98 protein-coding genes and 1 other RNA gene (1 of these 99 cut by a window edge) are annotated in these 114,313 nt (G+C 67.7%); 43 read left to right on the top strand and 56 right to left on the bottom strand.

What is annotated here, in order from left to right:
• The 10 genes from A9976_RS06990 to A9976_RS06945 form a co-directional block, all read left to right on the top strand.
• A protein-coding gene (locus A9976_RS06990; protein ID WP_183018403.1) for a response regulator crosses the window boundary here: on the top strand, nt 1–3,032 show its 3' portion. It extends 940 nt beyond the left edge of the window; the window shows 3,032 of its 3,972 coding nt (coding positions 941–3,972); its start codon lies off the left edge, out of view; the stop codon is at nt 3,030–3,032.
• Nucleotides 3,025–3,951 carry a diguanylate cyclase domain-containing protein gene (locus tag A9976_RS06985; RefSeq protein ID WP_183018402.1) on the top strand — a complete coding sequence of 309 codons (927 nt, stop codon included), beginning with the start codon at nt 3,025–3,027 and terminating at the stop codon, nt 3,949–3,951. Before A9976_RS06990 ends, A9976_RS06985 begins: the two co-directional genes overlap by 8 nt.
• 83 nt (nt 3,952–4,034) lie before the next feature.
• Nucleotides 4,035–4,850, top strand: coding sequence for an inner membrane protein YpjD (locus A9976_RS06980; RefSeq protein ID WP_183018401.1), 816 nt, complete (start codon nt 4,035–4,037; stop codon nt 4,848–4,850).
• Nucleotides 4,847–5,107, top strand: coding sequence for a PP0621 family protein (locus A9976_RS06975; protein WP_183018400.1), 261 nt, complete (start codon nt 4,847–4,849; stop codon nt 5,105–5,107). Before A9976_RS06980 ends, A9976_RS06975 begins: the two co-directional genes overlap by 4 nt.
• A 2-nt stretch (nt 5,108–5,109) precedes the next feature.
• Nucleotides 5,110–6,873 carry a PAS domain-containing sensor histidine kinase gene (locus A9976_RS06970; RefSeq protein WP_183018399.1) on the top strand — a complete coding sequence of 588 codons (1,764 nt, stop codon included), beginning with the start codon at nt 5,110–5,112 and terminating at the stop codon, nt 6,871–6,873.
• Nucleotides 6,873–8,405: a sigma-54 dependent transcriptional regulator gene (locus A9976_RS06965; protein ID WP_183018398.1), complete on the top strand. Its 1,533-nt coding sequence runs from the start codon at nt 6,873–6,875 to the stop codon at nt 8,403–8,405. The genes A9976_RS06970 and A9976_RS06965 overlap by 1 nt, the downstream gene beginning before the upstream one ends.
• Nucleotides 8,392–9,027 (top strand): 1,6-anhydro-N-acetylmuramyl-L-alanine amidase AmpD, encoded by a 636-nt coding sequence (gene ampD / locus A9976_RS06960; RefSeq protein WP_183018397.1) that lies wholly within the window; start codon nt 8,392–8,394, stop codon nt 9,025–9,027. Before A9976_RS06965 ends, ampD begins: the two co-directional genes overlap by 14 nt.
• Before the next feature lie 529 nt (nt 9,028–9,556).
• Complete coding sequence (locus tag A9976_RS06955) at nt 9,557–12,478, top strand: ribonucleoside-diphosphate reductase subunit alpha (RefSeq protein WP_183018396.1); 2,922 nt, start codon at nt 9,557–9,559, stop codon at nt 12,476–12,478.
• Between the two features lie 206 nt (nt 12,479–12,684).
• Nucleotides 12,685–13,776, top strand: a complete 1,092-nt coding sequence (locus tag A9976_RS06950) for a ribonucleotide-diphosphate reductase subunit beta (RefSeq protein ID WP_012203430.1) — start codon at nt 12,685–12,687, stop codon at nt 13,774–13,776.
• A gap of 177 nt (nt 13,777–13,953) precedes the next feature.
• Entirely contained in the window at nt 13,954–15,168 is a 1,215-nt protein-coding gene (locus A9976_RS06945) for a hypothetical protein (protein WP_183018395.1), read from the top strand.
• Between the two features lie 97 nt (nt 15,169–15,265).
• Here A9976_RS06945 and A9976_RS06940 read toward each other — a convergent pair whose 3' ends face one another.
• The 7 genes from A9976_RS06940 to A9976_RS06910 all read right to left on the bottom strand — a co-directional run bounded on the left by A9976_RS06940 (nt 15,266) and on the right by A9976_RS06910 (nt 21,905).
• Nucleotides 15,266–16,168: a carbohydrate kinase family protein gene (locus tag A9976_RS06940; RefSeq protein WP_012203428.1), complete on the bottom strand. Its 903-nt coding sequence runs from the start codon at nt 16,166–16,168 to the stop codon at nt 15,266–15,268.
• Between the two features lie 35 nt (nt 16,169–16,203).
• Entirely contained in the window at nt 16,204–17,592 is a 1,389-nt protein-coding gene (locus A9976_RS06935; RefSeq protein WP_183018394.1) for a zinc-ribbon and DUF3426 domain-containing protein, read from the bottom strand.
• 75 nt (nt 17,593–17,667) lie between these two features.
• Nucleotides 17,668–18,558: a 50S ribosomal protein L11 methyltransferase gene (gene prmA, locus A9976_RS06930; protein WP_183018393.1), complete on the bottom strand. Its 891-nt coding sequence runs from the start codon at nt 18,556–18,558 to the stop codon at nt 17,668–17,670.
• Between the two features lie 84 nt (nt 18,559–18,642).
• Nucleotides 18,643–20,007 (bottom strand): acetyl-CoA carboxylase biotin carboxylase subunit, encoded by a 1,365-nt coding sequence (gene accC, locus A9976_RS06925; protein ID WP_012203425.1) that lies wholly within the window; start codon nt 20,005–20,007, stop codon nt 18,643–18,645.
• 132 nt (nt 20,008–20,139) lie between these two features.
• Nucleotides 20,140–20,604: an acetyl-CoA carboxylase biotin carboxyl carrier protein gene (accB, locus tag A9976_RS06920; RefSeq protein WP_183018392.1), complete on the bottom strand. Its 465-nt coding sequence runs from the start codon at nt 20,602–20,604 to the stop codon at nt 20,140–20,142.
• Between the two features lie 145 nt (nt 20,605–20,749).
• Entirely contained in the window at nt 20,750–21,250 is a 501-nt protein-coding gene (locus A9976_RS06915; protein WP_183018433.1) for a TlpA disulfide reductase family protein, read from the bottom strand.
• 46 nt (nt 21,251–21,296) lie between these two features.
• Nucleotides 21,297–21,905, bottom strand: coding sequence for a hypothetical protein (locus A9976_RS06910; protein ID WP_183018391.1), 609 nt, complete (start codon nt 21,903–21,905; stop codon nt 21,297–21,299).
• Nucleotides 21,906–22,148: 243 nt separating this feature from the next.
• Between A9976_RS06910 and mpl the strand changes: the two genes are divergently transcribed.
• Nucleotides 22,149–23,588 (top strand): UDP-N-acetylmuramate:L-alanyl-gamma-D-glutamyl-meso-diaminopimelate ligase, encoded by a 1,440-nt coding sequence (mpl, locus tag A9976_RS06905; RefSeq protein ID WP_183018390.1) that lies wholly within the window; start codon nt 22,149–22,151, stop codon nt 23,586–23,588.
• A 74-nt stretch (nt 23,589–23,662) separates the two neighbouring features.
• On the opposite strand, the gene A9976_RS06900 is transcribed toward mpl, so the two are convergent.
• A complete protein-coding gene (locus A9976_RS06900; RefSeq protein ID WP_012203420.1) occupies nt 23,663–23,980 on the bottom strand; it encodes a hypothetical protein in 318 nt (105 codons plus the stop codon).
• Nucleotides 23,981–24,239: 259 nt separating this feature from the next.
• Between A9976_RS06900 and A9976_RS06895 the strand changes: the two genes are divergently transcribed.
• Nucleotides 24,240–24,608: a YqcC family protein gene (locus A9976_RS06895; RefSeq protein WP_034390510.1), complete on the top strand. Its 369-nt coding sequence runs from the start codon at nt 24,240–24,242 to the stop codon at nt 24,606–24,608.
• A 58-nt stretch (nt 24,609–24,666) separates the two neighbouring features.
• Here A9976_RS06895 and A9976_RS06890 read toward each other — a convergent pair whose 3' ends face one another.
• From A9976_RS06890 to rodA, 4 genes are all read right to left on the bottom strand, one after another.
• The gene (locus A9976_RS06890; protein ID WP_012203418.1) at nt 24,667–25,824 is read right to left on the bottom strand and encodes a 3-deoxy-7-phosphoheptulonate synthase; all 1,158 of its coding nucleotides are present in this window, start codon (nt 25,822–25,824) and stop codon (nt 24,667–24,669) included.
• Between the two features lie 440 nt (nt 25,825–26,264).
• Complete coding sequence (locus tag A9976_RS06885; RefSeq protein WP_183018389.1) at nt 26,265–26,885, bottom strand: hypothetical protein; 621 nt, start codon at nt 26,883–26,885, stop codon at nt 26,265–26,267.
• A gap of 92 nt (nt 26,886–26,977) precedes the next feature.
• On the bottom strand, nt 26,978–28,438 hold the full coding sequence (tldD, locus tag A9976_RS06880) for a metalloprotease TldD (RefSeq protein WP_183018388.1): 1,461 nt from the start codon (nt 28,436–28,438) through the stop codon (nt 26,978–26,980).
• Between the two features lie 353 nt (nt 28,439–28,791).
• Nucleotides 28,792–29,961 (bottom strand): rod shape-determining protein RodA, encoded by a 1,170-nt coding sequence (gene rodA, locus A9976_RS06875; RefSeq protein ID WP_013804102.1) that lies wholly within the window; start codon nt 29,959–29,961, stop codon nt 28,792–28,794.
• Between the two features lie 212 nt (nt 29,962–30,173).
• On the opposite strand from rodA, the gene A9976_RS06870 reads away from it, so the two are divergent.
• The 6 genes from A9976_RS06870 to ruvC are packed head-to-tail and all read left to right on the top strand — an operon-like array spanning nt 30,174 to nt 35,984.
• Entirely contained in the window at nt 30,174–30,758 is a 585-nt protein-coding gene (locus A9976_RS06870) for a YqiA/YcfP family alpha/beta fold hydrolase (RefSeq protein ID WP_183018387.1), read from the top strand.
• A gap of 55 nt (nt 30,759–30,813) precedes the next feature.
• A complete protein-coding gene (locus tag A9976_RS06865) occupies nt 30,814–32,892 on the top strand; it encodes a ribonuclease catalytic domain-containing protein (RefSeq protein WP_183018386.1) in 2,079 nt (692 codons plus the stop codon).
• Between the two features lie 36 nt (nt 32,893–32,928).
• Complete coding sequence (locus A9976_RS06860) at nt 32,929–33,792, top strand: energy transducer TonB (RefSeq protein ID WP_012203413.1); 864 nt, start codon at nt 32,929–32,931, stop codon at nt 33,790–33,792.
• A 38-nt stretch (nt 33,793–33,830) separates the two neighbouring features.
• Nucleotides 33,831–34,694 (top strand): shikimate dehydrogenase, encoded by an 864-nt coding sequence (aroE, locus tag A9976_RS06855; RefSeq protein WP_183018385.1) that lies wholly within the window; start codon nt 33,831–33,833, stop codon nt 34,692–34,694.
• Between the two features lie 7 nt (nt 34,695–34,701).
• Entirely contained in the window at nt 34,702–35,418 is a 717-nt protein-coding gene (gene mtgA, locus A9976_RS06850) for a monofunctional biosynthetic peptidoglycan transglycosylase (RefSeq protein ID WP_183018384.1), read from the top strand.
• Between the two features lie 17 nt (nt 35,419–35,435).
• Nucleotides 35,436–35,984, top strand: coding sequence for a crossover junction endodeoxyribonuclease RuvC (gene ruvC, locus A9976_RS06845; protein ID WP_012203410.1), 549 nt, complete (start codon nt 35,436–35,438; stop codon nt 35,982–35,984).
• Between the two features lie 170 nt (nt 35,985–36,154).
• Here ruvC and A9976_RS06840 read toward each other — a convergent pair whose 3' ends face one another.
• The 25 genes from A9976_RS06840 to dapF all read right to left on the bottom strand — a co-directional run bounded on the left by A9976_RS06840 (nt 36,155) and on the right by dapF (nt 64,355).
• Complete coding sequence (locus tag A9976_RS06840; RefSeq protein WP_012203407.1) at nt 36,155–36,331, bottom strand: hypothetical protein; 177 nt, start codon at nt 36,329–36,331, stop codon at nt 36,155–36,157.
• A gap of 13 nt (nt 36,332–36,344) precedes the next feature.
• Complete coding sequence (gene lpxC / locus A9976_RS06835) at nt 36,345–37,268, bottom strand: UDP-3-O-acyl-N-acetylglucosamine deacetylase (RefSeq protein ID WP_012203406.1); 924 nt, start codon at nt 37,266–37,268, stop codon at nt 36,345–36,347.
• 93 nt (nt 37,269–37,361) lie between these two features.
• On the bottom strand, nt 37,362–38,600 hold the full coding sequence (gene ftsZ / locus A9976_RS06830) for a cell division protein FtsZ (RefSeq protein ID WP_183018383.1): 1,239 nt from the start codon (nt 38,598–38,600) through the stop codon (nt 37,362–37,364).
• A gap of 119 nt (nt 38,601–38,719) precedes the next feature.
• On the bottom strand, nt 38,720–39,949 hold the full coding sequence (ftsA, locus tag A9976_RS06825) for a cell division protein FtsA (protein ID WP_012203404.1): 1,230 nt from the start codon (nt 39,947–39,949) through the stop codon (nt 38,720–38,722).
• 84 nt (nt 39,950–40,033) lie between these two features.
• The gene (locus A9976_RS06820; protein WP_012203403.1) at nt 40,034–40,834 is read right to left on the bottom strand and encodes a cell division protein FtsQ/DivIB; all 801 of its coding nucleotides are present in this window, start codon (nt 40,832–40,834) and stop codon (nt 40,034–40,036) included.
• Nucleotides 40,831–41,811 (bottom strand): D-alanine--D-alanine ligase, encoded by a 981-nt coding sequence (locus A9976_RS06815; protein WP_183018382.1) that lies wholly within the window; start codon nt 41,809–41,811, stop codon nt 40,831–40,833. Before A9976_RS06815 ends, A9976_RS06820 begins: the two co-directional genes overlap by 4 nt.
• Nucleotides 41,808–43,241, bottom strand: a complete 1,434-nt coding sequence (gene murC / locus A9976_RS06810; RefSeq protein WP_183018381.1) for a UDP-N-acetylmuramate--L-alanine ligase — start codon at nt 43,239–43,241, stop codon at nt 41,808–41,810. Before murC ends, A9976_RS06815 begins: the two co-directional genes overlap by 4 nt.
• Nucleotides 43,238–44,332 (bottom strand): undecaprenyldiphospho-muramoylpentapeptide beta-N-acetylglucosaminyltransferase, encoded by a 1,095-nt coding sequence (gene murG / locus A9976_RS06805; protein ID WP_183018380.1) that lies wholly within the window; start codon nt 44,330–44,332, stop codon nt 43,238–43,240. The genes murC and murG overlap by 4 nt, the downstream gene beginning before the upstream one ends.
• Nucleotides 44,329–45,594 (bottom strand): putative lipid II flippase FtsW, encoded by a 1,266-nt coding sequence (gene ftsW / locus A9976_RS06800; RefSeq protein ID WP_012203399.1) that lies wholly within the window; start codon nt 45,592–45,594, stop codon nt 44,329–44,331. Before ftsW ends, murG begins: the two co-directional genes overlap by 4 nt.
• On the bottom strand, nt 45,591–47,552 hold the full coding sequence (gene murD / locus A9976_RS06795) for a UDP-N-acetylmuramoyl-L-alanine--D-glutamate ligase (RefSeq protein ID WP_183018379.1): 1,962 nt from the start codon (nt 47,550–47,552) through the stop codon (nt 45,591–45,593). The genes ftsW and murD overlap by 4 nt, the downstream gene beginning before the upstream one ends.
• A 4-nt stretch (nt 47,553–47,556) precedes the next feature.
• Nucleotides 47,557–48,735 carry a phospho-N-acetylmuramoyl-pentapeptide-transferase gene (gene mraY, locus A9976_RS06790; RefSeq protein WP_012203397.1) on the bottom strand — a complete coding sequence of 393 codons (1,179 nt, stop codon included), beginning with the start codon at nt 48,733–48,735 and terminating at the stop codon, nt 47,557–47,559.
• On the bottom strand, nt 48,726–50,141 hold the full coding sequence (murF, locus tag A9976_RS06785) for a UDP-N-acetylmuramoyl-tripeptide--D-alanyl-D-alanine ligase (protein ID WP_183018378.1): 1,416 nt from the start codon (nt 50,139–50,141) through the stop codon (nt 48,726–48,728). The genes mraY and murF overlap by 10 nt, the downstream gene beginning before the upstream one ends.
• On the bottom strand, nt 50,138–51,667 hold the full coding sequence (locus A9976_RS06780; RefSeq protein ID WP_183018377.1) for a UDP-N-acetylmuramoyl-L-alanyl-D-glutamate--2,6-diaminopimelate ligase: 1,530 nt from the start codon (nt 51,665–51,667) through the stop codon (nt 50,138–50,140). Before A9976_RS06780 ends, murF begins: the two co-directional genes overlap by 4 nt.
• Complete coding sequence (locus A9976_RS06775) at nt 51,664–53,412, bottom strand: penicillin-binding protein 2 (RefSeq protein ID WP_183018376.1); 1,749 nt, start codon at nt 53,410–53,412, stop codon at nt 51,664–51,666. The genes A9976_RS06780 and A9976_RS06775 overlap by 4 nt, the downstream gene beginning before the upstream one ends.
• The gene (gene ftsL / locus A9976_RS06770; RefSeq protein WP_012203393.1) at nt 53,409–53,693 is read right to left on the bottom strand and encodes a cell division protein FtsL; all 285 of its coding nucleotides are present in this window, start codon (nt 53,691–53,693) and stop codon (nt 53,409–53,411) included. The genes A9976_RS06775 and ftsL overlap by 4 nt, the downstream gene beginning before the upstream one ends.
• Before the next feature lie 37 nt (nt 53,694–53,730).
• A complete protein-coding gene (rsmH, locus tag A9976_RS06765) occupies nt 53,731–54,660 on the bottom strand; it encodes a 16S rRNA (cytosine(1402)-N(4))-methyltransferase RsmH (RefSeq protein ID WP_183018375.1) in 930 nt (309 codons plus the stop codon).
• A gap of 15 nt (nt 54,661–54,675) precedes the next feature.
• The gene (mraZ, locus tag A9976_RS06760; protein ID WP_183018374.1) at nt 54,676–55,104 is read right to left on the bottom strand and encodes a division/cell wall cluster transcriptional repressor MraZ; all 429 of its coding nucleotides are present in this window, start codon (nt 55,102–55,104) and stop codon (nt 54,676–54,678) included.
• A 370-nt stretch (nt 55,105–55,474) separates the two neighbouring features.
• Nucleotides 55,475–56,794: an ATP-dependent protease ATPase subunit HslU gene (gene hslU, locus A9976_RS06755; protein ID WP_183018373.1), complete on the bottom strand. Its 1,320-nt coding sequence runs from the start codon at nt 56,792–56,794 to the stop codon at nt 55,475–55,477.
• Between the two features lie 111 nt (nt 56,795–56,905).
• Entirely contained in the window at nt 56,906–57,451 is a 546-nt protein-coding gene (gene hslV / locus A9976_RS06750) for an ATP-dependent protease subunit HslV (protein ID WP_012203389.1), read from the bottom strand.
• A gap of 124 nt (nt 57,452–57,575) precedes the next feature.
• Nucleotides 57,576–59,357, bottom strand: coding sequence for an STAS domain-containing protein (locus tag A9976_RS06745; protein WP_183018372.1), 1,782 nt, complete (start codon nt 59,355–59,357; stop codon nt 57,576–57,578).
• Between the two features lie 45 nt (nt 59,358–59,402).
• Nucleotides 59,403–59,897 carry an RNA polymerase-binding protein DksA gene (gene dksA, locus A9976_RS31860; protein WP_183018371.1) on the bottom strand — a complete coding sequence of 165 codons (495 nt, stop codon included), beginning with the start codon at nt 59,895–59,897 and terminating at the stop codon, nt 59,403–59,405.
• A gap of 531 nt (nt 59,898–60,428) precedes the next feature.
• Entirely contained in the window at nt 60,429–61,544 is a 1,116-nt protein-coding gene (locus A9976_RS06735; protein ID WP_183018370.1) for a GTP-binding protein, read from the bottom strand.
• A gap of 134 nt (nt 61,545–61,678) precedes the next feature.
• Nucleotides 61,679–62,770 carry a tyrosine recombinase XerC gene (locus A9976_RS06730; protein WP_183018369.1) on the bottom strand — a complete coding sequence of 364 codons (1,092 nt, stop codon included), beginning with the start codon at nt 62,768–62,770 and terminating at the stop codon, nt 61,679–61,681.
• 14 nt (nt 62,771–62,784) lie between these two features.
• Nucleotides 62,785–63,498 carry a DUF484 family protein gene (locus A9976_RS06725; RefSeq protein ID WP_183018368.1) on the bottom strand — a complete coding sequence of 238 codons (714 nt, stop codon included), beginning with the start codon at nt 63,496–63,498 and terminating at the stop codon, nt 62,785–62,787.
• Nucleotides 63,495–64,355 (bottom strand): diaminopimelate epimerase, encoded by an 861-nt coding sequence (gene dapF / locus A9976_RS06720; RefSeq protein ID WP_183018367.1) that lies wholly within the window; start codon nt 64,353–64,355, stop codon nt 63,495–63,497. The genes A9976_RS06725 and dapF overlap by 4 nt, the downstream gene beginning before the upstream one ends.
• 126 nt (nt 64,356–64,481) lie before the next feature.
• Here dapF and A9976_RS06715 point away from each other — a divergent pair, with 126 nt between their 5' ends.
• From A9976_RS06715 to A9976_RS06700, 4 genes are all read left to right on the top strand, one after another.
• Nucleotides 64,482–66,152, top strand: a complete 1,671-nt coding sequence (locus A9976_RS06715; RefSeq protein ID WP_183018366.1) for an MBL fold metallo-hydrolase — start codon at nt 64,482–64,484, stop codon at nt 66,150–66,152.
• Nucleotides 66,153–66,205: 53 nt separating this feature from the next.
• Nucleotides 66,206–66,949: a pseudouridine synthase gene (locus tag A9976_RS06710; RefSeq protein WP_183018365.1), complete on the top strand. Its 744-nt coding sequence runs from the start codon at nt 66,206–66,208 to the stop codon at nt 66,947–66,949.
• 95 nt (nt 66,950–67,044) lie between these two features.
• Entirely contained in the window at nt 67,045–68,367 is a 1,323-nt protein-coding gene (locus tag A9976_RS06705; protein ID WP_183018364.1) for a sigma-70 family RNA polymerase sigma factor, read from the top strand.
• Between the two features lie 154 nt (nt 68,368–68,521).
• Complete coding sequence (locus A9976_RS06700) at nt 68,522–70,996, top strand: TonB-dependent siderophore receptor (protein WP_183018363.1); 2,475 nt, start codon at nt 68,522–68,524, stop codon at nt 70,994–70,996.
• Nucleotides 70,997–71,040: 44 nt separating this feature from the next.
• On the opposite strand, the gene rnpB is transcribed toward A9976_RS06700, so the two are convergent.
• Nucleotides 71,041–71,473: RNase P RNA component class A (gene rnpB, locus A9976_RS06695), an RNA gene on the bottom strand.
• Nucleotides 71,474–71,529: 56 nt separating this feature from the next.
• On the bottom strand, nt 71,530–72,324 hold the full coding sequence (locus A9976_RS06690) for a helix-turn-helix domain-containing protein (protein ID WP_183018362.1): 795 nt from the start codon (nt 72,322–72,324) through the stop codon (nt 71,530–71,532).
• Between the two features lie 96 nt (nt 72,325–72,420).
• On the opposite strand from A9976_RS06690, the gene A9976_RS06685 reads away from it, so the two are divergent.
• From A9976_RS06685 to A9976_RS06670, 4 genes are all read left to right on the top strand, one after another.
• Nucleotides 72,421–73,320: a DMT family transporter gene (locus A9976_RS06685; protein WP_183018361.1), complete on the top strand. Its 900-nt coding sequence runs from the start codon at nt 72,421–72,423 to the stop codon at nt 73,318–73,320.
• Between the two features lie 274 nt (nt 73,321–73,594).
• A complete protein-coding gene (locus A9976_RS06680) occupies nt 73,595–74,914 on the top strand; it encodes an MFS transporter (protein WP_097203606.1) in 1,320 nt (439 codons plus the stop codon).
• 87 nt (nt 74,915–75,001) lie between these two features.
• Nucleotides 75,002–75,679, top strand: a complete 678-nt coding sequence (locus tag A9976_RS06675) for a DUF2848 domain-containing protein (RefSeq protein ID WP_061288110.1) — start codon at nt 75,002–75,004, stop codon at nt 75,677–75,679.
• A gap of 50 nt (nt 75,680–75,729) precedes the next feature.
• Nucleotides 75,730–77,100, top strand: coding sequence for an amidase (locus tag A9976_RS06670; protein ID WP_183018360.1), 1,371 nt, complete (start codon nt 75,730–75,732; stop codon nt 77,098–77,100).
• 20 nt (nt 77,101–77,120) lie between these two features.
• Here the strand turns inward: A9976_RS06670 and A9976_RS06665 are convergent, their stop codons facing one another.
• On the bottom strand, nt 77,121–78,056 hold the full coding sequence (locus tag A9976_RS06665) for a LysR family transcriptional regulator (protein WP_183018359.1): 936 nt from the start codon (nt 78,054–78,056) through the stop codon (nt 77,121–77,123).
• A 140-nt stretch (nt 78,057–78,196) separates the two neighbouring features.
• Here A9976_RS06665 and cysK point away from each other — a divergent pair, with 140 nt between their 5' ends.
• The gene (cysK, locus tag A9976_RS06660) at nt 78,197–79,114 is read left to right on the top strand and encodes a cysteine synthase A (RefSeq protein WP_043822008.1); all 918 of its coding nucleotides are present in this window, start codon (nt 78,197–78,199) and stop codon (nt 79,112–79,114) included.
• Nucleotides 79,115–79,185: 71 nt separating this feature from the next.
• Here cysK and A9976_RS06655 read toward each other — a convergent pair whose 3' ends face one another.
• The 6 genes from A9976_RS06655 to pxpB form a co-directional block, all read right to left on the bottom strand.
• Nucleotides 79,186–80,406, bottom strand: a complete 1,221-nt coding sequence (locus A9976_RS06655; protein ID WP_183018358.1) for a 2Fe-2S iron-sulfur cluster-binding protein — start codon at nt 80,404–80,406, stop codon at nt 79,186–79,188.
• Nucleotides 80,403–81,233, bottom strand: a complete 831-nt coding sequence (locus A9976_RS06650; RefSeq protein ID WP_183018357.1) for a xanthine dehydrogenase family protein subunit M — start codon at nt 81,231–81,233, stop codon at nt 80,403–80,405. The genes A9976_RS06655 and A9976_RS06650 overlap by 4 nt, the downstream gene beginning before the upstream one ends.
• Nucleotides 81,230–83,617 (bottom strand): xanthine dehydrogenase family protein molybdopterin-binding subunit, encoded by a 2,388-nt coding sequence (locus A9976_RS06645; RefSeq protein WP_183018356.1) that lies wholly within the window; start codon nt 83,615–83,617, stop codon nt 81,230–81,232. Before A9976_RS06645 ends, A9976_RS06650 begins: the two co-directional genes overlap by 4 nt.
• A gap of 112 nt (nt 83,618–83,729) precedes the next feature.
• Complete coding sequence (locus tag A9976_RS06640; RefSeq protein ID WP_183018355.1) at nt 83,730–84,503, bottom strand: GntR family transcriptional regulator; 774 nt, start codon at nt 84,501–84,503, stop codon at nt 83,730–83,732.
• A gap of 91 nt (nt 84,504–84,594) precedes the next feature.
• Nucleotides 84,595–85,638: a biotin-dependent carboxyltransferase family protein gene (locus A9976_RS06635; protein WP_183018354.1), complete on the bottom strand. Its 1,044-nt coding sequence runs from the start codon at nt 85,636–85,638 to the stop codon at nt 84,595–84,597.
• Entirely contained in the window at nt 85,635–86,360 is a 726-nt protein-coding gene (gene pxpB / locus A9976_RS06630; protein ID WP_183018353.1) for a 5-oxoprolinase subunit PxpB, read from the bottom strand. Before pxpB ends, A9976_RS06635 begins: the two co-directional genes overlap by 4 nt.
• Nucleotides 86,361–86,527: 167 nt before the next feature.
• Between pxpB and A9976_RS06625 the strand changes: the two genes are divergently transcribed.
• The 8 genes from A9976_RS06625 to A9976_RS06590 are packed head-to-tail and all read left to right on the top strand — an operon-like array spanning nt 86,528 to nt 94,886.
• Entirely contained in the window at nt 86,528–87,304 is a 777-nt protein-coding gene (locus tag A9976_RS06625; RefSeq protein WP_183018352.1) for a LamB/YcsF family protein, read from the top strand.
• A 26-nt stretch (nt 87,305–87,330) separates the two neighbouring features.
• Complete coding sequence (gene npdG, locus A9976_RS06620; RefSeq protein WP_183018351.1) at nt 87,331–87,996, top strand: NADPH-dependent F420 reductase; 666 nt, start codon at nt 87,331–87,333, stop codon at nt 87,994–87,996.
• Nucleotides 87,993–88,805, top strand: coding sequence for a coenzyme F420-0:L-glutamate ligase (gene cofE, locus A9976_RS06615; RefSeq protein ID WP_183018350.1), 813 nt, complete (start codon nt 87,993–87,995; stop codon nt 88,803–88,805). Before npdG ends, cofE begins: the two co-directional genes overlap by 4 nt.
• Nucleotides 88,806–88,819: 14 nt before the next feature.
• Nucleotides 88,820–89,824 (top strand): 2-phospho-L-lactate transferase, encoded by a 1,005-nt coding sequence (gene cofD, locus A9976_RS06610; RefSeq protein WP_183018349.1) that lies wholly within the window; start codon nt 88,820–88,822, stop codon nt 89,822–89,824.
• Nucleotides 89,817–90,539 (top strand): 2-phospho-L-lactate guanylyltransferase, encoded by a 723-nt coding sequence (gene cofC / locus A9976_RS06605; protein WP_183018348.1) that lies wholly within the window; start codon nt 89,817–89,819, stop codon nt 90,537–90,539. Before cofD ends, cofC begins: the two co-directional genes overlap by 8 nt.
• Entirely contained in the window at nt 90,536–92,998 is a 2,463-nt protein-coding gene (cofH, locus tag A9976_RS06600; protein ID WP_259649129.1) for a 5-amino-6-(D-ribitylamino)uracil--L-tyrosine 4-hydroxyphenyl transferase CofH, read from the top strand. Before cofC ends, cofH begins: the two co-directional genes overlap by 4 nt.
• Complete coding sequence (locus A9976_RS06595) at nt 92,995–93,654, top strand: nitroreductase family protein (RefSeq protein ID WP_183018347.1); 660 nt, start codon at nt 92,995–92,997, stop codon at nt 93,652–93,654. The genes cofH and A9976_RS06595 overlap by 4 nt, the downstream gene beginning before the upstream one ends.
• On the top strand, nt 93,648–94,886 hold the full coding sequence (locus A9976_RS06590; RefSeq protein WP_183018346.1) for a diaminopropionate ammonia-lyase: 1,239 nt from the start codon (nt 93,648–93,650) through the stop codon (nt 94,884–94,886). The genes A9976_RS06595 and A9976_RS06590 overlap by 7 nt, the downstream gene beginning before the upstream one ends.
• A 314-nt stretch (nt 94,887–95,200) precedes the next feature.
• Here A9976_RS06590 and A9976_RS06585 read toward each other — a convergent pair whose 3' ends face one another.
• The 10 genes from A9976_RS06585 to A9976_RS06540 form a co-directional block, all read right to left on the bottom strand.
• Nucleotides 95,201–95,905, bottom strand: coding sequence for an ABC transporter ATP-binding protein (locus A9976_RS06585; protein ID WP_183018345.1), 705 nt, complete (start codon nt 95,903–95,905; stop codon nt 95,201–95,203).
• Nucleotides 95,898–96,698 (bottom strand): ABC transporter ATP-binding protein, encoded by an 801-nt coding sequence (locus tag A9976_RS06580; protein ID WP_232245921.1) that lies wholly within the window; start codon nt 96,696–96,698, stop codon nt 95,898–95,900. The genes A9976_RS06585 and A9976_RS06580 overlap by 8 nt, the downstream gene beginning before the upstream one ends.
• Nucleotides 96,695–97,777, bottom strand: coding sequence for a branched-chain amino acid ABC transporter permease (locus tag A9976_RS06575; RefSeq protein WP_183018344.1), 1,083 nt, complete (start codon nt 97,775–97,777; stop codon nt 96,695–96,697). The genes A9976_RS06580 and A9976_RS06575 overlap by 4 nt, the downstream gene beginning before the upstream one ends.
• A complete protein-coding gene (locus tag A9976_RS06570) occupies nt 97,774–98,649 on the bottom strand; it encodes a branched-chain amino acid ABC transporter permease (protein ID WP_183018343.1) in 876 nt (291 codons plus the stop codon). The genes A9976_RS06575 and A9976_RS06570 overlap by 4 nt, the downstream gene beginning before the upstream one ends.
• 125 nt (nt 98,650–98,774) lie before the next feature.
• Nucleotides 98,775–99,929 (bottom strand): ABC transporter substrate-binding protein, encoded by a 1,155-nt coding sequence (locus A9976_RS06565; protein ID WP_183018342.1) that lies wholly within the window; start codon nt 99,927–99,929, stop codon nt 98,775–98,777.
• Between the two features lie 268 nt (nt 99,930–100,197).
• Nucleotides 100,198–101,451, bottom strand: a complete 1,254-nt coding sequence (locus A9976_RS06560; protein WP_183018341.1) for an NAD(P)/FAD-dependent oxidoreductase — start codon at nt 101,449–101,451, stop codon at nt 100,198–100,200.
• A 2-nt stretch (nt 101,452–101,453) separates the two neighbouring features.
• Nucleotides 101,454–101,777: a 2Fe-2S iron-sulfur cluster-binding protein gene (locus tag A9976_RS06555; RefSeq protein ID WP_183018340.1), complete on the bottom strand. Its 324-nt coding sequence runs from the start codon at nt 101,775–101,777 to the stop codon at nt 101,454–101,456.
• Between the two features lie 95 nt (nt 101,778–101,872).
• Nucleotides 101,873–102,955, bottom strand: a complete 1,083-nt coding sequence (locus tag A9976_RS06550) for an aromatic ring-hydroxylating dioxygenase subunit alpha (protein WP_183018339.1) — start codon at nt 102,953–102,955, stop codon at nt 101,873–101,875.
• 45 nt (nt 102,956–103,000) lie between these two features.
• On the bottom strand, nt 103,001–103,756 hold the full coding sequence (locus A9976_RS06545) for an SDR family NAD(P)-dependent oxidoreductase (RefSeq protein WP_183018338.1): 756 nt from the start codon (nt 103,754–103,756) through the stop codon (nt 103,001–103,003).
• Nucleotides 103,753–104,826 (bottom strand): DUF1116 domain-containing protein, encoded by a 1,074-nt coding sequence (locus A9976_RS06540; protein ID WP_183018337.1) that lies wholly within the window; start codon nt 104,824–104,826, stop codon nt 103,753–103,755. The genes A9976_RS06545 and A9976_RS06540 overlap by 4 nt, the downstream gene beginning before the upstream one ends.
• Before the next feature lie 346 nt (nt 104,827–105,172).
• Here A9976_RS06540 and A9976_RS06535 point away from each other — a divergent pair, with 346 nt between their 5' ends.
• The 8 genes from A9976_RS06535 to A9976_RS06500 all read left to right on the top strand — a co-directional run.
• Nucleotides 105,173–106,129 (top strand): CoA transferase subunit A, encoded by a 957-nt coding sequence (locus A9976_RS06535; RefSeq protein ID WP_183018336.1) that lies wholly within the window; start codon nt 105,173–105,175, stop codon nt 106,127–106,129.
• Complete coding sequence (locus A9976_RS06530; RefSeq protein WP_183018335.1) at nt 106,122–106,916, top strand: CoA-transferase subunit beta; 795 nt, start codon at nt 106,122–106,124, stop codon at nt 106,914–106,916. Before A9976_RS06535 ends, A9976_RS06530 begins: the two co-directional genes overlap by 8 nt.
• Nucleotides 106,917–106,962: 46 nt before the next feature.
• Nucleotides 106,963–107,931: an LLM class flavin-dependent oxidoreductase gene (locus A9976_RS06525; protein ID WP_183018334.1), complete on the top strand. Its 969-nt coding sequence runs from the start codon at nt 106,963–106,965 to the stop codon at nt 107,929–107,931.
• A gap of 106 nt (nt 107,932–108,037) precedes the next feature.
• Complete coding sequence (locus A9976_RS06520) at nt 108,038–109,477, top strand: acyl-CoA carboxylase subunit beta (RefSeq protein WP_183018333.1); 1,440 nt, start codon at nt 108,038–108,040, stop codon at nt 109,475–109,477.
• Nucleotides 109,459–111,450, top strand: a complete 1,992-nt coding sequence (locus tag A9976_RS06515) for an acetyl/propionyl/methylcrotonyl-CoA carboxylase subunit alpha (RefSeq protein ID WP_183018332.1) — start codon at nt 109,459–109,461, stop codon at nt 111,448–111,450. The genes A9976_RS06520 and A9976_RS06515 overlap by 19 nt, the downstream gene beginning before the upstream one ends.
• A 26-nt stretch (nt 111,451–111,476) precedes the next feature.
• Nucleotides 111,477–112,592: a Re/Si-specific NAD(P)(+) transhydrogenase subunit alpha gene (locus A9976_RS06510; protein ID WP_183018331.1), complete on the top strand. Its 1,116-nt coding sequence runs from the start codon at nt 111,477–111,479 to the stop codon at nt 112,590–112,592.
• A 1-nt stretch (nt 112,593) separates the two neighbouring features.
• Nucleotides 112,594–112,938 carry an NAD(P) transhydrogenase subunit alpha gene (locus A9976_RS06505; protein ID WP_183018330.1) on the top strand — a complete coding sequence of 115 codons (345 nt, stop codon included), beginning with the start codon at nt 112,594–112,596 and terminating at the stop codon, nt 112,936–112,938.
• On the top strand, nt 112,935–114,313 hold a 1,379-nt coding region (locus tag A9976_RS06500; protein ID WP_183018329.1), incomplete at its 3' end, for an NAD(P)(+) transhydrogenase (Re/Si-specific) subunit beta. The genes A9976_RS06505 and A9976_RS06500, both read left to right, overlap by 4 nt.

Here is a 114,313-nt window from a genome sequence, read left to right as displayed (position 1 = left end):
CCATGCGCGACATGCTCAGCCCCCAGGACCTGGCCCGGCTCACCGCTGCCGTGCATCTGTGTGCAGCGACCGGCCAGTCCTACAGCATCGATGTGGTCCATCGGTGTCCCGACGGCCGGCGGTTCTCTGCCCGCATCCTGGGCCGTGCCCACCGGGACGAACAGGGGCGCATCGTCGCCCTGAGCGGCACGCTGCAGGACCTTTCCGAGCACGAGGATGCCCGCGCCCGGCTGGAAGCCCTGGCCGACAACCTGCCCAGCGGCGCCATCTACCGCCTCGAAGGCGGCCTGGACCACCTGCGGCTCAGCTATATCAGTGCCGGCATCGAGAACCTGATCGGCGTGCCGGCCCGCGCCATCATGGCCGACCGCCAGGTCTACCTGAATGCCATCCACCCCGCGGACCTGCCGCTCTACCAGCAGATGATGCAAAACTCGGTCGATACGCTGAGCGTGTTCGACTGCCGCTTCCGCGTGCTCAGGCCCGAGGGAGAAATCCGCTGGCTGCGCTGCCGCTCGGCGCCCCGGCGCTGCAACGAGGGCATGGTCTGGGACGGCATCATGCTGGACATCACCCGCGAGCGCGAAGCCGAGCAGGCGCTGCGGCAGGCCAAGGAAGCCGCCGAAGCGGCCGAACGCGCCAAGTCCGACTTTCTGGCCACCATGAGCCACGAGATCCGCACGCCCATGAACACCGTCATCGGCATGACGCGTCTGGTGCAGCAGACGGCGCTGACCTCGCGCCAGCGCGGCTATCTGGAGAAGGTGGAGCGCGCGGCCAACGCGCTGCTGGCCGTGATCAACGACATCCTCGACTTCTCCAAGATAGAGGCCGGCATGCTGGTGCTGGAGGAGGTGGACTTCGCACTGGACGACGTGCTGGAGACCGTCTCGGCCGCCACCGCGTTGCGCGCCGAGGAAAAGGGGCTGGAGGTGGTCTACGCGCTGGACCCGGGCCTGCCGCCGCGCCTGCGCGGCGACCCGCTGCGCCTGGGCCAGGTGTTGACCAACCTGGTCGGCAACGCCATCAAGTTCACCGAGCATGGCGAGGTGGTGGTTTCCATCCACCTGTCGCCGTCGCCCGTGGATGCCGAGATCGGTGCCGAGATCGGTGCCGAGATCGGTGCCGAGACCGATGTCGATGCACTGCACGCGCGCAGCCACCTGTGCGTGAGCGTGCGCGACACCGGCATCGGCCTGGATGCCTCGCGGGCCGAGCGACTGTTCCAGCCCTTCACCCAGGCCGACACCCAGACCACGCGACGCCACGGCGGCACGGGACTGGGGCTGGCCATCTGCCACAGGCTGGTGCAGCTCATGGGCGGCAAGATCGGCGTCTCCAGCCAGCCCGGCCAGGGCAGCCGCTTTCACTTCACAGCCAGGGTCGCTCCAGCCATGGATATGCCGCACGACGGGCACTGCACCCTGGACAGCCGCGGCGTTCTCATCGTCGATGACAACGCCAGCGCGCGCGAAGCCCTGGCTGCCATGGTACGCAAACTGGGCATGCGCTGCGACACGGCCGAGGATGGCGCGCAGGCGCTGCACATGCTGGAAGAGGCCTTGCGCCACAAATCGCCCTATGGCCTGGCTCTGCTGGACTGGCACATGCCCGGCATGGACGGACTGGAGCTGGCACGCCGCATGCGCAAGCAACAGCACCTGGCCGCGACCCCGGCGGCGCTCATGGTCACGGCCTTCGGGCGCGACGAAGTGCAGCGCGATGCCGCACAGCTGGGCCTGCGGGGGCTGCTGATCAAGCCATTGACCGCATCGGCGCTGCTGGCATCGATCCGAGAGACGCTGCAGGACCCCGAATCGCCCCAGCCCGCGGACCCGGCTGCCGGTCTGTCGCCACAGCAGCGCTACCCGGGCCTGCCAGGGCGCAGGGTGCTGGTAGTGGACGACAACGCCCTCAACCGCGAGGTGGCCACCGAGCTGCTGGAGCAGGCCGGCATGTCGGTACAAACGGCGGCGGACGGCCTGCAGGCGCTGCAGCGGCTGGACAGCCAGCCCTTCGACGCCGTGCTCATGGACCTGCATATGCCCGGCATGGACGGGCTCAGCGCCACGCGCGCCATCCGCTCGCGCAGCGCGCTGCGGCATCTTCCGGTGATTGCGCTGACGGCCCTGGCCTATGCCGAGGACAGCGCCCAGATCGCGGCTGCAGGCGTGAATGCCCATCTGACCAAACCCGTTGACGATGTGCTGCTCTACGACACACTGCAGCGCTGCCTGTCCGCGCAGCACCCCCGTTCAACCGTGCCTGCGCCGACCCCGGCCCCCAGGCCCACTGCGCCCACTGCGCCAACTCCGGCCCCAGCCTGGGACCCGGCGCGCTTGCGGCAATGCCTTGCCGGCCACTCGCCGCGCATGCTGCAGGTGATCGAAGGCTTTGCCCACGACTTTGCCGAAGCGCCGCAGAAGCTGCGCGAGGCCGTACGCCACCGGGACTGGGAGGCCGTGGCGTCGCTGGCGCATACCTTCAAGGGCAGCCTGGGCTATCTGGGCGCGGACCTGCTGGTCCAATGGTCGACCATGGCCGAGACCGGCGCACACGCCGCCCGGACAGGCGACGGCGACGGCGATGGCGACGGCACAAACGCCCGGCCAAGCACCCACATGGAATCTCTGGTCCAGGCACTGGCCGATGGATTGCAGGGCCTGCTGGCGGAAATTGCCGTGCTGTCCGGGCAGGGAGAGCTGCCCGTCCTTGCAACCGTCCCCATCGCGCCGGCCACCCCGCAGCGGCACCCGGTGAACGTTGACGAAGTAGCGTCCACGCTGGCACGGCTGCGGCTGCAGATCGCCGACAGCGACTACGCCGCCCTGGCCGAACTCGATCGGCTGCGCCCCCTGGTGGGCGAGCGCCATGGGCCCATGCTGCAGCGCATACAGCGCTGCACCGAATACCTGGAGACCGAGGCCGCACTGCAGGAACTGGACCAGTTGGCGCACAGCCTGGGCCAGCCGACGACGGCGGTCCTGGCCAGCAGCGCACAGGGGAGCGCGCAGGGAGCTGCAGATGCTTGACGCCCTGACAGGGCCGGAGCAGCCCACGGTCCTCATCGTCGACGACGAGCGGCTGAACCGCGGCATGCTGGCCGAGCTGCTGAGCCCCGACTACCGCGTGCTGCTGGCAAAGGATGGCCCCGGTGCCCTGGCGATCGCCCACCGCGAAGCCCACCGCCTGCAACTGGTCCTGCTGGACGTGGGCATGCCCGGCATGAATGGCTACGAGGTGCTGGGCGCCCTGCGCGCCCAGGAGCGCACGGCCCATATCGCCGTCGTCTTCATCACCGGCCAGAGCAATGCCGAGGCCGAGGAATACGGCCTGCGCCTGGGCGCGGCCGACTATGTCTCCAAGCCCATACGCCCCGCCGTGGTCGAGGTGCGCGTGCGCAACCAGATACGGCTGGCCCTGCAGCGCCAGGCCCTGGAGCGCCTGGCCATGGTGGACGGGCTGACCGGCCTGGCCAACCGGCGCCACTTCGACGACATGCTGGAGCGCTCCCACCGGCGGAGCCTGCGCACTGGGGAATCCGTGGGCCTGGCGCTCATTGATATAGATCACTTCAAGCAATACAACGACTGCTACGGCCATGTCCAGGGGGACGAGGCGCTCAAGGCCGTGGCCGCCACGCTGCAGCGCCATGCGCGCCGGCCCTACGATCTGGCCGCGCGCTTCGGCGGCGAGGAATTCGCGCTCATCCTGCCCGGCGAAAGCGATGCCCCGGCCATGGCCGAGCATTTCCGCCAGGAAGTGCTGCGCCTGTCCATCGCACACTCGGCCTCTCCCACGGCGCCGCAGCTCACTGTCAGCTGCGGCGTGCTCACCGTGCGGCAGCCGTCGACCGCTCCGCTGCAAGCCTGGCTGCAGAAGGTGGACGGCCTGCTCTACCAGGCCAAGTCCCAGGGGCGCAACCGCATCGCAGCAGCCATGGAGCCCTGAAAATGCGGGCCGAACCACCGCATGACACCCGGATTCTGAGCCTGCACAAGCGGCGCCGGGAAAGCCACAGCTATCATTGAACGATGCTCTCCGTCCCCCTGATTTCCGCCAACGCATCGCCCCTGGGCTGGATGCTGGCGCTTGCCGCAGCCGTGGCCTATGCCGTGCCAGCCGCCGGCGCCCGACGCATCAGCCAGGCCGGCGCCCGCGTTGCCTTGCGCCTGGCCTGGGTGCTCCACGCCCTGGCCCTGGCCTGGAGCCTGCTCGGGGAGCAGCCTCACTTCGGCTTTGCACCGGCCCTGTCCATGACGGCCTGGCTGGTGCTCACCGTCTATGGCGTCGAGCAGCAGCTGTTCCCCAAGATGCGCGCGCAGCTGGCGCTGTCCGCGCTGGGCACGGCCGCCGTGCTCATGGCCGCGCTGTTTCCGGGAACGCCCCTGCACGTCAACGCCTCGCCCTGGCTGCCGCTGCACCTGGCACTGGGCATTGCCTCCTACGGACTGTTCGCGGCCGCCGTGGTCCACGCCTCGCTGATGACACGCGCCGAGCAGCACATGCGGCTGGGCGGCGGTGGCCATGACAGCGGCCTGCCGCTTCTCACGCTGGAGCGCCTGACCTTCCGCTTCGTATCCGCAGGCTTTGTGCTGCTCACGGCCACGCTGGCCGCAGGCTGGCTGTTCGGCGAACAGCTCTATGGCAAGGCCTGGGTCTGGAACCACAAGTCCGTGTTCTCGCTGCTGTCCTGGCTGACCTTCGCCGTGCTGCTGATCGGCCGTGCGCGCTTTGGCTGGCGTGGCCGCAGCGCCGTGCGCATGCTCTATGCAGGCGCCCTGCTGCTGCTGCTGGCCTATGCGGGATCGCGCTTCGTCATGGAAGTGCTTCTGGAGCGCACCACATGAAGTACCTGCTGGTCCTGATCGTCATCGTCGTGGCTGTCGGCATCTGGCGCAGCCAGCGCCGTGCCGAGGCGCGCGAGCGGCGCCAGGCCGCTGCGCCGCGCAACCCGGCCAACCCGGCCAATGCGCCGCTGGCGGCTCCACAGGACATGGTCGAATGCGCGCACTGCGGCCTGCACCTGCCGCGCAGCGAAGCCATCGAGGCGGCAGGCCGCAGCTACTGCAGCGCCGAGCACCGGGCCCTGGCGCAACGGCGCTGAGCATGCAGGCCGCGGCCCCCCCCCAGCCCCCCACCATCGACGAGGCTGCGGCGCAGTCGCCGCACGACGCCAACGCCCCCTTTGTCCGGCTATGGCAGGGCTTCCTGACCGGCCGCGTGCTCATCGCCACTGCGCTTTTGCTGCTGCAACTGGCGCTGCTCAGCGTGCAGCCCGTTGGCAATTCCCTGGTCTGGCTGGTCTGCCTGGGTTACCTGGGGCTGACGCTGCTGCTGCGGCTGACGGCACGCGCCCAGCCGCCCTCGCCCCGCGCCGGCGTGCACTGGCTGCCCGTGATCGGCGTGGACATTGCAGCCATCTGCCTGCTGCAGATGCTGCAGACCGGGCCGCTGAACTATTCGGCCCTGCTGGCCATTCCCATCCTGATCTCGGCCGTGCTGGGCAATCTGACGCTGGCCCTGGCCACCACGGCCAGCGTGACGCTGCTGACCCTGGGCTGGGTGGCATGGCAGGACGTGGCAGGCCGCATAGAAAGCACCCAGGCCTACTACCAGGCCAGCTTTGCCTGCGCGGGCTATTTCGCCGTGGCCTATCTGACGCACGAACTGGCGCGCCGCGTGCGGCGCGAGCGCCACCTGGCCCAGCACAGCAGCCGCAAGGCCCAGACCCAGGAACAGGTCAATGCCCTGGTGATCCGCCACCTGGGCGAAGGCGTGCTGGTGGTCGATCCCCAGTTCCGCGTGCAGCAGGCCAACCCGGCCGCGCTGCACCTGCTGGGGCTGGCCGACGCGCATGCCCTGCCCTTCGCCCTCAAGGAGCATTCCGGCTGGCAGCGACTGCAGGACGCCGTGGCCCAGAGCTTTGCCCAGAACCTGCCCATCTCGGCCGCCATCCATCTGCAGTCCATCGGCCAGGAAGGCATGACGGGCCTGCACCTGCGCACCTGGCTGACCGAGGTCGCCACCCAGTCCGAGGCCGCCCACGCGGCCGAGCCCGCGCTGCTGCAGCAGCTGTGCGTGGTCTTTCTGCATGATCTGCGCGAGATGGAGGCGCGGCTGCGCACGGAAAAACTGGCCTCCATGGGTCGCATGTCGGCCGCCGTGGCGCACGAAATCCGCAATCCGCTGGCCGCCATCACCCAGGCCAATGCCCTGCTGGCCGAGGATCTGGCGCAGGACCCGGCCCAGCAGCAGCTGTGCCGCATCGTGGGCCAGAATGCCGAGCGCCTGGCACGCATCGTCGAGGACGTGCTCAACATCGCCCGGGCCCAGCAGCACATTGGCGAGGCGCATGCCGGTCTGCTGGCCCTGGACCAGCATGTGGCCCAGGTTTGCCAGGAATGGCAGGCCCAGGGTCAGCCCGTGCGCAGCATCCAGCTCCTGCTGGACGCCAGGGAGAAGACCGTGGTGTTCGATGGCGAGCATCTGCGCCGCATCCTGGTGAACCTGCTGGACAACGCCCGGCGCTACCGCAGCAACGCCCACGAACCACACACGCTGCAAGTGCTGACCGGCGCGCCGGCAGGCGGCCAGATCTGGCTACAGGTCTGGAGCGACGGCGCCGCGCTGGAGCCCACGGTGCAACGCCATCTGTTCGAGCCCTTCTTCTCTTCGGAAAGCCGCTCCAGCGGCCTGGGCCTGTATATCTGCCGCGAGCTGTGCCAGCGCTACGATGCCAGCATCAGCTACCAGCGGCTGTCGCGGCCCACGCCGCACGGCCCTGTCGAGGGCAATGCCTTCAGCATCGTGTTCCGTGCCGGCCCGGCCTCGGCCCTGCCGGCCTCCCTGTTTGACCAGATTGTGGTGTGATGCCTTTGAACTCCCTGCCCGCTGCCGCATCGATCCTTGTCGTGGACGACGAGCCGGATCTGCGCACCCTCTATGAACTGACCCTTCTGCGCGAAGGCTACCGCGTGGAAACCGCCGCCAGCGTGGGCGAGGCGCGTGAGCAATTGCAGACCCAGCGCTTCGACGTGGTCATCACCGACATGCGCCTGCCCGACGGCATGGGCATGGAGTTGCTGCAGGACCTGCGCAGCCAGCAGCGGCGCGAGCGCTGCGTGGTCATGACGGCCTACGGCTCCGCCGAGAATGCCGTCGAGGCCCTGCGCTCAGGCGCCTTCGATTACCTGACCAAGCCCGTGGACCTCAAGCAATTCCGTCTGGTCGTGGCCTCGGCCGCCCAGGGCGTGGGCGGTGTGCCGGCACCGGGCGTGATGCCGGCGCGCAGCCCCTCGGCGACGCCGGCTGCAGGCCCCGTGCTCAGCGGCGGCGGGGCGCTGGATGCCATGGTTGGAGAGTCGCCCGCCATGCAGGCCGTCAAGCAGCGCATTGCCAAGGTGGCGCGCGGCATGGCACCGGTGCTGGTGCATGGCGAGTCGGGCACGGGCAAGGAACTGGTGGCCCGCGCCCTGCACGCCTGCAGCCAGCGCGCCCACGGCCCCATGGTGGCCGTGAACTGCGGCGCCATACCCGAAAACCTGCTGGAGGCCGAATTCTTCGGCGCGCGCAAGGGCTCCTATACAGGAGCCACCCAGGACCGCGACGGCTACTTCCAGGCTGCGCGCGGCGGCACCTTGTTTCTGGACGAGATCGGCGACCTGCCCCTGGCCATGCAGGCCAAGCTGCTGCGCGCCATACAGGAGCGACGCGTGCGCCCACTGGGCTGCGCACAGGAGGAAGCGGCCGACGTGCGCATCGTCAGCGCCACCCACCGCGACCTGGCCGCCGATGTCCAGCAGGGGCGCTTCCGCCAGGACCTGTACTACCGCCTCAATGTCATCGAGGTGCTGCTGCCCCCGCTGCGCGAGCGGCGCGAAGACCTGCCCGCCCTGTGCCGCGCCCTGCTGGCACGGCTGTCGCAGGAATCCGGCCTGCCCATGCCCGAGATCGACGAGCGCTCAGTGGAGCAGATCGCCCGCCTGCCCCTGCCCGGCAATGTGCGTGAACTGGAGAACCTGCTGCACCGCGCCATCACGCTGGGCGAGGACGGACCGCTGCGCATAGATCCCGAGATGCAGCTGCCCTGCGGCACGCCGCCAGCCCCGCCTGCATCCGCCTCGCCCTCTCCCTCACCCTCGCGCCCCCTGCCGCAAGGCAGCCCGCCATCGCCAGAGCCATCCGATGCCGACCTGCCCCGCGACCTGCAGGCCTGGCTGGACGAGCGCGAGCGCGGCATCCTGGTGCAGGCGCTGCAGGAAAACGGCTTCAACCGCACGGCCACGGCCGCGCGGCTGGGCCTGAGCCTGCGCCAGATCCGTTACCGCATCGACCGGCTGAACATCGCCCTGCCCGGCGATGCCAGCGCCGAGGCGGACGGAGGCAGCCATGGAGAGTCCTGATCCGCAGGCACAAGCCACCCAGGCCCCGGCCTGGACCTGGCAAGGCGGCTGGCTGCAGCAGGCCCGCCACCTGCCCTCGCCCAACTTTGGCGAGCGCCCGGCCCAGGCGCTGGTCGATCTGGTCGTCGTGCACTCCATCAGCCTGCCACCCGGCGAGTACGGCACGGGCGCGGTCCAGCAACTGTTCACCAACCAGCTCGACTGGGACGCCCATCCTTATTACCAGGGCATACGCGGCCTGGAGGTGTCGGCGCATTTCTTCATCACGCGCCAGGGCGAGGTCTGGCAGTTTGTGGACTGCGATGCGCGCGCCTGGCATGCCGGCGCTTCCCGCTGGCGGGGCCGCGACCGCTGCAACGACGACTCCATCGGCATAGAACTGGAAGGCCTGGAGGGCCTGCGGTTCGAGGCGGCCCAGTACGCGGCGCTCGATGCCCTGTGCAACGCCATCGCGGCGCGCTACCCCGTGGCCCATCTCGCAGGCCATGAGCACATCGCGCCGGGCCGCAAATGCGATCCGGGCCCCGGCTTCGACTGGCAGCGGTTGCGCAGGCTGCTGGCCCATCACCATGCCACGGCGAACTGGCAACTGCCGCCAGGCGCGGGCCAGCCCGACACGTAAGCACACACCCTCATCGCAGGCACCGCCAGGTCTTGCAGCCAATGCCGCTTGTCCACAGGCAGAGGACAAACGGTCTGTCAATCCAGAAAGCAACCGATGTGGCGCGCCAGGCGCACGCAGCGGGTGGCTGATCATTTTTTACAAATTCACGCATGTGGCGCAGCCCCACTGTCCATGGGGCTTTCAGCGGTCCGACCGGCGCCGGGTCAAGGCTGCTGCGGCTCGCGACGGGCCATCGCCCGCAAGCCACCGCGCAGCGGGCATCTGCTGCTATTGGCTTGTATGTCGCGCACCCGTTTGGCGCAGCGCAAACAGCGGTTTTCCGGCTGTAAGTACCCCGTGTACATGAGACGGCGATACACTACAGGTAGTGCTCCAAAGCACGCTGGACACCATATCTAGTGTTCACAAGCTGTGAACACCCTGTGAAAACGGTGTGCACATCCGACCCCGATTCCATCTCCCAGCAAGCCTGCCCCAAGTGCAGGCCCGCGTCTGTTCTATCCACAAACACCCGTTGAGGAAACTCATGCAAGAAGCACTGAATTCTTTGGCTCCCGCTGCGCACGGTGATGCTGCCAATCCTTCCTCCGCCCATCACCTGTCCGTGCAGGACGGCTACCAGATCATCCGCCGCAGCGGCGATGTGGTGCCCTTCACGCCACAAAAGATCGCCGTCGCGCTGACCAAGGCCTTCCTGGCCGTGCGCGGCGCCCAGGGTGCGGCCTCCGCCAGCGTGCGCGAGACCGTGGACGAGCTGACCCAGGCCGTGGTTCGCGCACTGCTGCGCTCGCGTCCGGGCGGCGGCACCTTCCATATTGAAGACGTGCAGGACCAGGTCGAGCTGGGCCTGATGCGCGGCGGCCATCACGACGTGGCGCGCGCCTACGTGCTGTACCGCGACCGCCGCAACCAGGAACGTGCCGAGCAAAAGAAGGCCGCCGAGGCCGCAGCGGCTGCCGCCGCCGCACCGGCGCCCGTGCTGCATGTGACCGACAACGGCCAGCGCGTGCCGCTGGACCAGGCCCGCCTGCTGGCGCTGATCGAGGCGTCCTGCCGCAACCTCAACGCCGATATCCAGGCCGCCCCCATCGTCGCCGAGACGCTGCGCAACCTGTACGACGGCGTGCCGATCGAAGAAGTCTTCAAGGCCTCCATCCTGGCCGCTCGCACGCTGATCGAGAAGGACCCCGACTACACCTACGTCACCGCCCGCCTGCTGCTGCACACGATCGTGCGCGAGGTCATGGGCCGTGACGTGCAGCCGGCCGATATCCAGGCCGCCTACGCCGAGTATTTCCCCGGCTTCATCCAGAAGGGCGTGGACAACGAGCTGCTCAACCCCGAGCTGCTGAACTACGACCTGCCCCGCCTGGCTGCCGCCATCAAGGCCGAGCGCGACGAGCAGTTCGACTACCTGGGCCTGCAGACCCTGTACGACCGCTACTTCCTGCACGTGCGCAAGACGCGCATCGAGCTGCCCCAGTCCTTCTTCATGCGCGTGGCCATGGGCCTGGCGCTGCAGGAAGAGGACCGCAACGCGCGCGCCATCGAGTTCTACGAGCTGCTGTCGTCCTTCGACTTCATGAGCAGCACGCCCACGCTGTTCAACAGCGGCACGCTGCGCTCGCAGCTGTCTTCCTGCTACCTGACCACGGTGCCCGACGATCTGGACGGCATCTACGAGTCCATCAAGGAAAACGCCCTGCTGTCCAAGTTCGCCGGCGGCCTGGGCAACGACTGGACGCGCGTGCGCGCCCTGGGTTCGCGCATCAAGGGCACGAACGGCGAGTCGCAGGGCGTGGTGCCCTTCCTCAAGGTGGTCAACGACACGGCCGTGGCCGTGAACCAGGGCGGCAAGCGCAAGGGCGCCGTCTGCACCTACCTGGAGACCTGGCACCTGGACATCGAGGAATTCCTCGAACTGCGCAAGAACACCGGCGACGACCGCCGCCGCACGCACGACATGAACACGGCGAACTGGATTCCCGACCTGTTCATGAAGCGCGTCATGGAAAAGGGCCACTGGACCCTGTTCTCGCCCTCCGATGTCGGCGACCTGCACGACCTCTTCGGCGCCGCCTTCGAGCACGCCTACAAGGCCTACGAAACCAAGGCCGACAACGGCGAACTCAAGCTGTTCAAGCGCATCCCGGCCATGGACCTGTGGCGCAAGATGCTGTCCATGCTGTTCGAGACCGGCCACCCCTGGGTCACCTTCAAGGACCCCTGCAACGTGCGCTCGCCCCAGCAGCACGCCGGCGTGGTGCACTCGTCCAACCTGTGCACCGAGATCACGCTGAACACCAGCGACACCGAGACTGCCGTCTGCAACCTGGGCTCGGTCAACCTGGCGCGCCACATCGTCGATGGCGCCATCGACCACGGCAAGCTGCGCAAGACCATCACCACGGCCATGCGCATGCTGGACAACGTGATCGACATCAACTACTACGCCGTGCAGAAGGCCAAGGACTCCAACCTGCGCCACCGCCCCGTGGGCCTGGGCCTGATGGGCTTCCAGGATGCACTCTATGAAATGCGCATCGCCTACGCCAGCGACGCGGCCGTGGAGTTCGCCGACCAGTCGATGGAAGCCATCTGCTACTACGCCTACTGGGCCTCCACCGAGCTGGCCAAGGAACGCGGCCAGTACTCCAGCTACAAGGGCTCGCTGTGGGACCAGGGCATCCTGCCGCTGGACACGCTGAACCTGCTGGAGAAGGCACGCGGCGGCTATGTGGAAGTGGACCGCTCCTCGCGCCTGGACTGGGATGCGCTGCGCGCCAAGATCGGCCAGCACGGCATGCGCAACTCCAACTGCGTGGCCATCGCGCCCACGGCCACCATCTCCAACATTGTCGGCGTCGATGCCTCCATCGAGCCCTCGTTCGGCAACCTGTCGGTCAAGTCCAACCTGTCCGGCGAGTTCACCGTCATCAACCAGTACCTGGTGCGTGACCTGAAGCGCCTGGGCCTGTGGGACGACGTGATGGTCATGGACCTCAAGCACTTCGACGGCTCGCTGCGCCCCATCGACCGCGTGCCCCAGGACGTCAAGAGCCTGTACGCCACCGCCTTCGAGGTCGAGCCCACCTGGCTGGTCGAGGCCGCCGCGCGCCGCCAGAAGTGGATCGACCAGGCCCAGAGCCTGAACATCTACATGGCCGGTGCATCGGGCAAGAAGCTGGACGACACCTACAAGCTGGCCTGGCTGCGCGGTCTGAAGACCACCTACTACCTGCGCACCACCAGCGCCACCAACATCGAGAAGTCCACGGTGCAAAGCCGCGTGCTCAACGCCGTGCCCTCGGCCGCCGCCGCACAGCCTGCCGCCGTGAACACCTCCAGCGCCCTGGAAGCCGCGGCAGCCGCCGCACGCGCCCAGGCACCGGCGACGGACATCAAGTTCTGCGCCATCGACGATCCCGGCTGCGAAGCCTGCCAGTAAGCCGCGCAGCGCGGGGCCTCGCCACGGCGCAGGCCCCGCGCCCTGCCCGCCAGCCAGCGCCATGCGCAGGATCTTCGCCATGGACCTTGGGCCTGCTCAACACGCCAGGCCACCCATGGTCCTACATTGACCGGAGCAGAAAGAGAGGACTCTTTCGCACCGAATGAACTGAACATATGCCCCAGGGCATGCCGGAGAAAATTGCAATGCTGACCTTTGACGACGACGCCACCCTCTCGAACACGCCCAGCGGCGCGGAGGCTGCGCCCAGCACCACACACAAGCGCGTGAATGCCGCCGACAAGCGCATCATCAACGCCAAGACCGACGTCAATCAGCTGGTGCCGTTCAAGTACAAGTGGGCCTGGGAAAAGTACCTAGCCACCTGCGCCAACCACTGGATGCCGCAGGAAGTGAACATGAACCGCGACATCGCCCTGTGGAAGGACCCCAACGGCCTGACCGAGGACGAGCGCCGCATCATCAAGCGCAACCTGGGCTTCTTCGTGACGGCCGATTCGCTGGCCGCCAACAACATCGTGCTGGGCACCTACCGCCACATCACGGCGCCCGAATGCCGCCAGTTCCTGCTGCGCCAGGCCTTCGAGGAAGCCATCCACACCCACGCCTACCAGTACATCGTGGAGTCGCTGGGCCTGGATGAGGGCGAGATCTTCAACGCCTATCTCGAAGTCCCCTCCATCCGCGACAAGGACGAATTCCTGATCCCCTTCATCGAAGCGATCATGGATCCCGCCTTCAAGACCGGCACCTTCGAGACCGACCAGACCCTGCTCAAGTCGCTGATCGTTTTCGCCTGCCTGATGGAGGGCCTGTTCTTCTACGTGGGCTTCACGCAGATCCTTGCGCTGGGTCGCCAAAACAAGATGACCGGCGCCGCCGAGCAGTACCAGTACATCCTGCGCGACGAGTCCATGCACTGCAACTTCGGCATCGACCTGATCAACCAGCTCAAGCTCGAAAATCCACAGCTGTGGACACCCGAATTCAAGGAAGAAATCACGGCGCTTTTCGTCAAGGCCGTCGAGCTGGAATACCGCTACGCAGAGGACACCATGCCGCGCGGCGTGCTCGGAATGAACGCATCGATGTTCAAGGGCTACCTGCGCTACATCGCCAACCGCCGCGCCACGCAGATCGGCCTTGAGGCCCTGTTCCCCAACGAGGAAAACCCGTTCCCCTGGATGAGCGAGATGATCGATTTGAAGAAGGAACGTAACTTCTTTGAGACACGCGTCATCGAGTATCAAACCGGAGGCGCACTTTCCTGGGATTAATCGCTTCTCTGCAGGCACAATGCGAACCATGACGCGCTTCACGCTTTTGCAATACCGATGGTGTTGCGGCGTGGGGCGTCTCCGTGTTCATTGCGATGCGTCACTCCACATCGCTTTGGATCGCTTCGGAGCCCCGTACCCCGAAGTGTTTTGTGCAAATCAACGAAGGAGAAGATGATGGCAACTGCGAAGAAGACGGCCTCCACCAAGGCCCCCACCGACAAGAAAACCACTGCCAAAAAGGCGGCTGCTCCCAAGGCTGAAACCGTGAAGAAAACCACGGCCACTGCCAAGGCAGCACCCGTCAAGAAGGCTGCTGCACCTGCTGTGAAGAAGGCTGCAGCTCCTGCTGCCAAGAAGGCCGCTGCACCTGCTGCAAAGAAGGCTGCCGCTCCTGCCAAGAAGGCTGCTGCTCCTGCTGCGAAGAAGGCTGCTGCTCCCGCCAAGAAGGCTGCTGCTCCTGCTGCAAAGAAGGCTGCCGCTCCTGCCAAGAAGGCTGCTGCTCCTGCTGCGAAGAAGGCTGCCGCTCCCGCCAAGAAGGCTGCTGCTCCTGCTGCGAAGAAGGCTGCCGCTCCCGCCAAGAAGGCTGCTGCTCCTGCTGCAAAGAAGGCCGCTGCTCCCGCCAAGAAGGCTGCTGCTCCTGCTGCAAAGAAGGCTGCCGCTCCTGCCAAGAAGGCTGCTGCTCCTGCTGCAAAGAAGGCCGCTGCTCCCGCCAAGAAGGCTGCTGCTCCTGCTGCAAAGAAGGCTGCCGCTCCTGCCAAGAAGGCTGCTGCTCCTGCCGCAAAGAAGGCCGCTGCTCCCGCCAAGAAGGCTGCTGCTCCTGCTGCCAAGAAGGCTGCCGCTCCCGCCAAGAAGGCTGCTGCTCCTGCTGCAAAGAAGGCTGCCGCTCCTGCCAAGAAGGCTGCTGCACCTGCCGCAAAGAAGGCCGCTGCTCCTGCCAAGAAGGCTGCTGCTCCTGCTGCCAAGAAGGCTGCCGCTCCCGCCAAGAAGGCTGCTGCTCCTGCCGCGAAGAAGGCCGCTGCTCCCGCCAAGAAGGCTGCTGCTCCTGCTGCCAAGAAGGCCGCCGCTCCTGCTGCCACAAAGGCTGCTGCACCTGCTGCACCTGCCGCGAAGAAGGCCGCTGCTCCCGCCAAGAAGGCTGCCGCTCCTGCTGCTGCCAAGAAGCCCGCTGCAGCTGCCAAGCCTGCCGCAGCGCCCGCCAAGGCCGCAGCAGCTCCTGCCGCTCCCGCCAAGAAGGCTGCAGCCCCGAAGAAGGCCGCTGCCCCCAAGAAGGCCGCAGCAGCTCCCGCCGCTGCCGCGCCTGCAGCTCCCGCTGCCGCACCCGCGCCCATCGCGCAAACCCGCCTGGCTCCCCAAGCCGCATGGCCCTTCCCCACAGGCAACAAGCCCTGAGACTTTTCCGGTCTCAAAGCAAAAAGCCCGGCTCTTTGGAGTCGGGCTTTTTTCATTGTGAAGACGGCGGCTGCGCCGCCGCCTGGCGATCCCGGCTTCAGGGCTGGGCGAAGTCCAGCACGTAGTTCTGCGGGCCACGGCTGGCAATCTTGAGCGCGCCCAGGCGGTTGCCCAGTTCGGCGCAACGCACCAGGTCCCAGCCACGCTCCAGGCCGAACAGCATGGCGCCACGCCATGCGTCGCCACATCCCGTGGGATCGACCACGGCGGCGGGCTGCACCGGCGCCACCAGGGTCTTGGCGCCTTGCACCCAGACCTCGCAGCCCTCTGCCCCCAGCGTCACCACCAGGCCTTGCACCTGTCCGGAAATCTGCTCCAGGCTCCAGCCCGTGCGCTCGCTGAGCATGCGGGCCTCGTAGTCGTTCACGGCCACCCAGTCAGCCTGCTCGATGAAGCTGCGCAGCTCCTGTCCATCGAACATGGGCAGGCCCTGGCCTGGATCGAACACAAAGGGAATGCCGGCCGCCTTGAACTGCTGGGCATGCTCGAGCATGGCCTGGCGGCCATCGGGTGCAATGATGCCCACGCGCACCTGCTCCTTGAGCTCTGGCGTGATGCGGTTGCCGTGGGCCTGCATCATGGCGCCCGGGTGGAAGGCCGTGATCTGGTTGTTGTCACGGTCCGTCATGATCATGCACTGGGCCGTGTGCGTGTCCTGCAGCTGGCCGATGTGCGCGGTCTGCACGCCCAGTTCGTCGAGGCGCTGCACATAGTCGGCGCCGTCGCTGCCCACCATGGCCATGGGCCAGGCATCGCCGCCCAGCAAGCGCAGGGCGTAGGCGATGTTGCCCGCGCAGCCGCCGAAATCGCGGCGCAGCGTGGGCACCAGGAAGGACACATTGAGGATGTGCAACTGGTCAGGCAGGATCTGGTCTGCAAACCTTCCCTCGAAGGTCATGATGTTGTCGAACGCAAGCGATCCGCAGATGAGAGCGGCCATGGTGTGTCTCGGCTTTCTTGAAAAGTCAGGGGGATTCAGGGATAAAAAACCAGGGCGCGATAGCCGGCCACGGCCGCCTCCAGGCCTTGCACTTCGACCGGGGCCGTCACGCTCCACTCGCCACGGCCCTCGATCTGCGCGGGCGCGCCGAACTGGTCAAGCCGGATCACGCGCCGCAGCAGCAGCTTGTCCTGGGCATCGGTGAGCGTGAGTTCGACAGCGGGCATGGCCACGGGGAAGTCGGAACGGTTCTCCAGGCTCAGGCTCCACTGGTACTGGCCGCTGCGCGGCAGCTGCCGAAAGCCCGAACTGCCGATCACCACATCGCCGATCTGGCGGCGCGGCTGCAGCTCGCAGCCCGCCATGGCGCACAGGGCCTGCAGCGTGGGCGCCAGCGAAGGATGCTGCACGGCCAGCGCATCACGCTGGCCCCACATCACCTGGCCTGCCAATGCGCCCGCGCCCAGCAGGCTGCCCAGCACCAGGGCCACGCGCACGGCAGGCCGGCGCCAGAAGGCCTTGCGGCGCGCCTGGCGCACAAAGCCGGGCTCGGCCTCGGGCAGCGCGGCCGCAGCCTCACCGCTGCCCTCGCCATCGCTGTCGGGCCAGCGGGAGAACTCCGGCGAAGGCACGGAGGCCTGCGCCTGCGACTCCGATTCCGATTCCCGCAGCAGGCCGGTCGGCACGGACGGCGCAGGCGCATCGGACGACTTGTCGGATGGCTTATCAGATGGCTTATGGGGCCGTGTGAACGGCGCGCCTTCCTCATCCTTTGCCGGTGCGGGCACAGGAGCCGCAGTGCCAGGCTCGGGTCCGAGCAGGCCGTCAACGGCCTGCTCGGCCTGGGCGGCGGGCGGGGACTTCGGCGCTGCCCGGGACGCAGCCAGGATCTCGTCCACCAGCGACGCTCCAGGCAGCGCGCTGCCCGACTCTTCGGCGGCGCTGGCGGAGGGGTCCTTCGCGGTCACAGGGGACGGAGGCGGAGCCTCAGGAGCCGGCACCTCGGCCGGCGGCATGGACGGCGAAGGCTCGGCCCTGGCAGCCGCAGCCGTCGTTGCGGTGGATACCGCAGGTGCCGCAGGTGCGGCAGGTACAGAGGGCGCAACAGGTGCAGCAGTACCCGATGCAACCCGCCCCGGCAATCCGCTCGGCGCCGTCGGCAGCCACATGGATTCCCTGAATTCGCGGATGTCATCGTCCTCGAATTCGGCCGGGTTGTGCGATGCCCCGCCGGCCACCGGAGTGCCGGCCACCGAGGTGCCGGCCGCGTTCACGGGTGCCGTGGGCAGGGGCTGCAGGTCCTCGGAGGCATCGAACACTTCATGGCAGACGCCGCAGCGCACCCACCCCTGCGAAATTCGCAGCTGGTCGGCCACCACTTTGAAGCGGGTTCCACAGGCAGGACAGCGGGTGACTTGGCTCATCAGCGATCGATTGTAGGCAGCTGCTCGCGGCCCGCGCCACGAAGGCGGCGGCCGCGCGGGGACTAGGGCCGGAAATCAGGCCGCGCGGCGCGCGGTCATCAGGATCCAGCCATCTTCGCTGTCGGCCACTTCCAGCGCCAGGTACGGCGCATAGGCCTCCTTGAGTTCGTCGGCCTGGCGCTCCAGGATACCGGCCAGCACCAGGCTTCCACCCGCTGCCACGCGGCCGCACAGCAGCGGCGCCAGCACCTTCAGCGGCGTGGCCAGGATGTTGGCCAGCACGGTGCGGTATTCGCCGTTGCCGGCATCGGGCAGGCCCGCCTTCAGTTGCACGGCGTTGGCATCGGCGTTGTAGCGCGTGGACTCCACGGCCGCCGGGTCGATGTCCACCGCGTCGATGTCGGTGGCACCGAACTTGGCAGCGCCAATGGCCAGGATGCCCGAGCCGCAGCCGTAGTCCAGCGTGCGGCCAAGACTGCCTTGCGGCTGGCGGGCGATCCAGCGCAGGCACATGCGCGTGGTCGGGTGCGTGCCCGTGCCAAAGGCCAGGCCCGGGTCCAGGCGGATGCTCACGCGCGCCTCGGGCGGCAGCTCGTGCCAGGTGGGAACAATCCAGAATTCGGGCGTGATGTCCACCGGGGCGAACTGCGACTGCGTCAGGCGCACCCAGTCCTGCTCCGGCACCTGCTTGACGGCGATGATGCTGCAGCCCTCGAAGAAGTCCTGGGGCAGCAGCAGATCACGCGCCTCTTCGGCCGCTTGCTGCGAGGGGAACAGCGCCACCAGGCGGCTGCGCTGCCAGCCGTCCTTGGGCGGCGGCATGCCGGGCTCGCCGAACAGGGCTTGCTCGGCCTCCGTCTGCGCGTCGGCATCCTCCACCGATACGCTCAGGGCGTCCAGCGCATCCAGCGCATCGCTGATGGTCTCAACCCGGTCTTCCGGGCACAGCAGGCTCAACTCGAACATGGGCCCATCCTTTTCTATGCAATAAATGAAAATGCTGGCCGCCGTCGCCGGGGGCCAGCATGCAGGGTCAATCGGGCGACCTGCTCAACGCTTGTTGGCGTTGCGGTGCGCCAGCCACTCTTCCAGGTAATGGATGTTGGTGCCGCCTTCCATGAACTTGGCGTCCACCATCAGATCCTGATGCAGCGGGATATTGGTCTTGATGCCTTCGACCACGGTCTCCAGCAGCGCCGTGCGCATGCGCGCCAGCGCCTGCTCGCGCGTGTCGCCGTGGACGATGATCTTGCCGATCATGGAGTCGTAGTTCGGCGGCACGAAGTAGTTGTTGTAGACGTGCGAGTCCACGCGCACGCCGGGGCCACCGGGGGCATGCCACATGGTGATGCGGCCCGGCGACGGCATGAAGTTGTAGGGATCCTCGGCATTCACGCGGCACTCGATCGCATGGCCCTTGAGCTGGGCATTGATCTGGCGCTGGGTGAAGGGCAGCTTCTCGCCTGCGGCCACCATGATCTGGGTGCGCACGATGTCCACGCCCGTGATCAGTTCGGTCACCGGATGCTCCACCTGCACGCGGGTGTTCATCTCGATGAAGTAGAACTCGCCGTTTTCAAAGAGGAACTCGAAGGTGCCGGCGCCACGGTAGCCCAGCTTCTTGCAGGCAGCGGCGCAGCGCTCGCCGATCTTCTCGACCAGACGGCGCGGAATGCCAGGAGCCGGTGCTTCCTCGATGACCTTCTGGTGGCGGCGCTGCATGGAGCAGTCGCGCTCGCCCAGGTAGACCGCGTTGCGGTGGTTGTCGGCCAGGATCTGGATTTCCACATGGCGCGGGTTCTGCAGGAACTTTTCCATGTAGACGGCAGGATTGCCGAAGGCCGCACCGGCCTCGGCCTTGGTCATCTGCACGGCATTGATCAGCGCCGCCTCGGTATGCACCACGCGCATGCCACGGCCACCGCCGCCGCCTGCGGCCTTGATGATCACCGGATAGCCCACGGCCTTGGCGATGCGGCGGATCTGCACGGGATCGTCAGGCAGCTCGCCATCCGAGCCGGGCACGCAGGGCACGCCCGCCTTGATCATGGCCTGCTTGGCCGAGACCTTGTCACCCATGGTTCGGATGTTCTCGGGCGTAGGGCCGATGAAGGTGAAGCCGCTCTTTTCCACGCGCTCGGCAAAGTCGGCGTTCTCGCTGAGAAAGCCGTAGCCGGGGTGGATGGCCTCGGCATCGGTCACCTCGGCGGCCGAGATGATGGCCGGCATGTTGAGGTAGCTCAGCGGCGAAGGCGCGGGGCCGATGCACACGGCCTCGTCGGCCAGCTTGACGTACTTTGCGTCACGGTCGGCCTCGGAATACACCATCACCGCCTTGATGCCCAGTTCACGGCAGGCGCGCTGGATGCGCAGGGCAATCTCGCCCCGGTTGGCAACCAAAATTTTCTTAAACATGAAGGTCCTCGCGACTTGGTGCCTGCGCCGGTACGCAGGCCGAAGCCGTCAGTTGAGCCAATTGCTCTGTCGCGCCGCAGCATGCGTTCGCGCCAGGGCGTCGTGCCGCTTGCGGCATCGCTCGCCTGCAGGTTACTCGATCACGAACAGGGGCTGGCCGTACTCTACCGCCTGGCCGTTTTCGCCCAGGATGCGCGTGATGGTGCCGCTCTTGTCGGCTTCGATCTCGTTGAGAATCTTCATCGCCTCGATGATGCAGATGGTCTCGCCTTCCTTGACCTGGTTGCCCACTTCCACGAAGGGCTTGCCGCCAGGGCTGGAGGCGCGGTAGAAGGTGCCGACCATGGGCGACTTCACCACGTGGCCGGAGACGGCTGCCTCGGCAGGTGCCGCCACGGGCGCTGCGGCGGCAGCGGCGACCGGTGCCGCCATCGGTGCGGCCATGGGAGCCTGCATGGGCGCTGCCACATAGTGCTGCACCACGGCGCCTTCGCTCTTGACGATCCGGACCTTGCCCTCTGCTTCGGTGATCTCCAGTTCCGACACGTTCGATTCGGACACCAGATCAATGAGGGTCTTGAGTTTTCGCAAATCCATGGGAGCTCCAGCGGCTAACAACTAAATAGGGCGCGAATTTACTCCAATTTCGCCCTTCTGCGTGCTTTGAGGCATATTTTTCATCAACGTCGCCATGGAATTCAGGGCATTTCCTGAGCTTTCACAGCTTCGACGATGCGAAAAATCAGCCTTTTGCGCTCCAGGAAGCCAGATCTTCGATAGTAAGCTCACCTATTTTACGTTGCTGCACCATGCCATCTTCGCCGAGCAGCACGGTGAAGGGCAGTCCGCCCTGCAGATTGCCCAGCGAGCGGGTCAGGCCCAGACCGCCTTCCACCGCCAGCGCCACAGGGAAACGCAGGGGTGTGCGACCCAGGAAGCGCTGCACGGCCTCCGGCTTGTCCACGGCCAGACCAATGACCTGAATACCATGCTGGTCTTGGCGCGCCGAGAAGGCATCGAGCATGGGCAGCTCGCGCACGCAGGGCGGGCACCAGGTGGCCCAGAAATTGACCAGCACCAGCTTGCCGCGCCAGCGCGACAGAGTCATGGCCGAGCCATCGGGCGTGATGAAGCGCTGTTGCCACAGCTGCTCTTCGGCACTGGCATCCATGGCGTGCGGCTGAAAACGCCACCATGCAAAACCTGCCCCACCCAGGCCCGCAGCGGCGGCAACGCCGCCCATCAGCCAACGGCGGCGGGAAGATGTGTTTTGCCCTGCATCCACTGAATCAGCCACGGTCGGCCTCCTCTTCATCCTGATCCAACAGCCTGCGCAGCGCGTCGGCGCTGCCGCGCGGGCTGCGCCCCTGGCCGTCGGGCTTGAGTGCGCCACGCAGATCATCATGGTCATACACCAGCAGATGCACGCCCACGGACTCGTTCAAAGGGCGGCAGAAGGCGTGGATGCTCAAGGCCTCCACGGCCTGCCCCGTAAAGCCGGTGACGGTGCTGGGCTCGTACTCCACATGCTGGTTGATCAGCGCGATCTCGGCCGACTTGGGGTCGTCGCAGAACAGCTGCAGGTAAATATCGGACAGGCGGGTGGCCGTGCCGCGCCAGACCGCGCCGGCCAGATGGGGCCGGAACTCGGCCAGGCGGTCCATCCATTGCAGGGCCAGTTCACGCAGGGCCTGCAGTTCCTGGGGCTGGGTGTCGGCGCAGAACAGGGCAATGTATTCGCGCACGGCCTCTTCCACCAGGTCGTTGCCCGGCAGCGCGGTGCGCGCGGGCAGCCCCAGCTGGCGAAGTGCGCGGTGCTTGGCAGTCCCCCATTCCAGCCCTTCCTCGACCACGAGGCGGGCCGCGGTCTGGGCAATTTCGGCAGTGGCTTGGTCCATGGCTTTCCGATCCGCTGTATCCCTACATATATATAAGAGCCCATCCCACGGGATGGGCCGGGCCATTGTGACCCAAGCCGCCGCGCCGTCCACCCCGGACGGGCTTTGCGCATGCCCGCCGCCGCTTGCCGCCGGCGATTTGGCAACCTTGTGTTTCCAGCCTCCCTTGCCTGCTGGGCCGCAAGCTCCTGTTTTTGCAGTGCAGCCGTCCCGGGCATGGCCGCAACCGTAGAATGCCCGGCCATGCACATACATATTCTGGGCATCTGCGGCACCTTCATGGGCGGACTGGCCGCACTGGCGCGCGAGGCAGGGCACCGCGTCACAGGCTGCGACGCTGGTGTCTATCCGCCGATGAGCGACCAGTTGCGGGCGCTGGACATCGAACTGATCGAGGGCTACGGCGCCGACCAGATGGCCCTGCAACCCGACATGTATGTCGTGGGCAACGTGGTCAGCCGCGCGCGGCTGCCCGACGGCAGTCCCAAGTTCCCGCTGATGGAGGCGATTCTTGAAAGCGGCGCTCCCTACACCAGCGGTCCGCAATGGCTTTGCGAACAGGTACTGCACCATCCGTCCTGCCCGCGCCATGTGCTGGCCGTGGCCGGCACGCACGGAAAGACGACCACGACGTCGATGCTGGCCTGGATTCTCGAATGCGCAGGCCTGGCTCCGGGCTTCCTGGTCGGCGGCGTGCCGCTGGACTTCGGCGTTTCGGCCCGGCTGGGCGCGCCCAGCCGACCGACGCCAGGCCAGGGGCCGGCCGGCGCGGAGCCCGTCTTCGTCATCGAGGCCGATGAATACGACACGGCCTTTTTCGACAAGCGCAGCAAGTTCGTGCACTACCGCCCGCGCACTGCCGTGCTCAACAATCTGGAGTTCGACCACGCCGACATCTTCGAGGACCTCGGCGCCATCGAACGCCAGTTCCACCATCTCGTGCGCACCGTTCCCGCCTCCGGGCGGCTGGTGGTCAACGGCATAGAGGAGAGCATCACCCGCGTGCTGCACCAGGGCTGCTGGAGCGAGGTCTCCAGCTTCGGTGCGGTGGTCAGCGATTTCAGTGCCCAGGGCGATCCCGGCGCCTTCGACGTGCTGCACCGCGGCCACAAGGTCGCTCGCCTGGAATGGGCACTGACCGGAGAGCACAACCAGCTCAATGCGCTGGCCGCCATTGCAGCGGCCGAGCATGTGGGCGTGACGCCGGCCCAGGCCTGCGAAGCGATGGCGCGCTTTCAGAACGTCAAGCGCCGCATGGAACTGCGCGGCATGGCGGGCGGCGTGTCCGTCTACGACGACTTCGCCCACCACCCCACGGCCATCCGCACCACGCTGGACGGCCTGCGCCGCAAGCTCGGCAGCCAGGCACGCATCCTGGCCGTATTCGAGCCGCGCAGCAACACCATGAAGCTGGGCACCATGAAGTCGCAACTGCCCTGGGCCCTGGAAAGCGCCGATCTGGTGTTCTGCCACACGGCCGGCCTGGACTGGGATGCTGCCGAGGCGCTGCGCCCCCTGGGCGTGGGAGCCGGTCACAAGGCACAGGTGGCGGCAGACATCGATGCGCTGATCGGGCAGATCCGCGCAGCCGTCCGCCCCGGTGACCACGTGGTGTGCATGAGCAATGGCGGCTTCGGCGGCATCCACCCCAAGCTGCTGGCGGCGCTGCAAGCCGCAGGCTGAACCGGGCACAGTCCCCAATGAAGGAAGCCCGGGTCATGCCCGGGCTTCCTTGCTGTGTCGATGCCTGTCGGTCGTCAGTAGCTGATGGACATGGCCGGCACATCCACGCGGATCAAGGGCTTGGACAGCACGGCCTGGGCGGCCACGGCATAGCTGTTGCGCCATTGCTCGTCGTCGAACAGCCCGGAGCGCGAACGCGCCGCGCGCGCCACCACCACCAGCTTGTCGGCCAGCAGCACCTTGCCGCTGGCGCGCAGGGGTTCGCAGTCCATGGAGATGAACTGCTGGTCCAGCCAGTGCCGTCCTTCATCGGAACTCATGGGGGTGAGCCCGCTGGTGTCCGTGCGGTACTCTTGCCCTGCATCCAACACCACAATCACTTCGCTGCGCATGGAACTCCTCTCTTCATTACGGGATAAGGCCCTGTGCCTGCGCATGCAGACAGGGCTGTCACTCATGCCCTGAGCTTAACCGCAAGCGCCTTTTCCACACCCCGGGCAAGCTGACATGCCTCAAGTGCCAGAGACTGGCACAGGCGCTGGAGTCGGCACTGCCGCCAGCAGGTGTTTCAAGGCCTGCCAGCGCCTGCCCAAAGGTGCAAACGTACAATGGCCGACAGATTTGGCCCCGTTTTTTCATGGACCTCACCGCATGACAACCGACACCACGCACCAGAAACTGCTCGACCAGTTGCAGCAACTCGAAGACGAGTTGCGCAGCCAGAGCCTCTGGTCGGCCGTGGCGCCCAGCCCTGAGGCCATGGCATCGACCATGCCGTTCATGTACGACACGCTCAAGCTGCAGGAATGGCTGCAGTGGGTTTTCCTGCCCCGGCTGCGTGCCGTGGTCGATGCCCGCGGCCAGCTGCCCTGCCAAAGCCACGTGCATCCGCTGGCCGAGCATGAATGGAGCCAGCCCGTGGCATTCGACAAGCGCCAGTTGCTGGTCCTGCTGCTGGGCATAGACGACACGCTGAACCAGGGCGGACTGACCCCGCCGGACGCCACGCCGCCACACTGAGCAAGAAAACCGGGACATGGAAAAAACGGGGCATGCATGCCCCGTTTTCTTTTCCGGCTCAGGCGGCAACCAGGGCCGCAGCCGGCTCGGGATGCTTGACGCGGCGCTGCTGCACGGCGTCGGACAGCTCGGCCAGCGTTGCCAGGGAATCATCCCAGCCCAGGCAGGCATCGGTGATGCTCTGGCCATAGGTCAGCGCAGCCACCTCATCCTTGCCGGGCGTGAACTTCTGGGCACCACCCACGAGATGGCCCTCGATCATCACGCCGAAGACGCTGCGCGAGCCGCCGCTGATCTGTCCGGCGATGTCGCGTGCCACATCCTTTTGGCGCTCATGCTGCTTGGAGCTGTTGGCGTGGCTGCAGTCCACCATCAGCGTGGGAGGCAGGCCGGCCTTTTCCAGATCCTCGCAGGCAGCGGCCACGTTGGCCGCATCGTAGTTGGGGGTCTTGCCGCCGCGCAGGATGACGTGGCAATCCTGGTTGCCCGCCGTGTTCACGATGGCAACCTGGCCATTCTTGTGCACGGACAGGAAGTGGTGGCCGCGGCTGGCCGACTGGATGGCATCGGTGGCGATGCGGATGTTGCCGTCCGTGCCGTTCTTGAAGCCGATGGGCGCCGAGATGCCCGAGGCCAGTTCACGGTGGACCTGGCTTTCCGTGGTGCGCGCACCGATGGCGCCCCAGCTGATCAGATCGGCGATGTACTGGGGCGAGATCACGTCCAGGAACTCGCTGGCGGCCGGCACGCCCAGGCGGTTGATGTCGATCAGCAGTTGCCGCGCAATGCGCAGGCCTTCGTCGATGCGGTAGCTCTGGTCCAGGTAGGGATCGTTGATCAAACCCTTCCAGCCCACGGTGGTGCGCGGCTTTTCGAAGTACACGCGCATCACGATCTCCAGCGTGTCCTTGTACTGCTCGCGTATGGGCGCCAGGCGGCGCGCGTACTCGATGGCGGCCGCCGGATCGTGGATGGAGCAGGGGCCGACGATGACCAGCAGGCGGTCATCCTCACCAGCCATGATGTTGTGGATGGTGCGGCGGGTGTCGCCGATCAGGGTTTCGACGGCCGTACCGCGGATGGGGAAGAAGCGAATGAGGTGCTCGGGAGGGGGCAACACGGTGATGTCCTTGATACGTGCGTCGTCGGTTTGGCCAGTCTTTTGGGAACCGCCGCGATACCAGGAATCGGCGAGGGAAGCTTGATGAGCAGTCATTGCTTGCTTTCGTGAGGAAAGATGGATCGTGGAAAACGGAGCGAAGAATCGGGAGGGAAAAACAAAAAACCGCCGGGCTCTGCAGCTTCGGCGGTTTTGAGGGAGGTTTGTTCGGGTGCGCGCGCTTACCTCTCTTCCGCCGGGGAGGAGAACCAAAAGTAAAAGTAGAAGGAGGTACGGGCTTGCATGGGGATCGAATGTAGCACAGTCATTTTTCGCAGTGCAACATGGACTTGAAGGCGGGGAAGGTGCCCTTCACCGTGCCACAGAGGGAAAGCGCAAAATCATTGACGCAATAAAACTGCTTTTTTATAAGTTTTTTGCAAAAATTCTCCAATCGAATGAAGAAATATACGATGCAATGCAGTTTTATTGCCATCGACCATGCAAACGTGCAAACCCCGGGAAATGATGCGTTTGCGCGTCACGCAAGGGCGCGATCAACGTCGAAGCAATGCGTCACGCAGCCTGCGCAGGGCCCGGCGCACGGCGCTCCAGGGTTGCCATCGGCGCGCCTTGTAACCAGACAGGATGGCGCTCACATCGGCTTCGCCGGCCACGGCAGCGGATTCGGCAAACATGTCCGTCAGCAGGCATGCATCGCCCAGCAGACGCCAGCCCAGGCGCTCGCAGCGGCGGAAATGCTCGGGCTCCTGGGCATCGCCCACCAGCACGGACTGCTGCCAGGCGTGGACGGCCTCCCTGAAGCCTTTGAGCAGGCGCTGGTAGGCAGGAAATTCGTAGAGGGCATGCCAGCCCGTGGCCAGCGTGGTGAGAAAGTGCTGGTGGTCCAGCACCGCCAGGTCAAGCTGCTGTATGGCGTCTTCGACCGCGGGGCGTGCGCTGCCCGCATAGCGCACGCGCACGGACTCGTCCAGCGCGACGGCCAGCAAGGCCAGTTGCTGGTGCATGGGCTGCAGGTCGCCCACGATCAGCTCATGCTGCCAGAAGCGGCTCAGCCGCGACTCGCCGGCCCAGGCACGCCATTGCTTCGGCAGGCTGCGCAGGGGTTGGACGGAGGTCTGCGGGCCTGGCCGGGAGGGAAAGGAAAGCTGGGTCATGGAATCGGCGCCGGACGTGCCCACGGAACGCGGCGGGCCGCCTCAGGCAGGACAGGGCCCGGCCTGCCGTGCAGGGCGCGGGCATGGGACCGTCAGGCCGTGCCGCCCACCGTCAGGCCGTCGATGCGCAGCGTGGGCTGGCCCACGCCCACAGGCACGCTCTGGCCTTCCTTGCCGCAGGTGCCCACGCCGCTGTCCAGGCGCATGTCGTTGCCGATCATGGTGATGTGCTTGAGCGATTCCGGGCCGCTGCCCACGATGGTCGCGCCCTTGACGGGGTACTGGATCTTGCCGTTCTCGACCCAATAGGCCTCGCTGGCGGAGAACACGAACTTGCCGCTGGTGATATCGACCTGGCCGCCGCCGAAGTTGGTGGCGTACAGGCCCTTCTTGATCGAGGCCACGATTTCCTGCGGCTCCCGGTCGCCACCGAGCATGTAGGTGTTGGTCATGCGCGGCATGGGGATGTGAGCGTAGCTTTCGCGGCGGCCGTTGCCGGTGGGCTTGACACCCATCAGGCGGGCATTCATCGCGTCCTGGATGTAGCCCTTGAGGATGCCGTCCTCGATCAGCACATTGCTCTGGCTGGTGCAGCCTTCGTCATCGACGTTGAGCGAGCCGCGGCGATCGGCCAGCGTGCCGTCATCGAGCACGGTGACGCCCTTGGCAGCCACGCGCTGGCCGATGCGGCCGCTGAAGGCGCTGGCGCCCTTGCGGTTGAAGTCGCCTTCCAGGCCGTGGCCCACGGCTTCGTGCAGCAGCACGCCGGGCCAGCCCGGGCCAAGCACCACGGTCATCTCGCCAGCCGGCGCGGGACGGGATTCCAGGTTGGTCAGGGCTGCGCTCACGGCCTCGTCCACGTACTGGGTGATCTGCTCGTCGCTGAAATAGGCCAGGCCGAAACGGCCACCGCCGCCGGCCGAACCCACCTCGCGCCGGCCCTTTTGCTCGGCGATCACGGTAACCGACAGGCGCACCAGCGGCCGCACATCGGCCGCCAGCGTGCCATCGGCTCGGGCCACCAGCACCACGTCGTACTCGCTGGCCAGGCCGGCCATGACCTGGACCACGCGCGGGTCCTTGGCGCGGGCCAGTTTCTCGACCTTGCCCAGCAGCTCGACCTTGGCCGTGCTGTCCAGCGTGGCGATGGGGTCCAGACCGGGATACAGCGAGCGGCTTTGCGCAATCTTGGAAGCATTGGCGCGCACGCGCTTGCTCTGGGCCGCACCCGAGATGGAGCGCACGGTGCGCGCGGCATCCAGCAGCGAGGCTTCGGAAATATCGTCGGAATAGGCAAATGCCGTCTTCTCGCCACTGACCGCACGCACGCCCACGCCCTGGTCGATGCTGAAGCTGCCGGTCTTGACGATGCCCTCTTCCAGGCTCCAGCCTTCGGCGCGGGTGTACTGGAAGTAGAGGTCGGCATCGTCGACCTGGTGGCTGCGGATCTCGGCCAGTGCGCGCGCGAGATGGGTTTCATCGAGCCCGAAGGGCTCAAGCAGCAACTGGCGCGCTGTGGCCAGGCGTTCAATGGTGGGTTCGCGGGAGATCATTCACGCATTGTAGAGAGCCGGCCATGCCCTCGCCGTGCAACGGCTGCGGCCAGCGGCTTGCCGACCCATAAAAAAAGAACGGAATGCCGCTCCACCAGGCTGAGCGGCATTCCGTAGGCATGCATCCGCATGGATGGCGAACATGCTGGCCCATGTCCACACCTGCTTTGTAGCCTGCCCTGGCAGCGGTGGCAAGTGAGCAGACTCCCGCAGAAACTATCAAAACAGGAGCACCAAGTGCTTTGGGGATCTCAGTTCTCAAGCCAAATCGCAGGAAGGAATGCGACGCCCGATACCGCAGGCATCCAGACTCTTTGACATTTGCGGGCGCCTTTGGCACCCCAAAGTGCGATTCAGAGCGGCCCGCCGCCCTCGCCCGGCAGCTGCCGCTGCGAGCGCGCCACCGACATCAGCACGCCCAGCGCCAGCCCCAGCGTGACCATGGCCGTGCCGCCATAGCTGATGAAGGGCAGCGGCACGCCGACCACGGGCAGGATGCCGCTGACCATGCCCATGTTCACGAAGGCATAGGTGAAGAAGATCATGGCCACGGCCGCCGCCATGAGCCGCGCGAACAGCGAGTTGGCCTGGATGGCGATGGCCAGCCCGCGCCAGACCAGCAGCAGGAAGGAGACGATGATGAACAGGTTGCCGACCAGGCCGAACTCCTCGGAATAGGCCGCGAAGATGAAGTCGGTCGTGCGTTCGGGGATGAACTCCAGGTGGGTCTGGGTGCCCGCCATGAAGCCCTTGCCCCAGACGCCGCCCGAACCGATGGCGATCATCCCCTGGATGATGTGGAATCCCTTGCCCAGCGGATCGCGCGTGGGGTCCAGCAGGGTACAGACACGGGTTTGCTGGTATTCATGCAGCACGGGCCAGCGCACGCCGTCGGCGCATAGCTGGGGCTCGTACAGCACGATAAGCGTGATGCCGATGGCGCCGGCCAGCACGGGCGGCACGATGAGTTTCCAGGGCAGGCCCGCGAAAAAGATCACGGACAGGCCTGCGGCCATCACCAGCAGCGAGGTGCCCAGGTCGGGCTGCTTCATGATCAGCCCCACGGGCACCAGGAGCAGGACCATCGCAATCACGAAGTCCGTGCCGCGCAGCTGGCCCTCGCGGCGTTGGAACCACCAGGCCAGCATCAGCGGCGTGGCGATCTTCAGCAGTTCGCTGGGCTGGATCACCACACCCACGTTGACCCAGCGCTGCGCCCCCTTCTTGGTGATGCCGAACAGCGCCACCGCCACCAGCAATGCCACGCCCAGCATGTACAGCGGCACGGCCACCTTCATGAGCTGCTGCGGGGGAATCTGGGCCACGACAAAGAGGATGGCCGCCGCGATCAGCATGTTGCGCCCATGGTCGGTGAAGCGCGTGCCGTGGTCGAAGCCCGACGAGTACATGGCGATCAGCCCCGCCGACGCCAGCATGCCCACGAACAGCAGCAACCAGAAGTCAAAGCCCCGCAGCAGCGGGGCAACACGTTGCCAGAGGGAGGGCTTGTCGAATTCGGTCACGGGGATGGTCGGTCGCGGGCACGGGCCGCCATTATCCCGTGGCGCATGCGGCCCAGCCCGGCGCAGGGTTGCCCACGGAGGCGGTTGTCATCCAGCTGTCGGCCCGGGCCTTCCCTGCTGGGCGCCGCCTGCCGCAGCGGCCACAATGGGCCATGAGCCGTCCGGGCCGCATCCCGCGCCCGGCCCCAGCAACGCAAAGGAGAGCGCCCGCCATGACCACCACCCATTTGCTGTACCTGCACGGCTTTCGCTCCTCTCCCCAATCCACCAAGGCCCGGCGCCTGGCCGAGCATGTGGCCACGCGCCATCCCCATGTGCGCTGGTGGAGCCCGCAACTGCCCCCTTCCCCGCGCGAAGCGGCTGCCCTGATTGCCGATGGCATCGGCAGCTGGCCGCGCGAGACCATGGCCGTGATCGGATCCTCGCTGGGCGGCTACTACGCCAGCTGGGTGGCCCAGCTGGCGCGCTGCCGCAGCGTGATGATCAACCCGGCCGTCAACCCGGCGCGCGATCTTGAAAAGTACATCGGCGAGCAGACTTCCTGGCACAACCCGGAGGAGCGTTTCTTCTTCCGCCGCGAATACATCGAGGAGCTGCGCGCGCTGGACACGCGCCATATGACACCGGCCGCCCCCGAAATGCTGCTGGCGGCCGAGGGCGACGAGGTGCTGGACTGGCGCGAGATGAGCGCACGCTATCCGCATGCGCTGCAGATCATCCAGGAGGGCGGCGATCACGCGCTGAGCAGCTTCGAGGAGTACCTGCCCCAGCTGGACGAGTTCCTGAATCTGGCCTGATGCCGCGCAAGACTGCGCGGCAGCTGCCAGCCGCAGCATGGGAGAATGTCGGGCTATGCACGCATTGTTTGAAGAATCCGGCAAGTTCCTGGCCGGCCGCATCCTCTCCGAAGCCGACACCTCCGCCCAGGTGGAGCTGGACTCGGGCAAACGGGTCAAGGTCAAGTCGGCCAACATCCTGCTCAAGTTCGACAAGCCGGCGCCTGCCGAACTGATCGCCCAGGCCCAGTCGCAGGCCGCCCAGATCGATCTGGACCTGGCCTGGGAATTCGCCCCCGAGGAGGAATTCGGCTTCGCCGACCTTGCACGCGACTATTTCTCGGACAAGGCCACGCTGGCCGAGCAGGCCGGCGCGCTGTTCCGCCTGTACGACGCCCCGCACTACTTCCGCCGCTCCGGCAAGGGCCGCTTCAAGAAGGCACCGGCCGAGATCCTGCAGCAGGCGCTGGCCGGCATAGAGAAGAAAAAGCAGATCCAGGCCCAGATCACGGCCTGGGCCGAGCAGCTGGGCGCCGGCGAATGCCCCGGCCCCATCCGCGAGCAGCTCTACAAGATCCTGTTCCGCCCCGACAAGAACGCCGCCGAATACAAGGCCGTGGTCGAGGCCAGCCGCGCCACGCGACTGGCACCGCTGGACCTGCTGCACAGGGCCGGCGCCATTGAATCGGCCTACGAGTTCCACTGGAAGCGCTTCCTGTTCGACCACTTCCCCAAGGGCACGCAGTTCCCGGCCCTGCAGGCACCCCAGCCACCGGCCGACCTGCCGCTGGCCGAGGTCCAGGCGTTTTCCATCGATGACTCGGCCACCACCGAAATCGACGATGCGCTGTCGGTGCGCGGCCTGGGCACGGGCACGGTCACCGTGGGTATCCACATTGCCGCGCCCGGACTGGCCATCGTGCCGGGCACGCCGCTGGACCAGCTCGGCCGCTCGCGCCTGTCCACCGTCTACATGCCCGGCTACAAGATCACCATGCTGCCCGACGAGGTGGTGCAGATCTACACGCTGGACGAAGGCCGCGCCAACCCCGCCGTGTCGCTGTACGTCACGGTGGACGAGGCCACGCTGGAGACCACGGCCAGCGAGACGCGCCTGGAGCGCGTGCCCGTGCAGGTCAACTTCCGCCATGACAAGCTGGACCACATCGTCACCGAGCAGTGGCTGGCCGACCCCTCCTTCGAGGTCGAGGGCACGCCCGAAGTGCTGCAAGGCAAGCGCGCCGAACTGACGTTCCTGCAGCGCTGGGCCAAGCACCTGAAGGCCGGGCGCGAACTGGTGCGCGGCAAGCCCGAGAACTTCAACCGTCCCGACTACAACTTCCGCCTGGTGGGCAACGACAGCGCGGAGCCCCGCGGCAACGAGCAGGTGGAGATCAGCGTGCGCAAGCGCGGCGCGCCGCTGGACCTGATCGTGGCCGAGGCCGCCATCGTGGCCAACAGCACCTGGGGCGGCTGGATGGCCGAGCTCGGCGTGCCCGGCATCTACCGCAGCCAGGCCAGCCTGGCGCCCGGCATCAAGGTGCGCATGTCCACCAAGGCGCAGCCCCATGCAGGCATCGGCGTCAAGAGCTATGCCTGGGCCACCTCGCCGCTGCGCCGCTACGTGGACCTGGTCAACCAGTGGCAGATCATTGCCTGCGCGCGCCACGGCAAGACCGCCGCCCTGGCCGCGCCGTTCAAGCCCAAGGATGCCGAGCTGTTCGGCATCATCAGCAGCTTCGATGGCGCCTACAGCGCCTACAACGGCTACCAGGCCGGCATGGAGCGGTTCTGGACGCTCAAGTACCTGCAGCAGCACGCCATCACCGAGCTGACGGCCACCGTCATCAAGGAAGGCATGGGCGGCGGCCTGCTGGTGCGCGCCGATGACCTGCCCCTGGTCTTCCCCGTGCTGGGCGTCACCGGCCTGCCGCGCGGCGCCCATGTGCGCGTGCGCCTGGGCGAGATCGACGAGATCGCGCTCGATGTCTCGGGCACGCTGATCGAGCGCCTGGATGGCGATGCGGCGGCCGCTGCCGATGGCGCCGAAGACAGTGCCGAGGATGACGAGGAAGCCGTGGCCGGCCCCATCGCCATCGCCGTGGACATGAACGAGACCGATGGCACACCGGCGGCCGACCCCGCCCAGTCCTGACCTGCCTCGCATCCGAGCAACTGCCTTAGATCTGACGTGAAACTGCCTACCGCCCTCCGTTCCCTGAGCACGCTGCAGTTGGCACTGGGCGTTTCCATCGCCCTGCATGCCGGGTTGTTCTCGTTCCGGTTCATCGACCCGGAGCGCTTCGACCGCGTGTTCCAGGACACGCCGCTGGAAGTCATCCTGGTCAATGCCCGCGCCAACGAGCAGCCCGACAAGGCGCAGGCCATCGCACAGACCTCGCTGGCCGGTGGCGGCGAGGCCGACAAGGGCCGGGCCTCCAGCCCCATGCCCTACTCGGCACTCACGGCCGTGGGCGACGACTTCGAGGAACGCCAGCGCCAGATCGACTCCATGCAGGAGCAGCAGACCGTCTTGCTGACGCAGTTGCGCAAGCAGGTCGCGGCCCTGCCGCCGCTGGACCCGCGCGAGGCGGCCAAGCAGACCAAGGAGCAGCAGGCCCAGCAGGAAAAGCGCCAGCAGCTGGTCAAGCTGCTGGCCGAGATCGAAAAGCGCATCAACGAGGAAAACGCCCGCCCCAAGAAGCGCTATATCAGCCCGTCCACGCGCGAGGCCGTCTACGCCATCTACTACGACGGCCTGCGCCGCAAGGTCGAGGACAAGGGCACGGAGAACTTCCCCGAGCAGGCCGGCAAGAAGCTCTACGGCGAGCTGGTCATGATCCTCACCGTCAACCACGACGGGCGGGTGCTGTCCACCGAGATCGTGCAGGGCTCGGGCAACCGCCTGCTGGACACCCGGGCCGAGGCCATCGCGCGTGCGGCCGGCCCCTTCGGCCACTTCGGCCCCGCCATGCGTGCCAAGGCCGACCAGATCGCCGTGGTCTCGCGCTTCAAGTTCACCCGCGAGCAGACGCTGCAGACGACCGTGCAGTAGCGCCCTCCTCTTGTCTTCGCGCACTCTCCTTTTCCGACATGACTTCCGCCGCCGCCACCTCCTCCTCCGACCGCTACTGCGTCATGGGCAACCCCGTCGCGCACAGCCGTTCGCCCTGGATCCATGCCCGCTTTGCCGAACTGTGCGGGCAGGACCTGCACTACGAGCGCCAGCATGTGGAGCTGGACGGCTTTGCCCAGGCCGTGCGCGGCTTCATAGCGGCAGGCGGGCGCGGCTGCAATGTCACCGTACCCTTCAAGCTGGAAGCCGCACAGCTGGCCACCACCTCCAGCGAGCGCGTGCAACTGGCCGGCGCCGCCAACACCCTGGTGCTGGCGGCGGACGGCATCCATGCCGACAACACCGACGGCCTGGGCCTGGTGGCCGACATCGTGCGCAATGCGGGCGTGCCGCTGGCCGGGCGCGACCTGCTGCTGCTGGGCGCGGGCGGTGCCGCAGCCGGCGCACTGGGCTCGCTGCTTGCCGAGCGCCCGCGCCGCATCGCCGTGGTCAACCGCACCTTCGAGCGCGCCCAGGCCCTGGTGCAGCGCCATGCCGCCATCGCCGCGCACCATGGCGTGGAACTGGTGGCGCTGGAGCAGCAGGCCGTGGATGAGGATTTCGACGTGGTCATCAACGCCACCGCCAGCAGCCTGGCCGGTGCCGAGGTGCCCGTGCCGGCCCGCGTGCTGCGGCCTGGCAGCCTGGCCTACGACATGATGTACGGCGCCGCAGCCCAGGGCTTCCTGCAATGGGCCGAGCAGCATGGCGCCCAGGCCCGCGACGGGCTGGGCATGCTGGTGGAGCAGGCCGCCGAATCGTTCGCGCTGTGGCGCGGCGTGCGCCCGCCCTCGGCCCAGGTGCTGAACGAGCTGCGCGCCCATATTGCTCAAGGCGGCTGAGCGCTTTATGAAATCCCTGGCACGCGCCCTGCTGCTGGTGCTGTGCGCCGGCCTGCTGCTGCAGCTGTTCTTTGTGCTGCGCATTGCGCTGATGGTGGTGGTCGATCCTGAATCCACGGCCTTTCAGCGCTCCGAGGCCTGGCAGCTGCTGCGCAGCTCCGAAGGCCTGCACTGGAGCCAGCAATGGCTGCCCTACGACCGCATCGCGCCCACGCTCAAGCGCGCCGTCATCGCCTCCGAAGATGACAGCTTCACCGAACACCACGGGGTGCAATGGGAGGCCATCGAGAAGGCCTGGCAGCGCAACCAGCGCGCCGAAGCCCGTGCCCAGAAGGCAGACAACGGCAAGGCGCCCAAGATCTACGGCGGCTCCACCATCACCCAGCAGCTGGCCAAGAACCTGCTGCTGTCGGGCGAACGCAGCCTGCTGCGCAAGGGCCAGGAACTGGTGCTGACCCAGCTGCTGGAACTGATGCTGAGCAAGCAGCGCATCCTGGAGATCTACCTCAACAGCGTGGAATGGGGCCAGGGCGTGTTTGGCGCGGAGGCTGCAGCCCGCCACTACTTTCGCAAGAGCGCCTCCCAGCTCAGCGCGGCCGAGGCCGCACGCCTGGCCGTGATGCTGCCCCAGCCCAAGCGCTTCGAGAAGCTGCCCAACTCCGGCTATCTGCTGCAGCGCACGCGCACGGTCATGCAAAGAATGCCCAGCGCCGTCGTCCCCTGAACGGCTACAGTCACGCCATGCGCATTCTTGGAATCGACCCCGGGCTGCAGACCACGGGATTCGGCGTGATCGACGTCGACGGCCACCGCCTGGCCTATGTGGCCAGCGGCACCATCCGCACCACCGGCATCGCGCTCGGCGACCTGCCGGGCCGGCTCAAGCTGCTGTTCGACGGCATCTCGGAAGTCGCCAGCCGCTACCAGCCCGACACCTCGGCCGTGGAAATCGTCTTCGTCAACGTCAACCCGCAGTCCACGCTGCTGCTGGGCCAGGCGCGCGGCGCCGCGCTCACGGCCCTGGTCAACGCGGGCCTGCCGGTCGCCGAATACACGGCACTGCAGATGAAAAAGGCCATGACCGGCCACGGCCGCGCGGCCAAGAGCCAGATCCAGGAAATGGTGCGCCGGCTGCTGCAACTGCCCGGCCTGCCCGGCACCGACGCGGCCGACGCCCTGGGCCTGGCCATCACCCACGCCCATGCGGGCGCCGCCATGTCGAAGATGGCCGAGGTCACGCAGCTGCAGCGCCGCCAGCATGCGGTCTACAAGGGCGGCAGGGTGTATTGACTCCCCCTGAGGCGCTGCGCGCCTTCCCCCTGAGGGGGACGACAGCCTAGTTGCGGGGCGGCCCTTGCTTGCTGTCTCTCCTGTCTCTCGCCTGAGCGCCCCCCGCAGACGCCATGGTCTCGATCTCGCTACCTTAACTGCGTTGAATGGGATGCGAGTCAGGGCCGCCCTCAGACAATGCGGCCGAAGAACAGCACGGCGAAGAAGGTCACGCCGGCAATCACGGTCCACTTGAGGATGATGAAGCCCCAGCGCTTGTAGTGCGGCCGGCCCGTGCCCAGGTAGAACGCGAAGGAGACGGCCGAGGCCAGCAGCAGCAGGGTGGCCAGCCAGCGGAAGATCAGCATGGCGGCGCTCGCCTCACCAGGCCCGCGCGGGCTGGGCGAAGCCCTTGGGCGCCTGGCGCTCGCTGTCGAAGCTGACCAGTTCCCAGGCGTCGGGCTGGGCCAGCAGGGCACGCAGCAACTGGTTGTTCATGCCGTGGCCCGAGCGGAAGGCGCTGTAGGCGGCCAGCAGCGGCCTGCCGATCAGGTACAGGTCGCCGATGGCGTCGAGTATCTTGTGCTTGGCGAACTCGTCGTCGTAGCGCAGGCCGTCGCTGTTGAGCACCTTGTAGTCGTCCATGACGATGGCGTTGTCCATGCCGCCGCCCAGCGCCAGGCCATGGCTGCGCAGCATTTCCACGTCCTTGGTGAAGCCGAAGGTGCGCGCGCGTGCGATGTCGCGCGTGTAGTTGTCCTCGCCCATGTCGAACTCCACGCATTGGCCCGTGGAGTCCACGGCCGGATGGGCGAAGTCGATCTCGAAGCGCAGCTTGAAGCCGTGGTAGGGGTCGAAGCGCGCCCACTTGAGGTTCTGGCCCTCGCCCTCGCGCACCTCGACGGGGCGGATGACGCGGATGAAGCGCTTGGGAGCCTTCTGCAGCTCGATGCCCGCGCTTTGCAGCAGGAACACGAAAGAGGCGGAGGAGCCGTCGAGGATGGGCACTTCCTCGGCGGTGATGTCTATATAGATGTTGTCGAGCCCGAGGCCGGCAATCGCCGACATCAGGTGCTCCACGGTATGCACCTTGGCGCCGCCGGTGCCGATGGTCGACGCCATGCGCGTGTCGGTGACGGCTTCGGCCGAGATCGGGATGTCCACAGGCTCCGGCAGGTCCACGCGACGGAACACGATGCCGGTGTCGGGCTGCGCGGGTCGCAGCGTCAACTCGACGCGCTGGCCGCTGTGCAAGCCCACGCCAACGGCACGGGTGATCGTCTTGATGGTGCGTTGTTGGAGCATCCGGCTATTTTAAAGTGCGTCAGCCGTGCGCAGGGCATGGCCCTGGCACGGCATTCGCTATCACAGCCATGCAGCGACCGTATCGGCCGCTGCTCAGTCGGCCTGCTTGCGCAGGAAGGCCGGGATTTCCAGATCGTCCATGCCGCCGGAGGCCAGGGCATCGACGCGGGCAGCGGCCTGCGTGCGGTTGGTACGCCAGACGCTGGGCACCGACATGTTGTTGGCATAGTCGGCACCGCCAGCGGCACCGCCGACCAGGCCGCCGGCTGCCGTGGCGGCACCCATGGAGGCCGAGGGCAGCTGGTAGCTCATGTTGTCGGTACCGGTGCGCAGACCGCCCTGCACCACCTGCATGTTCTGGCGGCGTGCGCTGGGGCGCGACAGGCCGGTGGCGACCACGGTGACGCGGATCTCGTCGCCCAGGGTGTCGTCGTAGGCGGCGCCGTAGATCACATGCGCATCGGGCGAGGCATAGGCATTGATGGTGCTCATGGCCAGGCGCGACTCGGACAGCTTCAGGCTGCCCTTGGCAGCCGTGACCAGCACCAGCACGCCCTTGGCGCCCGACAGGTCGATGCCTTCCAGCAGCGGGCAGGCCACGGCCTGCTCGGCGGCGATGCGCGCGCGGTCGGGGCCGGCGGCCTTGGCCGTGCCCATCATGGCCTTGCCGGGCTCGCCCATGACGGTGCGCACGTCTTCGAAGTCGACGTTCACATGGCCGTACTCGTTGATGATTTCGGCAATGCCGCCCACGGCGTTCTTGAGAACGTCGTTGGCATGGGCAAAGGCCTCGTCCTGAGAGATGTCGTCACCCAGCACGTCCAGCAGCTTCTCGTTGAGCACGACGATCAGCGAATCGACATTGGCTTCGAGCTCGTTGAGGCCGCTGTCGGCGTTGGCCATGCGTCGGCCACCTTCCCACTCGAAGGGCTTGGTGACCACGCCCACGGTGAGGATGCCCATTTCCTTGGCCACGCGCGCGATCACGGGCGCAGCGCCCGTGCCCGTGCCGCCGCCCATGCCGGCCGTGATGAACAGCATGTGCGCGCCTTCGATGGCGGTGCGGATGTCGTCCTCGGCCAGCTCGGCGGCTTCGCGGCCCTTGTCGGGCTTGCTGCCTGCGCCCAGGCCGCTGCCACCGAGCTGGATGGTGCGGTGGGCGCTGCTGCGCAGCAGCGCCTGCGCGTCGGTGTTGGCGCAGACGAATTCCACGCCCTGCACGTTGCGCGCAATCATGTGCTCCACGGCATTGCCGCCGCCGCCGCCAACGCCGATCACCTTGATCTGCGTACCCTGGTTGAATTCTTCAACTTCAATCATGTCGATGGGCATGTTGGTTCTCCTGTAGCTCTCTGTAAGTGGTCACCACCGTCTGGGGAAAATTCTGTCTTCTGTCCGGTATTCGGAAGCCGGTGGGCGGGCCGGTAATGCGCAGTCGATGAAAGCACATATCAAAAGTTCCCCACGATGAAGTCTTTGAAACGGCCAAAAGCGGTCTTCATCGACCCACTCTTTTGTGCCACCTTGAAACCGCGCAGGCGAGCCAGGCGGGCCTCTTCGAGCAATCCCATCACGGTGGCGGCGCGGGGTTGGGCCACCATGTCTGCCAGAGCGCTCGAATACTTGGGGATGCCGCGGCGCACGGGCTTGAGGAAGATGTCCTCGCCCAGTTCCACCATGCCCGGCATGACGGCGCTGCCGCCGGTCAGCACGATGCCCGAGGACAGAACTTCCTCGTAGCCGGAATCGCGCACCACCTGCTGCACCAAAGAAAAGATCTCTTCCACGCGCGGCTCGATCACGCCGGCCAGCGCCTGCTTGCTGATCATGCGCGGGCTGCGGTCGCCCAGGCCCGGCACTTCGACCTGGGCATCGGGGTCGGCCAGCAGCTGCTTGGCATAGCCGCTTTCGACCTTGATGTCCTCGGCGTCCTTGGTCGGCGTGCGCAGCGCCATGGCGATGTCGCTGGTGATCAGGTCGCCCGCGATCGGGATGACGGCCGTGTGCCGGATGGCGCCGCCCGTGAAGATGGCCACGTCGGTGGCGCCCGCGCCGATGTCGACCACGGCCACGCCCAGCTCGCGCTCGTCGTCGGTGAGCACGGCCTGGCTCGATGCCAGCGGGTTGAGCAGCAGCTGCTCGACCTCCAGGCCGCAGCGGCGCACGCACTTGATGATGTTCTCGGCCGCGCTCTGCGCGCCCGTGACGATGTGGATCTTGGCTTCCAGGCGGATGCCGCTCATGCCGATGGGCTCGCGCACTTCCTGGCCGTCGATCACGAATTCCTGCGGCTCGACCAGCAGCAGCCGCTGGTCCGAGGAGATGTTGATGGCCTTGGCCGTCTCCATCACCCGCGCCACGTCGGTGGCCGTGACTTCCTTGTCCTTGATGGCCACCATGCCGCTGGAGTTCAGGCCGCGGATGTGGCTGCCGGTAATGCCGGTGCACACGCGCTGGATCTTGCAGTCGGCCATCAGCTCGGCCTCCTTCAGCGCCTGCTGGATGCTCTGCACCGTGGCGTCGATGTTCACCACCACGCCCCGCTTGAGTCCGTTGCTCGGGGCCACGCCGAGGCCGGCGAGCTTGAGTTCGCCGTTGTACAGGACCTCGGCGACCACGACCATGACCTTGGCCGTGCCGATGTCCAGTCCGACGATCACATCTTTGTATTCTCTTGCCATATCAGCATCCGCCCCCGGTTGGTTCTGTCCTGTCGCTGTGTCGCTGCATGGTGTGCGTGTACATAGGTCTTTCCTCCCTCGTCTTCAGCGTCGGGGACGCACTGCAGCCGGCGCCTTGGCCGTGCCGGTGGTCACACCGCGCAGCCTCAGCGCATATCCGTCTTCGTAGCGCAGGTCGGCCGACTCGATGGCGTCGGCCTTGCGCTTGTATTGGGTCGTGATCTGGGGCAGCGTGCGCACGAAGCGCTGCACGCGCTGCAGCACGGCCTCCACGCTGCCGCCACCCAGTTCGATCTGTGCATCATTGGCCAGCCTGAGCTGCCAGCTTCCGCGTGCATTGAGCGTGAGCCCGTCGATCTCCACATCCAGCGGCCCCAGTGCCGGCACCAGCAGCCGGTACATCTGCAGCATCTGCGGGGCGCTGTCCTCGGGGCCCTGCAGGCGCGGCAGGCCGTCGCGATCGAGCTCGCCCAGGTTGGCCTCGAAGACCTCGCCAAAGCTGTTGACCAGGCCGGTACCCGAATCAGGCCCCCAGAAGGCCTCGGCCACATGCTCGTGCAGGATGACGCGCAGGCTGTTGGGGTAGTCGCGTCGCACCTGTGCCTCGCGCACCCAGGGGACCTGCTCGAATGCCGCCTTGGCGCCCTTGAGGTCCACGGTGAAGAAGTTGCCCGTGAGCACGGGCGCCACATTCGCGCGCAAGGTCACCGTGTTGTTGTGCACCAGCTCGCCCTCGACCACGATGCGGCCGATGTTGAAGGCCGGGTGGCGCAGCGCCCACCAGCTCACCGCTGCCAGCCCCAGCGCAGCCACGCCCACGAACAGGACCGTGGCGGTCACGTTCATGAGCTTGACGTCGAAGGGGGCCGGCAGGGAGTAGCTCATGCGTGCTCCTGCTCCGGTTGCGCGGCGTCCAGCGCGGCGCTGGCCAGGATGCCCAGGCAGAGGTTTTCGTAGCTCACTCCGATGGCGCGGGCCGACATGGGCACCAGAGAGTGGCCGGTCATGCCCGGCGAGGTGTTGATCTCCAGCAGGAAGGGCTTGCGATCGCTGGCGCGGATCATGATGTCGGCGCGCGACCAGCCGCGGCAGCCCAGCGTGCGGAAGGCGCGCACGACGATGCGCCGGATCTCGGCCTCTTCCTCGGCGGGCAGTCCGCTGGGGCAGTGGTACTGGGTGTCGTCGGTAAAGTACTTGTTCTGGTAGTCGTAGTTGCCTTCGGGGGCGACGATGCGGATCACGGGCAGCGCATGGGCGCCCTCGCCCGTGCCGAGCACGGGGCAGGTGGTCTCGTCGCCCTCGATGAACTCCTCGCAGAGCACTTCGGGGTCGTAGCGGGAGGCCAGCACGTAGGCCTGCTCGCATTCCTCGGCCGTCCAGACCTTGGTCAGGCCGATGGTCGAGCCCTCGCGCGAGGGCTTGACGATCATGGGCGCGCCCAGCGCCTGCAGCGCGGCGCGCGTCTCGCCTGCGCTGGCGACCAGGCGCCAGTCCGGCGTGGGCAGGCCCTCGAAGCGCCAGATGCGCTTGGTCATGATCTTGTCCATGGCAATGCTCGAGGCCATCACGCCGGGGCCCGTGTACGGGATGCCCAGCAGCTCCAGCGCGCCCTGCACCGTGCCGTCTTCGCCGTAGCGGCCATGCAGCGCGATGAAGCAGCGGTCGAACCCTTCCTTCTTCAACTCGCCCAGGTCACGCTCGGCGGGGTCGAAGGCATGGGCGTCCACGCCCTGCGACAGCAGGGCCTTGAGCACGCCTGTGCCCGACATCAGCGAGACTTCGCGCTCGGCCGAGCGGCCGCCCAACAGCACGGCCACCTTGCCCAGGGCCTTGACATCGATCTGGGTGCCGAAGCTGCTCATTGCACAGCTCCCTGCTGCGCCTGCAGCTCTTGTTTCTGAAGCATTTCAACCAACTTTCCGGGCACGGCGCCAATCGAGCCTGCCCCCATGCACAACAACACGTCGCCATCGCGTGCATGGACGGCAATGGCCGCCGGCAGCTCGGCAACGTTTTCCACAAACACCGGCTCGACACGGCCGGCCACGCGCAGGGCGCGTGTCAGCGAGCGGCCGTCGGCCGCCACCACGGGCGCCTCGCCGGCCGCATAGACCTCGGTCAGCAGCACGGCGTCGGCCAGGCCGATGACCTTGACGAAATCCTCGAAGCAGTCGCGCGTGCGGCTGTAGCGGTGCGGCTGAAAGGCCAGCACCAGGCGACGGCCCGGGAAGGCGCCGCGCGCGGCGGCAAGCGTGGCCGCCATCTCGACGGGGTGGTGGCCATAGTCGTCGATGACGGTGAAGCTGCCGCCGTCGGCAGCCGCCAGTTCGCCGTAGCGCTGGAAGCGCCGGCCCACGCCCTTGAAGCTCTCGAAGGCACGCAGCAGCGCGTCGTCGGAGATCTCCAGCTCCATGGCCACGGCCACGGCCGACAGCGCGTTGAGCACGTTGTGCTCGCCCGGCAGGCTCAGCACCACGTCCAGGTCGGGATAGCTCTGGCCGTTGCTGCGGCGCACCGTGAAATGCATGCTACCCGCCTCGGCGCGCACGTTGAGGGCGCGCACCTGGGCGTCCTCGGCAAAGCCGTAGGTGGTCACGGGGCGGGCCACCTGGGGCAGGATCTCGCGCACGGCCGGGCTGTCCACGCAAAGGATGGCACGGCCGTAGAACGGCATGCGGTGCAGGAAATCGACGAAGGCGCCCTTGAGCCGGCCGAAGTCATGGCCGTAGGTTTCCATGTGGTCGGCGTCGATGTTGGTGACGACGGCCATCACGGGCAGCAGGTTCAGGAAGGAGGCATCGGACTCGTCGGCCTCGACCACGATGTAGTCGCCCTGGCCCAGCTTGGCGTTGGCACCCGCGCTGTTGAGCTTGCCGCCTATGACGAAGGTCGGGTCCAGCCCGGCCTCGGCCAGCACGCTGGTCACCAGGCTGGTGGTCGTGGTCTTGCCATGGGCACCCGCGATGGCGATGCCCTGCTTGAAGCGCATGAGCTCGGCCAGCATCAGCGCACGCGGCACGACGGGAATCTTGCGCTCGCGCGCGGCCAGCACCTCGGGATTGTCGGATTGCACGGCGGTGGAGGTGACGACGGCGTCAGCCCCCTCGATGTGCGCGGCCGCATGGCCGACGTGGGTGGCGATGCCCAGGCCGGCGAGCCGGCGCAGCGTGGCGCTGTCGGACAGGTCCGAGCCCGAGATGGCGTAACCCAGGTTGTGCAGCACCTCGGCGATGCCGCTCATTCCGGCGCCGCCGATGCCGACGAAATGGATGTGATGAATGGCGTGCTTCATGCGGCCAGTTCCTCACAGGCGGCGACCACCTCGGCGGTGGCATCGGTCTTTTGCATTTTCTTGGCTTTTCCAGCGCGCTCCAGCAGCGTCGCACGCTGCATATTTTGTAGCATTTCGGCCAGGCTTTGGGCAGTCAGTGCGCTTTGTTGCATCAACCATCCACCACCGGCATCGACCAGGAAACGCGCGTTCGTGGTCTGGTGGTCGTCCACGGCGGACGGGAAGGGCACATAGATGGCTGCGGCGCCCACGGCCGCGATCTCGGTGACCGTGCTGGCGCCAGCGCGGCAGACGATGACATCGGCCTCGGCAAAGGCGCGCGCCGTGTCGTCGATGAAGGGCGTCAGCTCGGCCTGCACGCCTGCGGCGGCATAGTTGGCGCGCAGGGCATCGATCTGCGCGGCGCCGCTTTGGTGCAGCACGACGGGCCGCACATCGGCAGGAATCAGGGCCAGCGCCTGGGGCACGATCTCGTTGAGCGCCTTGGCGCCCAGGCTGCCGCCCACCACCAGCAGGCGCAGCGGACCGCTGCGGCCCGCAAAGCGCTGCTCGGGCGCAGGCTGCTCGGTGAAGGCCCGGCGCAGCGGGTTGCCGACCCAGCGGCCCTTTGGGAACACGTTGGGGAAGGCCGTGAAGATCCGGTGGGAAACGCTGGCCAGCACCTTGTTGGCCATGCCGGCCACGGAGTTCTGCTCATGCAGCACCAGGGGCTTGCCGGCCAGCACGGCCATCATGCCGCCGGGAAAGCTGATGTAGCCGCCCAGGCCCACGACCACGTCGGGCTTGACCCGGCGCACCACGGCCAGCGCCTGCCAGAAGGCACGCAGCAGGCGCATGGGCAAAAAGGCCAGGGTCATGATGCCCTTGCCGCGCACGCCCGAGAACTCGATGGTCTCCAGCGGGAAGCCCTGGGCGGGCACGATGCGCGACTCCATGGAGCCGGGCGCGCCCAGCCAGCGCACGTTCCAGCCTCGCTCGCGCAGGGCCTGGGCCACGGCCAGCCCCGGGAAGATATGCCCGCCCGTGCCGCCGGCCATGATCAGGGCCGTGCGCTGGCGTTGCGTGCGTTGGGAGGTGGGCTGCTGTGTCATGCATGCCCTCCCTTCATCAGCAACTTGTTCTCGTAGTCCACCCTTAACACCACCGCTATCGCTATCAGATTCATCAAAATGGCCGAGCCCCCGAAACTCATCAGGGGCAGCGTCAGCCCCTTGGTCGGCAGCGCGCCCAGGTTCACGCCCATGTTGATGAAGGCCTGGAAACCCATCCAGATCGCAATGCCCTCGGCCACCAGGCCGGAGAACACCCGGTCCAGCGCAATGGCCTGCCGCCCTATGAGCATGATGCGGCGCGTCAGCCACAGGAAGGTGACGGCGATCAAGAGCACGCCGACCAGGCCGAATTCCTCGCCGATCACGGCCAGCAGGAAGTCGGTGTGCGCCTCGGGCAGCCAGTGCAGCTTCTCGACGCTGCGGCCCAGGCCCACGCCGAAGATCTCGCCGCGCCCGATGGCGATCAGCGCATGCGACAGCTGGTATCCCTTGCCCAGGGCGTGCTTTTCATCCCAGGGATTGAGGTAGGCAAAGATGCGCTCGCGCCGCCATTCGGAGGTGGCGATGATCAGCACGAAGGCCAGCACCACCAGGGCCGCGATCAGGAAGAACATGCGCGCATTCACGCCGCCCAGGAACAGGATGCCCATGGCGATCACCACGATCACCATGAAGGCGCCCATGTCGGGCTCGGCCAGCAGCAGCACGCCGACCAGCACCACGGCCAGCCCCATGGGCAGCACGGCGCGGAAGAAGCGCTCCTTGACCTCCATCTTGCGCACCATGTAGTCGGCCGCATAGATGAGCACGGCGAACTTGGCCAGTTCGGACGGCTGGAAATTCATGATGCCCAGCGACAGCCAGCGCCGCGCGCCGTTGACCACGGTGCCCACATGCGGGATCAGCACGGCCACCAGCAGGACCAGGGACACCAGGAAGAGCTTGCGCGCCATGCGCTCCCAGGTGGCCATGGACACCTGGAAGGCCAGCAGCGCGCCGACGAAGGCCATGCCGATGGACATGGCATGGCGCATCAGGAAATGGGTGGGCGCGATCTTGCCGAAGCGCGGATTGTCCGGCATGGCGATCGATGCCGAATACACCATGATCAGGCTCCAGGCCAGCAGGCCGATGACCACCCAGATCAGGGCCTGGTCCAGGCCGAGCACACTGGCCGGCGTCTGCGTGGGCCGGTGGTACTGGGGACCGCCCAGCCGCACGGGCAGCACGTCGATGGCCTTCTCCTGCGCGCCTCCGAACCAGGAGCGCATGCGGCCCAGGACCTGCGATACGGCGGTCATGCAGCACCTCCGAGTTCATGCCCGGCATCCAGCGCCAGCGCGCGCACGGCATCGACGAACTGGTGGGCCCGGTCCTCGTAGTTGCGGAACATGTCCAGACTGGCGCAGGCGGGCGACAGCAGCACGGCATCGCCCTCCTGGGCGCGCGAGGCGGCCAGCTCCACGGCGTCGGCCATGGTGGTGGCATCGACCAGGGGCACGCCGCAGTCCTGCAGGGCGGCGCGGATGCGGCCGGCGTCGCGGCCGATCAGCACGGCCGTGCGCACATGGCGCGACACGGGCGCGACCAGCGGAGAGAAATCCTGGCCCTTGCCGTCGCCACCCAGGATGACCACGATGCGGTGGTCGGGCCCCAGGCCGGACAGCGCGGCCACGGTGGCGCCCACGTTCGTGCCCTTGCTGTCGTCGTAGTACTCCACGCCGTTGACGCGGCCAATGGGCTGGACGCGGTGCGGCTCGCCCCGGTACTCACGCAGTCCATAGAGCAGCGGCGCCAGTGTGCAGCCGCCCGCGCTGGCCAGGGCCAGGGCGGACAGGGCGTTGATGGCGTTGTGCCGGCCCCGGATGCGCAGTGCGTCGGCAGGCATGAGGCGCTGGATGTACAGGTCTTCGGCGTTCTTGCCCTTGGCGGTTTCGTCGGCCTCATGGGCGCGCACCAGCCAGGTCATGCCGCTGACCACTTCCAGGCCGAAGTCGCCGGGGCGGCGCGGCATGTCGCCGCCGAAGGTGATGTGGGCGCGCTGCTGGGGCTTTTGGCGCTTGCCCGGCGGCACCACGGGCGCCGGCAGCATGCGCATGACCTCGGGGTCTTCGCGGTTGAGCACCATGATGCCGCTGCTGCCGAAGATGCAGGCCTTGGCATCGGCATAGGCACGCAGGCTGCCGTGCCAGTCCAGATGATCTTGGGTGATGTTGAGCACGGCGGCGGCCGTGGGCTCGAACATCTGCACGCCATCGAGCTGGAAGCTGGACAGCTCCAGCACCCAGGCCTGGGGCAGCGCTTCGGCATCGATGGCCCGGGTCAGCGTGTCCAGCAGCGTGGGACCTATATTGCCGGCCACGGCCACGCGCAGGCCCGCATGCTCCAGCAGCTGGCCGGTCAGCGAGGTGACCGTGGTCTTGCCATTGGTCCCGGTGATGCCCAGCACCGTGGGACGGTAGCCATGGGCTGCGGCCAGGGCCTTGAGCGCCATGGCGAAGAGATCAAGCTCGCCGCCCACGGGCAGGCCCTGGGCGCGCGCGGTATCGACCACGGGCGCCACGGCGGCCGGGCTCAGGCCGGGCGAGCGGTAGACCAGGCCCAGGCTCTGGCCGTCCACCAGCTGCGCCGTGAACTCGCCGGGCACGAAGCGCACCTGGGGCAATTCGGTGGACAGCTGCTGCAGCTGGGGCGGTGCCTGGCGCGTATCGGCCACGATGACCTCGGCGCCGCAGCGCACGCACCAGCGTGCCATGGCCAGGCCCGAGGCGCCCAGGCCCAGCACGAGCACGCGCTGGCCCTGCAGGTGCTGGACCTGCTCGCCGGGCCAGCCGGCAGCCACGGGCGGCAGCACCTGTTCGGTTTCAACCGCCGCTTCGGCGGCAATGGGAGTGACCTCGGCATCGGACGAGTCGGAGATGCTGGGGTCGGCAAAGATCTGGGCCACGAAGGCGGCAGCATCCTTGGCCGCAGTCAGCGTGGCGATGTCGGGCACGGGCTCGGTCAGGGCCACAGGCACCTGCGGCACCTGCGCCGCCTGCGTCACCTCGGCGGCCGGAGGCTCCGCCTCGCCGTCGCCAACCGGCACGGGAGCCGGTGAATCGTCCAGGACCGGGTCCGCAACCACCTGCCCCTCGGGAGCGAGGCCCGGCATTCCGGCCGGGTCCGCCAGCTCGACAAGCTCGGCAGGGGACGCCGGCACGGCGGGCTCGGTGGCCGGCAGTGCGTGGAGGTCGGTCTTGAAGTCTTCGGTGTTCATGCACTCACCTCAGCTTCAGCGTGGACAGGCCCAGCAGGCACAGCAGCATGGTGATGATCCAGAAGCGGATCACGACCTGGGTCTCCTTCCAGCCACTCTTTTCGAAGTGGTGGTGCAGCGGCGCCATCTTGAGCAGGCGGCGGCCCTGGCCATAGCGCTTCTTGGTGAACTTGAACCAGGTGACCTGCAGCATCACCGACAGCGCCTCCACCACGAAGATGCCGCCCATGATGGCCAGCACGATTTCCTGGCGCACGATGACGGCAATGGTCCCCAGCGAGGCGCCCAGCGCCAGCGCACCCACGTCGCCCATGAACACCTGGGCCGGGTGGGCGTTGAACCAGAGGAAGGCCAGGCCCGCACCGGCCATGGCCGCGCAGTACACCAGCAGTTCGCCCGAACCCGGGATGTGCGGGAACAGCAGGTACTTGGCGTAGCCGGCATTGCCGGTGACGTAGGCGAAGATGCCCAGGGCCGAGCCCACCATGATCACGGGCATGATCGCCAGGCCGTCCAGCCCGTCGGTCAGGTTCACGGCATTGCTGGCGCCCACGATGACCAGGTAGGTCATGATCACGAAGCCCAGCACGCCCAGCGGGTAGCTGACTTCCTTGAAGAAAGGCACGAGCAGGCCCGCCTTGGGCGGCAGGTCCAGCGCAAAGCCGGACTGCACCCAGGTGACGAACAGCTCGAAGACCTGGGCATTGGAATTCTCGGAAATGCAGAACACCAGGTACAGCGCGGCCAGCAGGCCGATGACGGACTGCCAGAAATACTTCTCGCCCGAACGCATGCCTTCGGGGTCCTTGTTGACCACCTTGCGCCAATCGTCCACCCAGCCGATGGTGCCAAAGCCCAGCGTGACCAGCAGCACGATCCAGACGAAGCGGTTGGACAGATCGAACCACAGCAGCGTGGACACGGCAATGGACAGCAGGATCAGCGCGCCGCCCATGGTGGGCGTGCCGCTCTTGGCCAGATGGGTCTCCATGCCGTAGCCGCGCACGGGCTGACCGATCTTGAGCGAGGTCAGCATGCGGATCAGGCGCGGCCCGGCCAGCAGTCCGATGACCAGGGCCGTGAGCGCGGCCATCACGGCGCGCATCGTGAGGTACTGGAAGACGCGCAGAAAGCCGAACTCGGGGGACAGGCCCTGCAGCCATTGGGACAGCATCAGCAGCATGCGGCCTCCTTCTTGCAACCGTCATCCTTGCCGGCCGCCTCGACCGCCTGAACCACCTGCTCCATCTTCATGAACCTCGAACCCTTGACCAGAATGCTGCCCACCTCGGGCAGCGCGGCACAGGCTGCCTGCTGCAGCGAGGCCATGTCTTCGAAATGCCGCGCACCTGCACCGAATGCGGTGGCGGCGGATGTGCTTTGCGCGCCCAGCGTGAACAGCCGGGCAATGCCCAGGCTGCGCGCCAGCGCGCCCGCCTCGGCATGGAATTGCGGCCCCTGGTCGCCGACCTCGCCCATGTCGCCCAGCACCAGCAGCTGGGGAGCGGGCAGTTCGCGCAGCACCTCGATGGCCGCGGCCACCGAGTCGGGATTGGCGTTGTAGCTGTCGTCGATCACGGTGACCGTGCGGCCCTGCACCGAAACGACCAGTGCGCGCGAGCGACCCTGCACGGGCTCGAACACGCTCAGGCCGCGAGCAATGTCGGCCAGCGGCACACCGGCTGCCTGGGCGCAGGCCGCAGCGGCCAGCGCATTGCACACGTTGTGGCGGCCGGCAATGTGCAGGCGCACCGGGGCCTCGCCCTCGGGCGTGACCAGGGTGAACTGCCAGGCATCGCCCAGCCACAGCGCATCGCGCGCATGGACCTGGGCGCCATCGGCAGACTCGCCGAACAGCAGGCACTGGCGCGCAGCGGCCAGCTCGCGCCACAGCGGCGTGTAGGTGTCGCCAGCCGGGAACACGGCCACGCCGTCGGCGGGCAGGGACAGCAGCACGCTGCCGTTCTCGCGTGCCACGGCCTCGACCGTGTGCATGAATTCCTGGTGCTCGCGCTGCGCGTTGTTGACCAGGGCCACCGTGGGCTGGCCGATGGCGGCCAGCTCGGCAATCTCGCCGGGATGGTTCATGCCCATCTCCAGCACGGCCACGCGGTGCCGGGCGGTCATGCGCATCAGGCTCAGCGGCAGGCCGATGGAGTTGTTGAAGTTGCCGCGCGTGGCCAGGGCCGCCTCGCCCGCATGGGCGCGCAGGATGGAGGCCACCATCTGCGTGACCGTGGTCTTGCCGTTGCTGCCGGTGACGGCGATCAGCGGCAGCGCAAAGCGCGCGCGCCAGGCCGTGGCCAGCGCGCCCAGGGCGGCAAGCGAATCGGGCACCTCGATGCCGGACAGGCCCGCGGCCTCCAGGCCGCCATGGGCCAGGGCTGCGGCAGCGCCGGCCTCGCGGGCCTGGGCCAGGAACTGGTTGGCATCGAAACGCTCGCCCTTCAAGGCGACGAACAGATCCCCGGCCTGCAGCGTGCGGGTGTCGGTGTGCACGCGCGTGAGCACGGCCTGGCCGTTGCCGACCAGCCGTGCCTGGGGAATATGCGACTGGATCAGCTCCAGCGCTTGTTGCAAGGTCATCATGACCGCTTCTTTCCTTCGCGGGCCGCCAGCGCCTTGTACGCCTCGGCCATGTCGGAGAACGGATGGCGCTGGCCCGCCGTCTCCTGGTAGTCCTCATGTCCCTTGCCGGCGATCAGCACCACGTCGCGTTCGCTGGCGTGCGCAATCGCCTGGGCGATGGCCGCTGCGCGATCGGCCTGGGACTGCAGGTTCTCGCCCGGCTGCATGCCGGCCAGGATCTGGTCGATGATGCGTTCGGGCACTTCGCTGCGCGGGTTGTCGCTGGTGACCAGCACACAGTCGGCATTCTTCTGGGCGGCCTGCCCCATGAGCGGCCGCTTGGTGGCATCGCGGTCGCCACCGCAGCCGAACACGCACCACAGCCGGCCACGGCGCTGCTCGGCGGCCGGGCGAAGGGCGCGCAGGGCCTTGTCCAGCGCATCGGGCGTGTGGGCGTAGTCCACGGCCACCAGCGGCTGGCCGGGCTGGACGATCTGCTGCATGCGGCCGGGCACGGGCTCCAGATGGGCGCAGGCGGCGACGGCCTGGTCCAGGGTCAGGCCCAGGCAGCGCAGCGCGGCCAGCACGCCCAGCAGGTTGGATACGTTGTACTGGCCCACCATGCGCGTGTGCATGCGCAGGCTGTGGCCGGCCTCGATCACGGTGAAGCTCAGGCCCTCGGCACCCAGCGCGATGTCCTTGGCCTGCAGTCGCGCCGCGCCTTCGATGGAAATGCTCCAGACATCGAGCGCGGCAGGCGGCCTGCGCGACTGCAGCGTGGCCCACAGGCGTGCGCCATGCGCGTCGTCCACATTGACGACGGCGGCCTGCAGGCCGGGCCAGCCGAACAGCGCGGCCTTGGCATCCCAGTAGGCCTGCATGCTGCCGTGATAGTCGAGGTGATCCTGCGTGAAATTGGTGAACAGCGCCACGCGGATGCGCGTGCCGTCCAGGCGGTGCTCGACGATGCCGATGGACGACGCCTCGATGGCGCAGGCAGCCAGGCCCGCATCGGCGTACTCGCGGAACGCGCGCTGCAGCCGCACCGGATCGGGCGTGGTCATGCCCGTGGATTCCATGGCGGGCGGAATGCCCACGCCCAGCGTGCCCACCAGGGCGCAGCCGCTGCGTTCCTGCAGCTTCACCTGGGCCAGCGCATGCGCCAGCCACCAGGCGGTGGTGGTCTTGCCGTTGGTACCGGTCACGGCCAGCACGTCGATCTGGGCGCTGGGATGCTGGAACCACTGGTCGGCGATCAGGCCCGTGGCGGCCTTGAGGCCGGGAAGCGCCGCGATGTGCTCGCCGGAAAACCCGAAGGCGTCCACACCCTGCGCTTCGACCAGGCAGGCCACCGCACCACGCTCCAGCGCCGAGGCCACATGGGTGCGGCCATCGGTGGCCGCACCGGGCCAGGCGATGAAGGCGTCGCCCGGCCGGACCTTGCGGCTGTCGGTCTGCAGCGTGCCGCGGCCTTGCAGGCGGGCGGCCAGCCATTGGACAGCCTCGGAGGCCGTGGACAGCACCCGCAGGGCTTGGGAGGAACTCATAGCGAGGGCTCCTCCACGGGGTTGGCGACGATCAAGGGCTTGACTTCCATATCGGGCTGCACGCCCATCAGGCGCAGCGTCTGCTGCACCACTTCGCTGAACACGGGCGCCGCCACGGTGCCGCCGTAGATGGTGCCGGCACTGGGCTCGTCCACCATCACGGCGACGATGATGCGCGGATTCTCGATGGGCGCCATGCCCGTGAACCAGGCGCGGTACTTGCCCGCCGCATAGCCCTTGCCCTGCTGCTTGCGGGCCGTGCCCGACTTGCCGCCCACCGAGTAGCCGATGGTCTGGGCGCGCTGGCCCGTGCCGCCAGGGCCGGCTGCCAGGGCCAGCATCTTGCGCACTTCATTGGCCGTGCGCGGCGAGAACACGGGCACGCCCACGGGCGGCTCGTCGGTCTTGAGCATGGTCGCCGGAATCACGCGCCCGCCGTTGGCGAAGACGGTATAGCTGCGCGTCATCTGCAGCAGGCTGGCGGACAGGCCGTAGCCATAGCCCATGGTGGCCTGCTCCACCGGCCTCCAGGTCTTGTAGGGACGCAGGCGCCCGCTGGCAGCACCAGGGAAAGCGATCTGCGGCTTCTGGCCGAAGCCCACGGCCGAGAAGGTTTCCCACATTTCCTTGGCCGGCATCTGCAGCGCGATCTTGGTCGTGCCCACGTTGCTGGACTTCTGGATCACGCCGGCCACGGTCAGCAGGCCGTAGTTGTGGGTGTCGGAGATCGTCGAGCCCGTGACGTTGACGCGGCCCGGCGTGGTGTCGATGGGCGTCTCCGGCTTGAACCGGCCCGACTCCAGCGCCAGGCCGATGGTGATGGGCTTCATGGTCGAGCCGGGCTCGAAGGTGTCGGTGATGGCTCGGTTGCGCAACTGCTCGCCCGTCAGGTTCTTGCGCTTGTCGGGCACGTAGCTGGGATAGTTGGCCAGGGCCAGCAATTCGCCGGTGTGCGCATCCATGACCACCACGCTGCCTGCCTTGGCCTTGTGCGCGATGACCTGCTCCTTGAGCTTCTGGTAGGCGAAGTACTGGACCTTGCTGTCCACGGACAGCTGGATGTCGCGGCCGTCCTGCGGCGGAACTTCCTCGCCCACGCCCTCGACCACGCGGCCCAGGCGGTCCTTGATCACGCGGCGCGAGCCGGGCTTGCCGCCGAGCTCCTTGTCGAACGACAGCTCCATGCCTTCCTGGCCGTGGTCTTCCACATTGGTGAAGCCCACGATGTGGGCGGCCGATTCGCCCTCCGGGTACTGGCGCTTGTATTCCTTGCGCTGGTAGATGCCCTTGATATTGAGGGCATGGATTTGCTGGCCCACGTCCCAGTCGAGCTGGCGCTTGATCCAGACGAAGGTCTTGTCCTCGTCGGCCAGCTTTTCCATCAGCGCGGGCAACGGCATCTCCATGAGCACCGCCAGCTGCTTGAGCTTGGCCTTGACCTCGGGGTCGTCGTGGTCCACGTCTTCGGGGATGGCCCAGATGCTGGCGGCAGGAACGCTGGAGGCCAGGATCAGGCCATTGCGGTCCAGCAGGCGGCCACGGTTGGCCGGCAGCTCCAGCGTACGCGCAAAGCGCACCTGGCCCTGGCGCTGGAAGAAGTCGTTGCCGAACACCTGCACATAGGCGGCGCGCGCGCCCAGGCCGACAAAGCCCAGGCCCAGCATGGCCACGATCATCTTGCTGCGCCACAAGGGTGTCTTGGACGCCAGCAGGGGACTGGAGGTGTAGAGCACGCTGCGCGTCATGGAGCCACTCCGGTGCGCGCATCGTCATTGACGTACTGGGCGATGGCCGGCGTGGCCGGCTTCATCTGCAGGCGCTCGCGCGCCATGACCTCGATGCGCTGCGGCGTCGCCTGGGCGCGCTTTTCCACCTGCAGGCGCTGCTGCTCGGTGGCCAGGCGACGCGATTCGGCCACGGCGCGGTCCAGTTCGGTGAACAGGCGGCGCGATTCATACTGGTTGTGCACCAGGAAGATGGCGCTGGCCATCACCGCCAGCAGCAGCACGAGGTTCAGGCGCAGCATTCCACGCCCTCCTCTTGCGCCAGACGGTGCATGCGCCTCATGCAGGCACCCCGGTGCGGCGGGCCACGCGCATCACGGCCGAGCGCGAGCGCGCATTGGCGGCGACCTCGGCCTCGCTGGGCTTGATGCGGCCCAGCGCTTCAAGGCGCATGGGCGTGGGTGCGGCAAAGGGTGCGCGCCGGTCATAGACTTCCTTGGAGTGCCTGGCGATGAACTGCTTGACGATGCGGTCCTCCAGCGAGTGGAAGCTGATCACCACCAGGCGTCCGCCCGGCGCCAGCACGCGCAGGCTGGCCTCTAGCGCCTGTTCGAGCTCTTCAAGCTCGGCATTGATGAAAATCCGAAGAGCCTGGAATGTGCGTGTCGCTGGGTTCTGCCCAGCCTCGCGGGTCCGGACCGCGCCAGCCACGAGCTCGGCAAGCTCCGCGGTGTTGCGAAGGGGCCCCTGGCTTTCGCGCCGAGCAACAATCGCCTTTGCAATGGGGCCAGCAAACCGTTCTTCGCCGTAGTCACGTATCACCTCCGCAATCTGCTGGGCATCGGCTTCCGCCAGCCAGTCCGCCACGCTCTGGCCGCGCGTGGTGTCCATGCGCATGTCCAGCGGACCCTCGAAGCGGAAGCTGAAGCCGCGCTCGGGGTTGTCGATCTGGGGAGAGCTCACGCCCAGGTCCATCAGCACGCCCTGCACGCTGCCGGCCGGCAGCTCGCCGAGGTGGCGAAACCCTTCGTGCCGAATCGAAAAACGCGCATCGGTGATGCGCGCTGCCTCTTCGATCGCGTCCGGGTCCTTGTCGAACGCCAGCAAGGCCCCATCCGGCCCCAGCCGCTGCAGGATGCGCCGGGAATGCCCGCCTCGCCCGAAGGTCGCGTCCACCCATTGCCCGGCAACGGGCTGTGCGGCGCCGTCCAGCAGCGCATCGACGGCCTCGTCGAGCAAAACGGTGATGTGTTGCAACGGCTGATTCAAGAAAACGCCTCTTTCCTAGAAAGCAAAATCCTGGAAGGCCGCGGGCATTTCTTCCTGCATGGCCTTCGCTTCATGTGCCTCATAAGTGGCCTTGTCCCACAGCTCGAAATGGTTACCCATGCCCAGCAGCACGACTTCCTTGGCCAGACCCACGGCCTCACGCAGCTCGGGCGACACCAGCACGCGGCCGGTGGCATCCATGTCCACGTCCATGGCGTTACCCAGGAAGATGCGCTTCCACCACTGCGCCGACATGGGCAGTTGCGCGATCCGCTCGCGAAACTGCAGCCACTCCGTGCGCGGGAACAGCATCAGGCAACCATGGGGATGTTTGGTAAGGGTGACCTGGCCCTGGGCCATGGCCATGAGGGCGTCACGATGCCGGGTCGGCACAGACAGCCGCCCCTTTCCATCGAGATTCAGCGAGGACGCCCCTTGAAACACGGTCAGTCACCCCGGTCGGTTGGAGCCATCGCGTCCCGGAAATCGGGGCACAAAGGCAACTTTCACCACTTAATTGCACTTTTTTGCACTGTAGCAGCAATTTGGTGTTTCACAACCCGGGAATGGACAATTATTTGCAATGAAATCAACAACTTAGAGGCCGAACGCAATGTGAGTCGTGACAAAAATCCCTGGCTTTACAAGCACTTAGATGACTGACTGCAAGTGATCTCTCAAAGCCTGCACGCAATTGCAACGATTCAATTCGCCGGCGACCGGTTGCAACTCGGGTGACCCTCCTACAAAAAGTGACTGCCCGGCAATGCGGGCAGTCACTTCGGTGGCAGCCGCTCGGCCGCCGGGACAGGCTTCAGAGAATGAAGCGAGACAGGTCTTCGTCCTGGCTCAGGGACTGCAGGCGCTGGTCCACGTAGGCCGCATCGACGGTGATGGTCTGCCCCGAAAGCTTGGCCGCATCGAAGCTGACCTCGTCCAGCAGGCGCTCGAGCACGGTGGACAGGCGGCGCGCGCCGATGTTCTCGGTGCGCTCATTGACCTCGAAGGCGATGCCGGCCAGCCGGGTGATGCCTTCGGGCGTGAATTCCAGCGTGACGCCTTCGGTGGCCAGCAGCGCCTGGTACTGCTTGACCAGGGAGGCATGGGTCTGGGTGAGGATGGCCTCGAAGTCCTGGACCGACAGCGAGTCCAGTTCCACGCGGATCGGGAAGCGCCCCTGCAGCTCGGGGATGAGGTCGCTGGGCTTGGACAGGTGGAAGGCGCCCGAGGCGATGAACAGGATGTGGTCGGTCTTGACCACGCCGTACTTGGTGGAGACGCTGGTGCCTTCGACCAGGGGCAGCAGGTCGCGCTGCACGCCCTGGCGCGAGATGTCGGAGCCGCTGGTTTCCTGGCGCGTGGCCACCTTGTCGATCTCGTCGATGAAGACGATGCCGTTCTGCTCGGCATTGGCGATGGCGCGGGTGCGCACGTCTTCCTCGTTGACCAGTTTTGCCGCCTCCTCGTCGGTCAGCAGCTTCATGGCCTCGGCAATGCGCAGCTTGCGCGTCTTGCGCTTTTCCTGGCCCATGTGGCTGAACATGCCGCGCAGCTGCTCGGCCATCTCTTCCATGCCCTGGGGGCCCATGATCTGCACCTGGGGCGGCGCGTCGGCGACGTCGATCTCGATTTCCTTGTCGTCGAGCTGGCCCTCGCGCAGCTTCTTGCGGAAAACCTGGCGTGCCGTGTTGTCGGCGGCCACCTCGCCGCTGCGGGCCTGGGGCACGAGCACGTCGAGGATGCGATCCTCGGCCGCGTCCTCGGCGCGCAGGCGCAGCTTCTTCATGTCGGCCTCGCGCGTCTGCTTGACGGCCACCTCGGCCAGGTCGCGGATGATGGCATCCACGTCCTTGCCCACGTAGCCCACTTCGGTGAACTTGGTGGCCTCGACCTTGATGAAGGGTGCATCGGCCAGCCTCGCCAGGCGGCGCGCGATCTCGGTCTTGCCCACGCCTGTGGGACCGATCATGAGGATGTTCTTGGGCGTGATCTCCTGGCGCAGGCCGTCGGCCACGTTCTGGCGGCGCCAGCGGTTGCGCAGCGCGATGGCAACGGCGCGCTTGGCGCCAGCCTGGCCGACGATGTGGCGATCCAGTTCGGAGACGATCTCCTGGGGGGTCATGGCAAAGGACATGGTGTGTATTCGATGCATTCCGCCGCCAGCCCCGCTTCCGTTACCGTTGCCTGGCCGCTGGCGACTATCCGTTTCAATGGCCGGGCGAGAACCGCCCGCGCCGCGAGGGTCTCAGAGCGTCTCGACCGTGTGGTGCATGTTGGTGTAGATGCACAGCTCGCCGGCAATGGCCAGCGACTTGCGCACGATCTCCTCGGCCGACAGCTCGGTGTTGGTCAGCAGCGCCTTGGCCGCAGAGTGCGCATAGGCGCCTCCCGAGCCGATGGACACGATGCCCTGCTCGGGCTCCAGCACGTCGCCGTTGCCGGTGATGATCAGCGAGGCCGATGCGTCGGCCACGGCCAGCATGGCCTCCAGCCGGCGCAGCACGCGGTCGGTGCGCCAGTCCTTGGTCAGCTCGATGGCCGCGCGCGTCAGGTGGCCCTGGTGCTTTTCCAGCTTGGCCTCGAAGCGCTCGAACAGCGTGAAGGCGTCGGCCGTGGCGCCGGCAAAGCCGGCAAGCACCTTGCCGTGGTAGAGCTTGCGCACCTTGCGTGCCGTGCCCTTGACGACGATGTTGCCCAATGTGACCTGGCCATCGCCACCGATGGCGACCTGCACGCCTTCGGGGGTCTGCCGGCGCACGCTGATGATGGTGGTGCCGTGATACTGTTCCATAGCGGTGCCAGATGAGGGCGAAGGCGGCCTTCTCAAGGGTCTGCTCAAAGAATGCCCACGCCCTGTTCGCGGCGGGTGCGCCGTCCTGCCGGAAGGGGTATGTCGCAGCCGCTGCGCGGCAGGATCAGTCCCGCCGTGGAGTGACCTGCGCGTGCTCCTGGATGCCGATCACGTTGAAGAACACCGCCACCAGCTGGTGCAGCTGGCCGAACTGCAGCACATGGCCCAGCGACTGCATGTGGGCAGCCCAGTTGAGCACCGAGCCGGCCGCCGCAAAGTCCATGCGCACCAGTTGGGTGCAGTCGATGAACACGGGCTCGCCCAGGCTGGCCCCTTCCTGCACCGGGTCCAGCCAGGTGGAGGCATCGCCTTCGATGGTGCCGACAAGCGCAAATCGCACGGCGTCCGCCGTGGCAGCAATGCCTGCCTGCAGGGGCGCATCCGCGCCCTCGGCTTCGCTGGCTTGCGTCAGGCACTGGCAGGCCGGGTCCACCCACGGGGGAGGCGAGACCTCAAAGGTGACGCAGTAGTCCAGCGCCACCAGTTCGAAATCATCCTGCCGGTTCATCAAACGCAGCACCGCCATGCGCAACCTCCACCACAGCGTATCCACACTGGAATCGCCCGAGGGAGCCAGCGTGCCCAGCAGCGCCAGCAGCCGGTCCGCATTGAGCAGCACGAACACGCCCTGGGAGTCCGCCCATTGCTGCAGCAGCGCCTCCAGGGGCGTGGCCGCTGCATCGTCGATGCCGGCCACGGCAGCCCAGTCCAGGTTCCAGGGGCTGGAAGCCTTGGCCTGGGAGGCCTTCAGCGCCGTCACGGCACTCGGCGTGATCTGTGCAGGTGCGCTCCAGCGCCAGCCGCGCCCTGCCGCTGCGCCCGGCATGGACACCACCGGGGCGGTGCGCTGTTGCGGCATCGCAAACCATTGGGGAGCGGAGCGGCCGAAGCGCGCCGCGAATTCGATGCCCGCCTTGTCGAACTGCAGCGGGCGGTCGGCCGCACGGTACAGGTCCAGCAAGGCCAGCCAGACCGGCAGCTGCGCGGGGACATCGCGCCGGTCGATCAGCTCCAGCATGCCCTGCTCGGCGCCATCCACATCGCCATTGGCAAAGAGGATCGCCGGCTCTTCCAGGTCGGGATCGTGCTCGAACACCACGAAGGAGGGCGGCACCATGTCCATGGGCTGCGGCGGGGAGACCTCGGTGGCCGCGAAGGCCGGCAGGAAATCGGTCGCCCCCTCCAATGGCCGCAGGGGGCGGGCCATGGGCGCGGGGTCGATGATGGGAGCCGTAGAGACGGAGGGTACCTGCGGCGCAGGTGCCAGGCTCATGGGCAAGGTGGTGGCAAAGGCTGCCGCGTCGCCGGCCGAGGCAATGGCCGGCGGCACCACGTCGCTGAGCATGGGAATCTGCCCGGACGGCGGCGGCTGCCTGCGAAACGAGGCCGGAGCGGGGTTGCCGCCCGCGGGCAGCGTCATGGGGATGGTGGTTGCATCGGCCGCCTGCTTGCCCCGCCACCATTGCTGGGACATCTGGGCCTCGATCTCGTCGATCTTCTTGAGCGTGACGGCGCGTTCGCCGGAGGATTTGGAACTCAGCAGGCTGCTGAGGAATTGCGAGCCCTGGGCGGCGGGGCCAGGCACACCGACCGGTGCGCTGCCCGGCCTGGAGGCCTGTTGCAGCTCGGCCTGGCGCAGGCGGCGCAGCTGGTCGAACTCGCGCTTGCGCACGAAATCGTTGCGGCGCTTGCGCTCGATCATCTCCTTGAGCGCCTGCTTGCTGTACTGGCTTTCCTGCTCCCCGTCCAGGCCGTCGAGGTCGGACCAATTGACCGTGGGGTGGCGCACAAAGCGCACCACCTTGGACAACAATCCCCCCGATTTGCTGCTCTCTTCTTTTGCCATGGCGAGTCAGATTAGCACCGACGGCCTGCAGGCCGTTGCTGCAACTCAATCCCCATACATCTTCTGCTTGAGCTCGCGGCGCTGCTGGGCTTCCAGCGACAGCGTGGCCGTGGGACGGGCCAGCAGGCGGCCCACGCCGATGGGCTCGCCGGTCTCGTCGCAGTAGCCGTAGTCGCCTGCGTCGATGCGTGCAATGGATTGCTCGATCTTCTTGAGCAGCTTGCGTTCGCGGTCGCGCGTGCGCAGCTCCAGCGCATGCTCTTCCTCGATGGTGGCACGGTCGGCCGGATCGGGAACCACCACGGTGTCCTCGCGCAGGTTTTCTGCCGTCTCGCCCGCGTTGGTGTGCATGTCGTGCTTGAGAGTGAGCAGCTTGAGGCGGAAGAACGCCATCTGCTTCTCATTCATGTAGTCGTCATCCGACATGGCCAGCACTTCGGCATCCGTCAGTTCTTCCACCGACTTGGTCTTCCAGGCATTGGCCAGCTTGGGGTCTCGTTTCGTCGATCCCGACGAAGGCGTTTGCGTAGTGGTAGGCATAGTGTTGGTTTCGCTAACTTAGTCCGCGCCGAGGGCTTCGGACGGGGCCATGGATGGTACTGTCAATCGGGGCACCCGGGTCGAATGCCGTGTAGGACAGCCGATCGCCGCAGTTGCGGAACCTGCCGGCTTCCCCGTGCGGCGGGGCGCGGCAATCCAGGCCGTGCGGCGGGCGTGCGTGCAAAGAGCCCTTTTGCGGTCAGCAAGGGACGCCGGGTCGGCAACGCCGACCGCAGTGCGGACCGCAGCCTTCTGGCTCGCAGCCGGGGCCGGTGCGGCCACTGACGGCTTCTTGCTGGATTCGGCGCTCACTTGCTGTCTCCTCACGGTATGGGCGACCCCTGCGGGGCAGTCCATTGGGCTTGGGGGCTCTCTTCAGGGGCGCGATTGTATCGATGCTCTACAGGAGCGCAAGCCGTTGCACATACCCCACAGGAATGCAAAGGGGCCGCCCACGCATGCGTGGCGGCCCCTGTGTCAATCAGATGTCAGCAAAAAGCCCTCCGATTGCCCACAAAGGTTCACAAAAAATCAGACCAGGCACTGCTCCAGGCCCTGCAGGAAGATGTCCTGGGGCAGGTCGATGCCGATGAAGACCATCTTGCTCTGGCGCTTTTCGCCCTCGGCCCACTGCGGTCCCAGATCGCTGCCCATGAGCTGGTGCACGCCCTGGAAAATGACCTTGCGCTCCGTGCCCTGCATGTTCAGCACGCCCTTGTAGCGCAGCATGCGCGGGCCGTAGATGTTGACGATGGCGCCCAGGAAGTCCTCCAGGCGGGCCGGGTCAAAGGCACGGTCGGCACGATAGACGAAGCTCTTGACGTCGTCATCGTGGTGATGGTGGTGCGGATGCTTGCAGTGCTCGCCATGCTCGTGGTCATGGACGTGGTCGTGCCCGCAGTTCTCGTCGTGCTCATGGCCATGGTCGTGGCCGCAGTGCTCGTCATGCTCATGCTTGTGGCCATGGTCATGTCCGTGGTCGTGGTCGTCTTCCTTGAGGAAGTCGGGATCGATGTCCAGCTTGGCATTGAGGTTGAAGCCGCGCAGGTCGAAGACCTCGTTGAGGGGCACTTCGCCGAAATGCACGGCGCGGATGGGCGCGCGCGGGTTCATGTGCTTGAGGCGGTGGATGAGCGCGTTCTTCTCGTCCTCGCTGACCAGGTCGGTCTTGGACAGGAACAGCTGGTCGGCAAAGCCCACCTGGCGGCGCGCCTCCTGGCGGTCGTCCAGCTGCTGATTGGCGTGCTTGGCATCGACCAGGGTGAGGATGGAGTCGATCAGATAGGTTTCGGCGATCTCGTCGTCCATGAAGAAGGTCTGGGCGACGGGGCCGGGATCGGCCAGGCCCGTGGTCTCGATCACGATGCGGTCGAACTCCACCAGGCCCTTGCGGCGCTTGGCGGCCAGCAGTTGCAGGGTTTCGCGCAGGTCTTCGCGGATGGTGCAGCAGATGCAGCCGTTGCTCATCTGCAGGATCTGCTCCTTGGACTCCGTCCTGAGGATGTCGGTGTCGATGTTCTCTTCGCCGAACTCGTTCTCGATCACGGCGATCTTCATGCCGTGGGACTCGCTGAGCACGCGCTTGAGCAGCGTGGTCTTGCCCGAGCCCAGGAAGCCGGTGAGGATGGTGACGGGAATCAGTGCCATGGAATTGCTTTCAGAAAATTCAGCAAAGGGAAGCGGCAAGGCCCGTCCACCACGGACGGGCCTTGTCGAAAAGACGTTCCGAATAAGTTTAGCGAGCCTGTCAAGTGCCGTTTTGCCAGAGGGCTTGGCCTTTTTTATCGGAGGCTGCCCTTTTCATCGCTATCTCCATTGCCATCGCCACTGTCGCGGCCGTCCCCACTCTGGCGCCGCGCGCGCGGATGGGCGCTCTCGTAGGCCTGGGCCAGATGCTGGAAATCCAGGCGCGTGTAGATCTGCGTGGTCGAGATGCTGGCGTGGCCCAGCAATTCCTGCACGGCGCGCAGGTCGCCGCTGGACTGCAGCATGTGGCTGGCGAACGAATGCCGCAGCACATGGGGATGGACGCCGGCCGACAGGCCGGCCTGCTGGCCGCGCTGGCGCAGCCGCGCCCAGACCGACTGCGCGCCCAGGCGTTCACCACGCCGTCCGATGAACAGCGCCGGCTCCTGCTGCGCCGCCTGGGCCGCCGCGCCAGCCAGGCCCGTCTCCCGCAAGGCCAGCCAGCGCTGCAGCGCCTGCAGCGCGGCGGCGCCCACGGGCACGGTGCGCCGCTTGCCCCCCTTGCCCTGCACATGGGCATCGGCGGCCTGCAAATCTATCCAGCCACGGCCCTGGCGCTGCGTATCCTGGCCGGGCGCCACGTCCAGGCCCACCAGCTCGCCCACGCGCAGGCCGCAGCTGTAGAGCAGTTCGGTGATGGCAGCGTCACGTGCCTCGATCCAGGGGTCGGCGTCGGCGCTGCCGAAGGCGGCCAGTTGCACGGCATCATCCACGCCCAATGCCTTGGGCAGGGGTTTGGGGGCCTTGGGACCGCGCACGCCCTCGACGGGATTGAAGGGCACCAGCGATTGCCGGGCTGCCCAGCGGAAGAAGCTGCGCCAGCCAGACAGGATGAGCGCAATGCCGCGCGGACTGCGGCCCCGGGAATGCATCTGGGCCACGAAGCGGCGGATGTGGGCGGGCTGCAGCGCCAGCAGCTCCTGGCCGGCGTCGCGGGCCATGGCGCAAAGCCGGGCCATGTCCAGCGCATAGAGTGCGCAGGTGCGGTCGGCCAGGCGCTTTTGCACGCGCACATGCTCCAGATAGGCATGGACGGCGGCGGGGAGCACCGTCAGGTTCTCTGCCGCCAGATCCTCTGCCGGAAGGTCGCCTTCCGGGAGCCCGTCCATGTCCGATGCTCCCGGCATGGGCTTTCAGCCGGTCAGCCGCGCGCCAGGGTCAGCGGCACGGGCCGCATGCGCGACAGGGCCGCGCTGGCCAGGGCCGAGATGCGCGAGAGGAATTCCGTGCCCATGGTGGCCTCGAAGCGCAGCGGATCGGGAGACCCCAGCACCAGCATGCCGAAGGCATTGGCCGGGCTGATGCTGTCGCCGTCATGCAGCGTGAGCAGGGCCAGGGACTGGGCCGCATCGGGATCGACCAGCCAGCCGCCGGGCTCGAAGCCCATGTTGGGGCCGCAAAACGGCATGGTCAGCGACGCCGCAAAGGACCTGGCGTCCTCGCTGACGCCCATGGTGTAGATGCTGCTGGTCTGGGCGCCGGAGACGTTCCACAGGCGCAGGGCCACCTGGGGCACCTCGAAGACATGCTGCAGGCTGGCCGTGAGCGCGTGGGGCAGTTCGCGCAGGTCCTGGACCTTGGCCAGGGCGCAGCTCCAGGCATGCAGCTTGTCGCCGATGGAGGCGTTCTCGCTGCTGTGGCGCATCATGTCCATGATGCGGTGCTCCAGGCCCTTGATCTTCTCGCGCAGCATCTCGGCCTGGCGTTCCTGCAGGCTGACGGTACGCGGGCTGTGGCTGCTGACCAGCTGCACACGCGCGAGCATCTCGGCGTGGCGCTCGAAGAATTCCGGATGGTTCAGCAGGTAGTCGGCAATCGTCTCTTCGGTGACGGCGATATCGGTAGTGCTGTTCATGGCTGGTCGGGAACCTCGATCTGTCCTTCAAAAACAAACTCTGCGGGGCCGGTCATGCGCACTGCGCCGCCGTCCCACTCGATGGTCAGCCGGCCGCCGCGGGTGTGCACATCGACGCGCGCGTCGAGCAGTCCCCAGCGAATGCCGGCCACCACGGCCGCGCAGGCGCCCGTGCCGCAGGCCAGCGTCTCGCCGGCACCGCGCTCGTACACACGCAGCCGGATCTGGCCGCGATCGACGATCTGCATGAATCCCGCATTGACGCGCTGGGGAAAGCGTGCATGGCGCTCGATCAGCGGGCCCCAGGTGGCCACGGGGGCGTGGTCCACATCGTCCACCAGTTGCACCGCATGCGGGTTGCCCATGGAAACGGGAGCGATCCAGACCGTGGCCTCGTCGCCCAGCTGCAGGGGCCATTGCTGCGCCGCACCCAGCGGGCGGGGAACCAGGCCTGTGCCGTCGAAGGGCACCAGGGCGGGCTCCAGCACGGGCTGGCCCATGTCCACGGTGACGCGGCCATCGGCATGCAGCTCGGGGGCGATGAGGCCGGCCAGCGTCTGCACGCGGATGACGGACTTTTCCGTCAGGCCCTTGTCGTGCACATAGCGCGCAAAGCAGCGCGCGCCGTTGCCGCACTGCTCGACCTCGCCGCCGTCGGCGTTGTGGATCACGTATTCGAAGTCGATGCCTTCGGCGGGCGAGGGCCGCACCGTGAGGATCTGGTCGGCGCCCACGCCGAATTGGCGATGGGCCAGAAAGCGGTACTGGGCTGCGCTCAGGCCCAGCGGGCCGGCGGTTTCGTCGAGGACCACGAAATCGTTGCCAGCGCCCTGCATCTTGGTAAAGCGGATCTGCATCCCGCGATTATCCTCTGCACGGCGCCGTCATGGCGCAATCCGGGCATGCGCCGGTGCAGACCGCCGTCCCGCCGCCTGCGTCTCCGGCGCAACAGCAGGATGCAGGCCAATCCGCATAATGCCCCCATGACCCGCCCCAGCCAGCTCCTGCACCCCCAGCGCCAGCCTGTAGACACGCTCAAGGCCTCCACCGTCCTGCTTCTGCGCGACCGCGCCGATGGCCAGGGGCTGGAGGTGCTGATGACGCGGCGCTCGCCCAAGGCCAGCTTCGTGCCCAGCGCCTATGTCTTCCCGGGCGGCGGCATCGAGGCCCAGGACGCGGCCGAGGCCGCCCATGCCTGCGCCAGCACCCGCCCCGTCCAGGCCGGCGACGGACTGCGCATCACCCAGGCCATCGCCGGGCTGCGCGAAACCTTCGAGGAACTGGGCATTTTGCTGGCCCACGACGCCCAGGGCCGGCCGGTATCTGCCGCCGAGCTGGCCACGCTGGACCGCAAGGCGCCGCTGGTGCCCCAGTGCGAGGCGCGCGGCCTGCGCCTGGCCGTGGATGCGCTGTGGTACCTGGCCCACTGGACGGCCGACCGCGACCAGCCCAGGCGCTTCGATGTGCCCTTCTTCGTGGCGCGCATGCCCGAAGATCAGGAACCCGACGCCGACGGATCGGAACAGTTCGAGCCCATCTGGGTGCGCCCGCAGGAAGCCCTGGAGCGCCACCGCGCGGGCAGCTTCCCCATGATCTTCCCCACCATCCGCACGCTGGACCGGCTCAGCCGCTTCGCGGGCACCGAAGCCGTGTTCGCCGCCCTGCAAGGCGAGCAGCCGCTGTGGCAGTGCTGCCCGCGCACAGGCTTTCTCGATGGCAAGGAAGCCCGCCACATGGAGGACGAGGCCCCCTTCGGCGAGCTGGAAATGGTCTGCCCCGACGGCCAGATCCTGCACACGCTGGACTGGCAAAGCGAGCGCGCCGTGCCCCTGCGCAAGAACCTGCTGCGCCTGACGGCACCCAACCCTGGCGTGATGACCGGCCCCGGTACCAACAGCTATCTGGTGGGCGATGCCGCCACGGGCTACGCCGCCATCGACCCCGGCCCGGCCGATGCCGCCCATGTGCAGCGCCTGTTCGATGCGGCGGGCGGCGACATACGCCACATCCTGTGCACGCATTCCCATGCCGACCACTCGCCGGGCGCCGCGCTGCTGCAGGCGCTGGCGGTGCAGGCCGGCAGGCCCAGGCCCGCCATTGGCGGCCTGCCCTCGGCGCCCACGGCCCGGCCGGCCAGCCGCTTCACCCCCGACTACGCACTGGCCGACGGCCAGCGCATCGTGCTGCAGGATGCGCAAGGCAGCACCACCCACACGCTGCAGGCCGTGTTCACGCCCGGCCATGCGGCCAACCATGTGTGCTTTGTGCTGGAGGAAGACGCCCTGCTGTTCAGCGGCGACCACATCCTCAACGGCAGCACCACCATCATCGATCCGCCTGACGGCAACATGCGCGACTACATCGATTCGCTGGACAAGCTCGACGCGCTGTGCGCCGCGCACGATGCGCGCTTCATCCTGCCGGCCCATGGCTATGTGCTGGGCTTTGCGCGCCATGCGATCGCCAAACTCAAGGCCCATCGGCTGGCGCGCGAGGCCAAGGTGCTGGCCGCCATGCAAAGACAGCCCGACGGCAGCGTGCAGGACTGGGTGCGCCTGGCCTATGACGACGCCCCGCCGCAGCTGTGGCCGATTGCCGAGCGCTCGCTGCTGGCGCATGTGGAGCGCATCCGTGCGCTGTGCGGGCGGCAATGACCGGCAATGACCGACGACGCGCGCGGGGCCTGGTATCTGGTTAAGCTGCGCGCATGTCTGAATCTGAAAGCGTTCGCCTGGCCAAGCGCCTGGCCGAACAGGAACAATGCTCGCGCCGCGAGGCCGAACTGCATATCACCGCCGGCAACGTCCAGGTGGACGGCAAGGTCGTGCAACTGCCCGAGACGCGCGTGCGCCCCGAGCAGCAGGTCACGCTGCGCAGCGGCGCCCAGCCCGAGGCCGTGCCGCCCGTCACCCTGCTGATGAACAAGCCTGCGGGCTACACCCAGGGCCGGCCCTATGGCCGGGTGCGCAGCGCCCACTCCCTGCTGGGCGAAGCCAGCATGGCCGCGGTGGACACGCCCATGCCGCTGCTGGTGCTGGCCCAGCACTTCAAGAACCTCGAATCCTTCCTACCCCTGCCGCTGCCGGCCAGCGGCCTCATCGTCTACACCCAGGACAAGCGCGTGGCGCGCAAGCTGGGCGAGGAAGGCATGTGGCTGGAGCAGGAATGCATCGTCGGCGTCGAGGGCCAGATCCACGAGGACGGCCTGGAGCTGATGAAGGCCGGCCTGCCGATCGGCAAGCGCCAGCTGCCGCCCTGCCGCGTGAGCTGGCAGAACGAGAACCATCTGCGCTTTGCGCTCAAGGGCATCGCCCCCGACGAGATCGACGCCATGTGCACCGAAGTGGGCCTGCGCGTGGTCAGCCTGCGCCGCCTGCGCATTGGCCGCCTCTCTCTGGCCAAGGTGCCCGAGGGCCAATGGCGCTACCTGATGCCCTGGGAGCGGTTCTAGGCCGGCATTGCCGGGTGCGCGCCGGGCAGCACTTTCGGCAAATGAGAATCATTTCATAGAATGCGGGATTCCCGTGCTGCCTTCGGGCCTCCCGCATGCCTGCGCCCGCCTCTTCCTCCTCTTCCCTGCTGAGCACCTTCCAGGACAGCTACCACGAGCTGGTGCGCTTCGTGGCGCGCCGCGCCGGCCCGCAGGCCGCACGTGACCTGGTGCATGACGCCTGGATACGCCTGGCCGAACGCCAGCGCGGCGAAAGCGATGCGCCCGCCGCGCCGGACGGTCCGCCAGGCGCCAGCCGCGCCTATCTCTACGCGGTGATGGAGAACATCGCCATCGACCACCTGCGCCATGGCCAGCGCACGGCCGAGCGCTTCGACACCAGCGCGAGGGAAGGCGAGCCGCCCTCACCCCTCAGCCCCGATGTGGCCGACACCCATTCCTACCGCCAGGCCCTGGCCGCGGTCGAAGGCGCGCTGGCGCAGCTGCCCGCGCGCTGCCGCGACATCTTCCTGGCCGACCGCATAGCGGGCGCCTCGCATGCCGAGCTGGCCGAGCGCCACGGCGTCTCGGTCAAAACCGTGGAACGCGAGGTCATGCGCGCCATGGACAGCGTGGAAGCCTCGCTGCGCCGCTGGCGCGGAGATACTGCCGCACCCGCACCCGCACCCGCACCACGCACGGGCCGCCGCCGTGCCCTGTCCACCCTGCTGGGGATGGCGGGCCTGGGTGTCGGCAGCCCGACGCTCTGGCTGGCCTGGCGTCAATGGATGCCGCAATATCAGGTGCGGCTGGCCACCGCCACCGGCCGCCTGCTGAACCAGCCCCTGCCCGACGGCAGCACCCTGACGCTGGACGCTTCCAGCCGCGCCGAGGTGGATTTCTACGCCACGCGCCGCCAGGTGCGGCTGCTGGCCGGCAGCGCCTTCTTCGCGGTGGCGCGCGACACGGAACGGCCCTTCGTGGTCCAGGCGGCGGACGTACAGGTCACCGTGCTGGGCACGCGCTTCGAGGTGGCGCTGGAGGACGATGCGGTGCTGGTCGCCGTCGATGCGGGCCGCGTGCAGGTGCGCGACGGCAGCGGCGCCCGGCATGAACTGGGTGCAGGCCAGATGCTGCGCCTGGCGCCAGGTCAGACGGCCGCCGTGCAAACGGTTGCGGCGGTGGCCGCCTGGCGCGAGGGCTGGCTGGACTTCCAGAACACGCCGCTGGCCGAGGTCGCCCGCCGCCTGGAGCGCTACAGCCTGCAGCCACTGCGCGTGGAGCCCGACGCCGCCGCCCTGCCCGTGCTGGGGCGCGTGCGCATTGCGGCGGCCCAGGGCTGGCTGCGCATGCTCCCGCGCACCCTGCCGGTCAGCGTGCAGGAGGAGGAGCAAGCCCCTGGAGCGGTACGCACCCTGGTCATCCGCCGCCGCAGCTGATGCGCTGATGCGCCCATGGCCCCGGAATGCACGGCACGTGCGCACCAGGCGTGAGGGAATGTCTGCGCCCGTTCGTATAGGCATGAGGACCCGGGAACGCGACGCATTCGCAGCCCGGGAATCGCCATTGCCCAGATCCGTCACGGGACTTTCCATGCCTTCATCCCTCTCCAAACCTAACTGCCTTGCCCGCCACCATGCCGTTGCGACGGCCATCGCACTGCTGGCCCTGCAGCTGTCTCCAGCCGCTCTGGCCCAGGTGGCACCGGCCACAGCCACGGCAGCCAGCACCGACTTCCACATCGCCGCCCAGCCGCTGGACCAGGCGCTGGCCCAGCTCGCCCGCCAGGCCGGCCTGCAGCTGCTGGCCGCGCCTGAACTGGTACAGGGCCGCCGTGCGCCCGCCGTGGAAGGGCGCCTGAGCACCGCCGCCGCCGTGGCCCGGCTGCTGCGCGGCAGCGGGCTGGAAGGCCATGTGAGCCAGGGCACGCTGGTGGTGGAAAAGCCTGCCGGCACCGTCGCCCTGCCCGAAGTCACGGTCTCCGCCGTGGGCGAGACCACGACCACCGAGGGCTCGGGCTCCTACACCACGGGGCTGATGAGCACCTCGACCAAGCTGCCGCTGTCCATCCGCGAGACACCCCAGTCCCTCACCGTGGTCACGCGCCAGAAGATGGACGACCAGGGCATGCTGTCCATCGACGACGTGGCCAACAGCGCCACCGGCATCACCATCAACCGCTGGAGCGACGACCGGGCGCGCTATTTCTCGCGCGGCTTCGTGATCGGCTCCTTCCTGCAGGACGGCGTGCCCGTCTCGTATGAAACCGATACCGCCACCTACGACACCATGGCCATGTACGACCACGTGGAGGTCGTGCGCGGCCCCACGGGGCTGATGACAGGCGTGGGCGACCCTTCGGGCACGATCAACTTCGTGCGCAAGCGCGCGCCGCGCACCACCCAGCGCTCGGTCACCCTGCGCGGCGGCAGCTGGAACCAGGCCGTGGGCGAGCTCAATGTGGGCGGCGCCCTCAACGAGGACGGCACGGCACGCGGGCGTGTGGTGGCCTCCGCCCAGTCGCGCGACCACTTCATCGATGGCTACGGCAGCCGCCGCCAGCTGCTGTACGGCACCGCAGAGTTCGACCTGGGACGCGACACCACGCTGAGCGTGGGCGGCTCCTATGTCAACGAAGACAATCCTGGCTCCCAATGGATGGGCGTGCCCATGGGCTTCGATGGCTCCTTCCTCGACATTGCGCGATCCAGGCGTTTCTCGCCCTCCTGGAGCAAATGGGACAAGAAGGAAGTCAGCCTGTTCGCCGACCTGGAGCACCGCTTCGACAACGGCTGGAAGGCCAGGCTGGCCGCGCGCGCGCTGCAGGCCAAGTCCGCGCTGGACGGCGCCTACCTGGTCTCGGGCGGCCTGGACGACCAGGGCCGCACGCGCTACGACGTGGCCGGCGGCCTCTACGACTACGACAAGCGCCAGCTCAGCCTCGATGCCTCGGCCCAGGGCCCCGTGCGCCTGTTCGGCCGCGAGCATGACCTGGCCTTTGGCCTCAGCCGCCGCACCATCCGCTGGAGCGACCAGGGCTACAGCTACCTGTCGCCCACGGGGGACTGGCTGATCGCCAATGGCGTCGATCCCTACACCTGGAACCCCGACTCGCTGGACCGCTCCAGCCTGCTGGCCGAAGACCTGTGGACGCGCCGCCAGAAGACCACGCTGACCTCGGCCTATGCCACCGGCCGCTTCCTGCTGGCCGAACCGCTGAACCTGATCGCCGGTGCACGGCTGGACTGGTATGACTTCACCAACGTCCAGCGCCAGGGCAGCTGGAGCCGGGAGCGCGAATTCAGCGAGAAAGCCCATGCCACGCCCTATGCCGCGCTGACCTATGACATCAGCAAGACCTACTCGGCCTATGCCAGCTACACCAGCATCTTCCGGCCCCAGGACTTTCTCGATGTCTCGGGCAGCATGCTGGCGCCGGTGGAGGGACGCAACTTCGAGCTGGGCCTCAAGGGCAGCTACCTGGACGAGCGCGTGAACCTGGCCGTTGCCGTGTTCAACACCACGCAGGACAACCTGCCCCAGGCCATCGCGGACATCAACTCCTGCACGGTGAAGACCAATTGCTACCGCTCCGTCGGCAAGGTCAAGAGCAAGGGGCTGGACGTGGACATCAGCGGCGAGATCCTGCCGCGCCTGAACGCCGGCCTTGGCTACACCTTCACCCAGGCCGAGATCGCCAGCGACAGCACCGACGGCGCCAAGGGCGCGCCCTACGCCAGCTACACGCCGCGCCACCAGCTCAAGCTGTCGGCCATGTACCACCTGGGCGGCGAGCTGGGCGCATGGCGCGTGGGCGGCGGCCTGCGCTACCAGAGCCGCACCACGTCCGAGTCGCTGACCAGCGCCGAAGGCTATGCAATCCGCCAGTCCGCCTATGCCGTGGCCGACCTGGTCATCGGCTATCGGGTGAACCGGCAGCTGGACCTGCAGATGAACATCAGCAACCTGTTCGACCGCCGCTATTTCGAGACACTGGGCACGAACAACGGCGGCAACTATTTCGGCGTGCCGCGCAAGCTCCTGCTGACCGCTCGCTACCAGTTCTGACCCGCCCATGAAAATGCCCCGCCGGTGGCGGGGCATGAAAGAAAGTGTGAAGCGCGCCGATAAGCCGGATTCTGTGCACGCGGTTGCCCGCATGTGACCGCCATTAATCTGGGCCGGGCGTCGCCGCCCGGCTCGGTGCTACCTACCCGCACACTCCGGGGGCCCCGTCAACGTGTGCCTACTTGGTATTGCTGCGCGTAGAGATTGCCCGTTTCACCCGGGGACGCGTCCCGCCTCCCCGGGTGGCTATGGGGCCCAGGCTTTCGCCTGGGCGTCTGGCTTGCGCCAGCCGTCGCCAGCTTGCGCTGGCACCCCATAGAACACCAAGTTGGCGGCACATGTCCCCGACTCGTCTCTGTTGCTCTGATCCTCACCTCACGGTGGACAGCCGTTAGCTGCTACGCTGCCCTGTGCAGTCCGGACGTTCCTCCAGTGCCGTGTTTCCACGATTGCACCAGCGGCGGTCTGGCGTGCTTCACGGGCGCCATTATCTCGCGGCTTGGGCCGGGCTGCAGGCAGATGGCGCAACGGCCTCACGGCGGCATGCAGAACTCGCGGCGGAACTGCTCGGGCGAAGTGCCGGCCTCGCGCTGGAACATGGCGATGAAGGACGAAGGCGTGCTGTAGCCCAGGTCGTAGGCGATCTGCTGCACGCTCAGGCCGGCCTCCAGCGCGTCGATGGCCTGCAGGTAGCGCATGCGCTGGCGCCACTCGCCCAGGCCCATGCCCAGCTCGCGCTGGCAGTGGCGCGCCAGGGTGCGTTCGGTCATGTGCACGCTGGCCGCCCATTGCGCCAGGCTGCGATGGTCGTGCGGCGCGGCGCGCATGGCCGAAAGCACCTCCACCAGGGCCGGATGCTCGGCGGCCGGCAGGTAGCCCGGCTCCACCGGCACGGCGAGCAACTGGTCGTAGAGCACGCGCGCCAGGCGCAGGTCGGCGTCGGAGGTCGGAATATGCACGTCGCGCACGGCAAAGTCGGCCAGGATGGCCTTGATGATGGCCCCTATGCGCAGCGAGCAGGGCTGCCCGGGCAGGGCCTCGCACAGCGCAGGCGCCAGGTAGACCGAACGGTAGACCACGGCATGGGCCACGTAGCAGCTGTGCACCACGCCCGGCGGTATCCAGATGCCGTACTGCGGCGGCGCGACCCAGCGCACGCCCGGTGTCTCCATGCGCATGCTGCCGTGCGGCACATAGTTCAGGTGTCCCCAGCTGTGGCTGTGCGGCGGCGCCTCGGTATGGGTGCCGAATTCGTCATAGCGAAAGAAGTACTGGCCCGGCACATCCTCCACGTTCTGGATGCGCATGGGCTTACTGGGGCTGGGCATGGCGGATGGTCCGGGTTGCGCTATCGATTGTCCGGAACCAGGGATGCACTCCAAGTCGGACAGAGCCATGATAGGACCAGTCTTAGGAGTTTTCCCATGGGGTCTTATCTTTTCCCTTTGACCGCCGTCATCATCTGGTCGGTCAACACCGTGGTCAGCAAGATGGCGGCCGACAGCATAGGCGCGGCCGAGATCGGCTTTTACCGCTGGCTGGTGGCGGCCGTGCTGTTCACGCCCTTCCTGCTGCCATCCATCTGGCGCCAGCGCGCCGACATCCGGCCGCTGCTGCCGCGCCTCATCGTGCTGGGGATGCTGGGCATGGTGATCTACCAGAGCCTGGCCTATTACGCGGCCCACATGACCACTGCCACGCACATGGGACTGATCGGCTCGCTCACGCCCATGATGGTGCTGGGCCTGTCCACCGCCATGCTGGGCCAGGCGCTGAGCCGGGGCGCCGTGCTGGGCAGCGTGCTGGCCATCGCAGGCGTGGCCCTGGTCGTGTCCTCGGGCCAGCCGGCCACCTTGCTCACCCAGGGTCTGAATGGCGGCGATGCGCTGATGTTCGTGGCCATGCTGGCCTATGCGGTCTACAACATCCTGCTCAAGCGCTGGCCCATGCCGCGCCTGGCCACGGTGCAGTTGCTGTACCTGCAGATCCTGGTGGCCGTGATCGCCCAGCTGCCGCTGTTCCTGCTGGCGCCGCACACGGGGCTGAACGCGGCCAACCTGCCGCTGGTGGGCTTTGCAGGCATCATGGCCTCCATCGCCGCGCCGCTGCTTTGGATGATGTCGGTGGCGCGCATCGGCCCGGGCCGCTCCAGCATGTTCTTCAACCTGGTGCCCATCTTCACGGCCGTGATCGCCTTCATGGCATTGGGTGAGCCGCTGGCGGCCTACCACGCCGTGGGCGGCGTGCTGACCATCGGCGGCCTGCTGCTGGCCGAGCTGTGGAAGCAGCCTTTGCGCGCACCGCGCGCCGCCGCCACCGCCTGAAGAAATCAGGGTTTTCCCGGGCGCAAATGGTGCACGCATGCTGCATGCCGGTGCGGCGCCCGCACCAGCTCTGCCCATAAGAATTTGCATTCAGGCCTGCTCATAATTTCTTGTTGGACAGCCCTGTCCCGCCTTTCGATACTGCCGCCACAGGAACAGCTCCAGACGCCCGGCCGGTCCCACTGCAGACCCGCCAGCGCCTGAAGCCCCTACGACACACGGGCCCCGCCCCGGTCCGTGTGCCCGCTGCACCGTCGAAGACAGGAGACACCCCATGAGCAGTCCGGCATCCGCCGCACATTCCCCCGCCCACGGCGCCGGCCAGGCATCGCCGCCCGACATGGACGCCACCTACCGCAAGATCGCCTGGCGCCTGATTCCCTTTCTGGTGCTGCTCTTCATCCTGGCGTGGATAGACCGCGTCAACGTCGGCTTCGCCAAGCTGCAGATGCTGGACGACCTGCAGTTCAGCGAGGCCATCTACGGCCTGGGTGCCGGCATCTTCTTCATCGGCTACTTCCTGTTCGAAGTGCCCAGCAACCTGCTGCTGGAGAAGATCGGCGCACGCAAGACGCTGGCGCGCATCACCATCCTGTGGGGCGCGGCCTCCATGGCCATGGCCTATGTGACCACGCCCACCATGTTCTACGTGCTGCGCTTCATCTTGGGCGTGGTGGAGGCCGGCTTCTTCCCCGGCGTGGTGCTGTACCTGACCTACTGGTTCCCGGCCCGCCACCGGGCGCGCGTCAACGGCCTGTTCATGACCTCGTTCGCCATTGCAGGCGCCGTGGGCGGCCCGATTGCGGGCGCCATCATGAACGGCATGCAGGGCGTGGGCCATCTGTCCAACTGGCAGTGGCTGTTCATCCTGGAGGGCATTCCTTCGGTGATCGCCGGCTTCTTCGTGCTGCTGTACCTGCCCGAGAAGCCCGCCAACGCCAGGTGGCTGAGCGCGTCCGAGCAGCGCGCCGTGACCGCCGCCGTGGAGGCAGAGAACCAGGGCGGCCACAAGCATGTGTCCTTCCTGGATGCCTGCCGCAACTACCGCGTGTGGCTGTGCGCTGCCGTGTATTTCTGCATCGTCAGCGGCAACGCCACCATTGCCTTCTGGTCGCCGTCCATCATCAAGGAGATCGGCATCCAGAACACGCTGCAGATCGGCCTGATCTCGGCCATTCCCTTCCTGGCCGGCACGCTGGCCATGGTCTGGAACGGCATGCATTCGGACAAGACCGGCGAGCGCCGCATGCACTGCGCCCTGTCCGCGCTGATCGCGGCGGCGGGCCTGATCCTCACGGGCCTGTTCCTGCACAACGCCGTGCTCGCCCTGTGCGCGCTGACGCTGGCCTCCATCGGCATCCTCGCGGCCTTTCCCGTGTTCTGGTCGATTCCTGCCGCCTTCCTGGCCGGCACGGCGGCGGCCGGCGGCATTGCGCTGATCAACTCCATCGGCAACCTGGCCGGCTTCGTGGCGCCCTACATGATCGGCGCGCTCAAGACCAGCACGGGGTCGCTGTCCTCGGGCCTGTACTTCGTGGCCGCGCTGGAATTCATGGCCGCCTTCCTGGTCGTGCTCTTCGTCAAGAAGCAGTGATGCCTGCGCGCCGCACCGCGCGCGCCACCGCCCCCTCCTCTTTCCCACCGGGGCCTGCGGCCCCGCCCTTTCCCTGGATCGCCTGCCATGCAACTGCAGTTCACCACCCCCGAGGGCCAGACCTTCGCCCCTGAATTCGACACCCTGATCGTCGCCGGCTGGGCCGGCCGCGACCGCGATGCCATCGAGCACCACATCGAGGAGCTGGCCGCCATCGGCATCCCGCGCCCCAGCGCCGTGCCGCTGTACTACCGTATCTCCAGCAACCAGCTGAGCCAGCGCAGCGCGCTGCAGGTGCTGGGCCCGGACTCCTCGGGCGAGGTCGAGGTCTTCGTGTTCACGCACGAAGGCGAGATGTTCGTGAGCCTGGCCTCCGACCACACGGACCGCAAGCTGGAAGCCTACAGCGTGGCCTTTTCCAAGCAGGCCTGCGTCAAGCCCGTGGCCACCCAGGCCTGGCGCTTTGCCGACGTGGCCGGCCACTGGGACGAGCTGGTCGTGCGCTCGTGGATCGTGGAAGACGGCCGCGAGGTGCTCTACCAGGAAGGCACGCTGGCCAGCCTGCGCACGCCCCAGGACCTGATCGCAGGCTTCACGGGCGGCAAGGATCTGCTGCCCGCAGGCTGCGGCATGACCTGCGGCACGGTGGGCGCCATCGGCGGCATCCGCCCCTCGACGCAGTTCTCCATGGAGCTGTACGATCCCCGCAGCCAGCGTTCCATCCGCCACAGCTACCGCAGCGAACTGCTGGACGTCGTGGCCTGAGCCGCGACTCCGATCCGCCCACGCCCGCCTTCACCCACAGGACTTCCCACATGACCCAAGCCCTCCCCCTGCCCAGCCTGGAACTGGCATCACAGCGCCTGCATGGCGGCGAAACCACCTCGGTGCAGCTGACCGAGCAGGCCCTGGCCCGCACCATGTCGGGGGAAGGCCCCAAGGTGTTCACGCGCGTGTTCCAGGGCGCGGCCCTGGCCGAGGCCCGTGCCAGCGACGTGCTGCGTGCGGCCGGCCTGGCGCGCTCGCCCATCGAGGGCCTGCCGGTCTCGGTCAAGGACCTGTTCGACATCGCCGGCTTTCCCACGCTGGGCGGCTCGCGCCTGCTGGCCGACGCACCGCCCGCGCAGCGCACGGCCGAAGTGGTGCAGCGCCTGCGCCAGGCCGGTGCCGTCATCGTGGGCACGACCAACATGACCGAGTTCGCCTACTCGGGCCTGGGCATCAACCCGCACTACGGCACGCCGCGCAATCCCTGGCAGCGTGACGAGGACGGCGGCCGCATCCCGGGCGGCTCGTCCTCGGGCGCGGCCATCTCGGTCACCGACGGCATGGCCATGGCGGCCATCGGCTCGGACACGGGCGGCTCCGTGCGCATTCCTTCGGCGCTGTGCGGGCTCACGGGCTTCAAGCCCACGGCGCGCCGTGTGAGCATGGAGGGCGTGCTGCCGCTGTCGGCCAACCTGGACTCCATCGGCCCGCTGGCCCCCAGCGTGCGCTGCTGCGCCACGCTGGACGCCATCCTCAGCGGCGAGCCGCTGGGCGAGCTGCATGCCGCGCCGCTGCAGGGCCTGCGCCTGCTGGCACCCACCAACATGGTGCTGGACGGCATGGACGCCACCGTGGCCGCCGCCTGGGAGCGCACGCTGACCCTGCTGTCGCAGGCGGGCGCCCGCATCACCCATGCCGTGGTCGCGCCTTTCGGCGAGCTGGCCGACATCAATTCCAAGGGCGGCTTCACGGCCGCCGAGGCCTGGGCCTGGCACCGCCACCACATCGCCACGCGCCTGTCCGAGTACGACCCGCGCGTGGGCACGCGCATCCTGCGCGGCAAGGACATCAGCGCGGCCGACTACATCGACCTGCTGGCACGCCGCAGGCAGTGGATCGCCGCCGTCAGCGACCAGATGGCCGACCATGACCTGATCGTCATGCCCACCGTGCCCGTGGTCGCCCCCAGGATCGCCGACCTCACGCAGAGCGACGAAGCCTACTTCGGCGCCAACGGCCTGATCCTGCGCAACCCCACGCTGATCAACTTCCTCGACGGCTGCGCCATCTCCCTGCCCTGCCACCGCGCAGGCGAGGCGCCCGTGGGCCTGAGCCTGGCCGGCCTCGGCGGGCAGGACCGGCGACTGCTGTCCGTGGCCCTGGCCGTGGAGCAGCTGCTGGCTTCGGCGCAGGGCTGATCGACCAGGCGGCCTCGGGCCTAGCCGCCCAGGCCGCTGCCCGGCAGCCGAGCCACGGCCTGGCCGTGGTTCAGCGCAAAGGCGGCGGCGGTCTCCTCGGCCGCGCGCGCCACCACTTCGGTCAGCGGGTTCTGGTGGTCGTTGCGGTAGCAGGCCACCAGCGGCAGCGAAGGGAACTCCCGGTCCACGCGCAGCAGGCGCAGGCGCTGCTCGGCCAGCTCGCGCTGGATGATGGCCGGCGGCACGGCGGCCACGCCCAGGCCGTCGCAGACCACGCGGATCATGGTGGCCACCGAGGCGATGCAGTTCAGGTGCACCGAGGCAATGCCTTCGGACGAGAACAATTGCTCGATCACCGCATAGGGCTCGGAGCCGCGCGCAAAGCACATGATGGGAAAGGCCGCCAGCTCGGCCAGGCTCAGGGTCTCGTCGCCAATGCCCAGCTTGGGGCTGCCCACCCAGGCCATGGGAAATTCGCCCAGCGACAGATGGCCCACGCCGGCCGCCGTCACGGGCTTGGCCTGCAGCGACAGGTCCAGCTGGCCCTTCACCAATTGCTCGGACATGTGCAGCGTGGTGTCGCAGGCGATCTCCACCTGCAGGCGCGGATAGCGCTGCTGCAGCAGCGCCAGGAAATCGGGGAACCAGCTGTGCACGATGGACTCGATGGCGCCGATGCGGATCACGCCCGCATAGGCCTGCTTGTCCAGCATGTCCTCGCGCATCTCGCGCATGAGGCGCAGCATGCGCTCGGCATGGACCAGGGCCTTGGCGCCGTCGGCCGTCAGCGTGACCTCGCGCACGCCACGGTCGAACAGGCGCACGCCGAACTCCTGCTCCAGCGTGGCGATGCGGCTGGAGACAGCGGCCTGCGTGGTGTACAGCCGCTCGGCCGTCATGCGGAAATTGCGCAGTTCGGCCAGCAAGACAAAGGTTTCCAGGAACCGTAGATTCATGCGGCGATGTTAGCCGTCCAGGCCATATCGATATAGCCCATGCATAGAACAGCTGCGTGCACAATGAATGCCTGGTTTTCGCGCAGCGTCTGCGCACCACCCCCGACTGTCCAACCACCACCCCAACTCGCGGAGGTCCGATGAGAGCTGACAACATCCTGCAAACGATTGGCAACACGCCCCATGTGCGCATCAACCGCCTGTTCGGCGCCGGTGCCAATGTGTGGATCAAGTCCGAGCGCGGCAACCCCGGCGGGTCCATCAAGGACCGCATCGCCCTGGCCATGGTCGAGGACGCCGAGAAGTCCGGCGCCCTGCAGCCCGGCGGCACCATCATCGAGCCCACCAGCGGCAATACCGGCGTGGGCCTGGCCCTGGTGGCCGCCGTCAAGGGCTACAAGCTGGTGCTGGTCATGCCCGAGAGCATGAGCATCGAGCGCCGCCGCCTGATGCTGGCCTACGGCGCCAGCTTCGACCTCACGCCCAAGGAAAAGGGCATGAAGGGCGCCATCGCCCGCGCCCAGGAACTGGCCAGCCAGACGCCCGGCGCCTGGATTCCCCAGCAGTTCGAGAACCCCGCCAACATCGATGTGCATGTGCGCACCACGGCCCAGGAAATTCTGGCCGACTTCCCCGAAGGCCTGGATGTGCTGATCACCGGCGTGGGCACGGGCGGCCACCTGACCGGCGTGGCCAAGGTGCTCAAGGCCAAGTTCCCCCAGCTCAAGGTCTTTGCCGTGGAGCCTGCCGCCTCGCCCGTGATCTCGGGCGGCCAGCCCTCGCCCCACCCCATCCAGGGCATTGGCGCAGGCTTCGTGCCCAAGAACCTGGACACCAGCCTGCTGGACGGCGTGATCCAGGTCGAGGCCGAACCCGCGCGCGAGTACGCACGCCGCTCGGCCCGCGAGGAAGGCATCCTGGTCGGCATCTCCTCGGGCGCCACCCTGGCCGCCATTGCGCAAAAGCTGCCCGAGCTGCCCGCAGGCGCCAAGGTGCTGGGCTTCAACTACGACACGGGCGAGCGCTACCTGTCCGTGGAAGGCTTCCTTCCGGCCTGAGCGGCGCCGGCCCAGCGCATGTACAAAAGGCCCTTCACAGGGCCTTTTTCCATGGCGCCCGGCGCACGGCGTCACCTGCGCCTGAACAGCTTCCCGAACAGTCCCGCGATGCGCGCGCGCAGCACGGAAAGCACCAGGGCGCCAGCATTGAGTTCCGCTGCAGCGGCAGGGGCTTCGCCGCCATCCGGCTGGCCCAGGCGAGCGCTCAGGTTCTGCGCGAAGGCATCGGTCATGCGCTGGGCGATGTCTTTGACGATGCTGGAGCGGCTGAACTGGGCCAACGGTCCCGTCAGCGCGAAGCCCACCTGCACCTCGACCCGGGTGGCCGCGCCCTCCTTCTCCTCGGTCAGCACGTAGCGGATCTCGCCGCGCGTGGCCGAGGCCGATCTGGTGTCACGCGCGCTGCCATGGATGGTGCCCGTGTGGCTGGCCTCATCGCGCTGCATGTCGGCCGCGCCCTCGAAGTCGGCCACGATGGGACCGACCTTGATGCGCAGCTTGGGCTCGACGTGCGTCTCGGTGGCGGGCGCCAGCAGCGACGCACCAGGCAGGCAGGTCGTGACCTCGCCCAGCCGGCCGAAAAAGGCCCAGACCTCGTCACGCGGGAAATCCACGCTGAAGCTCTGGTGCAAGGTGGTCAGCTGCCTGCCGCCACCTGCCGCAGCAGGCACTGCCTCGCGCGGCACGCCGGACTGGGGCGCCGGTACCGGAGCCCCCGCCTCCTCGCGCCTGCCGACCGGGCCGCCGCCAGCCATGGGCTGCGCATGCCCCGAGCCCACGGGCCCGAGTTCCTGGCGCAGCCGTACCGGCGATCCCAGGCCAGCGGCACGGCGCTGCGTGATCACGCTCTGCACGGCGCGCACGATCCCCACATAGCCCGTGCACCGGCACAGGTTGCCGCTCATCGCATAGCGGATGTCGCGCTCGGTGGCCTCGGGCATGCGCAGCACCACATCATGGGCCGAGGCCAACATGCCGGGTGTGCAGTAGCCGCATTGCAGCGCATGCTCGCGCGTGAAGGCCGCGCGCAACGCGCGCATGACCTCGTCGTCGTCCATGCCCTCGATGGTGGTGACCTTGGCGCCATCGCACGCCACGGCCAGCGTGATGCACGAGCGCGCGGGCACCCCATCGACCATCAGCGTGCAGGCGCCGCACACGCCATGCTCGCAGCCCAGGTGGGTGCCTGTCAGGTTCAGGGTGTCCCGCAGGAAGTCCGCCAGGTGCGTACGCGGTTCGACAGATGCCTCGCGCACATCCTGGCCATTCACGGTGAGATTGATGACTTTCATGGCTGCTGTGCCTTGAGCGCGGCGCGCTTGAGGGCGGCCAGGTGGGTCTGATTGTGGAGCGCATCGACATGGCCGGCATCGACCAGCAGGGCGTGCGCGGCTTGAGTGCGCAGCGTCCGGCCTTCGCCGAACAGACCTTCTGCCTGAGCCACGACGATGGGTCGCGATTCGGTGGCGCCCAGCACGACGCGGCATACGCTGCGCTCGGGATCGTGCAGCACCACGCCGATGGCATGGGCGAATTCGCCGGTCTTGCGGCACAGCTTGTGATAGCCCCAGCGCGCCTGCCGCGACAGGCGCGGTATGCGCACCGCCTCCAGCATTTCGTCGGATGCCAGATCGACCTCGAACACGCCAGTCATGAAGTCCGCCAGCGGCATGGTGCGCCGTTCACCGGCGCCGGCGATCACCACCTCGGCTCCCAGCGCGCAAAGGCTGGAGATCCAGTCGGCCGACGGATCGGCATGCACGATGCTGCCCCCCAGCGTGCCGCGGTTGCGCACGGCGCGATAGGCGATGCCGCGCGCAACCAGCGAGAGCACGGCGCCGGTCGCGTCGCCGGCGTCGAGCGCGCGGCCGTCCTCGATGTCGGCATGCGTGACGCAGGCACCGATGACGATGTGCGTGTCACCGATTTCCACGCGCTTGAGTTCGGGCAGGCCGGTGATGTCCACCAGCAGGTCGGGCTGCACCAGACGCAGGTTCAGCATGGGCCCCAGTGACTGGCTGCCGGCCACGATCTTCACGACCGCATCCTGCTGCCGCAGCAGGGCCAGGGCAGCCCCCAGGTCCGCGGGGCGCTCGTAGTCGAAGCGGGCGGGCTTCATGCGAACTCCTTGTCCATACGTGCGGCAGCCTCGGCACGGGCTGCCGCAATGTCGGAGGCGCCCTGGGCCCGGGCGATGGCCTCCAGGATGCGGCGAGGCGTCGCTGGCGATACGTGCAACTGCGCTCCGAGCGGATGCAGCGCGTCGTTGATGGCGTTGCCTATGGCCGCCGGCGGCGGGATGGCGCCGCTTTCGCCGATGCCCTTGACGCCGAATTCGGTGTACGGCGACAGCGTCTCCATGTGGATCAGCCGCGGCTCGGGCACTTCGGTCGGCCCGGGCAGCAGGTAGTCGGCGAAAGTCGATGCCTGCGGCTGGCCAGAGGCGTCGAACGCCATCTCCTCATACAGCGCCGTGCCTATGCCCTGCGCCGTACCGCCGTAGATCTGGCCATCGACCACCATGGGATTGACCAGCTTGCCGCCGTCCTCGACGATCACGTAGTCGAGGATCTCGACGTCGCCAGTCTCGGGGTCCAGCGCCAGCAGCACCGCATGCACGCCGTAGCCGAAGGTACCCGAGTCGCGCTGTGGCTTGTAGCCCTCGGTGACTTCGAGGCCCCCCGCGTCGGCACCAGGGGGTACATCCTGCGGCCGCCGATACCACAGCCGGGCTACATCCGCGATGGTGACGCTGCCCTGCGGGCCGGCCACCAGCCCGTCGCGCACGCAGACCTGCTCGGGCGCCACCTGCAGCATGGAGGCGCCTATATGGGCCAGGCGCCGCGCCAGCGTACGGCAGGCGCGCGCCACGGCTCCACCCGACATCACCATGCAGCGCGATCCCCAGGTCCCCGTGGAATAGGGCGTGTAGGCGGTATCGCCATGGACCAGCCTGATCCGGGCAATGTCGATGCCCAGGATCTCGTGGGCCACCTGGGGCAGCGTGGTCTCCAGGCTCTGGCCGTGCGAATGCGCGCCGATGCGCAACTCCAGCCCGCCATCGGGGGTGAGCCGCGCCGTGGCCTGCTCATGGCCGGGCACCATCGGTATGCCCCAGCCTGCGTAGACCGAGGTGCCATGCGCGGCCTGTTCGCAGTACACGGCCAGGCCCACGCCGATGAGCCGACCGTCGGGCTCGCCGCGCCGCTGACGCGCGCGGATGGCTGTGACGTCGATCGCCGCCACGGCCTGGCTCAGGGCTTCGGGGTAGTCGCCGCTGTCGAAATGCTTGTTCGTGATGTTGTCGAACGGCATCTGCTCGGGACGCACCAGGCTCCGGAGCCGCAGCTCGTAGGGCTCGACCCCTGCCTCGCGCGCCAGGTCGTCCAGCAGCAACTCCAGCGCGAAACACACCCCGGTACGGGCGACGCCGCGGTAGGGCAGGATGGGGCATTTGTTGGTCGCCACCGACCAGGTCTTGCAGCTGTAGGCCGCGAAGTCGTAGGGACCGGGCAGGATGCTGGCGACCTGCGCGGCCTCCAGGCAGGCGGAGAAGGGATAGGACGAATAGGCGCCCGAATCGACCGTGGCCTCGCACTGCAGGCCCAGCAGGCGGCCCTGGGCGTCGGCGTAGCCGGTGATGTGGTAGTGGTGCTCGCGACAATTGGCGCTGGCCGTCAGGTGCTCGCGCCGGTCTTCAATCCAGCGCACGGGATGGCCGCGCCGCATGGCCAGCCAGCCCAGCGCGACCTCCTCGGTCAGCAAGATGCCCTTGTAGCCGAAGCCGCCGCCCACATCGGGCGTGATCACGCGCACCTGGCCTTCCTCCAGCCCCAGGCATTCGGCAAGGCCGCTGCGCACGATGTGGGGTATCTGCGTGGAGGTGTAGAGCACGAGCTGCTCCAGGCGCGAGTCCCAGTACGCCACCGCGCCGCGGCCTTCCATGGGGGCCATGCACTGGCGTGAGGTGCGGATCTCGCGCGTGACCTGGAAGGCGGCGTCGCTCACCGCCTCCATATTGACGTGCACCTGGGTTTCAAGGAAGACATTGTCGTCCCAGTGCTCATGCAGCAGACCGCTGGCGGATTCGCGAGCGGCCAGCATGTCATGCACCACGGGCAGCTCCTCCAGATCCAGCCGCACCAGGGCCGCAATGTCCTCGGCCTCGGCGCGCGTGGGCGCCACGCAGATGGCCACGTTCTCGCCCACGTGGCGCACCTTGCCCACGGCCAGCACCGATTGCTCCGAGACCTTGAAGCCCGGCAGGCCCGATACGGCGCGCACGGGCTTGACGCCATCCAGATGCTGCGCGCAGTAGACGCGGTCCGAATGTCCGGGCGGCACCTGCACCCCGGCGATGCGCGCATGTGCCAGCGGACTTCGCACGAACACGACATCCTGCAGGCCCGCCAGGCGAATATCCGCCACGAACTGGCCGCGCCCGCGCATCAGGCGATCATCCTCCTTGCGCAACGGGCTGGCTCCAACACCTTGATCCGACATGGCTTTGTCTCCTTCAGTGACTGACTTCTTGTCGGCGCGAGCGGCGTCCGGAGCAGGCCGGGCGCCTTCTCGGCATCATGTCGGATCAATATAACATACTATTTATAGGATGTTAGTTCTTTTTGGATTTGCGAACCTCTTCCTTGGGACGATGAGGGTGGAAAAAATCGGTGGACATCTTCACGCAGTCGCTGCGGTAGATGATGTCGGCCACGTAGATGGCCGTATCCGAATCGTCGCGCAACACCCAGCGCACTTCCGCGGTCGGGGCGCTCAGCGATACCTCGAGCAGTTCGGCGATCTCGGGCGCGGCAGTGCCGATGACCAGGACCTGGTGCGCATGCGCGATGTTCAGGCCCATGTCTGCCACGATGGGCAAGGCCGTGTGCTTGAGGAACCGGGCCTTCTCGCGCTCGAAGACGGGCTTGGACAGGTGCAGGTTGACCACGCCATAGGGCTTGCCGTCCTTGAGCTGGACGCTGCGCAGGAACACGTATTCCTCGGCGAGCCGTCCCTCCGCCTGGCGCAACAGCGGGACTGGCGGCGGATTGGGCACCTTGATGAACTTGGGCACGTTGTGGCGGATCGACTCCAGCACCATCTCCCATGAGGTTTCCAGCTCGAGCCAGCGCTTGTCGCTGACGGTGTCGTTGACAAAGGTGCCGCGCCCCTGCTGGCGCCGCACCAGACTTTCGCTCTCAAGCAGCTCAATGGCCTGGCGCACCGTCACGCGGGCCACGCCGAACTCGACCTCCAGTTGCTCCAAGGTAGAGATCTGCTCGCCCGGCTTCCATTCACCGGTCTCGATGCGGCGCCGCAGCGCGGCGGCCACTTGGATGTAGGCGGGGATCTTGCCCCGGCGTTCCGTACTGTTCAGGGTTTTCATACTGGTCATTCAGCCATTCCATCAATAGAACGACAGAATACCCGCAAGCGGCCTCCCCACCGCGCAAGCGCCCCAGAACGTGCTGGCGATCTCACATGGGCTCACACCGGGCACTGGCCACGCCGCTGACAAGGTTGGCCGTGTGCAGTGCGGCCACATCCACGATGGCCGGCGCCGCAGCGTCGCGCAGCGCAGCAACCTGCCGCTCGATCTCGGACTGCTGGCTGCGGCGCAAGGCCTGTGCCTCGGCCACGCTCACCTCGGCGAAGCGCACCATGCTGCCTGGCCTTCGCCGTCCCAGCACGGAAACATCGGCCGAGATGACGGTGGCGATCTTTGGATAGCCTCCCGTGGTCTGGGCGTCGGCCATGAGCACGATGGGCTGGCCCGAGCCTGGCACCTGGATGGAACCGGCCACGATGCCGTCGGAGACGATGTCGCTTCCCCTGACATGTCGCAGCGCGGGACCGTCGAGCCGAAAGCCCATGCGGTCGGCCTGGGCCGATACCCGGTACTCGCCGGACAGGAACATGGAGATGGCCTGCGCATCGAAGAAGTCCGCCTGCGGGCCGAGCACCACGCGGATGGCCTGGTCCAGGCCGAGGGCCGGCACCTGGGCAAGGCGCTTCTCGCCGCGCGCGGGCACGCAGTCGCGGGCCAGCGGCAGATGGTCGCCGGCACGCAGCGCCCGGCCATCGACTCCCCCGAGGCCGCCGCGCACATACGTGGATGCGCTGCCCAGGCACAGGGGTACCTGTATGCCGCCCTCCACGGCGAGGTAGGCGCAGGCCGAGGCACCCAGCCGCGCAACCGCCAGGGTCTCGCCGCGCACCAGCCGCGCGCTGGTGCCGGGCGAAACCCGGCGCGCATTCGTGCCGCCGATCTCGAGCGCCACGTCGCCGCCAACAAGTGCCACGCGCACGGAGGCGCAGGCCACTTCGAGCACGGGCCCCTGCAGCAACATCTCCAGCGCGGGCTCGCCGGCCGCGTTGCCGACCAGGGCATTGGCCAGCGCAAGGCTCACGCCATCGAGCGGGCCCGAGACCGGCACGCCCACGTTCTGGAATCCGGTACGGCCACGGTCCTGCACCGTGGTGTGGATGCCGGGTTGGCGTACGAGCAGGCAGGCGGTCATGGGCAAATCCTTTCGCTGTCGGGCAGGTAGTCGCCGGCGGCGCTGGCGCGGCGCAGTTCGTCGAAACGCGCCATGCCTACCGGCTCGAAGAAAACCTTGTCTCCGGGACTGAGCAGCGCTGGCGACTCGCGTGCGGGATCGAACAGCCGCACGGGCGTGGCACCGATCAGGTGCCAGCCGCCCGGGCTCTCGACGGGATAGATGGCCGTCATCGTGGAGGCGATGGCGATGGAGCCCGGCGGCACGCGCACGCGCGGGTCGGCCCGGCGCGGCAGCACCAGCGCCTCGGGCAGGTCGCCCATATAGGGATAGCCGGGCACAAAGCCCAGCATGTACACATGAAATTCGGTGCCGGCATGCTGGCGCACCACGTCCGCAGTCGACATGGCCGTGCGCTCGGCCACTTGCGCCAGATCGGGCGCGTGAGGCGCCTCGTAGCACGCGGGAAGCCGCCAGCGGCGGCCCGGCGCGGCAGCGCCGCCGCCGCCGTCTTCCAGCAAGCCGCCCAGCGCCTGCTCCAGCGCCTCGTGGCTGGTGCGCAGCGGATCGTAGTGAACCATCAACGAGCGGTAGGTGGGCACCGTCTCGACCACACCGGCCACGCCGGCCAGGCGCAAGCGCTCGGCCAGGCGCAGCACCGCCTCGCTCAGGCCGCGCTCGATACGGTCACCGAACTCCACCACCAGCGCGGCATCGCCAGCGCTCAGCAAACGGACATCCATCTCATCTCCTCGTGTACGGCAAGCACGCCGCGAGCACCACATCCATGACCGATCAAATTTATATTGTCTTACTATTGTTGGTATCTTATACTAAGATTCACGTACACCCAAGCCCCGCAGGGCGGTGATTTCAGCAACGCTCCACAAGCGCGCAAAAGGAGAAGGCAGTGACACTTTCCGTGAACCTCAATGCAGACATGGGCGAGGGATTCGGCGCCTACGACATCGGCAACGACGATGGCATCCTCAAGATCATCCGTTCGGCCAACATCGCCTGCGGCTTCCACGCCGGCGATCCGCTGACCATGCGCCGCGTGGTTGAAAACGCCAAGGCGCAGGGCGTGAGCATCGGTGCGCACACGGGCTTCAATGACCTCTGGGGTTTCGGGCGCCGGCGCATCGACATGCGCGCCGACGACCTGGAGAACCTGATCGCCTACCAGATCGGCGCCCTGCAGGCCATGGCATCGTTTTGCGGCGAGAAGGTCACGCACGTCAAGCCGCACGGCGCGCTCAACAACATGGCCGCCGAGAACGCGGACTACGCCATGGCCATCGGCCGCGCCATCAAGGCCGTGGACCGTGACCTCATCTACGTCGCGCTGTCCGGCTCGGAGATGGAGAAGGCAGCACAGCAACTCGATCTGCCGCTGGCCCGCGAGGGCTTCTGCGACCGCCTGTACGAGGACGACGGCAACCTCACCTCGCGCAAGGTGCCGGGCTCCGTCATCAAGGACGCGGCCCAGGCCACGCGCCAGGTCGTGCACATGGTGACCGAGGGCGAAATCATTTCTCGCAACGGCAAGCGCATCAAGCGCCGCATCGATTCGCTATGCGTGCATGGCGACGAACCCACCGCCCTGGCCCTGTCCGCCGCCGTGCGCGCCGGCCTCGAGGCCGCGGGCGTGAAGATCGTTCCCCTGACCGAGATGGCGCTGGATTGACAGCCACACACCCCAAGGAGCCATCCATGCAGCAACTGCTTCCCATCATCGCCATCCTCGGCGGCACCGGGGCCCTGGGCTCCGGCATGGCAATGCGCTGGGCCGCGGCGGGCTATCCCGTCATCCTCGGCTCGCGCTCCCCCGACAAGGCCCGCGCGGCCGCGGCCCTGATCGCCACCGGCCATGGCGCGCCGCCCGTGCGCGCCGACAGCAATGCCGGCGCTGCGGCGGCGGCCGAGGTGGTGGTGCTGGCCGTGCCCTTCTCTCACCACGAGGCGACCCTGGCCGAGATCAAAGATGTGGTCGCCGGCAAGATCGTGGTCGATGCCGTGGTGCCGTTGGTGCCGCCCAGGGTGGCCGTGGTGCAGTTGCCGCCCGAGGGATCAGCCGGGCAGATAGCCCAGCAGCGCCTTGGCGACGATGTGCGCGTGGTGTCTGCGTTCCAGAACGTGGGTGCCGCCAAGCTGCAGGCCGGCGGTCCCATCGCCTGCGACGTGCTGGTCTGCGGCAACGACCCCGAGGCGCGCGGTACCGTGCTCGCGCTCGCCGCGGCCGCAGGCACCCGCGGCATCGACGCCGGACCCATCGCCAACGCGGCCGCCGCCGAGGCCATGACCTCCCTGCTGATCGGCATCAACCGGCGCTACGGGGTCGATTGCGCCGGCATCCAGATCACCGGCATCGCGCGATGACGGTCGTCGCCGCCCCCCTTCGCCCCGCCCGGGGCCAGCTGCATGGCGCCACGCTGGCCCTGACGGCGCTGCCGGACATGCCGCTGGTGCGGCCCGGTGACGATCTGGCCGGGCTGCTGATCGCCGCGCTGCGACGCGCCGGCATCGCACCGGCCAGCCAGGACGTGGTGGTGGTGGCGCAAAAGATCGTGTCCAAGGCCGAGGGCCGCCTGGTGCGCCTGCGCGACGTGCGGCCCTCGCTGCGTGCCACCGCGCTCGCGGTGGACACCGGCAAGGACCCGCGCATGGTCGAGCTCATCCTGTCCGAGAGCCGCGAGGTCGTGCGCCACGCCCCGGGCCTGCTGGTCACCGAACACCGACTGGGTTTCGTGATGGCCAATGCGGGCATCGACCAGTCCAATGTCGAGCATCCCGACGGCGAGGAGCTTGCGCTGCTGCTGCCCCTGGACCCCGACGCGAGTTGCGCGCGCCTGAAGACACGGCTGGACGCGGCCTTCGGCGCCGACATCGCAGTACTCATCAACGACAGCTTCGGCAGGCCCTGGCGCCAGGGTGTGACCGGCGTGGCGCTGGGCGCCTCGGGCCTGCCCGCGCTGCTCGACATGGTGGGCCAGGACGATCTTTTCGGCCGCGCCATGCGCATTACCGAAATCGCCGTGGCCGACGAAATTGCGGCCGCGGCCTCGCTGCTCATGGGCCAGACCGCCGCGGGCCAGCCTGCGGTCCATCTGCGTGGCCTGCGGTGGGACGCTGCGGCCCGGCCTGCCGCCGACCTGTTGCGCCCACGGCGGCAGGACCTGTTCCGCTAAGGGGAGGACAAGCCATGCATGCAACCGTCTGCCCATCGCCCGGCGCCCCCTGGGTGCTCGCCTTGTGCGGAGGCGTCGGCGGCGCGAAGCTGGCCTGGGGCCTCGAGCAGTTGCTGCGCTCGCAGGCTCTAGGCGCGCTTCGCATTGTCGTCAACACCGGCGACGACTTCGAGCACCTGGGCCTGCACATCGCGCCCGACATCGACACCGTGCTCTACACGCTGGCGGGCCTGAACGACCCCGTGCGCGGCTGGGGCCGCCAGGGCGAGACCTGGAACTTCATGGCCGCGCTGACCGAGTGGGGCGCAGACGACTGGTTCGCGCTCGGCGACCGCGATCTCGCGCTGCACGTGGAGCGCACGCGCCGCCTGCGCGCCGGCGAGACCCTGGCACAGGTCACGGCCGACCTCGCGCGGCGCAGCGGCGTGCAGGCCATGCTGCTGCCCATGAGCGAACGGCCGGTGCGCACCATCGTGCACACGCAGGAGGGCGACCTGCCCTTGCAACACTACTTCGTACGGCACGCCTGCAGGCCAGTCGTCACGGGCGTTTCCTTCGCGGGCGCAGCCACGGCCCCGCCGCATCCGGACCTGCTCGCCGCCCTGGCCGACCCGGCGCTGGCCATGGTGGTGATCTGCCCCTCCAACCCGCTGCTGAGCATCGACCCCATCCTCGCCCTGCCCGGCGTTCGCGCGGCACTGCGCGCCAGCCGCGCGCCCGTGGTGGCGGTGTCGCCGCTGATCGGCGGGCAGGCGGTCAAGGGCCCCACGGCCAAGATGCTGCGGGAGTTGGGGCACGGCGCAGACAACCGCACCGTGGCCGAGCACTATGCGGGCCTCCTCGACGGCTTGGTGGTGGACCATGCCGATGCGGCGCAGGCACTGGAGTTGGGCATCCCGGTGCATGCGGCCGCCACGCTGATGGACAGTCCCGAGTCCAAACGCGCGCTGGCGCAGGCCGTCGTCGGCTTTGCCCAGGCATTGACGCGGCCCGCCGCTCATGGAGTACGCCATGCATGACGCCGGTCTGTGGGCGGTCGTGCCCGTCAAACCCCTGGCGCGGGCCAAGCAGCGGCTGGCGCCACTGCTCGACGCCAGCGAGCGCGCGGCACTGGCCCAGGTCATGCTGCGCGATGTGCTGGACGCACTGGCGGGCCACCCCCACCTGGGCGGGATGCTGGTCGTCAGCGGCGATCCCACGGCCCAGGCGATGGCGCGCGCCGCAGGCGCGACGGTGCTCGATGACAGCCCCGCCTGCGGCCTGGTGCCCGCGCTGCGCCGCGCCGCGCGCGCGCTCAGCGATGCCGGCCGGGACGGCATGCTGATCGTTCCCGCCGACCTGCCCGGCCTGGCGCGCGACGACCTCGCGCTGCTGGCCCAGGCGCATGGCCGGCGGCGCGGTGCGCGCGGCGCCACCCTGGTGGCCGCCAGCCACGATGGCGGCACCAATGCGTTGGCCTGCTCGCCCCCGGACGCCCTGCCCCTGTGCTACGGCCCCGACAGCTTCCGCCGCCATGTGCGGACCGCGCGCGCCATCGGGCTCGACCCGCTGTTGCTGAGCCTGCCACGCCTGGCCCGCGACGTCGACCGGCCGGCCGACCTTCGCGCCTTCATGGCGCTGTCCGGCGCCGCGCAGACGCATACCTACGCCTGGCTGCAGTCCAGCGGCGTGGCATGGCGGCTGCACCGGGCGGCGCGCCTTCCCGGTCCTTCACGAGCGAGTGCCACACCATGACCCTGCCCCATTCCCCAGCCCAGCCCCGCCTTGCCCTGCCCCGGCCGCACGAGCGCATGGACGACACCGACGCCTACCTCCTCGCAGAGCACGGCGCACAGGCATTGATGACCACGGCGGCAGCGCGGCGCGACAGCGCGCACGGCAACGTCGTCTCCTACTCGCGCAAGGTCTTCATCCCGCTGACCCAGCTGTGCCGCGACGTGTGCCACTACTGCACCTTCGCGCAGGCGCCGCGTCACATCGCGGCGCCATACCTGCCGCTACAACAGGTGCTGCGCATCGCGCGCGCCGGCGCGGCGGCCGGCTGCAGGGAGGCATTGTTCACGCTGGGCGACAAGCCGGAGGCGCGCTACCAGGTGGCGCGCGAGGCGCTGGACCACATGGGCCACGCCACCACGCTGGACTACCTGGCCGAAGCCGCGCGCGCCGTCTACGAGGAGACCGGCCTGCTGCCGCACCTGAACCCCGGCCTGCTGGATGCGGCCAGCCTCGCCGCCCTGCGCCCGGTGTCGGTCTCGCAAGGCATCATGCTGGAGAGCAGCGCCGAGCGGCTGTGCGCGCGCGGTGGCCCGCACTTCGGCTCGCCCGACAAGCTGCCGGCGGCACGCCTCGAGACCATCCGCCTGGCGGGCACTGCACAGGTGCCCTTCACCACAGGCCTGCTGATCGGCATCGGCGAAACGCGCACCGAGCGCATCCACGCGCTGCTGGCGCTGCGCGCTCTGCACGAGCAGCACGGCCACATACAGGAAATCATCGTCCAGAACTTCCGCCCCAAGGCCGGTACCTTGATGGCAGGCACGCCGGCTCCCTCCCTGGAGGAACACCTTTGGACCATCGCCGCGGCGCGGCTGGTCTTCGGCGCCGAGATGAACATCCAGGCGCCGCCCAATCTCCAGCCCGGCGCCCTGGCTGCGCTGGTGGACGCAGGCATCAACGACTGGGGCGGCGTCTCCCCCGTCACGCCCGACCACGTGAACCCCGAGGCGCCCTGGCCGCACCTGGACGCGCTGGCCCAGGCCACGCGCGCTGCCGGCAAGGAGCTGACGGAACGCCTGGCACTGTACCCGGCCTATGCGCGGGATGGCCAGCGCTGGCTGGACGCGGGCCTTCGCACGGCCGTGCTGCGCGCGGTGGACAGCGACGGCTTCGCGCGCACCGACGCCTGGACGCCCGGCGCGCAGCAACTCCCGCCGGCGCGGGATCTGCAACTGGTCTCTGCGGCCCCGGCCGCGGGGCGTACCGCCATCGACGGCATCCTGCATCGTGCCCAGGCTGGCCACACGCTTACCGAGGCCGAGATCGTGCGGCTGTTCCGCGCGCACGGCTCCGAATTCAGCGCCGTCTGCGCCGCAGCCGACGCGCTGCGTAGGCAGGTCAACGGGGACGTGGTCAGCTTCGTTGTCAACCGCAACATCAACTACACCAACATCTGCGGCTACCGCTGCCAGTTCTGCGCCTTCGCCAAGGGCAAGGGCAGCGAGGACCTGCGCGGCAAGCCCTACGACCTGCCACTGGCCGAAATCCGCCAGCGCGTGCGCGAGGCCTGGGACCGCGGTGCCACCGAAGTCTGCATGCAGGGCGGCATCCATCCCGCCTACACCGGGGCCACCTACCTGGAGATCTGCAAGGCCGTGAAGGCCGAGGCGCCCGAGATGCACTTGCACGCATTCTCGCCGCTGGAGGTCTGGCAGGGCGCCGCGACGCTGGGCCTGCCGCTGGCCGAATACCTGGCACGGCTCAAGGACGCCGGCCTGTCCACGCTGCCTGGCACGGCGGCCGAGATCCTGGATGACGAGGTACGCCAGGTGATCTGCCACGACAAGCTCGACACCGCGCAGTGGCTGCAGGTCATGCGCACGGCGCACGGCCTGGGGCTGCGCAGCACGGCGACCATCATGTTCGGCCACGTCGAGCGGCTGGAGCACTGGGCGCGGCACCTGCTGCGGCTGCGCGCACTGCAGGCGCAGACCGGCGGCTTCACGGAGTTCGTACCCCTGCCCTTCGTGCACATGGAGTCACCGATCTACCGCAAGGGCCGCGCGCGCCGCGGCCCCAGCTTCCGTGAATCCGTACTCATGCATGCCGTCGCCCGCCTGGCGCTGCACCCTCTGATACCCAATATCCAGGCCTCGTGGGTCAAGCTGGGAGCGGAAGGCGTCAAGGCCTGCCTGAACGCGGGGGTGAACGACATGGGCGGCACGCTGATGAACGAGACGATCTCCCGTTCGGCTGGCGCCGCTCATGGGCAGGAAATGACGGCGGGCGACATGGAGGCCCTGCTGCACTCCATGGGCCGCACGCCACGCCAGCGCACCACCTCCTATGGCGCGCCGGACGCCGGGGCCATGGCGCGCGCGCGCCAGCAGCGCGCCCCGCTGCCGCCCGTGCGCATCGACTTCCCCGCAGGCCAGGGCCTGGCGCGCGCCACCCTCGTGGCGGCCTGCACGCCATGAGCGACGCGGCCAACGATGCCCAGGCAGGCAGCGGCCAGCCGCGCATGCCCGACTGGCTGGGGCGGCGCTCGGTGCGCCGCTACCTGCCCCAGCCGATCGCGCCCGAGACGATCGAAGCGCTGCTGCACGCCGCGGGCAGCGCGCCCTCGGCCCACAACCGCCAGCCCTGGCGCTTCGCCGTCATCCGCCAGCGCGAGCGGCAGATGTCACTGGCCGATGCCATGGGCCAGCGCCTGCGGCGCGACCGACAGGTCGACCGCGACAGCGAAGCGGACATCGAGGCCGACGTGCTCCGCTCGCGCGAGCGCATCTGCGGCGCGGCGACCGTGATCGTCGTGTGCCTGAGCATGGAGGACATGGACCGCTACCCGGATTCCGAGCGCGCCCGCAACGAACACCAGATGGCCGTGCAAAGCACGGCCATGGCCGGCCAGAACCTGCTGCTGGCCGCGCACGCGGCCGGCCTGGGCGCGTGCTGGCTCTGCGCGCCGCTGTTCTGCCCAGAAGCCGTCCGCTGCGCGCTCGAACTGCCGGTGCACTGGGAGCCACAGGGACTGATCACGCTCGGCCATCCGGCCAATGCCGGCAAGCCCTTCGTTCGTCGGCCGCTCCACGAGATCACCCAATTCATCACTTCAGGAGACATTCCATGCTGATCGAGAACACGCGCGCCACGCGCGGCGACTACGGCGACGAGCTGCGCGCCATCATGAGCATCGCCAAGGCCCGGGAAAGCCGGCGCTGGCTGGCTGGCTGGCCGCAGCTGTCGCCCACGGCCACGCCGCTGTGGCCGCTGCCCGACCTGGCCCGCGCCATGGGCGTCGCCCGGGTCGAACTCAAGGACGAATCCACGCGTGCGCACATGGGAAGCTTCAAGGCCCTGGGCGCGCCCATCGCCCTGATCCGCCTGATCCAGCGGCGCTGGCCGGGCGCGGCCTTCACAGCCGACGACTTGTTCGCCGGCCACCACGCCGCGCAGCTCTCGGAGTTCACCGTGGTCTCGGCCACGGACGGCAACCACGGCCGCTCGCTGGCCGCGGCCGCCCACGACATCGGCTGCCACTGCGTCATCGTGCTGCACAAGAACGTCAGCCTGGAGCGCGAGCAGGCCATCGCCTCGCATGGCGCACGCATTGTGCGCATCGAGGGCAACTACGACGCCTCCGTCGAGGAAGCCGCGCGCCTGGCCGGCGCCAACGGCTGGCAGGTGGTCTCCGACACCTCCTACGAAGGCTACGAGGAGATCCCGCGCGACGTGATGCAGGGCTACGGCACCATCGTGGACGAGATCCTGGAGCAGCGCCCCGCAGCCAGCGACGCGCCCTGCCCCTATACCCATGTATTCCTGCAGGGCGGCGTAGGCGGCCTGGCGGCCGGGATCGCCAGCTATTTCTGCGAACAGTACGGCGCCCGGCGGCCGGCCTTCATCGTGGTCGAGCCACGCCAAGCCGACTGCCTTTGCCAGAGCGCGCTCGCGGGCCAGGCCGCGCAGGCCAGCGGCTCGGTCGACTCGGTGATGGCGGGACTGGCCTGCGGCGAGACCTCACCGCTGGCCTGGCGATTCCTTCAGCCGGCCGTGGACTTCTTCCTTGCCATCGAAGACGGGGAAGCCGTTTCGGCCATGCGCCGGCTCGCCCAGGTGCAAGACGCCAACGGCGACGTTCCAGTGGTCAGCGGGGAATCCGGGGCCGCCGGGCTGGCCGGCCTGATCCACCTGGCAAGCGATCCCGCCCTGCGCGCGAGGACCCGCCTCGATGCCCAGGCCAGCGTGCTGCTCATCAGCACCGAGGGCGCGACGGCGCCGGGCGTCTACCGCGAACTGGTTGGCAAGGGTGCGCAGGACATCCTCGCCGCACAGATCTCCTGGCTCGATGAAGGCGCCGCCTGAAAGGCTTGGCGGTTTCCCCGGGGCGCGCGGCGCCCCCTTTCCCGCTGCGCAAACCAACTCACGACGCTAGAGCGCGCTATGCGATTTCACGTACCCGCGCTGGCTCTGCGCGCCGGTGATCACAAGGCGCAGTGAGCCGCCAGGCCCATGCCTTGGCAAGCGCTGCAGTTTTGCCGAGCGCCCGCGCGCAAAACCAACCGAAGCCAAGCCCGGGGCAGGGAGACGATGGCGGTCGCCGAGCAATGGCCGATGTGGCCGGCGTGCCCGGCGTGCCCGGCGTGCCCGCCGAGTGTGCCCCGCACGGGGGCGCTCGCTCAGCCGCCGAGGTAGGCCTTGCGCACGTGCGGGTCGTCGATCAGTTCGGCGCCCGTCCCCTGCAGGGTCATGGCTCCCGACTCGTAGAGATAGGCGCGATCACACATGTCCAGCGCGGCGTAGGCGTTCTGCTCGACCATGAGCACGGTGGCGCCATCCGCACGCACGCGCTGGATAACCTCGAAGGTCTTTTGCACGATATTGGGCGCCAGGCCCAACGAGGGCTCGTCGAACAGTACGAGCCTGGGCCGCGACATCAGCGCGCGGCCGATGGCCAGCATCTGCTGCTCGCCGCCTGACAGCGTGCCGGCCATCTGATGGCGCCGATCGTGCAGCTTGGGGAAACTCTCGAAGATGCGCTGCATGTCCTGGGCAGTGCCAGCCTTGTCGTTTCGGCGAAAGGCACCGAGCTCGAGGTTCTCCTGGACGGACATCTGCCCGAACACGCGCCGCCCCTCGGGGCAGTGGGCTATTCCCAGCGACAGGATGCGCTGCGGCGTGGCGCGCGTGATGTCCACGCCCTCGAACACGATGGAGCCCGAGGACGGCGGCAGCAGCCCGGAGATCGCCTTGAGCGTTGACGACTTGCCCGCGCCATTGGCACCGATGATGGTGACGAACTCGCCCTGGCCCACGCGCAGCGATACATTCTTGACGGCCTCCACCTTGCCGTAGCGACACACGATGTTCTTTATTTCAAGCATGCTTGATCCCCTGCCCCAGATAGGCGCGGATCACCTCGGGGTTGGCCTGGATCTGCGCAGGCGTTCCGTCGGCGATGATTTTTCCGTAGTTGAGCACCACGATCCGGTCGGACACGCCCATGACCAGCGGCATGTCGTGCTCGACCAGCAAGAGGGTGATGCCGCGCCGGCGCAGCCTGGCCAGCAGATCCATGAACTCGGCCGTCTCCGAGGGATTCATGCCGGCCGCGGGCTCGTCCAGCAGCAGCAGCCGGGGACGCGCCGCGAGGGCCACGGCCACGCCCAGCAGGCGCTGCGCACCGTAGGGCAGCGCACCGCCCAATTCATTGGCGTAGTGGGCAATGCCCACGAAGTCCAGCACTTCCCAGACGGATTCGCGGAGCCGGGCTTCCTCGCGGCGCATGCCCGGCAGGGCCAGCAGCGTGGACCAGGCGGACGCCCGCCCCGAAAGGTGCAGGCCCGTCAGCACGTTCTCGAACACCGTGTTCGTAGTGAACAGGCTGGTGCGCTGGAAGGTGCGTACCAGACCTTCGCCTGCCACTTCGTGCGGCTTGAGCCGGTGCAAAGCCGTGCCGCCGAAGTGCACCTGCCCCTTGGTCGGGCGCATGAAGCCGGTGATGACGTTGAAGGCGGTGGTCTTGCCGGCGCCATTGGGGCCGATCAGGCTGACGAGTTCGCCTTCCTTCACGTCGAAGCTCATGTCCGATATCGCCACCAGGCCGCCGAAGTGCACGGCCACGCGGTCTATGGACAGCAGGGCGGCCGGGGAGGTCGAGGTTTTGGGCGCCATCATGTCGGGCTCCCGGCGCGCTGCGTGGCGGCCTTGGGGGCCGCAGGGACCTGCCCATCGGCCGGCGCCTGGCGCACGTGGCGCGGCGCGCTGCCGCGCCTGCGATGCCACCAGTCGGCCACGGCGGGCACGATGCCGCGCGGCAGGAAGAACACGACGAGCACCATCGCGATGCCATAGACGATCCACTGGACCTCTGGCGCGGCCACGGCACGCAGTCCCACGGGCAGAGCGCCGAAGACCACGCCGCCGACGATGGGGCCGGCCAGCGTGCCCTTGCCGCCCGTCACCACCATGATGACCATGGTCACCGTATAGATGAACAGGAAGATGTCGGGGTCGATGATGCGGATGTAGTGCGCGTACAGCGCGCCCGCGGCGCCAGCCAGCGCTGCCGAGGCCACGGCCGCGAACACCAGGTAGCGGGTCACATCTATGCCCACCGAGGTGGCCAGGGGCTCGTTCTCGCGCAGCGCGACCATGGCCCGGCCCATGCGCGAGTGCAGGACGCGACGGATCAGCACGTACGACAGCAGGCCCAGACCCAGCACAAGGTAGTAGTTGGGCACCTTGGACCAGAACTGCGCCTCGCCCAGACCCGGCAGGCTGTAGCCCAGTGGCGGGATGTTGCTCAGCGCCAGCGGGCCCTGCGTCAGGTCGATCCAGTTGAGGGCGACCAGGCGCGTCACCTCGGCGAAGCTGACGGTCACGATCACGAAATAGGCGCCGCGGATCTTGAATGACAGCCGCCCCACGAACCAGCCGCAGGCGCCTGCCAGTACAGTGCCCAGCAGCAGGCCGGCTGCGGGATGCCAGGGCGTGTGGACGATGCGGCCGTCGCCCCAGAACACGGGAATGTCGAAACCCAGCGAACTCAGGGCACTGGCATAGGCGCCGATACCGAAGAAGGCAATGTGGCCCAGACTCAGCTGGCCCGTGAACCCCAGCAGCAGGTTCAGGCTCATGGCACCCACGATGAAGATACCGGTGGTGATGATGATGTGCAGGTAGTACTGGTCCGTCACCCACCAGGGCACGGACAGGAGCGCCGCGAGCAACGCGAGTGTGGCAATGGTTTTCATCCGATTCTCTCCCCTCGAACGCTGAACAAGCCGGTGGGTTTGAACATGAGCACCAGGATGATGAGGATGAACCCCATGGCATCGCGGTAGCCCGACGAGATATAGCCTGAACCCAGCTCTTCGGCAAAGGCCAGGATGAAGCCGCCGACGGCCGCTCCCTGGATGTTGCCCAGACCACCCAGGATCACGATGGCGAACGCCTTCAGGGCAGCCATGTTGCCCATGGTGGTGGTAACCACGAACACCGGGCCGAGCAGCGCCCCCGCTGCGGCCGCAAGACCGGAGCCCAGGGCGAATGTGGCGGTGTAGATCGCATTGACATTGATGCCCATCAGCGAAGCGGTGTCGCGGTCCTGGAAGGTGGCGCGCATGGCCTTGCCCAGTGGCGAACGATGCATGAGCAGGTAGGTCGCCAGGATCAGGCCCATGGCGACCACCAGCACGAACAGGCGCAGCCAGGAGACGGCCACGGGGCCGATCACCAGGGGTTCTGAGGGGAATGGGGTGGGTATCGCCTTGGCCACGCCGCCCCAGACCAGCAAGGCGAGGTTCTGCATCGCGATCCAGCAGCCGATCATCACGATCATGGTGGAGTCGATGTCCGCGCCCCGCATGCGGCGCAGCAGCAGCCGCTCGATCACCGCACCGAGCACAATGCCCAGCATGATCGAGAACGCCAATGCAACAAAGAAGTTCCACTGGAGTTGCGCGGCAAAGTAGTACGCCATGAAGCCGCCAAAGGCGTACAGTTCGCCGTGCGTGAAATTCACGACCTTCATGATCCCCAGGATCAAGGTCAGTCCGATCCCGAGGAGGGCATAGGTGCCGCCAAGGATCAGCGCATTGGCAATGTGCTGGATGAGTTGGTCCACTGGTGTTCTCGCACGCGCCTGGGAACGAAGCAATCGCGAAAGGCGCTGGATCCGCGATATCGATTGCGCTGTACCGCCCCGCCATCGAGGCGGGCACGGCACCGGTCTTGCTTGCCCTTGTTGTCCTACTCGGCGCGTACGATCTTGCCGTTCTCGATCTTCACGAGGTGCGTATCGGGAACGCTCTGGCCGCTTTCCTTGCCGGCAGGCCCGGCCTTGTTGAACCTGACTTTGCCGGTCAGGCCGGAGACCTCGATCTGCCACAGCGCGGCGCGGATCTTTTCCGGATCGGCAGCCCCGGCCTTGGCAATGGCGGCGGCGATGGCATGGATGCCGTCGTAGCCGCGGGCCCCTTCAGGCATGCCATTGATGTTGATGCCGCGCTTTTTCCACTCGTCCACGAAGTACTTGGCGGCAGCGGGATTGGAGGAAAGCTCCGGGAACCACGGCGTGAAGAACGCATCGTGGTAAGTGTTGTCGGCAGCACCTCCTGCCTGCTCGATCATCTGGTCGGGCAGTGTGCCGCCGGTGGTGATGATGCGGCGCTTCAGGCCGAGAGACTGGGCCTGCTTGAGCAGCAGCGTCATCTGCTCCGGGCCGGTGGTGATGAACAGCGTGTCGGCATCGCTGCCCCGCAAGGTCGACAGCTGGGCCGTCATGTCCTGGGCCGCAGCATCCATGTGCAGCGCACGGCCGACGTCGACGCCGTTTTCCTTCAGCACCTTGCCGAACTCCTGGGCGGCGCCCAGGCCCCAGTCGTTGTGCACGACCAGGAAATCGACCTTCCTGATTCCCAGCGGCTGGATGAAGCGCTTGAACTTCAACGCTTCCATCGCGTTGGTCGGGCTGATGCGGAACACATACGGATTGCCCATCGTGGTGATCTTGTCCGAGCTGGACGTCTCCACCACCATCGGCACCTTGTACTCCATCAGCTTGGGCATGGCCGCGAGCGTGTAGGTTGAACTCCAGGCGCCCATCAGCACCGCCACCTTGTCGCGCACGATCAGTTTTTCCGTGGCGTTGGCGGCCTCGGTCGGATTGCTCTTGTTGTCTTCTATCACCAGCTGGATCCTGCTGCCGAGAACTCCGCCCCTGGCATTGATCTCGTCCGCGGCGATCCTGGCGCCGTTGGTCACGAAGTTACCGGAAGCGGCGACCGCGCCGGTCAAGGGCTGGTTGACCCCTATCTTGATGACTTCTCCCGACTGGGCGTGCGCACCGAGCGCGGCGCACACAGCCACCGTGCCAAGTGCCAACCTGAACAATGCCTTAACCATATTGGTACTCCTCGTGGGTCATGCCACATGAATGGAACACAACGGAACTTAGCGAATGAACGACATCACATTTTTTATAGAGCAGTCAATCTAACAATAGGACAACCAGATATCAATACAATCTAACCCCACCATGGTTTGTACCCATCCAGATTTCTTTCGTTGCCAGGGTTCGTGCGCACAAGCCTGCCGGGCCAACCTTGCCGGCCGCATGCCTGGCGCAACCGGGTTGCCGCAGCCCACGCCGGTCGCCGCGGACCGATACGCCTCAGCCGGCCGCCGACTGCGCGGCCCTGGCAAAGGCAGGCAGGTCGAAACCGGGACTGCCCACCTGCTCCTGCGTAGGCTGCACCGGCAGCGCCAGCACGGCACGCGCGGCCAGATGCTCCTTGGCGGCGTTGATCGAATCGACTGCCACCAGCCGCCCCTGCCGGAAGTGATAGACCGAGAATGCGCCCCCGGAATGCATGTCGCCGCGCACCGCCCAGGCCTGTGCGCCCTGCGATAGTCCCGCGATCTGCAGCTTCCTGTCGTACTGATCGGACCAGAACCATGGCACCGCGGTGAATGGCGTGGCCCGCCCCAGCAACCCGGCGGCGGCGGCCCGGCCCTGCTCTATGGCGTTCTGGACAGATTCCAGCCGCAGCAAGCTGCCATCCTCCAGGCGGCGTGCGGTGCAATCGCCAGCGGCATAGACGTCCGGCGCAGAGGTCCTGCCACAGGCATCGACCACGATGCCGTGCTCGCAAGCGATGCCCGCCGCCTCGGCCAACGCATCGTTGGGCCGTACTCCTATGCCCGCCAGCACCAGGCCCGCGCGATAGGATTGCCCACCCTGCAGGCTCACTTGCACGGCATGCCCGCCGCAGGGGCGAACGCCGGCGACGCGCGCATCGAGCACCAGTTCAACGCCGTGCGCGCGGTGCAGCGCCGCATACCAGTCGGACAGCACCGGCGCAAGCACCCGGCTCAGCAGGCGTGGCGCGGACTCCAGCACGGTCACGGCCAGCCCCAGCTTGCGCGCCGTGGCTGCCACTTCCAGGCCGATGAAGCCACCGCCCACCACCACAACCGGCAGTCCGTGCGCAGCGCAGCGCTTGAGGCCCTCTGACACGGCGCCTGCATCGTCGCGTGTGCGCAGCACATGGATCGCCTCTTCGCATTCCTGCACACAGGGCAGGCGGCGCGGCGTGGCGCCGGTAGCCAGCAGCAGCCCGGTGTAGTGCAGTTGCGCGCCGTCCGCCAGGCGGAGCATGCGCCGCGCCGTATCGAGCTCGACCACGAGCGTACTCGTGCGAATGACGATGTTCTTGCGCGCCAAGGCGGCTTCGGCCCGCATGGCCAGCTGCTGCGCGGACATCTCGCCCGCCAGCCACGATTTGGACAGCGGCGGGCGATGGTAGGGCAGGTGTGCTTCATCGCCGAGCACGCTCAGCCGGCCATCGTAGCCAGCGGTGCGCAGGGTTTCGCCGGCTTGCAGCCCGGCCTGGCCCGCGCCGACGATGACGATGTGCGGCTCCATGCTCACACCTGCACCGGAACCACCGTCACCACCAGGCCCTCGATGGCCGCAGAAGCCTTGATCTGACAGGCCAGCCGGCTGTTGGCCTGGCGGCCTTCGGGCAGGCTGTCGAGCAGGTCCACCTCATCGGCGGACGCCGCGGGCAGGTCGGCCAGGCGCGCCTCTTCGACATGGCAGTGGCAGGTCGCGCACACGCAAGAGCCGCCGCATTCGCCAAGGATGCCGTCGACGCCGTTGGCCACGGCGCCCTGCATCAGGCTCCACCCCTGCGGCAGGCCCACGGTCACGGACGCGCCGGCTGGATCGATATAGGTCACATTTACCATTTGAGTGTCTCCGCGCGGGGCATGTGCAACGGCGCCGCGGCACGACTGCCGGACGCCACCCGCAGGCCTGGGCTTGGCACCGCCCAGGCCTGCGATCAGGCCGTAACCTTCTCCTGCCTGGCCGCCATGGCTCCGTGCCCGGCGACCCGTTCCTCCTGCTCGATCATCTGGTCGATCATCTTGTGCATGCGCCTTGGCGCGGCATCGATGCCAAGGATGATGCGCTTGTACGGCTTGCCGCGCGCGGCCTCCCGCTCCTCCTCGAACTGGATGCGCTGCAGCACCACCTTGTCCTCGTTGAAGGCGCGGTCCATGTCGCGGGTCAGTTCGGCGTCCATCGCGGCCTCGTCGGTGCGGAAGTTGCGCACATGGAACCAGTGCTGCAGCACCGTGCTCTCATCCACCGGCGTGAGCAGGTGGCAGGCGAACATCTGCACGCCCTCGTGGCGCTTGTCCATGTCGGCGATGGTGCCGGTCAGGCACGAGCCCATGTCGATGGCGTAGAAGCACGGCGCGGTGTAGTTGTAGTAGTGCCAGCGGTCGACATTCGTGGCGAACCCGCCGTACTTGGCGAACAGCGGAATGGCGGGTGCGTCGCGGATCCATCGCCAGACGATGATGCTGCGCTCGCCATACTCGTTGTTGACCGGCACGGTGGCGCCGGCGGGAGTGCCCAGCGTGCTCGGATGGACGAAGGTGACGTGCGCCGGGTCGAGCAGGTTGTCGCAAAGCGACAGGTAGTTGCAGTCGATGCGCAGGGTACCGCCCTTGACGGCGCGCCAGCCGGGAGCGTCGTACTGCTCGAGATGGAACAGCCCGGCCCGGTCTGCCAGCGCGGAGTCGCCCATCCAGATCCAGGCCAGGCCATACTTTTCCTCCACCGGATAGGCACGCACCACCGCGTTGCCCGGAATGATGTCCTGACCGGGGATGCGCACGCACTTGCCCGAGCAGTCGAATGTCATGCCGTGGTAGCCGCATTCGATGGCGTCCCCCTTCAGTCGGCCGAGCGAGAGCGGCGCCAGGCGGTGCGGACAGGCATCCTGCAGCGCGGCGATCTTGCCGTCCTCGCGGCGATACACGACGATCGCCTCCTCCAGCACCATGTGGCGGGACAACTCCCGCCCGATCTCCTCGGCCCAGCCCAGCGGGTACCATGCGTTTCGTACGTATTTCATGAAAACCTCCTGTCGGATTTGGTTGATGCACAGGCCAAGCCAAGCTCAGTGGTAATAGGCGCCGCCGTCGACCACAAGCGTCTGCCCTGTGATGAAACCCGCATCCGGTCCGGCGAAGAAAGACACTGCACCCACCACGTCCGCGGGCACCATGTCGCGCTGCAGCGCACGGCTGCGGACCGAGAAGCCGGAGACCTTGCCGGCAAGTTCGGGGTTCTGGTGCACGCCGTCGCTGAGCGTGAAGCCGGGGGCCACGCTGTTGACCAGAATGTTGTACGGGCCAAGCTCAGTGGCCAGCGTGCGTGTCATCGACACGATCGCGCCCTTCGAGGCCACGTAGTGCAACATGCCCGGATTGCCCTTGAAGGCCACGGCGGACGAGATGCTGATGATGCGACCCGCGCCTTGCCGGCGCAAAGCCGGCAGCACCGCGCGGCAACACAGGAATTGGCCGATGACGTTGACGTCGAACATCTTCTTCCAGTCGGCCACCGTCAACTCCTCGAACGGCTTGATCTGCAGCGTCGAGTAGATGGCGGCATTGTTGACCAGCACGTCGACGTGGCCGAAGGCGTCGAGCGCGTCAGCCACCATCCGTGCCGCATCCAGCTCGCTGGACACATCGGCCGTCACGCCGATGGCGCGGTGCCCGGCCTGCTGCAGCCTCTCGGCCGCCGCCTGCGCGCCAGCCAGATCGGCAATCACGATGGCCGCGCCCTGCGCCGCCAGCGTTTCGCAGATCGCATGGCCGATGCCCATCGCGCCACCGGTGACGATGGCGACCTTTCCATTCATCCTCATGTTCGCTCCTTTGCTCGCTGAAACAGGGCCGCAGGTGGGCAATAGTGCCCACGGCCAATGGGCATGCCTGCGCCACTGCGGCTCAGGATCGCCAGATTGATGATCGGAGGCATGCCGCTCGCGACGATGCGCGCGGGATCGATCACGCCGGTATGCGGGTGCAGGATCGCCTGCGGCCGGTCCGTGGCGCCGGCCGGCAGCACGGCAGCCCACTCATCGAGCAGGCTCGGCGCGTGCCGCAACGCCTGTCCGCCGAAGCCACAGGCATCCACCAGCGCGCTGTCGCCAATGGCCCCGAGCGGCTGGGGCGCGGTATCCGACGGGAAATACACGCCCACCGGCGGCAGTGCATCCACGGTATGCCAATGGCTTTCGCCGCGCAGCCGGATGCCGAACTGCAAGCCGTTGCCCCCTATCGCGGCCAGTTCGCCGCCATCGGTTCGCACCTTCCAGGCCGCCCAGGCCATCCATACCCCCAGGACAAAGCCCGGATTGGCACGGACCTGCGCGACCAGCGCCTCGGGCAGATCCCGCAGCGCGGCCAGCAAGCGCTCATTGCCTGCCAGGGTGCGGGCATGGCAGTCATCGCCCTCCCCAAGCGCGCCACACATCAACGCGTACGGATCAACGGGCCGTCGGGCCAGCAGCGGATTGCATGCCGCCGCGAAGCGGGAACACCAGTCGCGGGCGCGGCCAACGCACAGCGGGTCGTCCGAGCCGAAGCGCAACGCGGGCGGGGGGCCCTCGGCGACCGGCGAATAGGCCGCGTGCACGCCATCACTTACCTCGAAGCACCACATGGCCGGCGCCAGCACCTGCGCCAGCGGCACGGCCAGGCCGAAATCCTGCGCCGGAACAAGGCGCAACGCACCCTGGTCCAGCAGGTGCGCGGCGCAGCCCGCATCCGGCGCCAGCCCTCCGATGACGGCGGCCTGCAGGGCTGCATTGCGCACGGCCTGCGGCGGCATGCCCCCATACGGAGGGCCTGCATGGAACAAGGTGTCGCGGGGCAGGTCCGGCTTGGCTTCTCCGAACTGCACCACCCGGGTCAAACATGCCGTCTTGCTCATAAAAGCCTGCTCTCCTTCGCCCCGCGCCAGTGACCTTGGCGCCAGATCGAATATCGTGGTTAAATGAATCTATTAATAGAACAACTATATGACCAGTTGATAATTTTTATCCAAAGGGTTTTCATGTAGACAGGCATCAATTTATCTTGCTAAGATACCAACAATAGTACGACCAGCCGATAAATTGACAAGCCATGCAAAGGACACGGACCTGCCCCTGGCCGGGTCCGGTTTACCGATGGAACGCTCGCGTATTTCTCCAGCAGCCGACGCATGGAAGGCCGCCGTGGAATCCCGCGTTTTTTGAGAAGCATGCCGCTGGCGCAGCGGCGAACAAGGAGGCCCTATGGAGGTGAAACCGTATCTCGAACTGCGTGCGGATCTCGCCCGGCGCGATCGCAGCCTGCGCGAGAAAGTGATGACGCTGGAGCAGGCTGCCGCCCTGGTCAGCGACGGAGACAAGGTCGGCATCGGCGGCAGTACGTTGTCGCGCACGCCGATGGCCATGATCTGGCAGCTGATCCGCTCGGGCAAGAAGCACCTGGACGTGTCGCGCAGCATCGTCTCCAGCGAGGGCGACCTGCTGTTCGCCTCGGGCATCTGCGACCGCATCCAGACCAGCTGGTTCAGCCAGGGCATCGTCTGGGGCATCTCCAAGGTGATGCGCCACTATGTGGAAAGCCGGCAGACACGCTACGACGAATGGAGCCACCTGGCCATGGGCCTGCGCTTTCGCGCCGGCGCCATGGGCGTGCCCTATCTGCCGATGAGGCCCATGCTGGGCTCCGACGTACTGCGCATGCGCCCCGAGGCCATGGCAACGCACTGCCCCTTCACTGGCGAGGACCTGCTGCTGGTGCCCGCACTGAACCCCGACGTCGCGCTGATCCATGTGCAGCGCTGCGACGCCTACGGCAACGCTCAGCTCGACGGGCTGAGCTTCATGGACATCGACCTGGCACTGGCTGCCAACCGCGTGATCCTGACGACCGAACGCATCGTGTCCAACGACCAGATCCGTCGCAACCCCGACCAGACCAAGATTCCATTCATTGCCGTCGATGCCGTGGTCGAGGTGCCCTACGGCTGCGCGCCGCACGAATGCACCAACGTCTACGAGCCCCTGTTTTCCCACATGGACTTCTACACGGCCAAGGTCAACGCGGACCCTGTGGCCGGCATGCAGGAATACATCCAGCGCTACGTGCGCGATCCTGCCTCGTGGACCGACTACCTGGGCCTGCTGGGCCTGGAGGAACTACTGGACGCCGCGCGCCGCGGAAGGAGCATGCTCAATGACTGATACCCCCACCTGCGCCGTAGCCTCCGCCGGCGCCTGCACCACCAGCGAAATCCTTGCCGTGATGGCTTCGCGCCTGCTCAAGGAGGGGCAGGTCGTGTTCGCCGGCGTCGGCGTGCCGCTGCTGGCCGCCACGCTGGCGCAGGGCCTGCACTGCCCAGGGCTGACCATCCTGTTCGAAGGCGGCGTGCTCGGCCCCATCATCGAGCCTGGGAAGTTGCCGCCTTCGACGAACGAGCAGCGCTGCACCAAGCGCGCCAACATGGTCATGAGCAGCACCGAGGTTCTTCTGCTGCTGCAGCGCGGCCATGTGGACGTGGGTTTCATGGGCGGAGCGCAGATCGACAAGTACGGCAACCTCAACTCCTCCTACATCGGCGACCCCGCCAACCCCAAGACCCGGCTGCCGGGCACGGGCGGCGGCAACGACATCTCCAGCCTGACCCACATGATCGTGGCGATGAAGCACGAGCGCCGCCGCTTCGTGGACAAGGTGGACTTCGTCACCAGCCCGGGCTTCCTGGATGGCGGCGACACGCGGCGCGAGCGCGGCCTGCCCGCGGGCGGCATGTTCCGCGTGGTGACGGACCTGGGCATCTTCGGTTTCGACGACACCACGCGGCACATGAAGATCGTTGCGCTGCACCAGGGCGTGACGCTGGAACGGGTGCAGGACAACACCGGCTTCACGTTGCTGCATGACGACAGGATCCCCACCACCGTCCCGCCCAGCGAACGCGAACTGAGTGCGCTGCGCACGCTGGACCCCGACCGCCTTTACATCGCCTGACACCCGGTCGGCACCCCGCCGCCCCCACATATCCACAGGAGAACACATGAGCACACTGCACGGAACCTTCGGCATCGCGGCCCGCAACTTCACGGCCTTTCCCCAGATGCCAGACGCCCAGGCGCTGGTGGAGTACGGCGTCCGCATGGAGGAGCTGGGCTTCGACTCGATCTGGGTCTGGGACCACATCTTCCTGGGCGTGGACCCGCATTTCCCCATCATCGACTCGCTGACGCTGCTGACCGCCATCGCGGCGCGCACCAAGAAGATCAAGCTGTCCACCGGCATCCTGGTGCTGCCGCTGCGCAACCCGGTCATCCTGGCCAAGCAGATCTCCAGCATGGACCAGCTGTCCAACGGCCGCATGCTGATGGCCATGGCCGCCGGCTGGTACAAGCGCGAGTTCGACGCGGTGGGCGTTCCCTACGAACAGCGCGGCAAGATCATGGGCGACAACCTCGACATCCTCAAGCGCCTGTGGACCGAGGACATGGTCAACGGCGAATGGGGCCCGCACAAGATCCCGGCCGGCGTGATGTTCCCCAAGCCCGTGCAAAAGCCCTGCCCGCTGCTGATCGGCGGCTATGCCGACCGGGTGCTCAAGCGCGCCGCGGTCGAAGGCGATGGCTGGCTGACCTACTTCTACAAGCCAGACGCCTTCGTCGAGTCCTGGTCCAAGGTCTGCGCCTACGCCCTGGAGGCCGGCAAGGACCCTGCGACGCTGATGAACGGCAACCAGCTGCCCATCATGGTGGGATCCTCCCGCGCGGCGGTCGAGGAAACGATGATGAAGTGGCTCAATGTCGACTTCGACATCGCCCAGGGCAGCCAATCCACCATGGACAGCGCCATCATGGGCAACGTGGACGAATGCGTGGCCCAGCTCAAGGAACACATCGATGCGGGCGTGCAAAAGCTCGTCTTCGTGCCCTACAAGTACGAGATGGGGCAGATCGAGATCATTGCCCGGGAAATCGTTCCGCGCCTGCGCGCCTACGCGGCGCAGAAGCGCTGATAGAAGCCGCGACAGAAAGAAAGCTTGCGCGCCTGCGTGCGAAGCCCGCCCCCGCCGCGGGCGACGCCGCGGTTTCCTGCAGTTCCCGATGAGTTGGAGTTTTCCCATGTCCACGAGTGTTCCCGACCCGGCGCAGCGCCAGGCCGAAACCCGGCACGCGCGCGGCCGCCTCACCGCGCACGAGCGCCTGGCGCTACTGCTCGACCCCGGGTCCATGACCGAACTGGCCACGGGCGTCGGACCCGACGCCCGCGGCGACGGCGTGGTCACCGTCCAGGGGCGCATCGCGGGGCGCAGCGTCTGCGTCTTCGCCAAGGACTTCGCCACGGCCCGGGGCACGCTGGCCGAAGTGCATGCACGCGAGATCGTGCGCCTGCAGGAGCAGGCGCTACGCATCCGCGCCCCGCTGATCGGCCTGTACGACACGGCCGGCCTGCGGCTGGAGGCCGGCCTGGGTGCCTTCGCGGGCTTCGCCGGTATCGCGCGCCGCGCCGCATGCGCGCAGGCAGAGATTCCCCAGATGGCCGTGGTGTTGGGCGAATGCCCGGGCGCCGATGCGCTGCTGGCCTCGCTCGCCGATTTCGTGCTGATGGCCAACGACGACAGCGCGCTCTACGTGAGCGGCGCGCAGGCCGTGCGTGCAGTCACCCGCGAGGAGACCGACACCGCCACACTCGGTGGCCCCGGCATGCATGCCGCCGAATCCGGCCTGGCCGACGGCGTCTGCGACGACGACGTGCAGGCCCTGCTCAAAGCGCGGCGCCTGTTTGCCTTTCTTCCGCAATCGCGGCACGGCGCCTGGCGCAGCGACACCGCTCCCTGGCCATGCCTCGACGAGGCGGCGCGCGAGGCGCCGGCCCTGGACACGCTGATTCCCGAACAGGCCGAAGCCGGCTACGACGTCAAGGAGCTCATCCGCGAAATCGCCGATGGCGGCGACTTCATGGAACTGCAGCCCGCGCATGCGGCCCACCTGGTCATCGGCTTCGTGCGCCTGGACGGACGCAGCGTCGGCGTGGTGGCCAACCAGTCCCGGGTGCTCGCGGGCGTGATCGATACCGCGGCCGCGCGCAAGGCGGCGCGCTTCGTGCGCTGGTGCGATGCCTTTGCCGTGCCGCTGCTCAACCTGGTCGATACACCGGGCTTTCTGCCCGGCGCGGAGCAGGAGCGCGCGGGAATAGCGCGCGAGGCCGCCGCATTGATGGCGGCGCAGGCGCGCGTGCGCGTGCCCCTGGTCACCGTCGTGCTGCGGCGCGCCTTCGGCGCGGCAGGCATGCTCATGGGTTCCCGCTCGCTGGGTGCCGATCTCGTCTACGCATGGCCGCAGGCCCAGATCGGCCTGATCGGCGCTGTGGGTGCCGCGGCCCTGGGCGCCAGCGAGGCCGATGCAGCGCGGGCGCTGGAGCCCGCCGCCGTCTGCGCAGTTGGGGAAGTGGACGCCGTGATCGCTCCGCGCCGCACACGTGAATGCGTGATCCGGGCGCTGTCCCATCTGGCCCAGAGGAACTATCTGCAAGGGGAATCCCCATGTTCACCAAGATTCTGATCGCGAACCGCGGGGAGATCGCCTGCCGCATCATCAAGACGGCCCGGCGCATGGGTATCCGGACCGTGGCCATCCATTCCGACGCCGATGCCCGCTCGCTGCACGTGCGCCTGGCCGACGAGGCCGTGCGCGTGGGCCCTGCCCCGGCGGCCGAATCCTATCTGTCCATCGAACGCATCGTCGAGGCCTGCCGCCAGACCGGCGCGCAGGCCGTACACCCGGGCTACGGCTTTCTTTCCGAGCGCGCCGCCTTCGCGCGCGCGCTGCTGGATGCCGGCATCGTCTTCATCGGCCCCAACCCCGAGGCCATGGAGGCCATGGGGGACAAGATCGAATCCAAGAAGTGCGCCAGCGCGGCCCGCGTGAACACCGTGCCGGGCCACCTGGGCGTGATCCGGGACGCGGCGCACGCGGTGCAGATCGCCGATGAAATCGGCTACCCGGTGATGATCAAGGCATCGGCCGGCGGCGGAGGCAAGGGCATGCGCGTCGCGCATTCGGCCGAGGACGTCGCGGACGGCTTCGCGCGCTCGCGCTCGGAGGCGGCCTCCTCGTTCGGCGACGACCGCATGTTCGTCGAGAAATTCATCGTCCAGCCACGCCACATCGAGATCCAGATCCTGGGCGACAAGCACGGCAATATCGTCTACCTCGGTGAGCGCGAGTGCTCGATCCAGCGGCGCAACCAGAAGGTGCTCGAAGAAGCGCCCTCACCCTTGCTGGACCCGCAGACGCGCCAGCTCATGGGCGAGCAGGCCGTGGCACTGGCACGCGCCGTGCGATACGACTCGGCCGGCACCGTCGAGTTCGTCTGCGGCCAGGACAAGTCCTTCTACTTCCTGGAGATGAACACCCGGCTGCAGGTAGAGCATCCGGTGACGGAGCTGGTCACCGGCATCGACCTCGTCGAGCAGATGATCCGCGTGGCGGCCGGCGAACCCCTGGCGATGCGCCAGCAGGACATCCGGCTGTCGGGCTGGGCGGTCGAGTCCCGCGTCTATGCCGAGGACCCTGCACGTGGCTTCATGCCATCCACCGGCAGGCTCACCACCTACCAACCGCCGGCCGAGGGCGTGCACGATGGCGTGACCGTGCGCAACGACACCGGCGTGTTCGAAGGCGGGGAAATCTCCATCCACTACGACCCCATGATCGCCAAGCTGGTCACGCATGCACCCACGCGCGCCCAGGCCATCGCGGCCCAGGCGCAGGCGCTCGACGCCTTCGCGATCGAGGGCATCACGCACAACCTGCCTTTTCTCTCGGCATTGATGCGGCACCCGCGCTGGTGCGAAGGCCGGCTGTCCACCGCCTTTATCGCCGAGGAATTCCAGGGCAATTTCGCACCGCGAGCGCCCGAGGCGGCGGCCGCGTCGCAGCTGGCGGCCGTGGCCGCGGCCATGGATGCCCTGACCTGGCCGCGCGGCGCCGATGCCTGCCTGGCACCGCGCGAGCGCAGGGTACTGCTGGACGGGCAGCCGCATGCCGTGACGGTGGAGTGCGTCCCCGGCGCCTGGCGTGTGCGTGATCATGCCAGCGGCCGCACCGCCAGCGTGCGCAGCGCCTGGGTACCGGGCCAGCCCACCTGGCTGGGCAGTGTCGATGAGCAGGCACTGGCCGTGCAGGTGCGCCGCATCCCGCCCGAGGGGGAGCAGGGCTGGCTGCTCACCCATGCAGGCCTGCAGGCCAGCGCACGGGTGCTCAGCCCGCACGAAGCCGAGCTGCTGCGCCTCATGCCCGTGCGCCAACGCGCGCAGGCGCGCATGCAGTTGCGCAGCCCCATGCCGGCCAAGGTGCTGGCCGTGATGGCCGAAGCGGGGCGCAGCGTCGCCGCGGGCGAGGTGCTGTGCATCGTCGAGGCCATGAAGATGGAAGTGAGCCTGTGCGCAGAGGCACCGGCCACCGTTTCCCGGATCCTGGCACAGGCCGGAGATGTGCTGGCGCTGGATGACGTCATCCTCGAATTCGCATGACACAAGATGACCCAAGGAGGCCGTATATGTTGATTGGCGTGCCTGCCGAGACCATGGCAGGAGAAACCCGGGTGGCTGCGACCCCCGAGACCGTCAAGAAGCTGCGTGCGCAAGGCCATGTGCTGCGCGTGCAGGCGGGGGCGGGAGTGGCGGCCAGCGTGCCCGATGCCTTGTACGAGGCAGCGGGCGCCGAGATCGTCGATGCGGCAGGCGCCCTGGGCGCCGACCTGGTGCTCAAGGTCCGCATTCCTTCGGAGGACGAGCTGCCCGGCATCCGCAAGGGCGCAACGCTGGTCGGCATGCTGGACCCGTTCCAGCCCGCAGGCCTGCAGCGCCTGGCCGATGCGGGCATCACGGCCTATGCGCTGGAGGCGGCTCCGCGCACCACGCGTGCGCAGAGCATGGACGTGCTGTCCAGCCAGGCCAATATCGCCGGCTACAAGGCCGTGATGATTGCGGCCAACCAGTACCAGCGCTTCTTTCCCATGCTGATGACGGCGGCCGGCACGGTGAAGGCCGCGCGCGTCGTGGTGCTGGGCGTGGGCGTGGCCGGCCTGCAGGCCATTGCCACGGCCAAGCGCCTGGGCGCCGTGATCGAGGCCAGCGATGTGCGCCCCAGCGTGCGTGAGCAGGTCGAATCCCTGGGCGGCAAGTTCATCGACGTGCCCTACGAGACCGCCGAGGAAAAGGAGGCCGCCGAAGGCGTGGGCGGCTACGCGCGCCCCATGCCGCAAGGCTGGCTGGACCGCCAGAAGGCCGAGGTGGCCAAGCGCGTGGCCCAGGCCGACGTGGTCATCACCACGGCGCTGATCCCGGGCCGGCCCGCTCCCGTGCTGGTCACGGCCGAGATGGTGCAGGCCATGAAGCCCGGCGCCGTCATCGTGGACCTGGCGGCAGAGCGCGGCGGCAACTGCCCGCTGACCCAGGCCGGCATGACCGTGGTCACGCATGGCGTGACCATCGTGGGCCTGACCAACCTGGCCGCCCTGGTGGCGGCCGATGCCTCGGCCCTGTATGCACGCAACGTGCTCGATTTTCTCAAGCTCATCATCAACAAGGATGGCGCCCTGCATGTGGACATGGAGGACGACATCGTGGCCGCGTGCCTGATGGCCCATGAAGGCCAGCTGCGGAGGAAATGACATGGAAGCCGTATCCCCCACCATCATCCATCTCATCATCTTCGTGCTGGCCATCTACGTGGGCTACCACGTGGTGTGGACCGTCACGCCCGCGCTGCACACGCCGCTGATGGCAGTGACCAATGCCATCTCGGCCATCGTCATCGTCGGCGCCATGCTGGCGGCGGCGCTCACGGAAACGGGCCTGGGCAAGACCATGGGCGTGCTGGCCGTGGCGCTGGCCGCGGTCAACGTCTTCGGCGGCTTCCTGGTCACGCGGCGCATGCTGGAGATGTTCCGCAAGAAGGAGCGCAAGAGCGCTCCGGCCAAGGACGGCAAGGACGCCAAGGCGGAGGGCCGGTCATGAGCATGAACCTCGTCACATTGCTCTACCTGGTGGCCAGCGTCTGCTTCATCCAGGCGCTCAAGGGGCTGTCGCATCCCACCACCTCCATACGCGGCAACCTGTTCGGCATGGCCGGCATGGTGATCGCCGTGCTGACCACGGCGGCGCTCATCGTGCAGCTGGCCGGCGGCAACGCCCTGGGCCTGGGCTGGGTGCTGCTGGGCCTGCTGGTCGGCGGCACGGCCGGCGCCGTCATGGCCCAGCGCGTGGAGATGACCAAGATGCCCGAATTGGTCGCCTTCATGCACAGCATGATCGGCCTGGCGGCGGTGTTCATCGCCGTGGCCGCCGTGGCCGAGCCCTGGGCCTTTGCCATCACGGCCAAGGGCGGCGCCATTCCGGGCGGCAACCGCGTGGAGCTGGCGCTGGGCGCCTTCATCGGCGCCGTGACCTTCACGGGCTCGGTGATCGCCTTCGGCAAGCTCAGCGGCAAGTACAAGTTCCGCCTGTTCCAGGGCGCGCCCGTGCAGTTCAAGGGCCAGCATGCGCTCAACGCCGTGCTGGGGCTGGCAGCGGCCTTCTTCGTCTTCGGCTTCTGGCACAGCCAAAGCTGGATGGACATCGTGCTGGTCATCGCCCTGGGACTGCTGCTGGGCGTGCTGCTGATCATTCCGATCGGTGGCGCGGACATGCCGGTGGTCGTGTCCATGCTCAACAGCTACTCGGGCTGGGCGGCGGCGGGCATCGGCTTCTCGCTGAACAACAGCATGCTGATCATTGCGGGTTCGCTGGTGGGCAGCTCGGGCGCCATCCTGAGCTACATCATGTGCAAGGCCATGAACCGCTCGTTCTTCAGCGTGATCCTGGGCGGCTTCGGCGGCGAGGCCACCAGCGCGGCGGCAGGCTCCCAGCAGCAGCGCAACGTGAAAAGCGGCAGCGCCGACGATGCGGCCTTCGTCCTGGGCAATGCCGAGACCGTGGTCATCGTGCCCGGCTACGGCCTGGCCGTGGCGCGTGCCCAGCACGCGGTCAAGGAGCTGGCCGACAAGCTCACCGAACGCGGCGTGACGGTGAAGTACGCCATCCACCCGGTGGCGGGCCGCATGCCGGGCCACATGAACGTGCTGCTGGCCGAGGCCGAGGTGCCCTACGACCAGGTCTTCGAGATGGAGGACATCAACAGCGAGTTCGGCCAGGCCGACGTGGCCATCATCCTGGGCGCCAACGACGTGGTGAACCCTGCAGCCCACGTGAAGGGCAGCCCCATCTACGGCATGCCCATCCTGGAGGCCTACAAGGCCAAGACGGTGATCGTGAACAAGCGCTCCATGGCGGCCGGCTATGCGGGCCTGGACAACGAGCTGTTCTACATGGACAAGACCATGATGGTCTTCGG

It is taken from the genome of Delftia sp. UME58 (assembly GCF_014170385.1).
Lineage (GTDB): Bacteria > Pseudomonadota > Gammaproteobacteria > Burkholderiales > Burkholderiaceae_C > Comamonas > Comamonas acidovorans.
This window is presented reverse-complemented; position numbering and strand designations above follow the sequence as displayed.

What these genes read in the sequence shown, in the direction of transcription:
- A9976_RS06985 (WP_183018402.1), top strand. Translation starts at nt 3,025, where the DNA reads ATGCTTGACGCCCTGACAGGGCCGGAGCAGCCCACGGTCCTCATCGTC.
- A9976_RS06980 (WP_183018401.1), top strand. Translation starts at nt 4,035, where the DNA reads ATGCTCTCCGTCCCCCTGATTTCCGCCAACGCATCGCCCCTGGGCTGG.
- A9976_RS06975 (WP_183018400.1), top strand. Translation starts at nt 4,847, where the DNA reads ATGAAGTACCTGCTGGTCCTGATCGTCATCGTCGTGGCTGTCGGCATC.
- A9976_RS06970 (WP_183018399.1), top strand. Translation starts at nt 5,110, where the DNA reads ATGCAGGCCGCGGCCCCCCCCCAGCCCCCCACCATCGACGAGGCTGCG.
- A9976_RS06965 (WP_183018398.1), top strand. Translation starts at nt 6,873, where the DNA reads ATGCCTTTGAACTCCCTGCCCGCTGCCGCATCGATCCTTGTCGTGGAC.
- ampD (WP_183018397.1), top strand. Translation starts at nt 8,392, where the DNA reads ATGGAGAGTCCTGATCCGCAGGCACAAGCCACCCAGGCCCCGGCCTGG.
- A9976_RS06955 (WP_183018396.1), top strand. Translation starts at nt 9,557, where the DNA reads ATGCAAGAAGCACTGAATTCTTTGGCTCCCGCTGCGCACGGTGATGCT.
- A9976_RS06950 (WP_012203430.1), top strand. Translation starts at nt 12,685, where the DNA reads ATGCTGACCTTTGACGACGACGCCACCCTCTCGAACACGCCCAGCGGC.
- A9976_RS06945 (WP_183018395.1), top strand. Translation starts at nt 13,954, where the DNA reads ATGGCAACTGCGAAGAAGACGGCCTCCACCAAGGCCCCCACCGACAAG.
- A9976_RS06940 (WP_012203428.1), bottom strand. Translation starts at nt 16,168, where the DNA reads ATGGCCGCTCTCATCTGCGGATCGCTTGCGTTCGACAACATCATGACC.
- A9976_RS06935 (WP_183018394.1), bottom strand. Translation starts at nt 17,592, where the DNA reads ATGAGCCAAGTCACCCGCTGTCCTGCCTGTGGAACCCGCTTCAAAGTG.
- prmA (WP_183018393.1), bottom strand. Translation starts at nt 18,558, where the DNA reads ATGTTCGAGTTGAGCCTGCTGTGCCCGGAAGACCGGGTTGAGACCATC.
- accC (WP_012203425.1), bottom strand. Translation starts at nt 20,007, where the DNA reads ATGTTTAAGAAAATTTTGGTTGCCAACCGGGGCGAGATTGCCCTGCGC.
- accB (WP_183018392.1), bottom strand. Translation starts at nt 20,604, where the DNA reads ATGGATTTGCGAAAACTCAAGACCCTCATTGATCTGGTGTCCGAATCG.
- A9976_RS06915 (WP_183018433.1), bottom strand. Translation starts at nt 21,250, where the DNA reads ATGGGCGGCGTTGCCGCCGCTGCGGGCCTGGGTGGGGCAGGTTTTGCA.
- A9976_RS06910 (WP_183018391.1), bottom strand. Translation starts at nt 21,905, where the DNA reads ATGGACCAAGCCACTGCCGAAATTGCCCAGACCGCGGCCCGCCTCGTG.
- mpl (WP_183018390.1), top strand. Translation starts at nt 22,149, where the DNA reads ATGCACATACATATTCTGGGCATCTGCGGCACCTTCATGGGCGGACTG.
- A9976_RS06900 (WP_012203420.1), bottom strand. Translation starts at nt 23,980, where the DNA reads ATGCGCAGCGAAGTGATTGTGGTGTTGGATGCAGGGCAAGAGTACCGC.
- A9976_RS06895 (WP_034390510.1), top strand. Translation starts at nt 24,240, where the DNA reads ATGACAACCGACACCACGCACCAGAAACTGCTCGACCAGTTGCAGCAA.
- A9976_RS06890 (WP_012203418.1), bottom strand. Translation starts at nt 25,824, where the DNA reads ATGACTGCTCATCAAGCTTCCCTCGCCGATTCCTGGTATCGCGGCGGT.
- A9976_RS06885 (WP_183018389.1), bottom strand. Translation starts at nt 26,885, where the DNA reads ATGACCCAGCTTTCCTTTCCCTCCCGGCCAGGCCCGCAGACCTCCGTC.
- tldD (WP_183018388.1), bottom strand. Translation starts at nt 28,438, where the DNA reads ATGATCTCCCGCGAACCCACCATTGAACGCCTGGCCACAGCGCGCCAG.
- A9976_RS06870 (WP_183018387.1), top strand. Translation starts at nt 30,174, where the DNA reads ATGACCACCACCCATTTGCTGTACCTGCACGGCTTTCGCTCCTCTCCC.
- A9976_RS06865 (WP_183018386.1), top strand. Translation starts at nt 30,814, where the DNA reads ATGCACGCATTGTTTGAAGAATCCGGCAAGTTCCTGGCCGGCCGCATC.
- aroE (WP_183018385.1), top strand. Translation starts at nt 33,831, where the DNA reads ATGACTTCCGCCGCCGCCACCTCCTCCTCCGACCGCTACTGCGTCATG.
- mtgA (WP_183018384.1), top strand. Translation starts at nt 34,702, where the DNA reads ATGAAATCCCTGGCACGCGCCCTGCTGCTGGTGCTGTGCGCCGGCCTG.
- ruvC (WP_012203410.1), top strand. Translation starts at nt 35,436, where the DNA reads ATGCGCATTCTTGGAATCGACCCCGGGCTGCAGACCACGGGATTCGGC.
- A9976_RS06840 (WP_012203407.1), bottom strand. Translation starts at nt 36,331, where the DNA reads ATGCTGATCTTCCGCTGGCTGGCCACCCTGCTGCTGCTGGCCTCGGCC.
- lpxC (WP_012203406.1), bottom strand. Translation starts at nt 37,268, where the DNA reads ATGCTCCAACAACGCACCATCAAGACGATCACCCGTGCCGTTGGCGTG.
- ftsZ (WP_183018383.1), bottom strand. Translation starts at nt 38,600, where the DNA reads ATGCCCATCGACATGATTGAAGTTGAAGAATTCAACCAGGGTACGCAG.
- ftsA (WP_012203404.1), bottom strand. Translation starts at nt 39,949, where the DNA reads ATGGCAAGAGAATACAAAGATGTGATCGTCGGACTGGACATCGGCACG.
- A9976_RS06820 (WP_012203403.1), bottom strand. Translation starts at nt 40,834, where the DNA reads ATGAGCTACTCCCTGCCGGCCCCCTTCGACGTCAAGCTCATGAACGTG.
- A9976_RS06815 (WP_183018382.1), bottom strand. Translation starts at nt 41,811, where the DNA reads ATGAGCAGCTTCGGCACCCAGATCGATGTCAAGGCCCTGGGCAAGGTG.
- murC (WP_183018381.1), bottom strand. Translation starts at nt 43,241, where the DNA reads ATGAAGCACGCCATTCATCACATCCATTTCGTCGGCATCGGCGGCGCC.
- murG (WP_183018380.1), bottom strand. Translation starts at nt 44,332, where the DNA reads ATGACACAGCAGCCCACCTCCCAACGCACGCAACGCCAGCGCACGGCC.
- ftsW (WP_012203399.1), bottom strand. Translation starts at nt 45,594, where the DNA reads ATGACCGCCGTATCGCAGGTCCTGGGCCGCATGCGCTCCTGGTTCGGA.
- murD (WP_183018379.1), bottom strand. Translation starts at nt 47,552, where the DNA reads ATGAACACCGAAGACTTCAAGACCGACCTCCACGCACTGCCGGCCACC.
- mraY (WP_012203397.1), bottom strand. Translation starts at nt 48,735, where the DNA reads ATGCTGCTGATGCTGTCCCAATGGCTGCAGGGCCTGTCCCCCGAGTTC.
- murF (WP_183018378.1), bottom strand. Translation starts at nt 50,141, where the DNA reads ATGATGACCTTGCAACAAGCGCTGGAGCTGATCCAGTCGCATATTCCC.
- A9976_RS06780 (WP_183018377.1), bottom strand. Translation starts at nt 51,667, where the DNA reads ATGAGTTCCTCCCAAGCCCTGCGGGTGCTGTCCACGGCCTCCGAGGCT.
- A9976_RS06775 (WP_183018376.1), bottom strand. Translation starts at nt 53,412, where the DNA reads ATGACGCGCAGCGTGCTCTACACCTCCAGTCCCCTGCTGGCGTCCAAG.
- ftsL (WP_012203393.1), bottom strand. Translation starts at nt 53,693, where the DNA reads ATGCTGCGCCTGAACCTCGTGCTGCTGCTGGCGGTGATGGCCAGCGCC.
- hslU (WP_183018373.1), bottom strand. Translation starts at nt 56,794, where the DNA reads ATGTCCTTTGCCATGACCCCCCAGGAGATCGTCTCCGAACTGGATCGC.
- hslV (WP_012203389.1), bottom strand. Translation starts at nt 57,451, where the DNA reads ATGGAACAGTATCACGGCACCACCATCATCAGCGTGCGCCGGCAGACC.
- A9976_RS06745 (WP_183018372.1), bottom strand. Translation starts at nt 59,357, where the DNA reads ATGGCAAAAGAAGAGAGCAGCAAATCGGGGGGATTGTTGTCCAAGGTG.
- dksA (WP_183018371.1), bottom strand. Translation starts at nt 59,897, where the DNA reads ATGCCTACCACTACGCAAACGCCTTCGTCGGGATCGACGAAACGAGAC.
- A9976_RS06735 (WP_183018370.1), bottom strand. Translation starts at nt 61,544, where the DNA reads ATGGCACTGATTCCCGTCACCATCCTCACCGGCTTCCTGGGCTCGGGC.
- A9976_RS06730 (WP_183018369.1), bottom strand. Translation starts at nt 62,770, where the DNA reads ATGCCGGGAGCATCGGACATGGACGGGCTCCCGGAAGGCGACCTTCCG.
- A9976_RS06725 (WP_183018368.1), bottom strand. Translation starts at nt 63,498, where the DNA reads ATGAACAGCACTACCGATATCGCCGTCACCGAAGAGACGATTGCCGAC.
- dapF (WP_183018367.1), bottom strand. Translation starts at nt 64,355, where the DNA reads ATGCAGATCCGCTTTACCAAGATGCAGGGCGCTGGCAACGATTTCGTG.
- A9976_RS06715 (WP_183018366.1), top strand. Translation starts at nt 64,482, where the DNA reads ATGACCCGCCCCAGCCAGCTCCTGCACCCCCAGCGCCAGCCTGTAGAC.
- A9976_RS06710 (WP_183018365.1), top strand. Translation starts at nt 66,206, where the DNA reads ATGTCTGAATCTGAAAGCGTTCGCCTGGCCAAGCGCCTGGCCGAACAG.
- A9976_RS06705 (WP_183018364.1), top strand. Translation starts at nt 67,045, where the DNA reads ATGCCTGCGCCCGCCTCTTCCTCCTCTTCCCTGCTGAGCACCTTCCAG.
- A9976_RS06700 (WP_183018363.1), top strand. Translation starts at nt 68,522, where the DNA reads ATGCCTTCATCCCTCTCCAAACCTAACTGCCTTGCCCGCCACCATGCC.
- A9976_RS06690 (WP_183018362.1), bottom strand. Translation starts at nt 72,324, where the DNA reads ATGCCCAGCCCCAGTAAGCCCATGCGCATCCAGAACGTGGAGGATGTG.
- A9976_RS06685 (WP_183018361.1), top strand. Translation starts at nt 72,421, where the DNA reads ATGGGGTCTTATCTTTTCCCTTTGACCGCCGTCATCATCTGGTCGGTC.
- A9976_RS06680 (WP_097203606.1), top strand. Translation starts at nt 73,595, where the DNA reads ATGAGCAGTCCGGCATCCGCCGCACATTCCCCCGCCCACGGCGCCGGC.
- A9976_RS06675 (WP_061288110.1), top strand. Translation starts at nt 75,002, where the DNA reads ATGCAACTGCAGTTCACCACCCCCGAGGGCCAGACCTTCGCCCCTGAA.
- A9976_RS06670 (WP_183018360.1), top strand. Translation starts at nt 75,730, where the DNA reads ATGACCCAAGCCCTCCCCCTGCCCAGCCTGGAACTGGCATCACAGCGC.
- A9976_RS06665 (WP_183018359.1), bottom strand. Translation starts at nt 78,056, where the DNA reads ATGAATCTACGGTTCCTGGAAACCTTTGTCTTGCTGGCCGAACTGCGC.
- cysK (WP_043822008.1), top strand. Translation starts at nt 78,197, where the DNA reads ATGAGAGCTGACAACATCCTGCAAACGATTGGCAACACGCCCCATGTG.
- A9976_RS06655 (WP_183018358.1), bottom strand. Translation starts at nt 80,406, where the DNA reads ATGAAAGTCATCAATCTCACCGTGAATGGCCAGGATGTGCGCGAGGCA.
- A9976_RS06650 (WP_183018357.1), bottom strand. Translation starts at nt 81,233, where the DNA reads ATGAAGCCCGCCCGCTTCGACTACGAGCGCCCCGCGGACCTGGGGGCT.
- A9976_RS06645 (WP_183018356.1), bottom strand. Translation starts at nt 83,617, where the DNA reads ATGTCGGATCAAGGTGTTGGAGCCAGCCCGTTGCGCAAGGAGGATGAT.
- A9976_RS06640 (WP_183018355.1), bottom strand. Translation starts at nt 84,503, where the DNA reads ATGAAAACCCTGAACAGTACGGAACGCCGGGGCAAGATCCCCGCCTAC.
- A9976_RS06635 (WP_183018354.1), bottom strand. Translation starts at nt 85,638, where the DNA reads ATGACCGCCTGCCTGCTCGTACGCCAACCCGGCATCCACACCACGGTG.
- pxpB (WP_183018353.1), bottom strand. Translation starts at nt 86,360, where the DNA reads ATGGATGTCCGTTTGCTGAGCGCTGGCGATGCCGCGCTGGTGGTGGAG.
- npdG (WP_183018351.1), top strand. Translation starts at nt 87,331, where the DNA reads ATGCAGCAACTGCTTCCCATCATCGCCATCCTCGGCGGCACCGGGGCC.
- cofE (WP_183018350.1), top strand. Translation starts at nt 87,993, where the DNA reads ATGACGGTCGTCGCCGCCCCCCTTCGCCCCGCCCGGGGCCAGCTGCAT.
- cofD (WP_183018349.1), top strand. Translation starts at nt 88,820, where the DNA reads ATGCATGCAACCGTCTGCCCATCGCCCGGCGCCCCCTGGGTGCTCGCC.
- cofC (WP_183018348.1), top strand. Translation starts at nt 89,817, where the DNA reads ATGCATGACGCCGGTCTGTGGGCGGTCGTGCCCGTCAAACCCCTGGCG.
- cofH (WP_259649129.1), top strand. Translation starts at nt 90,536, where the DNA reads ATGACCCTGCCCCATTCCCCAGCCCAGCCCCGCCTTGCCCTGCCCCGG.
- A9976_RS06595 (WP_183018347.1), top strand. Translation starts at nt 92,995, where the DNA reads ATGAGCGACGCGGCCAACGATGCCCAGGCAGGCAGCGGCCAGCCGCGC.
- A9976_RS06590 (WP_183018346.1), top strand. Translation starts at nt 93,648, where the DNA reads ATGCTGATCGAGAACACGCGCGCCACGCGCGGCGACTACGGCGACGAG.
- A9976_RS06585 (WP_183018345.1), bottom strand. Translation starts at nt 95,905, where the DNA reads ATGCTTGAAATAAAGAACATCGTGTGTCGCTACGGCAAGGTGGAGGCC.
- A9976_RS06580 (WP_232245921.1), bottom strand. Translation starts at nt 96,698, where the DNA reads ATGATGGCGCCCAAAACCTCGACCTCCCCGGCCGCCCTGCTGTCCATA.
- A9976_RS06575 (WP_183018344.1), bottom strand. Translation starts at nt 97,777, where the DNA reads ATGAAAACCATTGCCACACTCGCGTTGCTCGCGGCGCTCCTGTCCGTG.
- A9976_RS06565 (WP_183018342.1), bottom strand. Translation starts at nt 99,929, where the DNA reads ATGGTTAAGGCATTGTTCAGGTTGGCACTTGGCACGGTGGCTGTGTGC.
- A9976_RS06560 (WP_183018341.1), bottom strand. Translation starts at nt 101,451, where the DNA reads ATGGAGCCGCACATCGTCATCGTCGGCGCGGGCCAGGCCGGGCTGCAA.
- A9976_RS06555 (WP_183018340.1), bottom strand. Translation starts at nt 101,777, where the DNA reads ATGGTAAATGTGACCTATATCGATCCAGCCGGCGCGTCCGTGACCGTG.
- A9976_RS06550 (WP_183018339.1), bottom strand. Translation starts at nt 102,955, where the DNA reads ATGAAATACGTACGAAACGCATGGTACCCGCTGGGCTGGGCCGAGGAG.
- A9976_RS06545 (WP_183018338.1), bottom strand. Translation starts at nt 103,756, where the DNA reads ATGAGGATGAATGGAAAGGTCGCCATCGTCACCGGTGGCGCGATGGGC.
- A9976_RS06540 (WP_183018337.1), bottom strand. Translation starts at nt 104,826, where the DNA reads ATGAGCAAGACGGCATGTTTGACCCGGGTGGTGCAGTTCGGAGAAGCC.
- A9976_RS06535 (WP_183018336.1), top strand. Translation starts at nt 105,173, where the DNA reads ATGGAGGTGAAACCGTATCTCGAACTGCGTGCGGATCTCGCCCGGCGC.
- A9976_RS06530 (WP_183018335.1), top strand. Translation starts at nt 106,122, where the DNA reads ATGACTGATACCCCCACCTGCGCCGTAGCCTCCGCCGGCGCCTGCACC.
- A9976_RS06525 (WP_183018334.1), top strand. Translation starts at nt 106,963, where the DNA reads ATGAGCACACTGCACGGAACCTTCGGCATCGCGGCCCGCAACTTCACG.
- A9976_RS06520 (WP_183018333.1), top strand. Translation starts at nt 108,038, where the DNA reads ATGTCCACGAGTGTTCCCGACCCGGCGCAGCGCCAGGCCGAAACCCGG.
- A9976_RS06515 (WP_183018332.1), top strand. Translation starts at nt 109,459, where the DNA reads ATGTTCACCAAGATTCTGATCGCGAACCGCGGGGAGATCGCCTGCCGC.
- A9976_RS06510 (WP_183018331.1), top strand. Translation starts at nt 111,477, where the DNA reads ATGTTGATTGGCGTGCCTGCCGAGACCATGGCAGGAGAAACCCGGGTG.
- A9976_RS06505 (WP_183018330.1), top strand. Translation starts at nt 112,594, where the DNA reads ATGGAAGCCGTATCCCCCACCATCATCCATCTCATCATCTTCGTGCTG.